Origin of the sequence: Dorea phocaeensis (assembly GCF_900240315.1) — a bacterium.
Classification (GTDB): domain Bacteria; phylum Bacillota; class Clostridia; order Lachnospirales; family Lachnospiraceae; genus Dorea_B; species Dorea_B phocaeensis.
Genome location: NZ_OEPZ01000003.1, coordinates 288,358 through 403,700, shown reverse-complemented (window position 1 = coordinate 403,700; position 115,343 = coordinate 288,358). Strand labels below are relative to the sequence as shown.

108 protein-coding genes and 1 tRNA gene (2 of these 109 only partly in view) are annotated in these 115,343 nt (G+C 44.9%); 94 read left to right on the top strand and 15 right to left on the bottom strand.

The features are described from left to right. The 14 genes from C0979_RS08915 to hemW all read left to right on the top strand — a co-directional run. On the top strand, positions 1–82 hold the final stretch of the coding sequence (locus C0979_RS08915) for a GNAT family N-acetyltransferase (protein WP_101695630.1). It extends 362 nt beyond the left edge of the window; 82 of the gene's 444 nt are visible here — the last part of the coding sequence; the start codon falls outside the window, past its left edge; its stop codon occupies positions 80–82. Positions 83–112: 30 nt separating this feature from the next. Then, complete coding sequence (argJ, locus tag C0979_RS08910; protein WP_101695629.1) at positions 113–1,336, top strand: bifunctional glutamate N-acetyltransferase/amino-acid acetyltransferase ArgJ; 1,224 nt, start codon at positions 113–115, stop codon at positions 1,334–1,336. A gap of 36 nt (positions 1,337–1,372) precedes the next feature. After that, a complete protein-coding gene (gene argB / locus C0979_RS08905; RefSeq protein ID WP_101695628.1) occupies positions 1,373–2,272 on the top strand; it encodes an acetylglutamate kinase in 900 nt (299 codons plus the stop codon). Positions 2,273–2,276: 4 nt separating this feature from the next. Continuing rightward, complete coding sequence (locus tag C0979_RS08900) at positions 2,277–3,452, top strand: aspartate aminotransferase family protein (RefSeq protein WP_101695627.1); 1,176 nt, start codon at positions 2,277–2,279, stop codon at positions 3,450–3,452. Positions 3,453–3,509: 57 nt separating this feature from the next. Then, entirely contained in the window at positions 3,510–3,941 is a 432-nt protein-coding gene (locus tag C0979_RS08895) for a DMT family transporter (protein ID WP_101695626.1), read from the top strand. 66 nt (positions 3,942–4,007) lie between these two features. Further along, the gene (locus C0979_RS08890; protein WP_101695625.1) at positions 4,008–4,676 is read left to right on the top strand and encodes a ComEA family DNA-binding protein; all 669 of its coding nucleotides are present in this window, start codon (positions 4,008–4,010) and stop codon (positions 4,674–4,676) included. A gap of 19 nt (positions 4,677–4,695) precedes the next feature. Further along, positions 4,696–5,385, top strand: a complete 690-nt coding sequence (locus C0979_RS08885) for a response regulator transcription factor (protein WP_101695624.1) — start codon at positions 4,696–4,698, stop codon at positions 5,383–5,385. After that, positions 5,342–6,808: an ATP-binding protein gene (locus C0979_RS08880; RefSeq protein WP_101695623.1), complete on the top strand. Its 1,467-nt coding sequence runs from the start codon at positions 5,342–5,344 to the stop codon at positions 6,806–6,808. Before C0979_RS08885 ends, C0979_RS08880 begins: the two co-directional genes overlap by 44 nt. Before the next feature lie 14 nt (positions 6,809–6,822). Further along, positions 6,823–7,749, top strand: a complete 927-nt coding sequence (locus C0979_RS08875) for a GerMN domain-containing protein (protein WP_242962677.1) — start codon at positions 6,823–6,825, stop codon at positions 7,747–7,749. After that, positions 7,746–10,097 (top strand): DNA internalization-related competence protein ComEC/Rec2, encoded by a 2,352-nt coding sequence (locus C0979_RS08870; protein ID WP_101695622.1) that lies wholly within the window; start codon positions 7,746–7,748, stop codon positions 10,095–10,097. The genes C0979_RS08875 and C0979_RS08870 overlap by 4 nt, the downstream gene beginning before the upstream one ends. A 69-nt stretch (positions 10,098–10,166) precedes the next feature. Beyond that, positions 10,167–11,183 carry an alpha-hydroxy-acid oxidizing protein gene (locus C0979_RS08865; protein WP_101695686.1) on the top strand — a complete coding sequence of 339 codons (1,017 nt, stop codon included), beginning with the start codon at positions 10,167–10,169 and terminating at the stop codon, positions 11,181–11,183. Between the two features lie 35 nt (positions 11,184–11,218). After that, positions 11,219–12,199, top strand: a complete 981-nt coding sequence (gene holA, locus C0979_RS08860; protein ID WP_101695621.1) for a DNA polymerase III subunit delta — start codon at positions 11,219–11,221, stop codon at positions 12,197–12,199. Positions 12,200–12,249: 50 nt separating this feature from the next. Further along, entirely contained in the window at positions 12,250–14,064 is a 1,815-nt protein-coding gene (lepA, locus tag C0979_RS08855) for a translation elongation factor 4 (RefSeq protein ID WP_101695620.1), read from the top strand. Then, a complete protein-coding gene (gene hemW / locus C0979_RS08850) occupies positions 14,064–15,155 on the top strand; it encodes a radical SAM family heme chaperone HemW (RefSeq protein WP_101695619.1) in 1,092 nt (363 codons plus the stop codon). The genes lepA and hemW overlap by 1 nt, the downstream gene beginning before the upstream one ends. 39 nt (positions 15,156–15,194) lie before the next feature. Here the strand turns inward: hemW and C0979_RS08845 are convergent, their stop codons facing one another. The 6 genes from C0979_RS08845 to C0979_RS11885 form a co-directional block, all read right to left on the bottom strand. Further along, positions 15,195–15,752, bottom strand: coding sequence for a chromate transporter (locus C0979_RS08845; protein ID WP_101695618.1), 558 nt, complete (start codon positions 15,750–15,752; stop codon positions 15,195–15,197). Beyond that, complete coding sequence (locus tag C0979_RS08840; protein WP_101695617.1) at positions 15,749–16,300, bottom strand: chromate transporter; 552 nt, start codon at positions 16,298–16,300, stop codon at positions 15,749–15,751. Before C0979_RS08840 ends, C0979_RS08845 begins: the two co-directional genes overlap by 4 nt. A gap of 14 nt (positions 16,301–16,314) precedes the next feature. After that, entirely contained in the window at positions 16,315–16,827 is a 513-nt protein-coding gene (locus C0979_RS08835) for a DUF4364 family protein (protein WP_101695616.1), read from the bottom strand. A 2-nt stretch (positions 16,828–16,829) separates the two neighbouring features. Beyond that, a complete protein-coding gene (locus C0979_RS08830) occupies positions 16,830–17,753 on the bottom strand; it encodes a tRNA modification radical SAM protein MnmL/YtqA (RefSeq protein ID WP_101695615.1) in 924 nt (307 codons plus the stop codon). A 1-nt stretch (position 17,754) separates the two neighbouring features. Beyond that, positions 17,755–18,903: an NAD(P)-dependent malic enzyme gene (locus C0979_RS08825; protein ID WP_101695614.1), complete on the bottom strand. Its 1,149-nt coding sequence runs from the start codon at positions 18,901–18,903 to the stop codon at positions 17,755–17,757. A 195-nt stretch (positions 18,904–19,098) separates the two neighbouring features. Further along, positions 19,099–19,266 carry a hypothetical protein gene (locus C0979_RS11885; RefSeq protein ID WP_159459870.1) on the bottom strand — a complete coding sequence of 56 codons (168 nt, stop codon included), beginning with the start codon at positions 19,264–19,266 and terminating at the stop codon, positions 19,099–19,101. A 190-nt stretch (positions 19,267–19,456) separates the two neighbouring features. Between C0979_RS11885 and C0979_RS08820 the strand changes: the two genes are divergently transcribed. The 3 genes from C0979_RS08820 to C0979_RS08810 are packed head-to-tail and all read left to right on the top strand — an operon-like array spanning position 19,457 to position 22,498. Next, positions 19,457–20,419 carry a carbohydrate kinase family protein gene (locus C0979_RS08820; protein ID WP_101695613.1) on the top strand — a complete coding sequence of 321 codons (963 nt, stop codon included), beginning with the start codon at positions 19,457–19,459 and terminating at the stop codon, positions 20,417–20,419. A 4-nt stretch (positions 20,420–20,423) separates the two neighbouring features. After that, positions 20,424–21,764: a MurT ligase domain-containing protein gene (locus C0979_RS08815; protein ID WP_101695612.1), complete on the top strand. Its 1,341-nt coding sequence runs from the start codon at positions 20,424–20,426 to the stop codon at positions 21,762–21,764. After that, entirely contained in the window at positions 21,764–22,498 is a 735-nt protein-coding gene (locus C0979_RS08810; RefSeq protein ID WP_101695611.1) for a type 1 glutamine amidotransferase, read from the top strand. The genes C0979_RS08815 and C0979_RS08810 overlap by 1 nt, the downstream gene beginning before the upstream one ends. Before the next feature lie 4 nt (positions 22,499–22,502). On the opposite strand, the gene C0979_RS08805 is transcribed toward C0979_RS08810, so the two are convergent. Next, positions 22,503–22,850: a helix-turn-helix domain-containing protein gene (locus tag C0979_RS08805; RefSeq protein WP_101695610.1), complete on the bottom strand. Its 348-nt coding sequence runs from the start codon at positions 22,848–22,850 to the stop codon at positions 22,503–22,505. A 173-nt stretch (positions 22,851–23,023) separates the two neighbouring features. Here C0979_RS08805 and C0979_RS08800 point away from each other — a divergent pair, with 173 nt between their 5' ends. The 7 genes from C0979_RS08800 (at position 23,024) to mgtE (ending at position 33,051) form a co-directional block, all read left to right on the top strand. After that, entirely contained in the window at positions 23,024–23,257 is a 234-nt protein-coding gene (locus C0979_RS08800; RefSeq protein ID WP_101695609.1) for a hypothetical protein, read from the top strand. A 103-nt stretch (positions 23,258–23,360) separates the two neighbouring features. After that, positions 23,361–23,822, top strand: coding sequence for a hypothetical protein (locus tag C0979_RS08795; RefSeq protein ID WP_101695608.1), 462 nt, complete (start codon positions 23,361–23,363; stop codon positions 23,820–23,822). Between the two features lie 90 nt (positions 23,823–23,912). After that, the gene (ispG, locus tag C0979_RS08790; protein WP_101695685.1) at positions 23,913–24,968 is read left to right on the top strand and encodes a flavodoxin-dependent (E)-4-hydroxy-3-methylbut-2-enyl-diphosphate synthase; all 1,056 of its coding nucleotides are present in this window, start codon (positions 23,913–23,915) and stop codon (positions 24,966–24,968) included. Next, positions 24,961–29,484, top strand: a complete 4,524-nt coding sequence (locus tag C0979_RS08785) for a PolC-type DNA polymerase III (RefSeq protein WP_101695607.1) — start codon at positions 24,961–24,963, stop codon at positions 29,482–29,484. Before ispG ends, C0979_RS08785 begins: the two co-directional genes overlap by 8 nt. A gap of 340 nt (positions 29,485–29,824) precedes the next feature. Continuing rightward, positions 29,825–30,805, top strand: coding sequence for an Rpn family recombination-promoting nuclease/putative transposase (locus tag C0979_RS08780; RefSeq protein ID WP_101695606.1), 981 nt, complete (start codon positions 29,825–29,827; stop codon positions 30,803–30,805). Positions 30,806–30,807: 2 nt separating this feature from the next. Next, complete coding sequence (locus tag C0979_RS08775) at positions 30,808–31,386, top strand: tRNA 5-(aminomethyl)-2-thiouridylate-methyltransferase MnmM (RefSeq protein ID WP_101695605.1); 579 nt, start codon at positions 30,808–30,810, stop codon at positions 31,384–31,386. A gap of 333 nt (positions 31,387–31,719) precedes the next feature. Then, complete coding sequence (gene mgtE / locus C0979_RS08770) at positions 31,720–33,051, top strand: magnesium transporter (RefSeq protein WP_101695604.1); 1,332 nt, start codon at positions 31,720–31,722, stop codon at positions 33,049–33,051. Positions 33,052–33,102: 51 nt separating this feature from the next. On the opposite strand, the gene C0979_RS08765 is transcribed toward mgtE, so the two are convergent. Further along, entirely contained in the window at positions 33,103–34,290 is a 1,188-nt protein-coding gene (locus C0979_RS08765; RefSeq protein WP_101695603.1) for an iron-containing alcohol dehydrogenase, read from the bottom strand. Positions 34,291–34,455: 165 nt separating this feature from the next. On the opposite strand from C0979_RS08765, the gene C0979_RS08760 reads away from it, so the two are divergent. The 14 genes from C0979_RS08760 (at position 34,456) to thiI (ending at position 49,147) form a co-directional block, all read left to right on the top strand. Then, on the top strand, positions 34,456–35,766 hold the full coding sequence (locus C0979_RS08760; RefSeq protein WP_101695602.1) for a phenylacetate--CoA ligase family protein: 1,311 nt from the start codon (positions 34,456–34,458) through the stop codon (positions 35,764–35,766). Between the two features lies 1 nt (position 35,767). After that, positions 35,768–37,522: an indolepyruvate ferredoxin oxidoreductase subunit alpha gene (iorA, locus tag C0979_RS08755; RefSeq protein WP_101695684.1), complete on the top strand. Its 1,755-nt coding sequence runs from the start codon at positions 35,768–35,770 to the stop codon at positions 37,520–37,522. Further along, positions 37,522–38,106 carry an indolepyruvate oxidoreductase subunit beta gene (locus tag C0979_RS08750; RefSeq protein WP_101695601.1) on the top strand — a complete coding sequence of 195 codons (585 nt, stop codon included), beginning with the start codon at positions 37,522–37,524 and terminating at the stop codon, positions 38,104–38,106. Before iorA ends, C0979_RS08750 begins: the two co-directional genes overlap by 1 nt. Next, entirely contained in the window at positions 38,103–38,522 is a 420-nt protein-coding gene (locus tag C0979_RS08745; protein ID WP_101695600.1) for an ACT domain-containing protein, read from the top strand. The genes C0979_RS08750 and C0979_RS08745 overlap by 4 nt, the downstream gene beginning before the upstream one ends. A 15-nt stretch (positions 38,523–38,537) precedes the next feature. Beyond that, positions 38,538–39,869: a phenylacetate--CoA ligase family protein gene (locus C0979_RS08740; protein WP_101695599.1), complete on the top strand. Its 1,332-nt coding sequence runs from the start codon at positions 38,538–38,540 to the stop codon at positions 39,867–39,869. Positions 39,870–39,886: 17 nt separating this feature from the next. Further along, complete coding sequence (locus tag C0979_RS08735) at positions 39,887–40,330, top strand: ACT domain-containing protein (RefSeq protein WP_101695598.1); 444 nt, start codon at positions 39,887–39,889, stop codon at positions 40,328–40,330. Positions 40,331–40,488: 158 nt separating this feature from the next. Further along, entirely contained in the window at positions 40,489–41,481 is a 993-nt protein-coding gene (locus C0979_RS08730) for a leucine-rich repeat domain-containing protein (protein ID WP_101695597.1), read from the top strand. A 50-nt stretch (positions 41,482–41,531) separates the two neighbouring features. Further along, positions 41,532–42,863, top strand: coding sequence for a vWA domain-containing protein (locus tag C0979_RS08725; protein ID WP_101695596.1), 1,332 nt, complete (start codon positions 41,532–41,534; stop codon positions 42,861–42,863). Then, positions 42,854–44,359 carry an ATP-binding protein gene (locus C0979_RS08720; protein ID WP_101695595.1) on the top strand — a complete coding sequence of 502 codons (1,506 nt, stop codon included), beginning with the start codon at positions 42,854–42,856 and terminating at the stop codon, positions 44,357–44,359. Before C0979_RS08725 ends, C0979_RS08720 begins: the two co-directional genes overlap by 10 nt. A 34-nt stretch (positions 44,360–44,393) precedes the next feature. Then, positions 44,394–44,960 (top strand): manganese efflux pump MntP, encoded by a 567-nt coding sequence (locus C0979_RS08715; RefSeq protein ID WP_101695594.1) that lies wholly within the window; start codon positions 44,394–44,396, stop codon positions 44,958–44,960. A 67-nt stretch (positions 44,961–45,027) separates the two neighbouring features. Continuing rightward, entirely contained in the window at positions 45,028–45,981 is a 954-nt protein-coding gene (prmA, locus tag C0979_RS08710; protein ID WP_101695593.1) for a 50S ribosomal protein L11 methyltransferase, read from the top strand. A 25-nt stretch (positions 45,982–46,006) separates the two neighbouring features. After that, a complete protein-coding gene (locus tag C0979_RS08705; RefSeq protein ID WP_101695592.1) occupies positions 46,007–46,747 on the top strand; it encodes a 16S rRNA (uracil(1498)-N(3))-methyltransferase in 741 nt (246 codons plus the stop codon). A gap of 44 nt (positions 46,748–46,791) precedes the next feature. Beyond that, a complete protein-coding gene (locus tag C0979_RS08700) occupies positions 46,792–47,952 on the top strand; it encodes a cysteine desulfurase family protein (RefSeq protein ID WP_101695591.1) in 1,161 nt (386 codons plus the stop codon). A 13-nt stretch (positions 47,953–47,965) separates the two neighbouring features. Then, positions 47,966–49,147, top strand: a complete 1,182-nt coding sequence (gene thiI, locus C0979_RS08695) for a tRNA uracil 4-sulfurtransferase ThiI (protein WP_101695590.1) — start codon at positions 47,966–47,968, stop codon at positions 49,145–49,147. Between the two features lie 77 nt (positions 49,148–49,224). Here thiI and C0979_RS08690 read toward each other — a convergent pair whose 3' ends face one another. Next, entirely contained in the window at positions 49,225–49,461 is a 237-nt protein-coding gene (locus tag C0979_RS08690; protein ID WP_101695589.1) for an HPr family phosphocarrier protein, read from the bottom strand. A 142-nt stretch (positions 49,462–49,603) separates the two neighbouring features. Between C0979_RS08690 and mtaB the strand changes: the two genes are divergently transcribed. From mtaB to C0979_RS08590, 20 genes are all read left to right on the top strand, one after another. Continuing rightward, positions 49,604–50,893, top strand: a complete 1,290-nt coding sequence (mtaB, locus tag C0979_RS08685; protein WP_101695588.1) for a tRNA (N(6)-L-threonylcarbamoyladenosine(37)-C(2))-methylthiotransferase MtaB — start codon at positions 49,604–49,606, stop codon at positions 50,891–50,893. Between the two features lie 57 nt (positions 50,894–50,950). Continuing rightward, positions 50,951–51,214, top strand: a complete 264-nt coding sequence (locus C0979_RS08680; RefSeq protein ID WP_101695587.1) for an IreB family regulatory phosphoprotein — start codon at positions 50,951–50,953, stop codon at positions 51,212–51,214. 5 nt (positions 51,215–51,219) lie between these two features. Next, the gene (gene ruvX / locus C0979_RS08675; RefSeq protein WP_101695683.1) at positions 51,220–51,642 is read left to right on the top strand and encodes a Holliday junction resolvase RuvX; all 423 of its coding nucleotides are present in this window, start codon (positions 51,220–51,222) and stop codon (positions 51,640–51,642) included. Between the two features lie 5 nt (positions 51,643–51,647). Further along, a complete protein-coding gene (locus C0979_RS08670) occupies positions 51,648–51,908 on the top strand; it encodes a DUF1292 domain-containing protein (RefSeq protein WP_101695586.1) in 261 nt (86 codons plus the stop codon). A 6-nt stretch (positions 51,909–51,914) separates the two neighbouring features. After that, the gene (locus C0979_RS08665) at positions 51,915–52,370 is read left to right on the top strand and encodes a Fur family transcriptional regulator (protein ID WP_101695585.1); all 456 of its coding nucleotides are present in this window, start codon (positions 51,915–51,917) and stop codon (positions 52,368–52,370) included. Between the two features lie 30 nt (positions 52,371–52,400). Next, positions 52,401–54,068: a ribonuclease J gene (locus C0979_RS08660; protein WP_101695584.1), complete on the top strand. Its 1,668-nt coding sequence runs from the start codon at positions 52,401–52,403 to the stop codon at positions 54,066–54,068. Positions 54,069–54,148: 80 nt separating this feature from the next. Continuing rightward, positions 54,149–54,790, top strand: coding sequence for an O-methyltransferase (locus tag C0979_RS08655; protein WP_101695583.1), 642 nt, complete (start codon positions 54,149–54,151; stop codon positions 54,788–54,790). Between the two features lie 40 nt (positions 54,791–54,830). Next, entirely contained in the window at positions 54,831–56,072 is a 1,242-nt protein-coding gene (locus C0979_RS08650) for a peptidase U32 family protein (protein ID WP_101695682.1), read from the top strand. Positions 56,073–56,186: 114 nt separating this feature from the next. Then, on the top strand, positions 56,187–56,804 hold the full coding sequence (gene sigK, locus C0979_RS08645) for an RNA polymerase sporulation sigma factor SigK (RefSeq protein WP_101695582.1): 618 nt from the start codon (positions 56,187–56,189) through the stop codon (positions 56,802–56,804). A 251-nt stretch (positions 56,805–57,055) separates the two neighbouring features. After that, complete coding sequence (locus C0979_RS08640) at positions 57,056–58,621, top strand: YifB family Mg chelatase-like AAA ATPase (protein ID WP_101695581.1); 1,566 nt, start codon at positions 57,056–57,058, stop codon at positions 58,619–58,621. Positions 58,622–58,654: 33 nt separating this feature from the next. Continuing rightward, positions 58,655–59,761, top strand: coding sequence for a DNA-processing protein DprA (gene dprA, locus C0979_RS08635; protein WP_101695580.1), 1,107 nt, complete (start codon positions 58,655–58,657; stop codon positions 59,759–59,761). Between the two features lie 46 nt (positions 59,762–59,807). After that, positions 59,808–61,874, top strand: coding sequence for a type I DNA topoisomerase (gene topA / locus C0979_RS08630; RefSeq protein ID WP_101695579.1), 2,067 nt, complete (start codon positions 59,808–59,810; stop codon positions 61,872–61,874). An 80-nt stretch (positions 61,875–61,954) separates the two neighbouring features. Beyond that, positions 61,955–62,737 carry a GTP-sensing pleiotropic transcriptional regulator CodY gene (gene codY / locus C0979_RS08625; RefSeq protein ID WP_101695578.1) on the top strand — a complete coding sequence of 261 codons (783 nt, stop codon included), beginning with the start codon at positions 61,955–61,957 and terminating at the stop codon, positions 62,735–62,737. A gap of 19 nt (positions 62,738–62,756) precedes the next feature. Continuing rightward, complete coding sequence (locus C0979_RS08620; protein WP_242962676.1) at positions 62,757–63,068, top strand: hypothetical protein; 312 nt, start codon at positions 62,757–62,759, stop codon at positions 63,066–63,068. 116 nt (positions 63,069–63,184) lie between these two features. Further along, the gene (locus C0979_RS08615) at positions 63,185–63,469 is read left to right on the top strand and encodes a co-chaperone GroES (protein WP_101695576.1); all 285 of its coding nucleotides are present in this window, start codon (positions 63,185–63,187) and stop codon (positions 63,467–63,469) included. Between the two features lie 61 nt (positions 63,470–63,530). After that, on the top strand, positions 63,531–65,153 hold the full coding sequence (groL, locus tag C0979_RS08610; RefSeq protein WP_101695575.1) for a chaperonin GroEL: 1,623 nt from the start codon (positions 63,531–63,533) through the stop codon (positions 65,151–65,153). A 134-nt stretch (positions 65,154–65,287) separates the two neighbouring features. Next, complete coding sequence (locus tag C0979_RS08605) at positions 65,288–65,779, top strand: DUF6106 family protein (RefSeq protein WP_101695574.1); 492 nt, start codon at positions 65,288–65,290, stop codon at positions 65,777–65,779. Between the two features lie 122 nt (positions 65,780–65,901). Further along, positions 65,902–67,356 (top strand): IMP dehydrogenase, encoded by a 1,455-nt coding sequence (guaB, locus tag C0979_RS08600; RefSeq protein WP_101695573.1) that lies wholly within the window; start codon positions 65,902–65,904, stop codon positions 67,354–67,356. A gap of 148 nt (positions 67,357–67,504) precedes the next feature. Next, positions 67,505–68,533: an aldose epimerase family protein gene (locus C0979_RS08595; protein ID WP_101695572.1), complete on the top strand. Its 1,029-nt coding sequence runs from the start codon at positions 67,505–67,507 to the stop codon at positions 68,531–68,533. A gap of 136 nt (positions 68,534–68,669) precedes the next feature. Further along, positions 68,670–69,365: a peptidoglycan recognition protein family protein gene (locus C0979_RS08590; RefSeq protein ID WP_101695571.1), complete on the top strand. Its 696-nt coding sequence runs from the start codon at positions 68,670–68,672 to the stop codon at positions 69,363–69,365. Between the two features lie 74 nt (positions 69,366–69,439). Here the strand turns inward: C0979_RS08590 and C0979_RS08585 are convergent, their stop codons facing one another. Continuing rightward, entirely contained in the window at positions 69,440–71,440 is a 2,001-nt protein-coding gene (locus C0979_RS08585) for an oxidoreductase (protein ID WP_101695570.1), read from the bottom strand. Positions 71,441–71,598: 158 nt separating this feature from the next. On the opposite strand from C0979_RS08585, the gene C0979_RS08580 reads away from it, so the two are divergent. From C0979_RS08580 to C0979_RS08540, 9 genes are all read left to right on the top strand, one after another. Beyond that, positions 71,599–72,504 carry a LysR family transcriptional regulator gene (locus tag C0979_RS08580; RefSeq protein ID WP_101695569.1) on the top strand — a complete coding sequence of 302 codons (906 nt, stop codon included), beginning with the start codon at positions 71,599–71,601 and terminating at the stop codon, positions 72,502–72,504. A 54-nt stretch (positions 72,505–72,558) separates the two neighbouring features. Next, positions 72,559–73,341: a shikimate kinase gene (locus C0979_RS08575; RefSeq protein WP_101695568.1), complete on the top strand. Its 783-nt coding sequence runs from the start codon at positions 72,559–72,561 to the stop codon at positions 73,339–73,341. Between the two features lie 4 nt (positions 73,342–73,345). Further along, positions 73,346–73,846, top strand: a complete 501-nt coding sequence (locus tag C0979_RS08570; protein WP_101695567.1) for a YqeG family HAD IIIA-type phosphatase — start codon at positions 73,346–73,348, stop codon at positions 73,844–73,846. Positions 73,847–73,942: 96 nt separating this feature from the next. Then, a complete protein-coding gene (gene efp, locus C0979_RS08565; RefSeq protein WP_101695566.1) occupies positions 73,943–74,506 on the top strand; it encodes an elongation factor P in 564 nt (187 codons plus the stop codon). 169 nt (positions 74,507–74,675) lie between these two features. After that, positions 74,676–75,548: a DUF5688 family protein gene (locus C0979_RS08560; protein ID WP_101695565.1), complete on the top strand. Its 873-nt coding sequence runs from the start codon at positions 74,676–74,678 to the stop codon at positions 75,546–75,548. A 158-nt stretch (positions 75,549–75,706) separates the two neighbouring features. Beyond that, positions 75,707–75,778 (top strand) — tRNA-Arg (locus C0979_RS08555). Between the two features lie 39 nt (positions 75,779–75,817). Further along, positions 75,818–76,447: a hypothetical protein gene (locus C0979_RS08550; RefSeq protein WP_101695564.1), complete on the top strand. Its 630-nt coding sequence runs from the start codon at positions 75,818–75,820 to the stop codon at positions 76,445–76,447. A gap of 102 nt (positions 76,448–76,549) precedes the next feature. Further along, positions 76,550–77,260: an AzlC family ABC transporter permease gene (locus C0979_RS08545; RefSeq protein ID WP_101695563.1), complete on the top strand. Its 711-nt coding sequence runs from the start codon at positions 76,550–76,552 to the stop codon at positions 77,258–77,260. Beyond that, positions 77,251–77,583 carry a branched-chain amino acid transport AzlD family protein gene (locus tag C0979_RS08540; protein WP_101695562.1) on the top strand — a complete coding sequence of 111 codons (333 nt, stop codon included), beginning with the start codon at positions 77,251–77,253 and terminating at the stop codon, positions 77,581–77,583. The genes C0979_RS08545 and C0979_RS08540 overlap by 10 nt, the downstream gene beginning before the upstream one ends. A 101-nt stretch (positions 77,584–77,684) precedes the next feature. Here C0979_RS08540 and C0979_RS08535 read toward each other — a convergent pair whose 3' ends face one another. From C0979_RS08535 to C0979_RS08520, 4 genes are all read right to left on the bottom strand, one after another. Beyond that, on the bottom strand, positions 77,685–78,515 hold the full coding sequence (locus C0979_RS08535) for a hypothetical protein (protein ID WP_101695561.1): 831 nt from the start codon (positions 78,513–78,515) through the stop codon (positions 77,685–77,687). Beyond that, on the bottom strand, positions 78,509–79,210 hold the full coding sequence (locus C0979_RS08530; RefSeq protein WP_101695560.1) for an ABC transporter ATP-binding protein: 702 nt from the start codon (positions 79,208–79,210) through the stop codon (positions 78,509–78,511). The genes C0979_RS08535 and C0979_RS08530 overlap by 7 nt, the downstream gene beginning before the upstream one ends. A 1-nt stretch (position 79,211) precedes the next feature. Next, positions 79,212–79,580, bottom strand: coding sequence for a GntR family transcriptional regulator (locus C0979_RS08525; protein WP_101695559.1), 369 nt, complete (start codon positions 79,578–79,580; stop codon positions 79,212–79,214). 136 nt (positions 79,581–79,716) lie between these two features. Beyond that, on the bottom strand, positions 79,717–80,367 hold the full coding sequence (locus C0979_RS08520; protein WP_101695558.1) for a flavin reductase: 651 nt from the start codon (positions 80,365–80,367) through the stop codon (positions 79,717–79,719). Between the two features lie 187 nt (positions 80,368–80,554). Here C0979_RS08520 and argS point away from each other — a divergent pair, with 187 nt between their 5' ends. The 13 genes from argS (at position 80,555) to C0979_RS08455 (ending at position 97,231) form a co-directional block, all read left to right on the top strand. Further along, positions 80,555–82,321: an arginine--tRNA ligase gene (gene argS / locus C0979_RS08515; RefSeq protein ID WP_101695557.1), complete on the top strand. Its 1,767-nt coding sequence runs from the start codon at positions 80,555–80,557 to the stop codon at positions 82,319–82,321. 2 nt (positions 82,322–82,323) lie between these two features. Beyond that, positions 82,324–83,478: an alanyl-tRNA editing protein gene (locus tag C0979_RS08510; RefSeq protein WP_101695556.1), complete on the top strand. Its 1,155-nt coding sequence runs from the start codon at positions 82,324–82,326 to the stop codon at positions 83,476–83,478. Between the two features lie 152 nt (positions 83,479–83,630). Further along, a complete protein-coding gene (locus C0979_RS08505; protein WP_101695555.1) occupies positions 83,631–84,905 on the top strand; it encodes a S1C family serine protease in 1,275 nt (424 codons plus the stop codon). Between the two features lie 119 nt (positions 84,906–85,024). Next, complete coding sequence (gene glyA / locus C0979_RS08500) at positions 85,025–86,260, top strand: serine hydroxymethyltransferase (RefSeq protein ID WP_101695554.1); 1,236 nt, start codon at positions 85,025–85,027, stop codon at positions 86,258–86,260. A 130-nt stretch (positions 86,261–86,390) separates the two neighbouring features. Continuing rightward, entirely contained in the window at positions 86,391–88,631 is a 2,241-nt protein-coding gene (locus C0979_RS08495) for a heavy metal translocating P-type ATPase (RefSeq protein WP_101695553.1), read from the top strand. Between the two features lie 56 nt (positions 88,632–88,687). After that, a complete protein-coding gene (locus C0979_RS08490; RefSeq protein WP_101695552.1) occupies positions 88,688–89,020 on the top strand; it encodes a metal-sensing transcriptional repressor in 333 nt (110 codons plus the stop codon). Between the two features lie 12 nt (positions 89,021–89,032). Beyond that, positions 89,033–89,227 (top strand): heavy-metal-associated domain-containing protein, encoded by a 195-nt coding sequence (locus tag C0979_RS08485; RefSeq protein ID WP_101695551.1) that lies wholly within the window; start codon positions 89,033–89,035, stop codon positions 89,225–89,227. Further along, positions 89,196–89,798 (top strand): TetR/AcrR family transcriptional regulator, encoded by a 603-nt coding sequence (locus tag C0979_RS08480; RefSeq protein WP_159459869.1) that lies wholly within the window; start codon positions 89,196–89,198, stop codon positions 89,796–89,798. The genes C0979_RS08485 and C0979_RS08480 overlap by 32 nt, the downstream gene beginning before the upstream one ends. Before the next feature lie 156 nt (positions 89,799–89,954). Further along, positions 89,955–90,797 (top strand): DegV family protein, encoded by an 843-nt coding sequence (locus tag C0979_RS08475; RefSeq protein WP_242962675.1) that lies wholly within the window; start codon positions 89,955–89,957, stop codon positions 90,795–90,797. A gap of 139 nt (positions 90,798–90,936) precedes the next feature. Further along, the gene (locus tag C0979_RS08470) at positions 90,937–92,118 is read left to right on the top strand and encodes an exonuclease SbcCD subunit D (protein WP_101695549.1); all 1,182 of its coding nucleotides are present in this window, start codon (positions 90,937–90,939) and stop codon (positions 92,116–92,118) included. Beyond that, on the top strand, positions 92,115–95,306 hold the full coding sequence (locus C0979_RS08465; RefSeq protein WP_101695548.1) for an AAA family ATPase: 3,192 nt from the start codon (positions 92,115–92,117) through the stop codon (positions 95,304–95,306). The genes C0979_RS08470 and C0979_RS08465 overlap by 4 nt, the downstream gene beginning before the upstream one ends. A 30-nt stretch (positions 95,307–95,336) precedes the next feature. Continuing rightward, entirely contained in the window at positions 95,337–96,437 is a 1,101-nt protein-coding gene (gene glf, locus C0979_RS08460; RefSeq protein WP_101695547.1) for a UDP-galactopyranose mutase, read from the top strand. A gap of 59 nt (positions 96,438–96,496) precedes the next feature. Further along, complete coding sequence (locus C0979_RS08455; RefSeq protein WP_101695546.1) at positions 96,497–97,231, top strand: YoaK family protein; 735 nt, start codon at positions 96,497–96,499, stop codon at positions 97,229–97,231. Positions 97,232–97,238: 7 nt separating this feature from the next. Here the strand turns inward: C0979_RS08455 and C0979_RS08450 are convergent, their stop codons facing one another. Then, on the bottom strand, positions 97,239–98,714 hold the full coding sequence (locus C0979_RS08450; RefSeq protein WP_101695545.1) for a DUF1846 domain-containing protein: 1,476 nt from the start codon (positions 98,712–98,714) through the stop codon (positions 97,239–97,241). A gap of 196 nt (positions 98,715–98,910) precedes the next feature. On the opposite strand from C0979_RS08450, the gene ftsH reads away from it, so the two are divergent. The 14 genes from ftsH to C0979_RS08380 all read left to right on the top strand — a co-directional run. Continuing rightward, complete coding sequence (ftsH, locus tag C0979_RS08445) at positions 98,911–100,845, top strand: ATP-dependent zinc metalloprotease FtsH (RefSeq protein ID WP_101695544.1); 1,935 nt, start codon at positions 98,911–98,913, stop codon at positions 100,843–100,845. 177 nt (positions 100,846–101,022) lie between these two features. Beyond that, positions 101,023–102,861, top strand: coding sequence for an excinuclease ABC subunit UvrC (uvrC, locus tag C0979_RS08440; protein WP_101695543.1), 1,839 nt, complete (start codon positions 101,023–101,025; stop codon positions 102,859–102,861). Positions 102,862–103,003: 142 nt separating this feature from the next. Continuing rightward, the gene (hprK, locus tag C0979_RS08435) at positions 103,004–103,930 is read left to right on the top strand and encodes an HPr(Ser) kinase/phosphatase (protein WP_101695542.1); all 927 of its coding nucleotides are present in this window, start codon (positions 103,004–103,006) and stop codon (positions 103,928–103,930) included. A gap of 15 nt (positions 103,931–103,945) precedes the next feature. Next, positions 103,946–104,875: an ROK family glucokinase gene (locus C0979_RS08430; protein WP_101695541.1), complete on the top strand. Its 930-nt coding sequence runs from the start codon at positions 103,946–103,948 to the stop codon at positions 104,873–104,875. A gap of 147 nt (positions 104,876–105,022) precedes the next feature. Beyond that, a complete protein-coding gene (gene rho / locus C0979_RS08425; RefSeq protein ID WP_173814509.1) occupies positions 105,023–106,360 on the top strand; it encodes a transcription termination factor Rho in 1,338 nt (445 codons plus the stop codon). A gap of 99 nt (positions 106,361–106,459) precedes the next feature. Then, positions 106,460–106,663, top strand: a complete 204-nt coding sequence (gene rpmE, locus C0979_RS08420; protein ID WP_101695540.1) for a 50S ribosomal protein L31 — start codon at positions 106,460–106,462, stop codon at positions 106,661–106,663. Between the two features lie 67 nt (positions 106,664–106,730). Then, entirely contained in the window at positions 106,731–107,669 is a 939-nt protein-coding gene (locus C0979_RS08415) for a DUF1385 domain-containing protein (protein WP_101695539.1), read from the top strand. Continuing rightward, the gene (gene prmC / locus C0979_RS08410) at positions 107,632–108,486 is read left to right on the top strand and encodes a peptide chain release factor N(5)-glutamine methyltransferase (protein WP_101695538.1); all 855 of its coding nucleotides are present in this window, start codon (positions 107,632–107,634) and stop codon (positions 108,484–108,486) included. The genes C0979_RS08415 and prmC overlap by 38 nt, the downstream gene beginning before the upstream one ends. Positions 108,487–108,521: 35 nt before the next feature. Next, a complete protein-coding gene (gene prfA, locus C0979_RS08405) occupies positions 108,522–109,592 on the top strand; it encodes a peptide chain release factor 1 (protein ID WP_101695537.1) in 1,071 nt (356 codons plus the stop codon). 236 nt (positions 109,593–109,828) lie between these two features. Then, complete coding sequence (locus C0979_RS08400; protein WP_101695536.1) at positions 109,829–111,823, top strand: bifunctional metallophosphatase/5'-nucleotidase; 1,995 nt, start codon at positions 109,829–109,831, stop codon at positions 111,821–111,823. 1 nt (position 111,824) lies between these two features. After that, complete coding sequence (locus tag C0979_RS08395) at positions 111,825–112,730, top strand: DUF2156 domain-containing protein (RefSeq protein WP_101695535.1); 906 nt, start codon at positions 111,825–111,827, stop codon at positions 112,728–112,730. A 57-nt stretch (positions 112,731–112,787) separates the two neighbouring features. Then, positions 112,788–113,975, top strand: coding sequence for a pyridoxal phosphate-dependent aminotransferase (locus C0979_RS08390; RefSeq protein WP_101695534.1), 1,188 nt, complete (start codon positions 112,788–112,790; stop codon positions 113,973–113,975). Positions 113,976–113,997: 22 nt separating this feature from the next. Further along, a complete protein-coding gene (gene hisC, locus C0979_RS08385; protein WP_101695533.1) occupies positions 113,998–115,053 on the top strand; it encodes a histidinol-phosphate transaminase in 1,056 nt (351 codons plus the stop codon). 11 nt (positions 115,054–115,064) lie between these two features. Next, positions 115,065–115,343 carry the 5' portion of a DUF368 domain-containing protein gene (locus C0979_RS08380; protein WP_101695532.1) on the top strand. Its footprint extends 570 nt past the window's final position, so only the first 279 of its 849 coding nucleotides appear in the window; its start codon is at positions 115,065–115,067; its stop codon lies beyond the right edge, outside the window.

The following is a 115,343-nucleotide window of genomic DNA, read 5'->3' as shown; positions in this document are numbered from 1 at the left end:
AATCGGCTGGACGAAGCGCGAGGATTTGAATTATTATGATTTTACTTTAAATGAAGAAAATATTACGGCATTTATTCAATAATCAAAGATTAGAAAAAAGGATGGGATGAATATGAAACAGATCGCAGGTGGCGTAACAGCAGCAAAAGGATATGAAGCGGCAAGTACCGCAGCAGGAATCAAATACCAGAACCGTACCGACATGGCAATGATTTACAGTCAGGTTCCATGTGTGGCAGCGGGAACCTTTACGACCAATGTAGTAAAGGCTGCTCCGGTTAAGTGGGATCAGCAGGTAGTAAAGAGCGGGGCAAAAGTTCAAGCTGTCATTGTAAACTCAGGAATTGCCAATGCATGTACTGGATCAGAAGGCTTTGGGTATTGTAAGGATACAGCGGATGCGGCAGCTGCGGCGCTTGGTATCTCGGCGGCTGGAGTACTGGTTGGATCTACGGGAGTCATCGGAAAGCAGATTCCGATTGAAAAGCTGACAGCAGGTGTTGCAGAACTGGCAAAGAAAAAGCAGGCTACGTTAGAAAGTGGACAGGAAGCAGCAAAGGCCATTATGACAACGGATACGAAAGAAAAGGAATTGGCCGTAGAAATTGAGGTTGCAGGAAAGACAGTGACCATCGGAGGGATGGCAAAAGGATCTGGTATGATCCATCCGAATATGTGCACCATGCTTGCTTTTATTACAACGGATGCGGTGATTTCTAAAGAGACACTTCAGAAGGCATTGAGCGAAGATGTGGATGATACATATAACATGATTTCTGTGGATGGAGATACTTCTACGAATGATACCGTGCTTCTTTTGGCAAATGGGATGGCAGAAAATGAGGAAATCATTTATGGAAGTGAAGCGTACGAAACGTTCAAAGAGGCGCTTCATGTGATCAACGAGTATCTGGCGAAAAAAATTGCAGGAGACGGAGAAGGTGCAACTGCGTTGTTTGAAGTAAAAGCAGTGGGATGTGAGAGTAAGGAACAGGCAAAAATTCTGGCTAAATCTATCGTATGTTCCAATTTGACCAAGACGGCGATTGCCGGACATGATGCCAACTGGGGACGGATCTTGTGCGCGATGGGATATTCTGGAGCGCAGTTTGATCCGGAGCAGGTAGATCTTTTCTTTGAAAGTGCAGCCGGTAAGATCCAAATTATTGAAAACGGAACAGCAGTCAACTATAGTGAGGCGGAAGCAACGAAAATATTATCCGAGCCGGAAGTGACGGCCATTGCCGATGTGAAGATGGGAGAGGAGACGGCAACAGCATGGGGATGTGATCTGACCCATGGATATATCGAGATTAATGCAGATTACAGAAGCTAGGTGAGAAAAGTTCAGGAAAGAAGGAGTGACAGGAAGATGGATCAGAATATGCAGAAATATCTGGATAAGGCAGAAGTGCTGATTGAAGCACTTCCTTATATCCAAAGGTTTAACCGGAAGATTATTGTAGTAAAGTACGGCGGAAGCGCTATGGTAGATGAGAATCTAAAAGAGCAGGTAATCAAGGATGTAACCCTTCTAAAGCTAGTAGGATTTAAACCGATTATTGTCCATGGCGGAGGGAAAGAAATCAGTCGCTGGGTTAGCAAGGTGGGTATGGAGCCGAACTTTGTCAATGGACTTCGTGTTACCGATGCAGAGACTATGGAACTGGCAGAAATGGTGCTTGGAAAGGTCAATAAGGAATTGGTTCAGCTGGTGGAAAGTCTAGGCGTTCGAGCGATTGGAATCAGCGGAAAAGACGGAAAGCTTTTGACGGTGGATAAAAAATATGCAGACGGAGAAGATATTGGATTTGTAGGAGAGATTAAGAAAGTAAATATCCAGATTCTATATGATCTGCTGGAGAAGGACTTTCTTCCAATTATTTGTCCGGTGGGTCTTGATGACGATTACAATACGTATAATATTAATGCAGACGATGCAGCATGCGCTATCGCAAGGGCGATGAGGGCGGAAAAGCTTGCGTTTCTGACGGATATCGAAGGGGTGTATAAAGATCCAAAAGATCCGGCTACCTTGATTTCTGAACTGACGGTATCGGATGCAAGAAAACTGATGGATGAGGGCTATATTGGCGGTGGAATGCTTCCGAAGCTTCACAACTGTATCGATGCGATTGAAAACGGGGTGTCCAGAGTTCATATTTTGGACGGTCGGATTCCGCATTGTCTGCTTCTTGAGATTTTTACCAATAAAGGAATTGGAACGGCGATCTTAAATGACGGGGCACAGCAATTTTATTATGGAGAGTAAGAACATGAATCAATATATGGAAGAAACGAATGGTGGGCTGGTTCACACTTATAACCGGTTTCCGGTAGTACTGGATCATGGAGAGGGGGTATATCTCTATGACACAGATGGGAAAAAGTATCTGGATTTTGCGGCAGGAATTGCAGTGTCCGGTCTTGGGTACAGCAATGAAGAGTGGAAAGAAGCTCTGAAAGAGCAGATTGATCATCTGGTTCATACCTCGAATCTGTATTACAATACTACCTGTGGAAAAGCAGCCGGACTTTTAAAGAAGGCCAGCCGGATGGATCGGGTATTTTTTACCAACAGTGGGACAGAAGCCATAGAAGGAGCGCTGAAAGCGGCGAGAAAATATGCATGGGCAAAAGGGACGGGAAGATATGAATTTATTGCTATGACAAATTCTTTTCACGGACGAAGCATGGGAGCATTGTCGGTGACGGAACATGAAGCGTATCGGACCCCTTTTGAGCCATTGATTCCGGGTGTGAAATTTGCTGTGTTTAATGATCTTGACAGCGTAAAAAAACTGGTGACAGAGAAGACTTGTGCGATCATTCTGGAGCCAATACAGGGCGAGGGAGGAATCAATTTAGCCACGCCTGAATTTATGGAAGGAATCCGTGCATTGTGCGATGCGGAAGGAATCTTAATGATCTGTGACGAGATTCAGTGTGGGATGGCAAGAACCGGCGCCATGTTTGCATGGCAGAAATATGGTGTAAAGCCGGATATTCTGGCGATGGCAAAAGCGATTGGAAGTGGTGTTCCGGTAGGAGCCTTTGCTATGACGGAAGAAGTGGCGGAGTATTCGCTAAAGCCGGGAGATCATGGAACGACTTATGGGGGGAACCCTTTGGTGTGTGCGTCTGTTGCCAAGACACTGGAAATCTATGAACGGGAGCAGATGACGGAGCATGTGAAAGAGGTAGGTGCGTATTTAACAGAAAAATTAGATGCGCTGGTGCAGGAATCTGACAGGGTTTTGGAACGCCGGGGAACAGGCCTGATTCAGGGAATCCGGCTGAATGGACCGGTAGGAGATGTGATTCAGGAAGCATTAAAAGAAGGATTACTGATTATTAGCGCGAGAAGCGATGTGATTCGGATGGTTCCGCCGCTTGTGATTAAGAACAGGCATATCGATGAAATGATTCGGATTTTACAAAAGGTACTGTAGACATAAAAGTCCAATCATTGGATATACTATCTACAAGAATGTAGGAGGTATGATCTGATGATTGGATTTTTGATTGCTTTGCTTTCCGGAGCTTTGATGAGTGTACAGGGAGTGTTTAATACACAGGTGACGAAGACGACGGGAATGTGGGTCAGTAATGGATGGGTACAGTTTAGCGCGTTTCTTTTGTGTCTGGCGGCGTGGCTGGTTGCCGGAAGAGATTCGATATTGACGCTTACGAAGGTGGAACCGAAATACGTGCTGCTGGGAGGCGTCATTGGCGCAGGTATTACCTGGACTGTGATTAAGAGTATGGAGCAGTTAGGACCTGCAAAAGCGGCGCTTCTTATTGTGATTTCTCAATTGATAGTGGCTTATTTGATTGAACTATTTGGGCTGTTTGGTGTGGATAAAGAGCCTTTGGAATGGCGGAAGGTGATCGGTATGGTGATTGCCCTGATTGGAGTTGCAATTTTTCAATGGAAATAGTACAATACTTTTACTAGGCATAAACAGGGTGTTTGCAGTTCCGACAGACTGTAAAGGAGTAAGATTATGCGTAGGAAAAGTAAGAAATATTATATGATAATGTCCGTGGCAGTATTGACCGTTTGTGGAATGTTTTTCTTTGGTTGTGCCGGAGAATCAGACAAGAGAGAAAGCATAACGCCGATTGAGGTTTCGGAGGAACAGAAAGATACGGAAGAAAAGAAGGCAGAAAAAGAGAAGGCAGAAGAAGAGATCGAAAATCAGGGAAAAGAAAGCGTTGTCTATGTACATGTATGTGGACAGGTCAATGTCCCTGGAGTCTATGAGCTGCCGGAAGGAAGCCGGATTTATGAAGCGGTTGCGGCAGCAGGAGGCATGACAAATCAGGCGGCAGGGGAGCGTTTAAATCAGGCGGCGGCAGTCGAAGATGGGCAGCAGATCTATGTGCTGTCAAAGGAAGAGGCTGCCAAGGATGCAGAGTCTGCAGGGGGAGAAGCTGGTGTTTTGGATGCGTCTATACCGGGAATGCCTCAGGCAGAAGACGGTAAGGTGAACTTAAATACAGCGACGGCAGAGGAACTAATGACGCTAAGTGGAATCGGAGAGGCAAAAGCGGAAGCCATTCTTCGCTATCGGGAAGAACACGGAGGATTTCAGAAAGTAGAAGAACTGATGGAAGTAGAAGGCATCAAAGAGGGCGTATTTCATAAGATTAAAGAACAGGTAAAGATATGATTGGTAAGGGAGATAGAAAATGAGCAGACGAGTATTGGTGGTCGATGATGAAAAGCTGATTGTGAAAGGAATCCGGTACAGCTTAGAGCAGGACGGCATGGATGTGGACTGTGCTTATGACGGCGAGGAAGCGCTGAAGCTTGCGAAAGAAAATGCATACGATATCATTCTTCTTGACATTATGCTTCCGAAGCACGATGGATTTGAAGTGTGCCAGATGATCCGGGAGTTCTCGGATGTGCCGATCATTATGCTGACGGCAAAGGGCGATGATATGGACAAGATTCTTGGTCTGGAGTACGGAGCAGATGACTACATAACCAAACCGTTTAACATTCTGGAAGTGAAGGCGCGGATCAAAGCGATTATGCGTCGAGTGACCAAACAGGCGCAGGGACAGACGGAGGATAAGATTCTAAATAAGGGAGAGATGAAGATCGATTGTGAGAGCCGCAGAGTCTTTATTGCAGATCGGGAAATCAATCTGACGGCGAAGGAATTTGATCTTTTGGAACTTTTGGCCATGAATCCCAACAAGGTTTACAGTCGTGAGAATCTGCTGAATATCGTCTGGGGATATGAGTATCCGGGGGACGCCAGAACGGTAGACGTTCATATCCGGCGTCTGCGCGAAAAAGTAGAGACAAATCCGAGCGATCCAAAGTATGTATACACAAAGTGGGGAGTTGGTTATTATTTCAGGGGTTAGAAAGTATTTTAAGCGGAGCGAATTTAAGAGCCTCCGCTTTCGGATTATATTTCTGGTAATTCTTGCGGGGATTATTCCGGGAGTGATTCTAAAAGCGGTGGTATTGAAAAGTTATGAGAACAGGGCAGTGGATGTACGAACTGCCGATATACAGAATCAATGTACAATTCTTTGCAACCAGCTGAGTCATTCCGGTTACTTGGCGGGAACTGCATCCGAGATGATACGGGCAGAGCTTGTCCAGTTATCCAATATCTATAATGGCAGAGTGATGCTGATCGATCAGAATTATCAGGTGATAGAAGATACCTATGATATGGACCTTGGGAAAACCATCGTGTCTGGCGATGTCATCCGTTGTTTTCAGGGGAAAGGAACCAGTCGGTATGACCGGGAGAATCGCTATATTGAAGTGACGGCGCCGATTTTAAATCCAGTACAAGAAGAGCCGGCAGGTGTGATGCTGGTTAGTATTTCTACAGATATTATAGAAGACAGTCTTGCAGTATTGGAGGACAAGGCGGATACAGTGTTGATCCTGATGGGGATTATGGTGTTGATTCTGGCTTGTGTGTCAGGGTTGGTGATGGTGAAGCCGTTTAAGCGTATCACTAGTTCCATTGCAGCGGTGACGGAAGGGTATGACGATAATTATCTGCATGAAAACGCATATACGGAAACCGTACTCTTATCAGATGCATTCAATAAAATGTTGGAAAGAATGAAAGCATTGGATGACTCAAGAAACGAATTTGTGTCGAATGTATCACATGAGTTAAAAACGCCACTAACATCTATGAAGGTTTTATCAGATTCTCTTTTGACACAGCCAGATGCTCCGGCAGAGCTTTATAAAGAATTCATGGGAGATCTTTCAGAAGAAATCGAAAGAGAAAATAAGATAATCAACGATCTTTTGTCATTGGTGAAGATGGACAAAACTGCCAATACGCCTAATGTTGCGATGGAAAACATGAACGAACTGGTAGAAAAGATTTTAAAGCGTCTTCGTCCGATTGCGTCTATGCAAAATATTGAGGTGGTATTTGAGAGCTTTCGCCCTGTGAATGCAGAGGTGGATGAAGTGAAAATATCGCTGGCAATTACGAATCTGGTGGAAAATGCAATCAAATATAATAAAGAAGGCGGCTGGGTACATGTATCGCTTAATGCGGATCACAAATACTGTTATATTGAAGTGGCTGATTCCGGAATGGGAATTCCGGAGGAGTCGGTGGAACATATCTTTGAGAGATTTTACCGGGTGGACAAGTCTCATTCCAGGGAAATTGGCGGAACGGGGCTTGGACTTGCCATTGCAAGAGGCGCGGTGGTGATGCACAGGGGAGCGATTAAGGTTTATAGTCAGTTGGGAGAAGGAACCACATTTACGATCCGGATTCCACTAACCTATGTAAGATGACGGGAGGCGATAGCGTGAGCAGAAAGACAGGCAGGATGGTGTTTTGTACGGTATTTATTATGCTGATGCTGGCAGCCTGTGGAAGAGGCAAGGAGCCAGGCGGAAGCGGAACCTATCTTTATTATGTCAGTGCAGATGGGACAACGCTGGTAGAAAAGCCATATGAACTTCGAGGTGATACACCCGAAGAAGAGATGGAAAATTATTTGAAGAAGATGAAAAAAGAGCCGGAGTCTATCGATTATAAGAGTGCAGTTCCAGCCGATTTGAAGATTCAGAAAGCAGAGTTTCAAAATGGACGGATTACTATAGATTTTGATGCAGATTACACCAAACTTGATTCTTCTCAGGAGCTGCTTCTTCGTGCAGCGCTTGTGCGGGGACTTGGGCAGATTGCAGGAGTGACAGGAGTGGAAATTCTGGTGGCGGGAGAGCCGCTTAAAGATCGTGGAGGAGAGCCAGTTGGCGCCATGCGTCCGGAAGACTTTATTCAGAATATCGGAAGCTCCCTTCACTCCTATCAGATGGGTGATCTAACGCTTTATTTTGCAAATGAAAAGGGAGATAAGCTGGTGAGAGAAGAGGTCAGTGTCCGCTATAACAGTAATATGTCGATTGAGAAGGTGATTGTGGAGCAGTTGATCAAAGGACCGGCATCCGAAGGGGCTTATCCACTTCTTTCGGAGGAGACGAATGTACTGGGAGTCTCTGTTAAAGATCACATTTGCTATGTCAATCTGGATGAAGATTTTCTGAACAATACTTGTCCGGTAGATCCCAGACTTACCATTTATGCAATTGTAAATTCGATTGTAGGTGCAGGAAATGTAAGTGAAGTGCAGATCTCTGTGAAAGGGGAGACGGATCTGAAGTATATGAGCAGCATTGATTTAAGCAAGCCTCTTTCTGGTGATCTGACACTGGTGGAGGGCAATGAATGAAAAACAGACCTCTTTGCAGCGTGTGTCTGATTCTTCTTCTTGCAGCAGTGATCCGGGTAGTCGTCGGAGGGGAGCGCCTAGTTTTAGAGCTTCGCCCCTCCGCTTTAGAATGTCTGGTGAGGGACAAAGAAGCGATTACCGTGAGGGGGCGGCTTATCCGGATCGAAGAAAAAAGCAATGGTCAGATGCTGACGCTGATAGATAATTCTATAAAATCTAAAAAAGCCTCTTTTCAGGAGAAGGCGATTCTTATTTATCTTGATTCTAAAAATTCAGAAGAGATTTCAATCAAACATAATTCATCAGAGGAAATTCCATCGAAAGAATTACATCTTGGCAATCAGCTAGAGGTGAAAGGAGAAGTATCTTTCTATCAAAATGCAAGAAATCCGGGTAATTTTGATCAAAAGCGATATTATCAAACGCAGAATATTCATGGTATGGTCTGGGGGAAATCCTGTTCTATTGTCTCCGATGACAGATGGAGACTTAGAGATTCCCTTTTTCATTTCAGGACTCTGTGGAAAAAGAAGATGGAAGTTATGATGGGGGAAAAGGATGGAGCGACGCTTGCGGCGATGATATTGGGGGAGAAGAGTGGAATGGATCCGGAGCAAAAAGAACTGTACCAGATAAATGGAATCGGTCATATTCTCGCTGTTTCTGGTCTCCATCTGTCCTTGATCGGGATTGGGATGTACCGGATTCTTCGCAGTCTGACAGGTTCTTATCAGATAGGAGGGGTAGCGGGAATTCTATTTTTGTTCGGTTACATTTTGATGATAGGTCCGACGGTGTCGGCGGTTCGGGCGCTTGTGATGTTTTTGTTTCGGGTAGGAGCGGATATCACCGGAAGGCATTATGACTCGGTCACTGCATTGGTGGTGTCGGCGGTGTGTGTTCTCTACTGGCGTCCGCTGTATCTGTATGATGGAGGATTCTGGCTGTCCTTTGGAGCCGTCTTTGCTGTGGTATTTGTGCTCCCGGTTTTGGAGAAATTTTTTCTCACTGACAGGAGAGTGTTTGTGAAAGGTTTTTTAGCAAGTGCTGGAATTCAGATCGTCCTTCTTCCGATTCAGCTTTCCTGTTTCTTTGAGCTTCCTGTCTATGCGGTTTTGCTGAACCTGTATGTGATCCCTCTGATGTCGGTTCTTTTGGTAGTTGGGATTTTTGGAAGTGTGTTTGCATTTTTGGGAACGGTGGTATTTCCGGCTGCAAAGCTGTGCTTTGGAATCAGCAGTGGCATTTTGGAGCTTTATGAAGAAAGCTGCAGACTGGCGCTTGGGTTTCCTGGAGCACGGGTGATAGCCGGGCAGCCACCCGGATGGAAAATTATAGCATACTATGTAGTTTTGTTTGCTGCTTTAGGGTGGATGAAAAGAAAGAATCTGCAAAGCGATAAGAGAAAACCACGAAAAAAAGAACGGAAACAAGAAGACTTTAAAGCGAAGAGCATAGGGTGTGTACGGAGGATGATTGGCGGGCTGTCTTTGTTTCTATTAGCTGCATTTTTATTGTTCCCAGAAAAAACTCAGGGTTTCTGTGTTACTTTTTTGGATGTGGGTCAGGGAGACGGTATTTTCCTTCGAGGACCGGATGGGACTACCTATCTGGCAGACGGCGGAAGCAGTGACGTGAAGCAGGTAGGAAAATACCGGATTGAGCCATTTTTAAAGGCGCAGGGATGCGGCAAGCTTGATTATGTGTTTGTATCCCATGGAGATCAGGATCATTTGAATGGCATTTCAGAATTAATTGAGAGGAGGCGGATTGGCGTGAAGATTGGCACGCTGGTTCTTCCCGTGCGGGAAGTGTGGGACGAAGCGCTTCTGAATCTGGCATGGCAGGCGCAAAAGGCGGGAATTACAGTTGCAGAGATGAAACCGGGACAAAAAGTTACAGAAGGCGAGCTGGAAATTGTCTGCATTCAGCCGGAGAAAGAGAGACGTCTGGAGCAGGGGAATGCTGCGTCGATGGTTCTTGCAGTTACATACGGAGAATTTGACCTTCTGCTTACAGGAGATGTGGAGAAAGAAGGAGAGGAACTTCTGACGGAGCAGATGAAAAGATTCTATGGGAATAAGACGCTGGATGTGTTGAAGGCAGCGCACCATGGATCCGGAAATTCTTCGGCGAAAGAATTCCTGGAAACAGTATCGCCCAAATATGCAGTGATCTCTGCCGGAGTAAAAAACCGTTATGGACATCCGCATAAGGAGGCGCTTCGAAGATTAAAGGAAAGCGGCAGTATTATTTACAGTACACAGACGGGCGGCGCTATCAGCGTTTGGTCAGACGGGAAAAGAATGTGTTTTTATTATCCGGGCAAAGGTGTTGAATTTACGTGAATTTTTCCGTATACTTTTAAGAAGAATTAGGATGTGGTGAAAAGTTTGGAAGAAGGAAGGTTGAAAGGAATGACTTATGAAGAAATGTTGAAGAATGCAAAAACTTGTATGGGGCCGTACTGCAAAGCCTGTCCGGTATGCAATGGAAAAGCCTGTACAAATCAGATGCCGGGACCGGGAGCTAAGGGAACTGGTACAGTGGCGGTTCGCAATTACGATAAATGGCAGGAAATACGCGTGAATATGGATACAATCTGCGAGAATCGTCCGGTGGATACGACACTGGAATTGTTCGGAAGAAGCTTTCGGTATCCGATTTTTGCGGCTCCGATCGGGGCGTTAAAGCTTCATTATGGAGATAAATATGACGATCAGGCCTACAATGATATTCTGGTGTCCGCCTGTGCGGATGCAGGGATTGCAGCCTTTACGGGAGATGGAACGAATCCGGATGTAATGATGGCAGCTACCAATGCGATCAAAGTAAAGGATGGGCAGGGAATTCCAACGGTGAAACCGTGGGATATAAACACGCTGAAAGAAAAACTGGCGCTGATACAAGCTTCCGGCTCCTTTGCGGTAGCTATGGATATTGATGCAGCAGGCCTTCCGTTTTTGCAGAATTTAACGCCGCCGGCTGGAAGCAAATCGGTAGAAGAGCTAACAGAGATTGTAAAGGCAGCAGGAGTGCCGTTCATTGTGAAGGGGATTATGACGCCAGCGGGAGCAAGAAAAGCAAAGAGTGCGGGAGCTTCTGCGATTGTAGTGTCTAATCACGGCGGCCGCGTATTGGATCAATGTCCGGCGACGGCAGAAGTATTGGAGGAGATTGTAAAGGCAGCAGGCCATGAAATGAAGATTCTGGTGGATGGTGGAATCCGTTCCGGTGTGGATATCTTTAAGGCACTGGCGCTTGGTGCAGACGGTGTATTGATTGGAAGACCTTATGTGACGGCTGTATATGGCGGTGGAGCAGAAGGCGTGGAAGTTTATACCAGGAAGCTGGCAGCAGAGCTTCGGGATACGATGGCGATGTGCGGAGCGCATTCGCTGGCAGAGATTTCTCACGATATGGTCAGAGTTTAAGGAAAAGAAGAAAAAACGGTAGGGATGACACAGATATGAAAAGTTTAAATGAAGATATTAAGACCGGACAGTGGAAGCCGGTCTATCTTCTCTGCGGAGAGGAAGCTTATCTGAAAAAACAGTATAAAGATCGGATTACCAAGGCGATTCTTCCAGAAGGAGATACGGTGAATTATGCGTATTATGAAGGAAAAGGGATCAATCCGGGTGAACTGATTGACCTGGCAGAAACCATGCCGTTTTTTGCAGAGCGGCGTCTGATTGTGGTGGAAAATTCCGGATTTTTTAAAAATGCTTCTCCGGAGCTTGCGGAGTATATCAAAACCATGCCGGAAACTGCTTGCTTTCTCTTTGTTGAGCAGGAAGTAGACAAGCGGGGAAAGATGTATAAAGCGGTAAAAAGTAAAGGCCGGATTACGGAGATGGGGCGTCAGGATGAGAAGACGCTTCTTTACTGGCTTGCCTCCCAGGTAAAACGGGAAGGAAGGCAGATCAAGGAGTCTACAGCCAAGTATCTGCTGGCTAAGACAGGAACAGATATGGAGAATCTTGAGAAAGAATTGGAGAAGCTGTTTTCCTATACTATGGGACAGACGGAGATTACCGTAGAGGATGTAGAGGAGATCTGTACCAGCCAGGTGACAAATCAGATTTTTGTCATGGTGGAAGCGGTTGCAGAGAAGAAGCAGAAGAAGGCATTGGAACTTTACTATGATCTGTTGTCGTTAAAGGAGCCGCCTATGCGGATCCTCTATTTGTTGACAAGGCAGTTTCGGCTGCTTCTTCAGGTGAAAGATTTGTTGGAAAAAGGTCAGACGAAGGCTCAGATTGCAAGTACGGCAGGAATTCATCCTTTCGTGGCGGGAAAATATATGCAGCAATGCAAGAGCTTTTCTAAAAAGGAGCTAAGAAGCATTATGGAAGAGGCGGCAGAGACAGAGCATATGGTGAAAACAGGCCGCCTAAGCGACCGGATGAGTGTGGAACTTTTCATTGTAAAATATAGTTCTGTGTGATATATTGTACGAGTAAAAGATTAAAATTATTAGCTAAGGGGAAGAAGTAAGTGGCAGGAATAGATCAGAGTAAAATTCGTAATTTTTGTATTATTGCACATATTGACCACGGCAAATCCACACTGGCGGACCGGATTATTGAGATGACGGGATTGTTAACCAGTCGGGAAATGCAGTCGCAGGTATTGGATAATATGGAACTGGAACGGGAGCGGGGAATTACCATTAAAGCGCAAACCGTTCGTATTGTATATCGGGCAAAAGATGGAGAAGAGTATATCTTCAATCTGATTGATACGCCTGGACATGTGGATTTTAATTATGAAGTGTCTCGAAGTCTTGCGGCCTGTGACGGAGCCATCCTGGTGGTGGATGCGGCGCAGGGAGTGGAAGCACAGACGCTGGCAAATGTTTATTTGGCTCTGGATCACGATTTGGATGTGATGCCGGTGATTAATAAAGTAGATCTTCCAAGTGCAGATCCGGACCGTGTAATTGAAGAAATTGAAGATGTGATTGGAATTGAGGCGGTGGATGCACCGCAGATTTCCGCAAAGACAGGGTTAAATGTCGATCAGGTGCTGGAGCAGATCGTGGAGAAGATCCCAGCTCCGACAGGAGACAAAGAGGCTCCGTTGAAAGCGTTGATTTTTGATTCACTTTATGATTCTTATAAAGGTGTCATTGTGTTTTGCCGAATTAAGGAAGGAACGGTGAAAAAGGGTACGCCAATCCTGATGATGGCAACAGGAGCAAAGGCGGAAGTTGTAGAAGTTGGTTATTTTGGAGCCGGTCAGTTTATTCCTTGTGAGGAGTTATCTGCAGGTATGGTTGGTTATATTACAGCGAGCCTTAAGAATGTTAAGGATACGCGGGTGGGTGATACCATTACCAATGCACAGCAGCCTTGTAAAGAACCGCTTCCGGGATACAAGAAAGTTAATCCGATGGTGTACTGCGGAATGTATCCGGCAGACGGGGCAAAGTATCCGGACTTAAGAGATGCATTGGAAAAACTGCAGTTAAACGATGCGTCACTTCAGTTTGAGCCGGAGACCTCCATTGCACTGGGATTCGGATTTAGATGTGGGTTCCTGGGGCTTCTTCATCTGGAAATTATTCAGGAACGTCTGGAGAGAGAATACAATCTGGATTTGGTGACAACAGCGCCGGGAGTTATTTATAAGGTGCATAAGACCAATGGAGAGGTCATAGAGCTGACCAATCCATCTAATCTTCCAGATCCGTCTGAGATTGAATACATGGAAGAACCGATGGTAAAGGCGGAGATTATGGTAACATCAGAATTTATCGGCGCCATTATGGATCTTTGTCAGGAGCGAAGAGGTGTCTATGAAGGAATGGAATATATTGAGGAGACCCGTGCGGTGCTTCGCTATCATCTTCCACTGAATGAAATTATCTATGATTTCTTTGATGCACTGAAATCTCGGTCCAGAGGATACGCTTCCTTTGATTATGAGATGGACGGTTATGTACAGTCAGAATTGGTGAAGCTTGATATCCTGATCAATAAAGAAGAGGTGGATGCGCTGTCCTTTATTGTGCATGAGGGAACAGCATACGAGCGCGGACGTAAGATGTGTGAGAAACTGAAAGAAGAGATTCCAAGACAGCTCTTTGAGATTCCGATTCAGGCAGCAATCGGAAGTAAGATTATCGCCAGAGAGACGGTAAAGGCAATGAGAAAGGATGTCCTTGCCAAGTGTTACGGCGGTGATATCAGCCGTAAGAGAAAGCTTTTAGAGAAGCAGAAAGAAGGAAAGAAGCGGATGAGACAGGTCGGCAATGTCGAGATTCCGCAGAAGGCATTTATGAGCGTTTTGAAGCTGGATGATAAATAATGAAACCATTAGAATTGTATTTGCATATACCATTTTGTATACAAAAGTGTAATTATTGCGATTTCCTTTCGGCTCCCTCCTGTGCGGGGGAGCGAAAGGTCTATGTAGAAAGCCTTTGTCAGAAGATCCGTTCCTATAAAGATCTGGCAAAGGCTTATCATGTTGTCAGTATTTTTGTAGGAGGCGGGACGCCGTCACTGCTTCTTTCCAAACAGATAGAGCAGATTTTTGAAGCGGTAAGAGAGACTTTTGTTATTGATTCAGATGCGGAAATCAGCCTGGAGGCAAATCCGGGGACGGTAACAGAAGAGAAATTACAGGCCTATCGAAACTGCGGTATTAACCGTTTAAGTATTGGATTACAGTCGGCAAAAGATCGAGAATTAAAGCGACTGGGGAGAATTCATACATATGAAGAGTTCCTTTGGACTTACGAATTAGCCAGGAAGGCAGGCTTTTTGAATATCAATGTGGATTTGATGTCTGGAATCCCGCTGCAGACGCTGGCAGATTGGGAGGAGACGCTTCATGAAGTGGCGCGTCTTAAACCGGAGCATATCTCGGCCTACAGTCTGATTGTGGAAGAGGGAACGCCATTCTATGAACGGTATGGAAATGGAAAGCATCTGGAGGAACTCCCAGATGAGGAGACGGAACGAAAGATGTATTATCGGACGCGGGAAATCCTGGAATCTTATGGTTATCACCGCTATGAGATCTCTAATTATGCCCGTCTGGGGTATGAGTGCCGGCATAACCTAGGTTATTGGAATCGGACAGAGTATCTGGGAATAGGAACTGGAGCAGCCTCTCTGATACGAGAGGAGCGCTGGAATGAGGGAGAGATTCCGGAAAAATTAGATAGAAAAGCGCAGATGGAAGAGACCATGTTTTTGGGGCTTCGGACGATGAAGGGGGTTTCCAAGGCAGAGTTTGCAAAGACATATCAGCGGACTATGGAGTCTGTGTACGGGAAGGTGTTGGAAGAAATGCAGAAAAAAGGTCTCCTTTTGGTAGGGGAAGACCAGGTTTGCCTGACCGATGCGGGCATCGATGTCAGCAACTATGTGATGAGCGAATTTCTCCTGTAAGCGAATGATTTCTAGCGCTTTTTAGTATAGAAAAGATTCTTATAATTTGAGGAGGATTCCTGCGACAGCTCCGGCAAGGATCCACACGATAGGATGAAGTTTTTGCAGCCGTTTCCACTGCAGAAGCAGAACGAACAGAATACAGAGCATAATACTGGTCAGATCTGGAAGGGTCTGGCCATTTTCTGTGGTGGTGACCATGGTGATTTGAAGCAGCTCCCAGACGGCGTATCCTATCAGGGCGGCGACTGTTGGGCGGATTCCGTAAAAAACAGCCTGTACCGTTTGGTTTTCACTGAAATTTTCCAGGAATTTTGCGATTAGTATAATAATGATCAGCGCCGGAGCGGTAAGTGCAAGAGTAGCAATCAGTGCACCGGGAATTCCGGCGGCATGGTATCCGGCGAAGGTGGCCATATTGACACCTAGAGGACCGGGGGTACTTTCGCTGATGGCTGCCATATCAGCTACCTGAGCAATAGTAAACCAGTCGTGTTTTCCAGCTAAATCCATCAGAAAGGGCAGAGTTGCCATTCCGCCGCCGATAGAAAAGAGTCCGATTTTAAAGAATTCGTATGCCAATGTGAAATAAATCATGGGGTATGCCTCCTTTTGAAGTGTTGTCCGATGATACCGCATCCTCCGGCAAGAAGGATAATAATGGCTGTGGGAAGGGGCGTAAAGCAGGCAAGAAGGAAAGAGCTTAGAAAGAGCACGCCGCCTAACTTATCAACGATTCCTTTTTTGGCCAGACGAAAGACGGTATTTAACATCAACGCACAGACGACAATCCGAATCCCGGAAAGAGCGTGAATGACAAGGGGGAGTTGTAAAAAATTCTGAAGAACAGATGCGATTAAGCAGATAATCAGAATGGAAGGAGAGATAACTCCAAGGGTTCCGGCAATGCTGCCGCCAATTCCTGCCTGCCGATAACCGACATAGGTGGCAGTGTTGACGGCGATTACGCCTGGGGTACATTGTCCGATGGCATACATGTCCATAATTTCTTCTTCTGTACACCATTTTCTCTGTTCGACCACTTCCTTCTGTAAAAGAGGAAGCATGGCGAGGCCTCCGCCAAAGAGCAGACTTCCGATTTTAAAAAAGCTGACATAGAGTTCAGAAAATTTTCTAAATTTCATAAGAGTTCTCCTGTTTACAAGAGTGTAGACATGACCAGTGCGTAAATTTCCTGGTTTTTCATTGTCCAATTGTTTACAATGGTTTCTGCCTCTGCTTCTGTAGGTACGGTGACGGTCAGATCAATCAGCGAGCTGTCCTGTTCAATGACCTGGCAGCGTACGGCATATTCGGTGTTTGGCGTACGGTAGTAATCGGCTTTCACAGCAACCTCATTTTTTAATTCGTAGCGTTTTTCCTTCAGAAAGGTATCGATATCCTGCTGAATTGCCGGAGAGATATCATTTTTGAAGAAATGGATGGTCTCTGCGCCTTCCTCCGTCAGATGATAGAAGGTTCGGCTGTGAGTTGCTTCTTCCCGGATAAATCCAGATTCCAGAAGCTCAGAGATTGCTTGCTGAAGTTTAAAATAAGTAGTGTATCCTTCATCCAGTATAAACTCTGAAATCTGGGAATTTGTCAGAGGGAAGTCCACTTTACTCAGCATATAGAGTATGATTAATTTATAAAGTTTAAATGAATTGGCCATTCTTACAAATCCTTTCCTTGCCAGATGTCATGGCGTTTGAAATAAGCCTGCATCTGGTTGAGTACCTGACGTTTGTTCCCGGTCCAAAGGGGAGCAATCAGGAGTTGTTTGGGGCCGTCACCGGTTAATCGGTGGACGACGATGTCAGGACGCAGATGCGTCAGTTGCTCCGCCAGTATAGAAAAATAAGTTTCCATATCTGGAAGAGGAAACGGGTGTCTCTCATAATAGTCTGCAAGATCAGTATCTTTCAGTATATGGAGAAGCTGAAACTTGATGCCCTGGATATCCTGGGTATTTAAATAATTGACTGTTTGAAGCATTTGCTTTCGGCTTTCTCCCGGCAGTCCGAGAATGGTATGAACGATGACTGTAATTCCGGCATTTCTAAGATCGTGGATAGCGCGTTCAAAAACAGGCAGATCGTAGCCTCTTCGGATAAAACGAGCGGTATCTTCGTGGATGGTCTGCAGTCCTAATTCAACCCAGATGGGTTTGAGTGCCGCAAGCTCCTTTAAAAGACTGATAACGTCAGGACTTAGACAGTCCGGGCGGGTAGCAATGGACAGAATCCGAATATTCGGATTCTGGATTGCTTCGGTGAAAATTTGTCTCAGGTACGCAGCAGGGGCGTAAGTATTCGTATACGCCTGAAAATAGGCAATATAGGAGTTGCCGGTATATTTGCGGGCTGCCTGCTGCTTTCCGGTTTCAATCTGCTCTGTGATGGAAAGCGTTTTGGAGGCGGCGAAGTCGCCGGAACCGCCCTTACTGCAAAAGATGCAGCCACGGGTACCAAGCGTACCATCGCGGTTGGGGCAGGTCATGCCGCCATCCAAAGAGATCTTATACAGTTTCTCGCCATAGGTTTTTCTTAGATGGTAGTTAAGAGAATGATATCTTTTTTCGTCCCAATAGACTGCCATATTAGATACGTTCCTTTACTGCCTGACTGACTACGTCAGCAACACGAGGGTCAAAGGCTTCCGGAAGAATATGTTCTTCATTTAAGTCGTCTTCCGGTACAAGGTCTGCGATGGCCTGCGCTGTTGCAAGCTTCATCTCTTCTGTGATCTGGGAAGCTCGTCCTTCCAGTGCACCTTTGAAGATGCCAGGGAAGGCAACGACATTATTGACCTGATTTGGAAAGTCGGAGCGTCCGGTTCCGACAATTCTGGCGCCTGCGGCCTTGGCAAGATCCGGCATGATTTCCGGAACCGGGTTTGCCATAGCAAAGAGGATGGCATCCTGATTCATGGAAGCAACCATCTCTGAAGTGACGATGCCGGGGGCAGATACACCGACGAAGATGTCGGCGCCTACGAGTGCATCGGCGAGCGTTCCTGTTCGTCCTTCCAGATTGGTGACCTCAGCCATTTTCTGCTGCATCCAATTCAGGTTCGGAGAAGCCTTGCTGATGATGCCATTGATATCACACATGGTGATTTCTTTAAAGCCGTAGGTTAAGAGCAGTTTTGTAATGGCAATTCCGGCGCTTCCAGCTCCGTTGACTACAACTTTGGAAGTCTCTTTTGATTTGCCGGTGACCTTCAATGCATTGATAATACCGGCAAGAACGACGATGGCTGTTCCGTGTTGGTCATCATGGAAGACAGGGATATTAAGGAGTTCTTTTAAGCGTTCTTCAATCTCAAAGCAGCGGGGCGCGCTGATATCTTCCAAATTAATACCGCCAAATGCCGGGGCGATATTAACCACTGTTTGGATAATTTCTTCGGTATCCTGTGTGTCAAGACAGATAGGAACCGCGTTGACCCCGCCGAATTCTTTGAATAGAACGGCCTTTCCTTCCATGACAGGCATTGCGGCAAGGGCGCCGATATTGCCAAGACCAAGAACTGCGCTTCCATCGGATATGACGGCCACGGTATTGGCTTTCATAGTGTAAGTGTAGGCTGCTTCTTTGTCCTTTGCAATGACTTTACATGGCTCGGCAACGCCTGGTGTATAGGCGATTGCAAGATCCTCGCGGGAGTGGACGTGTGATTTGGCTGTTGTTTCAATCTTTCCATTCCACTCTTCATGCATCTTGAGTGCTTTTTCATTTGTTGTCATAGGAATACCACCTTCTTTTATCAAATTTTGAATTGTTACCTTATTAAATGTGAAACGAATCACTGTTTATAATCATACCATTCATAGAGATGCAAATCAATAAAGTTTCGATTAAAAAAAGGACTGTTGCAAAAGAACAGCCCTTTTTATGGAAAATTAAATAGCATGCAATGTTTAATTTTTGGTTCAATGCCGTTAGGCGTGCATTGTGCGAACAACTGCAAAATGCTCTTTTTCATGGCGGCTCTTTTCTGTGCTTTCATTGCAGATCAGAGCTGTTCTGATTTCATGAATTCTTTCTCCAATGATATATGCAAGAAACCCTGCGAATGCAATAGATACAATAACTAATACGCTTGACATTTGTATTCCCTCCAAAACATGTTAAACTTTTAACTTTTATTTTTACGTTAAATATTGTATCATTAGAAGAAATTTGTGTAAATTGACAATTTGACAAAAAAATAACAAGAATTTCATTGGTCTTTCAAAAGATTGCATAATGTGATAGAATGGTGAAAGATGGATCTTGATATAATAAGGAGTGCGGAAAATGGGAAAGTTATATGATGTTACCGCTATGGGCGAAATGCTGATTGATTTTACACAAAATGGACAAAGCGGGCAGGGGAATCAGCTGTTTGAAGCATGTCCGGGAGGAGCGCCATGTAATGTGCTTGCAATGCTGAATAAATTAGGAAGAAAGACCGCTTTTATCGGCAAGGTTGGAGATGACCAGTTTGGGCGCCTTTTGAAAAGAACCATTGAGGATTTAGGCGTGGAGAGCAGAGGACTTATACTGGATCAGGATATTCATACTACGCTGGCATTCGTACATACACTTTCGGATGGAGACCGGGAATTTTCTTTTTATAGGAAGCCGGGAGCAGATATGATGCTGATGAAAGAAGAGGTGGATTATGATTTGATCCGCCAGTCCAAAATCTTTCATTTTGGAACGCTTTCCATGACGGACGAGCCGGCAAGAACAGCGACAGAGAAGGCGCTTGAGACGGCAAGGGAGGAAGGGTGCCTGATTACCTTTGATCCCAATCTTCGGCCTCCGCTTTGGTCTTCCATGGAGGATGCGAAAAAGCAGATGGAATTTGGATTTGGATATTGTGATATATTAAAAATTTCGGATAATGAGATCCAGTTTGTGTCGGGGATGGAAGACTATGACGATGGAATCCGCTATCTGCAGAAGAAGTATCAGATTCCTTTGATCTTCCTGACGATGGGAAAGGAAGGAAGCCGTGCCTATTATCGGAATCTGCGGGTTGAAAGACCGGGATTTTCCGTAAAGACTGTTGAGACGACGGGAGCCGGCGATACGTTCTTTGGGTGTGCTATCCATGGAGTTTTAGAATATGGTCTTGATAAGCTTGATGAGCAGAAATTGGGACAGATTCTGACTTACGCAAATGGTGGAGCAGCATTGATTACCACGAAAAAAGGAGCTATTCGCTCCATGCCGGAACCGGAAGATATTATGAAATTATTAGGGGAACAGTAGGATTATGAGATTACGCAGAATGCTGGCCGTATGGGCGGCAAAACTTACAGAAAAAATAAGCGTCCACATTTTTCACCGACAGGGAGTAACGTGGGCAGGAAAGATTGCACTTCAGATCTGTCCGTCTATTTTGAAAGAGTTGGCGGGACAGGTAAAAAAAGATATTTATATTGTGTGTGGAACGAATGGAAAGACGACGACAAACAATATGCTTTGCGCGGCGCTTCAAAAAGAAGGGTATCGGGTTGTCTGCAATCACACGGGCTCTAATATGTTAAATGGAGTCGTGGCAGCGTTTGTTCTTAGCGCAGGAATTGGAGGAAATTTAAAGGCGGATTATGCTTGTATTGAGGTTGATGAGGCGTCTACAAGAAGGGTGTTTCCGCACTTTAAGCCGGATTATATGGTGCTGACCAATCTCTTCCGTGACCAGCTTGACCGGTATGGAGAGATTGATATTACCATGAATATTTTAAAAGAAGTGATGCAGTCAGCGCCGAAGATGAAAGTGATTGTCAATGGCGATGATGCTCTGTCGGCATATCTTGCTATGGAGAGCGGCAATGAATTTATCACTTATGGAATCAGTGAGAAGGTGATTGATGATAAGGATTCACGCGAGATTCGGGAAGGAAGATTCTGCAAACAATGTGGAGAGCCGCTTATGTATCACTTTTATCATTACAGCCAGCTGGGAGACTATGAATGTACAGGATGTGACTTTAAAAGACCAAAGATTCAGTACGATGCCTCCGAAATTGAGGTGGGGGATCATCTTTCTTTTACAGTGGAAGGCCGGAGAATCCGTGCAAATTACAGAGGATTCTATAATGTATATAATATTCTTGCGGCTTATGCGGCTGCCAGAACAGGAGGGCTTGAGCTGACAGGATTTAATGAGATGCTTGCAGCTTTTAATCCGGAGAACGGACGGATGGAACAGTTCCAGATTCAGGATACGAAAATCATGCTGAATCTTGCCAAGAATCCGGCGGGATTTAATCAGAATATTTCTGCGGTGATGCAGGACGAAAAAGAGAAGGATATTATAATTGTGATCAATGATAATGCGCAGGACGGAATTGATGTGTCCTGGCTGTGGGATGTGGATTTTGATCGTTTTAAGGATGCGAATATCCATTCTGTTACCGTCAGCGGAATCCGCTGCTATGATATGGGACTTCGCTTGAAATATGTGGAAATTCCATCTAAAGTGGAAACGGATGTGGAAACGGCGATTCGTGAATGTGTGAAGAATGGATGCGGCAATTTGTATTTGCTGGTTAACTATACGGCATTGTTTTCAACCAGAAATGTATTGAAGAAGATGGAGGCAGAGAAGTAATGGGACGGACAGATAGGAAAATTACGATTGGGCATCTCTATCCGGATCTTTTGAACCTGTATGGAGACAGGGGGAATATTGCCTGCATGGAACAGCGCTGCAGATGGCGTGGAATTGATGCAGAGACGATCGAATTTAATACCGGAGATGTCATTGATTTCTCCAAGCTTGATATTGTGCTGCTTGGAGGAGGTTCTGACCGGGAGCAGGCTATCGTATGTAAGAATCTTCTGGAGATTAGAGAGGATTTTCAGCAGTATGTGGAAGACGGAGGCGTCGTGATTGCTGTGTGCGGCGGATATCAGCTGCTGGGGAAATATTATAAGACAGAAGAGGGTATGATTGAAGGGCTGAACCTTGTTGATATTTATACAGAACAGGGGAACGGACGCTTGATTGACAACATTATTTTAAAGAGTGATTTGGCCAAGATGCCGGTAGTGGGATTTGAGAATCACGGAGGACGAACCTTCTTAAATGGAAATCAGCCGTTTGGCAAGGTCCTTTATGGACATGGAAACGATGGAAAGAGCGGATACGAGGGAGTGGTTTACAAGAATGTAATCGGGACTTATCTGCATGGACCGCTGCTTCCGAAAAATCCGCAGATTTGTGATTATCTGATTCAGAAAGCGCTAGAGAGAAAGTATGGTCCGGTAACGCTAGAAGAACTTGACGACAGTCAGGAACAGGCGGCAAATGAAAGTATCTGCCGAAGATATTTGAAAGAATAAACAGTTAGTGTTTTTCGTTGTCGCGAAGCTGTAAAAGGTAGAGATATTCCTTGAGATCTTTTCTGGAGCGGGCGGACAGTTTGTGATAACTGTCGAGAAGGTTCTGATCTTCAAAAGGAAGAATGCAGGAGGGATGGAGCGTAACGTTGATTTCTTCACCTTCGTCCAAAAGGTAATCTACGGAAACCTGAAACAAAGAGGCAAGCGTTGTCAGTTTTTCGTGAGAGGGCTGACGGTTCTTTGTTTCATAACCTGCAATGGTGGAGCGCGCCACATTCATATACTTAGCCACAGATTCCTGTGTCATATCGTGTTCAAGTCGTAATGATTTCAATTTCTGTGCAAAAGACATGAATGTTACCTCCCTGAATTAGTATTTTGGTATATTTTACCAACTTAGATGATAAAGAACATAAAAAGTGTCGAATATCAACAAAATGTTGCGACTAGGTTCCTTGCCGAAACAAAATGGAACATTGTCGTGAAAACAAAAGGACTAGAAAAAGAAATGAGGGGGGGAAAACAATGAGACAGGAACGGTTTAAGATGGAGAGGGAAGGGCTGGTCACAGAAGGGCAAGAAGTGGAAATCAGTGAGAGAAGTGCAGTGACCGGACAGTATACTTACCTGGTAGAACCATCTATTGCGATGTCTGGAATTTATCGGACCAGCGAGCGAATCAAGGCAAGAACGGGGATTATTCGTCGGATTGAAAAGACGGAGAAAGGGTTTTATCTGGTGGTTGAGGTGACGGAGTAAGAGACAGATAGTTTTTCGTTGACACTGTGTCAAAAAGCACCTATAATTTGGAATGAAACAAAACGAGCAGTTCAAGTATGAAGCGTTGAGAGGAATGACATAAATGATAGTAGCAAAAAATGATGAAGCAAAGAGAAGTAAGTTGTGGAGAATTACCTTTTTGGTATCTACAGCGTTGATTATTCTGATTGCTGTCTATATCCTGACTAAGATGTTTACCACGAACCCATTGGAGGGGAACTGGATCGGAGAAGACGGAAGATATAATCTGAAGGTAAAGAGTAAGGGGACTGTGGTGGTGACAATACCGGAGATCGCAGAGGAAACCAGTGTGGAGGTTGTACTTCCTTATTCTATCGATAAGGAAAACAAGACGGTGACGATCAAGATGGATGAGGAAGAACTTAATCGTCTGGCGGAAAAATCAGACGGTCAGTATACAACGGAAACACTTCAGAATGCACTTGCCCCGATTGTAACTTCTTTTGACTACAGTGTGGAGCAGGAACGGCTGACTCTGGTAGAACGAGAGTACGGGGAACAGTTGACATTTATACAAGAGTAATATAGGCAGACCCTCTATTGTCACACCAGGCTGTCCGGGCAGGGTGACGGATAGAGGGGCTTTTTTTAAGAGAAAGGATGTAAGGAAATGATGCGAAGAGACGAGACGAAACAGATACAGATTGGCAGTGTAACGATTGGTGGAGGAAATCCGGTGGCAATCCAGTCTATGACGAATACGAAGACGGAGGATGTGCAGGCGACAGTGGCGCAGATTTTGGCACTTGAAAAGGCTGGATGCGAGATCATCCGCTGTGCTGTCCCTACGATGGAGGCAGCGGAGGCGCTTCGTGAGATTAAGAAAGAAATTCATATTCCGCTGGTGGCCGATATTCATTTTGATTATCGGCTGGCAATTGCGGCGATTGAGAACGGGGCGGACAAGATTCGGATAAACCCCGGAAACATTGGAAGCAGAGACAGAATCCAGGCCGTAGTCGATAAGGCTAAGGAATATCAGGTTCCGATTCGTGTCGGTGTAAACAGTGGGTCTCTAGAGAAGGAATTAGTGGAAAAATATGGCAAAGTGACGGCGGAAGGGCTGGTAGAAAGTGCCCTTGATAAGGTACGCCTGATTGAAGAGATGGGCTATGATAAGCTGGTAGTCAGTATCAAGTCTTCCGATGTACTGATGTGTGTCAGGGCGCATGAGCTGATTGCAGATGTGTGTCCATATCCTCTGCATGTGGGAATCACCGAGTCCGGGACAGTGACGGCAGGAAATATTAAGTCTTCCATAGGTTTGGGGCTGATTTTGCATCAGGGAATCGGAGATACCATCCGGGTATCTTTAACGGGGGATCCGGTGGAGGAAATTCGTTCTGCGAAATTGATCTTAAAGACGCTGGGACTTCGGAAAGGTGGAATTGAAGTGGTATCCTGCCCGACTTGCGGACGAACGAAGATAGATCTTATCGGTTTGGCAAATCAGGTGGAACAGATGGTAGAGGATATTCCGCTGGATATTAAGGTGGCAGTAATGGGCTGTGTGGTGAACGGCCCGGGAGAGGCAAAGGAAGCCGATATTGGAATCGCCGGAGGAATCGGAGAAGGCCTTCTGATTAAGAAGGGTGAGATTGTGAAGAAGGTAAAAGAAGAAGAATTATTAGAAACACTTAGGCAGGAGTTGTTGCACTGGAATGAGTAAACCGTTTTTTGAAGTATTTCCAACATTAAAAATGAATGAAGAACTTAGGATGCTGTTGGAGAGCGTGGAGGTCTTAAAGGTTGCGACCAATTCATCCCGGGAGTTTATCCGGGTGCATTTGCGAAGCAGACACTTGATTCAGAAAAAAGAGATTTATGATCTAGAAAAAAGAATCAAGGATCAGATGTTTGCGAGAAGTCTGATTCGGATTGAAGTACAGGATCAGTATGAACTGTCGGAGCAGTATACGCCAGAGAACCTGATGGAACTTTATTGGGATAGTTTCCTTTTAGAGCTGGATGACCGCAGTGTCGTAGAGCGAAATATGCTGCAGAGCGGAACCTATGAGTTCGAGGAGGAAAATATTCTCTGCCTGACACTGACCGATACCATTGTGGCCAGAGGGAAGAAGGAGTCTTTGGTAGGGTATTTGACGGACGTGTTTCAAAACCGGTTCGGACGTCCTGTTGAAATTCGCGTCAAGTATCAGGAAGCGAAGGAGAGCAGTCTGAAGCATAATGAGGTAAGGCTTCAGCAAGAAATAGACGCTATTTGTGAACATGCAGCTTCTGTGCAGGAAGAAAAGGCTAGAAAGCAGGAAGAAAAAGAAGCAAAGCAGGAGAAAAAAGAGGCGGCAAAGGGAGGAGCGAAAGCGGCGGTATCCGGGGAAACAAACGGCAAAAAGGCATTTTATGGAAGAGGAAAACGAGACGGATATGGCTTTGGAAAACGAAGTTCTGATGATCCAAATCTGGTGTATGGACGAGACTTTGAAGAGGAAGCGATTGAACTTCGTCAGGTAGTGACAGAGATGGGCGAGATTACCATCCGTGGAAAGGTAATCAGTTTCGATACCCGTGAGATTCGAAATGAGAAGACAATCGTTATGTATGCAGTGACAGACTTTACGGATACCATCATGGTGAAAATGTTCGTGCGTAACGACCAGCTTGCGGATATCCTTGCGGATGTGAAGAAGGGGGCATTCCTTAAAATCAAAGGAGTGACTACCCTTGATAAATTTGACGGGGAGCTGACGATTGGTTCTGTCACGGGAATTAAAAAGATTAGTGATTTTACGGAATCCAGAAATGATACGTCGCCGGAGAAGAGAGTGGAGCTTCACTGTCATACAAAGATGAGTGATATGGACGGCGTTTCCGAGGTGCAGAATCTGGTGAGAAGAGCCCATGACTGGGGACATAAGGCGATTGCCATCACGGATCATGGAGTGGTTCAGTCCTTCCCGGATGCCAATCATTATATTGAAGGCCTTGATAAGGACGATCCGTTCAAGGTGATTTACGGAGTAGAAGGGTATCTGGTAGACGATCTGACTGACGTGGCAGTGAATGAGAAGGGGCAGATGCTGGATGATACCTATGTGGTTTTCGATTTAGAGACGACAGGTTTTAGTCCGATTAAAGATAAAATTATTGAAATCGGAGCGGTGAAAGTGGAGCGGGGCAAGATTACAGAGCGCTTTAGTACTTTTGTCAATCCGAAGGTTCCGATACCGTTCCAGATCACACAGCTGACCAGTATTACTGATCAGATGGTGATGGATGCGCCGGATATTGAGACGGTACTTCCTAAGTTTCTTGCCTTTGTAGGCGATGCGGTTTTGGTGGCTCATAATGCATCCTTCGATGTGGGATTTATTGAACAAAATTGTCGGTATCAGGATAGGATACCTGATTTCACATCGGTGGATACGGTTGCGATGGCACGGATTTTATTGCCGACACTTTCAAAGTTCAAACTGAACGTGGTGGCAAATGCGCTGCATATTTCTCTGGAGAATCATCATCGGGCGGTGGACGATGCAGGAGCAACAGCAGAGATTTTTGTGAAGTTTGTAGAGATGCTTCGTGATCGGAATGTGGACAGCCTGCGCAAGTTAAATCAGTTTGGAGCTCACAATGCAAATGCAGTGCGTAAGCTTCCGACTTATCATGTCATTATTCTTGCCTGCAATGAGGTAGGAAGGGTGAATCTCTATACGTTGATTTCCAAGTCCCATTTGGAATATTACGCGCATCGTCCCAGGATTCCAAAGAGTGAATTGTCCAAATACCGGGAAGGGCTTTTAGTGGGAAGTGCCTGTGAGGCAGGAGAACTCTATCAGGCGCTGTTAAATGAAAAGTCGGATGAGCGGGTTGCCAAAATTGTAAACTTCTATGATTATCTGGAGATTCAGCCCGTGGGAAACAACCGGTTTATGATTGCCAGCGATCGTGTGGGAAATGTGAACAGTGAGGAAGATATTCGAAATCTGAATCGGAAGATTGTACAGCTGGGAGAAAAATTCGGAAAGCCGGTAGTGGGTACCTGTGACGTACATTTTATGGATCCGGAGGACGAAGTGTACCGTCGGATTATTATGGCAGGAAAAGGATTTGGAGACGCGGATGATCAGGCGCCTCTTTACTTCCGGACGACGGAGGAGATGCTGGAGGAATTTGAGTATTTGGGATCTGCAAAGGCGAGAGAGATTGTAATTGATAACCCCAATCGAATTGCAGATATGGTGGAAAAGATTACGCCGATTCGGCCGGATAAATGCCCGCCGGTGATTCCGGATTCGGACAAACAGTTAAGAGAGATCTGTTATAATAAGGCGCATTCCATGTATGGAGAGAATTTACCGGAGGTGGTAACAGAGCGGTTGGAGCGAGAGCTGAATTCGATTATTTCCAATGGGTTCGCCGTAATGTATATCATTGCCCAAAAGCTGGTGTGGAAGTCCAATGAGGATGGGTATCTGGTTGGTTCCCGAGGTTCTGTCGGATCTTCCTTTGTCGCGACTATGGCGGGAATTACAGAGGTAAATCCGCTGAGCCCGCATTATTATTGTAAAAAATGTCATTACAGTGATTTTGAATCGGATGAGGTAAGAGCTTATGCAGGCGGCTGCGGATGGGATATGCCGGATAAGGCATGTCCGGTCTGTGGGGAACCTTTGGTGAAAGACGGATTTGACATTCCGTTTGAGACATTCCTGGGATTTAAAGGAAATAAGGAGCCGGATATCGACTTGAATTTCTCTGGAGATTATCAGAGTAATGCACATAAATATACGGAGGTTATTTTTGGAGCCGGTCAGACTTACCGTGCCGGAACCATTGGAACACTGGCGGATAAGACGGCATTTGGATATGTAAAGAACTATTATGAGGAGCGCGGACAGGGAAAACGAAACTGTGAAATTGACCGGATTGTACAAGGATGTACTGGAATTAGAAGAAGTACCGGTCAGCATCCTGGAGGAATTATCGTACTTCCGCTGGGAGAAGAAATTAATTCGTTTACACCTGTGCAGCATCCGGCTAATGATACGCAGACGGACATTATTACAACTCACTTTGATTACCATTCCATTGATCATAACCTGCTGAAGCTGGATATTCTGGGGCATGATGATCCGACCATGATTAAGACGCTGGAAGAATACATTAGTTCTCCTGCTATGGATAATGAGTATAATGAGACGGATCATAAGTTCGTGGCAACGGATATTCCGCTGGATGATCAGGATGTAATGGCGTTGTTTCATGGGACGGAAGTCCTGGGAATCAAGCCGGACGATATTGGAGGATGTCCGGTAGGATGTCTGGGAATCCCGGAATTTGGTACGGATTTTGTTATTCAGATGGTTGTGGATACAAAACCGCAAACCTTGTCAGATCTAATACGTATTTCGGGTCTTTCTCATGGAACAGACGTATGGCTTAATAATGCCCAGGAACTGATCCGAAGCGGGAAGGCCACCATTTCTACAGCGATTTGTACGCGAGATGATATTATGACATATTTGATTAATAAAGGACTGGACAGTGAGGAATCCTTTACCATTATGGAGCGTGTCCGAAAGGGAACGGTGGCGAAGGGAAAATGTAAAGAGTGGCCGGAATTTAAGAAGGATATGGCAGAACATGATGTGCCGGACTGGTACATTTGGTCTTGCGAAAAGATCAAGTACATGTTCCCCAAAGCCCACGCAGCAGCTTATGTTATGATGGCGTATCGGATTGCTTACTGTAAAATTAATTATCCGCTTGCTTATTACGGAGCTTATTTTGGGATTCGTGCGGATGCATTTTCTTATGAAATTATGTGTCAGGGCAAGGAGAAGTTACAGTACTATATCGATGATTATAATCGAAGATCAGCGACCTTAAGTAAGAAGGAACAGGACACAATGAAGGATATGCATATTGTTCAGGAGATGTATGCCAGAGGATATGAATTCCTGCCGATTGATATCTACCGTGCAAAGGCAACCAAGTTCCAGATTATTGACGGAAAGTTGATGCCTCCTTTTTCCAGTATTGATGGTATGGGAGAAAAGGCGGCGGAAGCAGTGGAAGAGGCAGCCAAAGATGGTCCATATTTATCCCGAGATGATTTTAGGCAGCGAACGAAAGCAAGTAAGACGGTGATTGACTATATGGGGGATCTGGGACTTTTGGGAGATCTTCCGGAGTCCAATCAGTTATCGTTGTTTGATTTTTGATTATTACATATACGTTTGGCAGTTTGTGATACTGGATTATCCGCGTGATGCCGCTTTTCCTATCTTTTCAAAAAAGCATTTCAAAAAACTCAAGCATCTTTTTCAAAGCGGCTTGAGTTTTTTGAAATTTTATCTTATACTTAGCCTATCAAAGAATTCTATTTTGATGATTCTGATATCATTTATGACGATTCGGTCAGAGAATACCAAAGGATTAAAAGTTGTAAACAGAATATCGTGGGAAAGCAGTTGTATATTTGCAGGAGTATCCTTATAATAGGGGTATAAGTTTATCTTTGTGCAAGTAATTTATCTTTCCTACAAAGGAAGGAGTGCAAAGATGAAAAACAATGACAACACATTTATTATGTCACCTAAAGTGGATTTTTGTTTCAAGGAACTTCTAGCAGATGAAGATGTGAGACGAGGATTTGTAGCGGCGGTTTTGGATATAAAGCCGGATCGCATCAAGAGAACAGAGTTGTTGCCGACCTATTTACGAAAACAGCATAAGAAGGATAAGCTGGGGATCCTGGATGTAAGAGTCGTGCTAGAAGATGGTTCTCAGATAGATATCGAGATGCAGGTAATTGCCTATGATTATTGGGTAGAACGCTCTTTATTTTATCTCTGCAAGATGTTTGCTGATCAAATCCATGAGGGAGAAGATTATCATGAGTTGAAGAAGTGTATTCATATAGGGATATTAAATTTCACACTGTTTGATGACAGGGAATATTATTCTAGATTCCATATCTGGGAAGATAAGAGAAAAATATTGTATACCGATAAGATGGAAATTCATGTATTAGAGCTTCCAAAACTTAAAAAGTATCAATATTCGGAGACGGAACTTCTTAGATGGGCACGTTTCTTTAACGCAGAGAGCAGGGAGGAAATGAAAATGGCTGTTCAGGGAGATGAATATAGGGAAAAGGCATATAATCGATTGGTGAATTTAAGTGCAGATGAAGAAAAACGTCTGGAGTATGAGGAAAGACAGAAAGCGATTCGCGATTATAATCATATGATTAATAGCGGTTGGCGCATGGGACATGCAAAAGGGTTTGCGGAAGGACGAGAAGAAGGGCGAGAAAAAGGACGAGAGGAAGGACGAGAAGAAGGACGAGAAGAAGGACGAGAAGAAGGACGAGAAGAGGGAATTGCAGAGGGATGGAGAGAAGGTGGAATACAGGCATATATAGAAGCGTTGCAGGAAATAGAGATGATGAAAGAAGAGGTTCAAGATAAGGTTACACAGAAATTCAGGTTGTCTACAGAAGAGGTTCTGAGATATATGGATAAGTATTGGAAGGAATAGCTATGGGAAAAAAATCGCAGATTACATACTGGTGCCATGAGATTATCCGAGCGCAGGCGGCAAGAGGCGGTATTTATATTGATGCCACTATGGGCAAAGGAAATGATACGCTGCTGCTCTGTGAGCTTGCAGGAGATGCAGGGAAAGTCATAGCTTTTGATATACAAAAAATGGCACTGGAAGAAACAGAAAAATTACTAAAGAAAGAAAATAAAGTAGAACAGATGGGGGAGCGTGTTCGACTTATTCAAGCTAGCCATCAGTATATGGATCAGTATGTTAATCCGGAAAGTGTGGATGTGATTTGCTTTAATTTTGGTTATCTTCCGGGCGGCGATCATAGAATTTCCACAAAGGCAGATACCAGTATAGAGGCAATTGGAAAAGGTTTGGAACTTCTGAAGCCGGGAGGGATGATGAGCCTTTGTATTTACAGTGGAGGAGATACGGGGTTTGAGGAGAAGGAACGAATCCTTGCCTATTTGAAAACGCTTCATCCAAGGAAGTATACGGTGATTTGCAATTACTATTTCAACAGGGAGAATCATCCACCGATTCCGGTTTTTATTTTTAAGTCGTAGTTGACTTTTCTTAAAACTTTCGTTATACTCAATAAATCGTAACTTGTAGTCATTGATAATGGATGCAAAGGAGGTAAGACCATGGAAGGTAATTCGGCGCGAAGTTGGAATTACAAAGTGAGAAACGGATATGGTAACGACATGAGTCTGCCTTCGTTGGATCGATATGCAGGGAGTTTCTGCCCTGCTTAAGAAGTGACGCAAGAAGTGCAGAATATCAGCTGCCTGTCCGTGAGAGAAACAAGAGGATAGGCAGTATTTTTATGCCCTTTTTTAGATCTGAAAAGAGAATGGGAAGAGAAATGCTGCCGCCAAAAACAGGAGGGTATGCATATGAAAAGAAATTGTTTACTGAAATTATTGACGGAGAAAAGATATCTGGAACTGAAAGAATTGATGGCGGAATACAATTCTGTGGATTTGGCAGATTTATTAATGGAATTGGAAGATCAGGAACTCGCCATGGTATTTCGTATGATTGATAAGGATAAAGCGGCGGAAGTGTTTGCCTACATGGACGATGATCAGCAACAGGCTCTTCTTGGTTCCTTTACCAATCAGGAAGTAGGGCATATTCTAGATGCTATGTATACCGATGATGCCGTTGATCTTTTGGAAGATATGCCGGCCAATGTGGTGAATCGTCTCCTCGATCAGGTGAGTAAAGATACGCGCTCAGATATCAATCGGCTCTTAAAGTATCCAGAAGACAGTGCGGGAAGCATTATGACGGTGGAGTATATTGATGTTACACCACAAATGACGGTACAGCAAGTACTGGATAAGATTCGGCGGGTAGGGATTCACAGTGAGACCGTTTACACCTGCTATGTGGTGGAAAAAAGAAAATTAAAAGGAATCATTACTGCAGAAGCATTGATGACACATGATGGAGATTTGCTGGTAGAAGAGCTAATGGAAGAAAAATATGTCTTTATCCGGACAACAGACGATCGGGAAGAGGCAGCAAATCTGTTCCGCAAATATGGACTGATTGCAATTCCGGTTGTAGATCAGGAAGGATATATTGTTGGGATTGTAACCTTTGATGATGCGATGGATGTTTTGACGGAAGAGACGACGGAGGATATCCATAAGATGGCGGCGATTTCTTCCAGTGAAGACTCTTATTTGAAGACATCCGTTTTCGGCCATGCCAGACAGCGGATTATGTGGCTGTTGATTTTGATGTTCTCAGCAACGGTAACGGGAGCGATTATTACAAAGTATGAAAATGCATTTACGGCGATTCCGCTTTTGGTATCATTTATTCCAATGTTGATGGATACAGGAGGAAACTGTGGTTCCCAAAGTTCCACTCTGATTATCCGTGGTCTTGCGGTAGATGAACTTCATTTTTCGGATTTCTTTACTATTATATGGAAGGAATTCCGTGTGGCGCTTGTGGTAGGAGCAGCCCTTGCCATGGCAAATGGACTTAGAATTTATCTGGTTTATCGAAATTTCGCCATGGCAATGGTAATTGCTACGTCATTAGTTGTAACTATTGTGATTGCAAAACTGGTGGGCTGCATTCTGCCGATCCTAGCAAAGCAGTTGCACATGGATCCTGCAATTATGGCATCTCCGCTCATTACTACAATTGTAGATACTTGTTCCATTGTCATCTATTTTCAGATTGCAACGTTGGTATTTCATTTGTAGCAGGCACTGTTAAATAATTTTTAATGCCGGGAGACATACTTTGTCCGTTATCTATTTCGCCATTCGGTAGATGTTGGCAATATCTTCTGTGTCCAGTTTGCGGACGATACCGATGGTTCGAGTGCACCCGAAACTACATTTGTCGGCCAGTGTCATGATCTGCTCTTCGGAAAGATCAATTCCCAGATCATGGATGCTGGTCGGCATGCCGACACTGTGAAAATACGCTTCCATCGCTTCGATTCCGGCGAGGGCATTCTGCGTTGGATCATCAGTTGGAGTAAGCATCAGCACATTTGCGGCAAGTTTGGCGAAGCGGTCGATACGGTCGTGGAAGACGTATCTTGCCCAGCTTCCCCACACGGCCGCCAGTCCGGCTCCATGAGCGACGTCGAACATTCCGCCTAGTTCGTGCTCCAGCTGATGGGAAGCCCAGTCCCCTCCGTCAGTTCCGCAGCCGGTCAGTCCGTTGTGGGATAAACTTCCGGCCCACATTACTTCTGCGCGGGCTTCATAATTATTCGGATCTGTTTTCAAAATTTTTGCATTTTTCATAACGGTGCGAAGCAGCGTCTCGCTGATTCCATCCGTCATTTCCATATTTCCGCTTTGATTCAAATATCGTTCCAGTGTATGCATCATAATGTCGACACATCCACTTTGTGTCTGGTAGTCCGGCAGTGTATAAGTCAGTTCCGGATTCATAATGGCAAACTTGCAACGGGAAAGGTTGTTACTGTATCCGCGTTTCAGCCAGCCATTTTCATTTGTGATTACAGAGGAATTACTCATCTCACTTCCGGCAGCAGCAATTGTAAGGATGGCGCCGATCGGAAGACAGGCAGAAGCTGTTCTTTTTTTCTCATAAAAATCCCAGACGTCTCCATCGTTAGCAACTCCATAACCGATAGCCTTAGCGGAATCGATTACGCTGCCTCCGCCGACGGCCAGAATAAAGTCTGCCTGTTCCCGGCGGCAAAGGTTTATTCCTTCATGGACTTTGGAAAGACGGGGATTTGGAACGACGCCGCCAAGGGTGATGTAAGCAATTCCGGCTTCCGTAAGGGAAGCACATACCCGGTCAAGAAGTCCGCTTTTTGTGACACTTCCGCCGCCGTAGTGGATCAAAACCTTCTTTGCACCAAATGTTTTTATCAGTGTGCCGATCTCCTGCTCCGCATTTTTTCCAAAGATGACTTTGGTAGGAGTGAAATATTCAAAATTTTCAAAACTCTTCATATAAGAATCCTTCCTTTCTATCTGCAGTGTGTCAGTTCCTTCTGCTTGATAAGTGTATTTTAACCGATTTTGATTATTTTTTCAAATTAATGCTTTAAATCGCGAAAGTAATGTGCTATACTAGACGATAACAGAAAACGTCTCTGGAGTGAAGGAGGAAACGATATGATTTGGGCGAAGGAAGAAACCCTGTCAAGGGCTGAGATAGAAAGAATTCAGCTGGAACGATTGAAAGAAACGGTGCATTACATCTATGAGAGGGTGGAGCCTTATCGCCGAAAGATGGATGCGGTCGGGGTGACACCAGATGAAATTCAGAGTCTTGATGATTTGAAAAAACTTCCGTTTACATATAAAGCAGATTTTAGAGAGCATTATCCAATGGGATTATTTGCAGTAGATAAAAAAGAAATGGTTCGGTTTCATGCAAGTTCCGGAACGACAGGAAAGCCGACGGTGGTGGGATACACCAGGAAGGATTTGGATGTCTGGCTGAATAATGTGGCGAGAATTGCCTGCATGGGAGGAGCGACACCGGATGATGTGGCGCAGATTGCATTTGGATACGGAACATTTACCGGAGCGCTGGGACTCCACGGTGGACTGGAGAAACTGGGGGCAGCAGTCATCCCTATGTCATCAGGAAATACCAAAAAGCAGATTATGTTTATGCAAGATATGGAGACGACCCTTTTGGTGGCAACGCCGTCTTATGCGCTACATCTAGGAGAGGAGATTCGGGCCAGAGGACTTGACCCGGCGAAGGATCTACATGTACGTATCGGACTGTTTGGCGGAGAAGGGATGACAGAACCGATGCGAGAAGAGATGCATAAGGTATGGGGCGATGACTTTTTGTGTACGCAGAACTACGGAATGAGCGAGCTTTGCGGACCGGGAGTTGCCGGAGAGTGTGAAGAGTTATGTGGAATGCATATTAATGAAGACTGGTTTATACCAGAAGTTATTGATCCGAAGACGGGAGAAGTACTTCCGCCGGGAGAAAAAGGAGAGTTGGTTGTAACTTGTCTTGGGAAGGAAGCGCTTCCTTTGATCCGTTATCGGACGGGAGATTTGACGAGACTCTTTTATGAACCATGTAAGTGTGGAAGAACAACTGTACGGATGGAGAATCTTTCTGGCCGTGCAGACGATATGCTGGTCATCCGCGGGGTGAATGTATTCCCAACCCAGATTGAGGAAGTGCTGCTTCAGATTCCGGAGATTGGTCCGCATTATGAGATTTTAGTAGAACGCAAGAATCGGCTGGATGTGATGACAATCACTGTAGAGCTGGTAGACGACAGACTGCTGGACAGCTATGCGAAATTAAGTGAATTGGAACAGCGGATTAAGAAAGGATTGAAAGCACAGCTTGGACTTGCGACACAGCTGAAGCTGGTAGCGCCATATTCGCTGCAGCGTTTTGAAGGAAAAGCCAAAAGAGTGACAGATTTACGAAAGGATGGATTATAAAATGTCGGATGCAAAGAAAGTGATTATGCTGGGGAACGAAGCTATTGCCAGAGGAGCTTACGAAGCGGGGGTGAAAGTCTCTGCTGCTTATCCGGGAACCCCAAGTACAGAAATCAGTGAAAGTTTGGTGCAGTACAAAGAGGATGTGTACTGCGAGTGGTCGCCAAATGAAAAAGTCGCGACAGAAGTAGCCATTGGAGCATCTGTGGCAGGCGTACGTGCCATGTCTTGCATGAAGCACGTGGGATTTAATGTGGCGGCCGATCCGGCGTACACGGTATCTTACATGGGAGTAAATGGAGGGCTTGTCATTGTAGTGGCAGATGATCCGGGACTTTACAGCTCTCAGAATGAGCAGGATACCAGAATGGTGGCAAGGGCAGCGCAGCTGCCGGTGATCGAACCGTCAGACAGCGCAGAAGCAAAGGAATTTGTAAAAGCAGCATTTGAATTAAGCGAACAGTTTGACCGTCCTTTTGTATTTCGTACAACCACTCGTCTTTCCCATTCACAGGGATTGGTGGAATTGGGAGAACGGGTAAAAATAGAAGATAAACCTTATGAGAAAAATATACGCAAGACCGTGATGATGCCAGGCAATGCAAAGTTCCGCCATGTGGAAATTGAACAGAGAAACCTGGAACTTGCAGAGGCGGCAAATACCCTTCCAATCAATCGAGTGGAAATGAACGATACAAAAATTGGAGTTATTACGAGTGGAATTCCATACCAGTATGTGAAAGAAGCTCTTCCGAATGCATCTGTATTGAAGCTTGGATTGGTAAATCCGCTTCCGAGAAAACTGATCGAGGAATTTGCAGCAAAAGTAGAGAGCCTTTACATTGTAGAAGAACTGGATCCGGTGATTGAAGAACAGGTGAAATCCTGGGGAATTAAAGCGATTGGAAAAGAGATCTTTACCGTGCAGGGAGAGTACAGTGCGAACCTTCTTCGAGAAAGAATTCTAGGAGAAGAACTGGAAATTGACACGCCGGCACAGGTGTCTGTAAGACCGCCGATCTTATGTCCGGGATGTCCGCACAGAAGTGTATACCACGTAGTGAAAAAGTTGGGACTTCATGTGGCAGGAGATATCGGATGTTATACACTTGGTGCAGTAGCTCCGTTAAGTGTTGTGGATACGACTATTTGTATGGGGGCAAGTATTTCAAGCCTTCATGGAATGGAAAAGGCGAAGGGAAGAGATTATATCAAAAACTGGGTGGCAGCGATTGGTGATTCTACATTCCTGCATACTGGTGTGAATTCTCTGATGAATATGGTATACAATCATGCGACGGGAACGGTACTGATTTTGGATAACTCGACAACCGGAATGACCGGTCACCAGGATCATGCGGCAACCGGAAAGACCTTACAGGGCGATCCGACAAATGCAGTTGATATCCCGACGCTTTGTCGGGCAGTAGGCGTGAAGCATGTAGTAGAAGTCAATGCTTTTGATCTTGAAACATTGGAAAGAACGCTTCGGGAAGAGGTGGCAAGAGATGAGGTGTCCGTAATTATTACCAAGACACCATGTGTGCTTCTGACCAAAGGAAAGAAACCGCTCTACGTTGCGCATGAAGATAAATGTAAAAAATGCGGCATGTGTATGAAACCAGGATGTCCGGCTATGGCAAAAAATCCAGACGGAACCATTCGGATTGATGATACCATGTGTACAGGATGCGGCCTTTGTAAGGATTTGTGCAAATTTGATGCGATAGAATTGGTAAAGGAAGGTGACAGATAATGGCAGGGAAAAATATTATGATTGTAGGCGTAGGCGGCCAGGGAACTCTTCTGACCAGCAGAATCCTGGGCGGGCTTGCCATTGAAAATGGATACGATGTCAAACTTTCTGAAGTTCATGGAATGGCTCAGAGAGGTGGAAGTGTTGTCACTTTTGTCCGTTACGGTGAACATGTGGCGGAGCCGATTGTGGAAGAAGGTCAGGCGGATGTACTGATTGCATTTGAAAGACTAGAGGCTCTTCGGTATGCGCATTTCCTGAAAAAAGATGGCGCGCTTGTGATTAACGACTGGCGAATCGATCCGATGCCGGTAACCATTGGGGTTGCCGAGTATCCGGAGCAGATCATTGAGGAGCTGAGTAAAAATCACCAGGTTTATGCAATTAATGCAACGGAAGAGTCCAAGAAGCTTGGAAACCCGAAGGTATTTAACTTGATTGTGCTTGGAGTTGCAGCGCAGCATATGGACTTTACGAAGGAACAGTGGTATGAGGTGATTGAAAAAACGGTTCCGCCGAAGACGGTTGAGATCAATAAACGGGCATTTGACGCGGGATATCAGATGTTAGGAGGAGGAATATGATCAGGCAGTTATCTGTATTTGTGGAAAATAAGCCGGGAAGCTTGATGGACGTAACATCCAGACTGACGGAAGCGCATGTAAATATTCGTGCAGTTGCATCATTTGATACACCGGAATTTGGCATTCTTCGTCTGGTGGTGGATCAGCCGGAGGTGGGGAAGGAGTATCTGACCCACCAGGGATTTGTGGTTCGGGTCCATGAAGTCATGGGCGTAGAGCTAGTGGATGAAAAAGGGAATCTGAATCATATGCTTCAGATTCTTGCAGAAGGCCAGGTAAACATTAATTATATTTATTCATTCGTAATCCGGGACGGAAGAGCACCGGTTATGGTGTTCAGTGCGGATGATTATGATAAAGCAGCAGATATACTGAATGCTGCCAGTGTAAAGATTGTAGAAGAAAAGGATTTGTAGAGGAGTTGAGTAGAGATGGCGAAAGTGGCGCGGGAAGACTGGAAGGAAAGAATTCGTGACCCGAAGATTGAATGTATGAGCAGAGATGAGATGAGTACGCTTCAGAGTGAGCGCCTTGTCAGACAGGTGAAAAATGTCTATGAGAATGTGGAGTTTTACCGAAAAAAAATGGACGTATTGGGGTTGGAACCAGGAGATATCAAAGGAATTGAGGATATCGGGAAACTTCCATTTACAACCAAAGAAGATTTAAGGGATCATTATCCGTTTGGACTGCTTGCAGTGCCGCAGGAAAAGATTGTGCGTGTTCAGGGAACGTCCGGAACGACAGGAAAACTGACCCTTGCATCCTATACACAAAAGGATGTAGATGTTTGGGGAGAATGTGTGGCAAGAGCATTGACCATGGCGGGGCTGACATCAGAAGATCGGATTCATGTGTGCTATGGTTACGGATTGTTTACCGGAGGAATGGGACTGGATCTTGGTGCCCGGGCATTGGGGGCTATGGCGATTCCAATGTCTGCCGGCAACACGAAGCGGCAGTTGATGTGTATGGAAGATTTTGGAGCAACCGCGTTTGCATGTACGCCGTCTTATGCGATGTATCTGGCAGAAGCTATCCAGGAGGAAGGAATTCTAGATCGCCTTCAAATTAAGGCAAGTATTAATGGGGCGGAACCGTGGACAGAAGAGATGCGTTTGAAACTGGAACGGATGTTGGATATTAATAGTTTTGATATCTATGGTCTCTGTGAGGTTACAGGTCCCGGCGTGGCAATGGATTGTATTCATCACAAGGGCTTGCACGTATATGAAGATTATTTCTATCCGGAGGTATTAAATCCGGCGGATCAATCTGCTTGCGCGGATGGTGAGACTGGAGAATTGGTATTTACGACGCTGGCGAAGGAAGGAATGCCGCTTCTTCGTTATAGAACCAAGGATTTGACCAGCATTGATCACAGCGTTTGTGAATGTGGAAGAACACTTCCAAGAATCCAGAAGTTTACGGGCCGCACGGATGATATGAAGGTGATTCGTGGTGTGAATGTATTCCCGACACAAGTAGAGTCTGCGCTTCTGTCTATGGGAGGAGGCGTGGCACCTCATTATCTGATGATCGTTGATCGTGAAAATAACCTGGACGTTCTGACTGTCATGGTGGAAGTAGATGAACGATATTTCTCTGATGAAATGCGTAAGCTGGATGAACTGAAGAACAGAGTCGGTGCCGTTCTTAAACAGGCGCTTGGTGTTGCTGTAAGAGTGAAACTGGTAGAGCCAAAGACGATTCAGAGAAGTGAAGGCAAAGCAAAACGTGTAATTGACAATCGGCAACTGTAGAAAAGGAGGAAGAAAGAATGGGTATGAGCAATACAATTTCACAGCTGTCTGTATTTCTGGAAAATCGAGAAGGGCGTTTAGATGAGGTGTTGAATGTTCTGGCAGAGAACGAGGTAAATATTGTAGCGCTGAGTCTTGCGGATACTTCGGATTACGGAATGCTCCGCATGATCGTATCAGAGCCGCATAAGGGGCGTGCAGCGCTGAAAGAGGCGGGAATTACTGCGATGTTGACCGATGTAGTTGCTCTTCGTGTTCCGCATGCGACGGGTTCGTTAAGCAAAGCGATGCACCTGATCGTGGAAGGAGAAGTGAATGTAGAATATATGTATGCATTTGCAAATGGAGCGGATGCTGCGGCGGTATTAAAGAGCGACGATCCGGCACGGGTGATCGATATTTTAAAGGGTAGCGGTTTTGACGTGTACAGTGCAGATGAAGCATATCGGGCAAACTGCTAAGTGAAAGCTACATAAGGAATATTTGGATATAAATACGAAAGCAGTATGGATGAAATGGATGTATGGCAGAGAAGCTGTGCATCCATTTTTCATAATGATTGAAATCTCTTTAGATTCCATGTAAAATAGAAACAGTTGTTTTTTAGGGGAAGAGCACGATGTGGAAAAAAGAATGCGGGCAGTTTTGCCGGGAAATACATTATAAACGAAAAGAAGAAGGAATCGAGATTACCGGATGTTTTGGTGAAGACGGTCAGATTGTGCTGCCAGATGAGATAGAGGGGCTTCCGGTAATTTCTATAGCACCCTATGCTTTTGCTGAGGCGAAGACAGATCAGGATGATTTGATTTGGAGAAATAAAGAGGTGCCGGACATTAAGGTGGACAGACATGCGCAAGAGAAGGCGGAAAGGATCTGTGCGGAACAGGTAGAATCTGTATGGCTTCCGAAAGGCGTGACGGAAATTGGCAGATATGCATTCTATCGATGCAGGAATTTAAAGACATTGATTCTTTCGGATAGCCTTTTGGAGATTGGCGGAGGAGCGTTTACCGGATGTCGTTTAGAAGCGGTGGAAATACACTTCTTTCAAGGGGAGAAAAGCTGTCTTCGATCGATTGTGGATGAGATTCGCTTTGCCGTCAGGGCGAGATTGTTCTATGAAGGTGAGGAAGCGCGTGTGTTGTTTCCGGAGCATTATGAAGAGGCAGTGGAAAATACGCCGGCAAGACTTCTGGTAACCCATCATCACGGTGCAGGTGGTTATTACCGCCAGTGTTTCTATGACCGGGAATTGGATTATAAAAAATACGATGAATTGCTGTATCGAACCAGAGCGGAAGAAGAACTTGAGACGGCGGTGGAACTGGTTATGAATCGGTTGTGCTATCCATATCGTTTGGAACCAGCCGCGAAAGACAGGTATAAGACCTTTTTGCAGGAGTGCCTAAAAGAGGCGGCCGGTATTTTGGCAGAGCAGGAAAATCAGGATGGGCTTATGTTTTTGGAGAGGGAGGGCCTGTGGACTTTAGAGGCGTTGGAGGCGGCGATGGAAAGAGCTGCGCAGTCAAAGAAGACGGAAGTCCTAAGTCTTCTGATGGATATGCGGTATCGCTGTTTCCCGAAAAAACAGAAAACATTTGAACTATAAATCTTGCGGAAACTTGGATGGAACCAGGAAAGAGACAGGAGTAAAGCCAGATGAATGAGGAACGAACGACTACAGAAAAATTGGATATGGTGAGCAGAAAGATTCTGTTATCTGCGAGAGGCGAGCTTTATATGAAGATGCGTTTCCTTGATGTAGCGTTATCCTCCCTTTGTCCTGTGCTGGATGAGGGAGCAGACGGGATGGGGACGGATGGAAGGTTTCTTTACTATCATCCGCAGTATTTGGGAGGACTGTATCGAGAAGACAGATATCTAGTGAATCGAATTTATCTGCATTTGGTACTGCATGGCATTTTTCGGCATATGGCGCGGCGAAATGGCAGAGATAAGAGGTTTTATGATCTTGCCTGTGATATGGCAGCAGAATCTATAGTAGACAGTATTCATCACCGCTGTGTGATGCGGGGATCTTCCCTTTTGCGGAGAGAGACCTATCGCAGACTTCGCAGAGAGATGAAGGTTTTAACTGCGGAAAAGATTTACGCGGTACTAAGCAGATGGGAGCTGTCCGAATCTCAGATTACTGCATTAGAGGCAGAATTTCGAGTGGATGACCACAATTATTGGCCGGAAGATGATGATCAGGAGAAGAAGCAGGAGATCGAAAATCAATGGCAGCATATCAGTGAGCAAATGGAAAGTGATATGGAAACATTTTCCAGCGAGATGTCTTCGGCATCGGGCGATCTGAAGGAACAGGTAAAGGTAGAAAACAGGGAGCGGTATGATTATCGGGAGTTTTTGAAGAAGTTTGCAGTGCTAAGAGAAGAGATGGAAGTGGATCCAGATTCGTTTGATTATACTTTTTATAGTTATGGGCTTTCTATTTACGGAAATATGCCGCTGATTGAGCCGCAGGAATGGAAGGAAGTCAAGAAGGTGGAAGAGTTTGTGATTGTGATTGACACCTCCATGTCCTGTTCGGGAATACTTGTAAAAAAGTTCCTGGAAGAAACTTATGGAATATTAAGTGAAACAAATAGTTTCTTCCGAAAGATTAATATTCATATTATTCAATGTGATGATCAAGTTCAGACGGATCAGAAGATTACCAGTGAAGAGGAATTGAGAACCTATATGGAACATTTGGAACTTAGGGGGGAGGGCGGAACCGATTTTCGGCCGGCGTTTGCATACGTGGAAGAATTGCGGATGCAGCACGCATTTGATAGCTTGCGGGGATTGATTTATTTTACGGATGGACGTGGAATTTATCCGGAGAAGATGCCGCCTTATGCGACAGCATTCGTATTTTTGGAAGAAGATTATGAAGATGTAGATGTTCCGGGATGGGCGATGAAGCTGATCCTGGAGAAGGAAACATTGGAAGAAGAGATTAAAGGAGAACATGCATGGATATAAAAAGAGCGAAACAGGAGATTCAAAATTCAATCGAAGCGTATCTTCAGAAGGATGAGACCGGAGAGTATCTGATTCCGGCAATCCGACAGAGGCCAATTCTATTAATGGGACCTCCGGGGATTGGAAAAACACAGATTATGGAACAGATTGCCAGAGAGTGCAAGATTGCACTGGTATCCTATACGATTACGCATCATACCAGACAGAGTGCGGTGGGACTTCCGTTCATCAAAGAGAAGGAATATGGAAATAAGACGTATTCGGTCACCGAATATACTATGAGTGAGATTATCTCATCGGTCTATGAGAAGATGGAACAGACAGGGCTGAAAGAAGGGGTTCTGTTTATTGATGAGATCAATTGTGTATCCGAAACATTGGCGCCAACCATGCTGCAGTTTTTGCAGTGTAAGACCTTTGGTAATCAGAAAGTGCCGGAAGGCTGGGTGATTGTGGCGGCTGGAAATCCGCCGGAGTACAATCGGTCGGTTCGGGAATTCGATGTGGTTACGCTGGATCGGATTAAAAAGATTGATGTGGAAGAGAATTATGAAGTTTGGAAAGAATATGCTAGGCAGGCCGAGATTTATCCGGCAATTCTTTCTTATCTGGAGATCAGAAGAGAACATTTCTATCGGATTGAGACAACCGTGGATGGGAAAGCATTCGTAACTGCCAGAGGCTGGGAGGATCTTTCAGAGCTTCTCTATGCCTATGAGCGCCTTGGCAAAAAGGCAGACCGGGAAGTGGTGCATCAGTATTTGCAGCACTGGAAGGTTGCAAAAGAATTTGCGAACTATCTGGAACTATATGCCAAGTATCAGAAAGATTATGGATTGGAAAAAATTGTTGCAGGTATCTATAGTAAGGAGACGTTGGAGCAGCTTCGTTATGCAGCATTTGATGAACGGTTGAGCGTAGTGAATATGCTGTTGGGAAGATTGATGAGCAGTTTTCGGGACTATGCATTGGAAGATCGGTATGTGACAATGGTATATGAACACCTCAAAGTTTATAAAGAAACAAAAGAGTTCGAATCAACGCTGCGTTCTGCTAGAGAGAATTATGAGAAGCTTCGACAGGCAGAGCAGCTGACACGGTTGGAGGATCGTCTTTACCGCCGGATGCTGGAGACGCTGGAAGGATATGGATTGAAAGTGGAGAAAGAGCATCTGGAAGGCGAGGAAGCATTTGACAGAGTGAAAGAATTGTTTGCAGAAGCAGTGGCTTGTCGGGAGCTTATTTACAACAGAACGAAAGAAGCGCTGGAACATGCCTTTGATTTTATGGAAGATGCATTTGGAGACAGCCAGGAGATGGTAGCTTTTGTGACAGAACTGAATACCAGTGTATACAGCGTTCGGTTCCTGAAAGATTACGATTGTGATAAATATTATAAATATAATAAAAGGCTTCTGTTTGATGAGCGTCAGCAGGAGATTTTAACGGAGCTTGATGAAGTGGAAGAAGACTTGAATACAGCTTTGAAATGTTAAGCTGACAGAGTGGAGAGACGAAGGAGGAAGGGACATGGGACTGATCGAATTGGTTTTGATTGCGGTGGGGCTTTCTATGGATGCTTTTGCAGTAGCTGTCTGTAAAGGTCTCTCCATGAAGCGCTGTACTTGGGGAAAGGCAGGGCTGGTGGGAGCTTATTTTGGAGGGTTTCAGGCGCTGATGCCGCTGATTGGCTATGTGTTGGGTGTTCAGTTTAAAGAAGTGATCACCTCTGTGGATCATTGGATTGCATTCATTTTGTTGGCCCTTATTGGAGGAAATATGATTCGGGAATCCGAAGGCGCCTGTGAAGATTACGAGGATGCGGATGAGTCGCTGGATGTGCGTACGATGTTGGGGTTGGCAGTGGCAACCAGTATCGATGCTCTTGCGGTAGGTGTTACCTTTGCGTTTCTTACCGTTGATATTGTACCGGCAGTGGTATTTATTGGGGGAATTACATTTACTTTATCTGTTGCAGGTGTTAAAATAGGCAATATATTCGGAGGGAAATATGAGAAAAAAGCGGAATTTGCCGGCGGTTTGATTTTAATTTTGATGGGCGGAAAAATTCTGCTGGAGCATTTGGGAATTCTCTGAAATGACAGAGGCAAAAAGGATACCGTGTTGAAAATAGTAAATAAAATAGAAACAGGAGGAAAGTCATATGAAATGGAATCAATATCGTCTGAAGACGACTACAGAGGCGGAGGATATCGTAAGCAGTATGTTGATGGATCTGGGCATTGAAGGGGTTCAGATTGAAGATAAGGTTCCGCTTACCAAGGAAGACAAGGAGCAGATGTTTGTGGATATTCTGCCGGAAATTGCAGAAGATGACGGAACTGCTTATCTGACTTTTTATCTGGAAGAGGAAGAAGATGCCGCGTCCATTTTGATGAATATAAGAAAAGAGCTGGAAGAAATGAGAAGCTATTTGGAGGTAGGTGAGTGTACCATCGAGGAATCCCAGACAGAAGATGTGGACTGGGTGAACAATTGGAAACAGTATTTCCACCAGTTCTATATCGATGACATTCTGGTAATTCCATCCTGGGAACAGGTAGAAGAAAAAGACAGCGATAAGCTGGTGATTCATATTGATCCGGGGACTGCGTTTGGAACGGGAATGCATGAGACGACGCAGCTCTGCATCCGACAGCTGAAGAAATATGTGAAACCGGATACGCAGATTTTGGATGTGGGATGCGGAAGTGGAATTTTGGGGATGCTGGCGCTTAAATTTGGTGCGGCTCATTCTGTAGGAACAGATCTTGATCCATGTGCGATCGATGCGACCCATGAGAATATGGAAGTCAATGGAATTGGCAGGGATCAGTATGAGGTGATGATTGGAAATATTATTGATGATCCGGCGGTGCAAGATGCGGTTGGATATGAGAAGTATGATATTGTAGCGGCGAATATTTTGGCGGATGTGCTGGTGCCTCTGACACCGGTGATTATCGGACAGCTGAAACACGGCGGAATCTATATCACCAGCGGAATTATTGATGATAAGGAACAGACGGTGGTTGATGCAGTAAAGGCGGCAGGGCTTGAAGTGTTAGAAGTCAACCATCAGGGAGAGTGGGTGTCGGTAACGGCAAGAAAAAATTAATGGAAAGATAAAGGAGCAGGCGAAGATGCAGCATTTTTTTGTGACACCGTCGCAGGTGGAAGGTGACTCTATTCGAATAGAGGGCGCTGATGTGAATCATATGAAGAATGTGCTTCGGATGAAGGTTGGAGAAGCTGTGATGATCAGTGATGGAAATAACCTGAAGTACCGTTGCAGGATTGCGGGTTATGAGGAAGAGTGTGCCGTTTTAAGGGTGGAAGAAGAGATGCTTGTTGATACGGAACTCCCTTCTAAAATTTACCTGTTTCAGGGACTTCCCAAGCAGGATAAGATGGAACTGATTGTGCAAAAAGCGGTGGAACTTGGTGTGTGTCAGGTGATTCCGGTTGCTATGAAGCGGTCAGTGGTAAAGCTGGACGAGAAAAAAGCTAAGAAAAAGGCGGAACGTTGGCAGCAGATTGCAGAAAGTGCGGCGAAGCAGGCTGGAAGAGGCTGTATTCCGGAAGTTCAGCCTGTAATCAGCTATCGGGAAGCTCTTTCTAAAGCGGCAGAACTTAATGTATTGCTTCTGCCTTATGAACTGGCGGAAGGAATGAAGACTACCAAAGAGGTGATTAGGAAGATCCTGCCAGGGCAGTCGATTGGGATTTTTATCGGTCCGGAGGGCGGATTTGAACGGGAAGAAGTGGAGCAGGCAATGGAGGCAGGCGCACAAGTAATTACCCTGGGCAAGAGGATTCTTCGGACGGAGACGGCAGGGCTTACTGTACTGTCGATCCTGATGTTCCATCTGGAAGCAGAGTAACATATTCTGATAATAAGAAGAAAATAAAACAGGAAGTGAAACGTATGAAAGAAGTATATCTGGATAACTCCGCTACTACACAGGCCTACGCCTGCGTAGGGGATATTGTACGAAAGGTTATGTGTGAAGACTACGGTAATCCGTCCTCTATGCACGCGAAGGGAGTAGCGGCAGAAAACTATGTAAAAGAAGCGAAGGAGACGTTGGCGAAGATTTGGAAGGTACAGGAAAAGGAGATCTTTTTCACCTCAGGAGGAACAGAAAGCGATAATTTGGCGTTGATTGGAGCGGCGAGAGCAAATCATCGTGCGGGAAAGCATCTGATTACTTCCTCTATTGAACATCCGGCTATTTTGAATACGATGCGATATCTGGAAGAAGAGGAAGGATTTCGGGTTACCTATTTGCCGGTAGATCCCTATGGACGGATTGAGCTGGAGGCTCTGAAAGAGGCGTTGTGTGAGGAAACGATCCTGGTTTCCATTATGTATGTAAACAACGAGGTGGGATCCGTGCAGCCAATCCAGGAAGCAGCCAGCATTGTAAAGGCTTATAATAAAAATATTCTGTTCCATGTGGATGCTGTGCAGGGATTTGGAAAATACCATATTTATCCAAAGCGGTTGAAGGTGGATATGTGTTCGATCAGTGGTCACAAGATTCATGGGCCGAAAGGAATTGGAGCGTTGTATATTGATGAACACGTGAAGATTAAGCCGATAGTCTTTGGTGGAGAGCAACAGAAGAATATTCGCTCCGGTACGGAGAATGTTCCCGGGATTGCCGGACTTGGGGTGGCGGCGAAGACGGTCTATGAAAATCTGGACGAAAAAGTAGCGCAGATGCGTCGGTTGAAAGAACGATTTATTGAAGGTATTACAAAGATTCCGGACACAGTGATCCATGGCCTTTTTGATGAGACGTCGGCACCGCACATCATCAGCGTGGGATTTGCAGACATAAGGAGTGAAGTGCTTCTGCATGCGCTGGAGGAAAAGGGAATCTATGTATCTTCCGGATCCGCATGTTCGTCCAATCATCCGCAGATCAGCGGGGTGCTGAAGGGGATCGGAGCGAAGCGGGAATTTTTGGATGCAACACTTCGATTCAGCATGTCGGAATTTACCACGCCGGAAGAGATTGACTATACCCTGGATACACTATATAATATAGTACCGATGCTACGGAAATATACCAGACATTAGGAGAAGATAGAGAATGAGATTTCATACATTTTTATTGAAGTACGGAGAGATAGGAATTAAGGGTAAAAATCGGTATCTGTTTGAAGATGCCCTCGTCAGACAGATCCGGTTTGCCCTTCGTGATGTGGATGGAGACTTCCATGTACACAAATCCCAGGCGAGAATCTATGTGGATTGTGAGGGAGAGTATGATTATGAGGATACCGTGGAACATTTGAAGCGAGTATTCGGAATTGTTGGTATCTGCCCGGTTGTCCGTATGGAAGATCGCGGGTTTGAAGAACTGAAAAAGGACGTAGTTGCTTATATGGATGAGATGTATCCAGATAAAAAATTGACCTTTAAAGTAGAAGCGAGACGAGCGAGAAAATCTTATCCAAAGACATCTATGGAGATTAATTGTGATTTGGGAGAGGTGATTTTAGAAGCGTTCCCTGAGACGAAGGTGGATGTACATCACCCGGAAGTTATGCTGAATGTGGAGATTCGTCACGAGATTTATGTATATTCGCAGATTATTCCAGGAGCGGGTGGAATGCCTGTAGGAACCAATGGATCTGCCATGCTTCTTTTGTCCGGCGGAATTGACAGCCCGGTGGCAGGATATATGATTTCTAAGCGTGGAGTTGGCCTGGAAGCTACCTATTTCCATGCTCCGCCGTATACCAGTGAACGAGCAAAGCAGAAAGTGGTAGATCTGGCGAAGCTGGTATCAAAGTATTCAGGTCCGATCAAACTGCATGTGGTGAACTTTACGGATATTCAGTTGTATATCTATGATCAGTGTCCGCATGATGAATTGACTATTATTATGCGGCGGTATATGATGCGGATTGCGGAGCATTTTGCTAAGAAAGACGGATGTCTGGGGCTGATTACAGGAGAGAGTATTGGACAGGTGGCAAGCCAGACCATGCAAAGCCTTGCGGCAACGAACGATGTGTGTACTATGCCGGTATATCGTCCGGTGATTGGATTTGACAAGCAGGACATTGTAGATATAGCGCAGAAGATCAATACCTTTGAGACGTCTATCCAGCCGTTTGAAGATTGTTGTACGATCTTTGTAGCCAAGCATCCGGTGACCAAACCAAATGTGGATGTGATCAGACGTTCAGAAGAAAAGTTGGAAGAAAAAATTGAGGAACTGATGAGAGAGGCAATTGATTCCGTTGAAATTATTGAAGTAAAATAAAAAGAGGGCTGTTGCAAAACATGACACGTTCCAGTGTTTTGTAACAGCCCTGATCGTTTTTATATGAGACAATCGATTTATTCACAGATATATGGTTTTAAAATCTCCAGAATGGAATCGATATCTGAATTGTCAACATGGATGTTCAGTTCAATCGGCTTAGAAAGATCCAGGCTGAAAATTCCCATAATGGATTTTGCGTCGATGACGTATCTTCCGGATACCAGATCAAAGTCATAGTCGAATTTGGTGATATCGTTTACAAAGGATTTTACCTTGTCGATAGAATTTAAAGAAATCTGTATTGTTTTCATTGGGTCGTACCTCCTTGATAATTCATGTGCTAACATTATCTTAAAAGTATGGCGGATAAAAGTCAAGGAATAAATTGTCAAAGAGGCATTAAGAAATACAAAAAAAGATGGAAAACTGTAGAGAAAGAAGAGGAATCAAGCGATGAAGAGAGCAGCGTTACATAATCTTGGATGTAAAGTAAATGCATATGAGACAGAGGCAATGCAGGAATTGCTGGAACAGGAGGGATATGAAATCGTTCCGTTTCACGAGGATGCAGATGTCTATATTATTAATACCTGTACAGTGACGAATATGGCGGATCGCAAATCCAGACAGATGCTGCACCGGGCAAAGAAGAAGAACCCAGATGCGGTAGTGGTTGCATGCGGTTGTTATGTCCAGGCAAAACAAGACGAGATAGATGAGAGCATTGATATTGTAGTTGGAAACAATCGGAAGAAGAATATCGTAGAGATCCTGGCAGAATATGAAGCTTCAAAAGAAAAACAGACGGTGCAGAAAGAAGTGATCGATATCAATCATACAGATGAGTATGAGGAACTCCATCTGACGAAGACCGCGGAACATACCAGGGCTTATATTAAAGTGCAGGATGGTTGTAATCAGTTTTGCTCTTATTGTATTATTCCGTTCGCAAGAGGACGCGTCAGAAGCAGAAGCTATGACAGTGTGATTGCGGAAGTGAAAAAACTTGCGGAAGGCGGATATAAGGAAGTGGTTTTGACTGGGATTCATTTAAGTTCCTACGGAGTGGACACCGGTGAAAACTTACTGTCTCTGATTCAGGGGGTTCACGAAGTGTCTGGTATTGAGAGAATCCGGCTGGGAAGTCTGGAGCCTCGAATTATCACGGAGGAATTTGTACAGGCGATTGCGAAGCTTCCGAAAATGTGCCCTCATTTTCATTTATCTTTGCAAAGTGGCTGCGATGAGACGCTAAGGAGGATGAACCGCCGCTATACAGCAGAGGAATACATGGATGGCTGCAAACTGCTTCGGAAATACTTTGACCATCCGGCATTGACGACGGATGTTATTGTGGGATTTCCTGGGGAAACGCAAGAAGAGTTTGCAGCGTCAAAGGCATTTGTAGATCAAGTGGATTTCTATGAGACGCATGTGTTTAAGTATTCCAGGCGGCAGGGGACGAAGGCGGCTGCGATGGAAAATCAGATACCGGAGACGGAGAAAACCAGAAGAAGCAACGAACTTCTTGAGCTTAACAAGAAGAAGCAGAAGGAATACGAGGAACGTCTGATTGGAACAACCCAGGAGGTGCTGATGGAAGAGGCTGTGCAGATTGACGGAGAAACCTGGCAGGTGGGACATACAAAGGAGTATGTCAAAATTGGACGAAAAACCGAAGAAAATCTCACGAATCAGTTGGTAAATGTAGAAATTGAGAGCCATTTGCAAATAATACATTGAATTTTGAATGCTAATCAGTTAAAATAGAAGAGAAATATGATTGGAGGACGTGAGTAAATGAAAGATTTAAGCAGCACTCAGTTTTTTCAGGTAGAAAGCGGTCCGCAGATTCAGGCAAAAGATATTCTGGAGATCGTGTACAAAGCGTTGAGTGAAAAGGGATACAATCCTGTAAATCAGATTGTCGGCTATATTATGTCGGGAGATCCGACGTATATTACAAGCCATAACGGAGCAAGAAGTCTGATTATGAAGATGGAGCGGGATGAATTGGTAGAAGAGATGCTCAAGACGTATATCGAGCATCATAACTGGGTATAATAATGATGAGGATTATGGGACTGGACTACGGTTCAAAGACGGTAGGCGTAGCAGTCAGTGATCCCCTCGGGATCACGGCTCAGGCAGTAGAGACCATCTGCAGGAAGGAAGAGAACAAGCTGCGCAAAACCTGTGCTCGGATCGAAGCGTTAATTGAAGAGTACCAGGTGGAGCGAATTGTCCTCGGCCTTCCCAAACATATGAATAATGATATTGGAAATCGGGCGGAACAATCTATAGAATTCGGGAAGATGCTTACCAGACGGACCGGCCTTGAGGTCGTGATGTGGGATGAGCGTCTGACTACGGTGGAAGCGGAACGGACGTTAATCGAGAATAAAGTAAGACGTGAGGATCGCAAAAAATATATAGATAAAATTGCGGCTGTTTTTATATTACAGGGATATCTGGATTCGATTTCGAGGTGATAAGTATGGAAAAAATTAAGTTTATGTCTGAGGAACTTCAGGAGGAAGTGGAGTTCTTTGTGCTGGAGCAGACGAGAGTAAGTGGAGTGTCTTACATTCTGGTAACAGATTCGGAAGACGATGACGCAGAATGTCTGATTCTGAAAGATACGTCCGGAGAAGGAGAGGCGGACAGCCTTTATGAGATTGTGGGAGATGATGTGGAGCTTGCAGCAGTCTCAAAAGTGTTTGAAGAACTTCTGGAAGATGTTGAGATTGAAAGGTAGAGTGGGATGTCTATCAGTAAAGAAGAATTTAAAGAGATGCTGAAAGAAAAAGGCTTAAAAGTGACCAACCAGCGGTTACTGGTATTAGAAGTACTCGCAGATCAGCGCGATAGGCACATGACTGCAGAGGATATCTATGAATTAGTGAAGGAAGACTACCCGGAAATCGGGCTGGCTACCATATATCGGACATTGCAGTTGTTGTTAGAAATGCAATTGGTGGATCGGATTAATCTGGATGATGGATGTATTCGTTATGAGATTGGGGAATTCTGTGACGGAGAGAATAAGCATCATCATCACCACTTAATATGCAGAACCTGTGGAAAGGTGCTTCCTTTCAAGGATGACCTTTTGGACGAGTTGGAGGCGCATATCGAGGAGGCAATGGGATTTCATGTGTTAGACCACGAATTAAAATTTTATGGACAATGCAAAGAATGCCGTGAAAAGAAAAAGTAGTACGGAAAAGAGACACATGGAGGTGTTAATTTGAAAAGAGAAAACAATGGAAAATTGCGTATCATTCCACTTGGAGGTTTGGAAAAGATTGGAATGAACATTACTGCCTTTGAATACGAAGACAGTATTATTGTGGTGGACTGTGGTCTGGCGTTCCCGGAAGATGATATGCTGGGAATTGACCTTGTGATTCCGGATGTTACCTATTTGAAGGATAATATTCAGAAAGTAAAGGGATTTGTCATTACCCACGGGCATGAGGATCACATCGGAGCGTTGTCTTATGTGTTGCGGGAGATGAATCTTCCGATTTATGCGACAAAGCTTACTATGGGAATTATTGAGCGAAAGCTGTCTGAGCATAATTTGCTTCGCAGCACCAGAAGAAAAGTAGTAAAGCACGGACAGTCTATCAATTTGGGACAGTTTAGAATCGAGTTTATTAAGACGAACCATAGTATCCAGGATGCGGCAGCGCTGGCAATCTATTCCCCGGCCGGTATTGTTGTTCATACGGGAGACTTTAAGGTCGATTATACGCCGGTGTTCGGTGATGCTATCGATCTGCAGAGATTTGCGGAGATCGGAAAGAAAGGGGTACTGGCGCTGATGTCTGACAGTACCAATGCAGAGCGCAAAGGATTTACACAATCGGAGCGTACGGTAGGAATTACCTTTGATCATATTTTTGCAGAGCATCAGAATACAAGAATTATTATTGCTACATTTGCGTCGAACGTAGACCGTGTGCAGCAGATTATCAACTCTGCATGCAAGTATGGCCGAAAGGTTGTGGTAGAAGGCCGCAGCATGGTAAATATTATTCAGGTTGCGCAGGAGTTGGGTTATCTGAATGTGCCGGATAAGACCTTGATTGAACTGGATCAGATGAAGAATTATCCGCCGGAGAAGATGGTTCTGATTACGACAGGAAGCCAGGGAGAATCCATGGCGGCATTGTCGAGAATGGCGGCGGACGTGCATAAGAAGATTACGATTATGCCGGGAGATACTGTTATTTTCAGTTCTAACCCGATTCCGGGAAATGAAAAATCGGTTTCCCGTGTGATTAATGAACTCTCATCTAAGGGAGCAAATGTGATCTTCCAGGATGCTCATGTCTCAGGACATGCCTGTCAGGAAGAGTTAAAACTGATCTATTCTCTTGTGAAACCGAAATATGCTGTTCCGGTGCACGGAGAATACCGTCACTTAAAGGCGAATGCAGGAATTGCAACCAGTCTTGGAATACCGAAGGATAATGTGTTCATCCTTCAGTCGGGAGACGTACTTGAGTTAAGTAATGAAGAGGCAAAGGTGGTAGACAAAGTACACACCGGAGCGATTTTGGTAGATGGACTTGGTGTTGGAGATGTTGGAAACATTGTGTTAAGAGATCGTCAGCATCTGGCAGAGGATGGAATTTTGATCGTGGTGCTTACCCTAGAAAAGGGAAGCAACCAGCTTTTGGCAGGACCAGACATTGTATCTCGTGGATTCGTGTATGTGCGGGAGTCTGAAGGTCTGATGGAAGAGGCGAGAAAGATCGTGACTGATGCAGTAGAGGATTGCCTGATGCACCAGAGAAATGCGGACTGGAGCAAGATTAAAATGGTCATCCGTGACACGATGAATGAATTTATTTGGAAACGGACGAAAAGACGTCCGATGATTTTACCGATTATTATGGATGTATAAGATGGGGACGTAACCCTTTCCTTAGGGGTTACGTCCTAACTTATTCATTGGTGGATGAAAAGAAAAAGGAAGTTGCTCAAATGATAGTTGATGAGAGAATGATCACCTATATCCATTCGTTGGAGACGGCGGAACGTTCGGTGATTGAGGAGATTGAACAGGAGGCACTTGAGACCTTTGTGCCGATTATCCGGAAAGAGACTCAGAGTTTTCTAAAGGTGCTTCTTGCAATGAAGCAGCCTATGCAGGTATTGGAAGTCGGAACAGCAATTGGCTTTTCGGCGATTCTGATGAGTGAATACCTGCCGCAGGGAAGTCATATTACGACAATTGAAAAATATGAAAAACGGATTCCTATTGCCCGGGAGAACTTTAAACGGGCAGGAAGGGAAGATCAGATCACCCTGGTGGAAGGAGATGCGTTGGAGGTAATGCGCTCCCTTACTGGTCCGTATGACTTTATTTTTATGGATGCAGCAAAAGGCCAGTATATCCATTATATGCCGGAAGCTATTCGGCTTCTTGCTCCGGGCGGAGTGCTGATGTCGGATAATGTGCTGCAGGATGGAGATATTATTGAGTCTCGATTTGCCGTAGAGCGGAGAAATCGGACGATTCACAGCCGTATGCGGGAGTATTTATACGAATTAAAGCATGATGAACGTCTGCAGACATCAATTCTTCCACTGGGAGACGGTGTGGCGCTAAGTGTCAGAAAATAGAAGAGAAAGAATACAGGAATCAAAAGAAGGAGAAAAAGAGATGGAACAGAAACGTCCGGAATTGCTGATCCCGGCAAGCAGCCTGGAAGTGTTGAAGACAGCAGTTGTTTTCGGTGCAGATGCCGTATATATTGGAGGCGAATCATTTGGGCTGCGCGCGAAGGCAAAGAATTTTTCGATGGAAGATATGAAGGAGGGAATCCGGTTCGCCCATGAGCATGGGGCGAAGGTTCATGTGACGGTCAATATTCTGGCTCATAACGAGGATCTTGATGGTGTGGAAACCTACTTAAAAGAATTAAAGGAAATTGGTCCGGATGCATTGATTATCGCAGATCCAGCCATCTTCCAGATGGCGAAGGAGATTTGTCCGGAGATTGAGAGACATGTGAGTACACAGGCCAATAACACAAACTACGGAACCTTCAATTTCTGGTGGAATCAAGGGGCAAAAAGAGTGGTGACAGCCAGAGAGCTGTCTTTAAAAGAGATTAAAGAAATTCGGGAGCGTATTCCGGCAGAGATGGAGATCGAAAGCTTTATTCATGGCGCTATGTGTATTTCCTACTCCGGAAGATGCCTGTTAAGTAACTTTTTCACGGGAAGAGATGCGAATCAGGGAGCCTGTACGCATCCTTGTCGCTGGAAATATGCGGTTGTTGAGGAGACGAGACCTGGCGAGTATATGCCGGTTTATGAAAATGAGCGCGGAACCTATATTTTCAATTCCAAGGATCTGTGTATGATTGAGCATATTCCAGAAATGATCGAGGCCGGAATTGATAGCTTTAAGATCGAAGGGCGAATGAAGACAGCGCTTTATGTAGCGACAGTAGCAAGAACCTATCGGAAAGCCATTGACGATTATCTGGAGGATCCGAAGAAGTATGAGGCAAATATGCCTTGGTATTTGGATCAGATTTCCAACTGTACTTATCGGCAGTTTACAACCGGATTCTACTTTGGAAAGCCGGGAGATGAAAGTCAGATCTATGACAGTAATACTTATGTCAAAGAGTACACATATTTGGGAATTGTCGGAGAGAAGAAGGACGGAATGTGCCGAATCGAGCAGAGAAATAAATTTTCTGTCGGAGAAGAAATTGAGATTATGAAGCCAGATGGAGGAAACGAAAAGACGATAGTCAGACGGATCGTAGACGAAGATGGCTGTGAGCAGGAAAGCGCTCCGCACCCCAAACAAGTTCTGTATGTAGAGCTTGATAAGGAGGCTGATGTTTACGATATTCTGCGTCGGGAAGAGAAGATGCCAGAATCTTAAGCTTTTGAGAAACTGGTTCCGAATCAGCTTTGATTTGCAAGAAAATTGTTTGGAAAAGCACACATATCGCAGCGGGAACATAGACTATACCAAATGCGATATGAGGTGCTTTTTTTGAAATCATTTCCCCAACCCCTCACTGCATCGGAAGAAAGAGCATATCTGCAAAAATATACGGAGGGTGATCTGGAAGCAAAACACATTCTGATTGAACGCAATCTGCGCCTTGTGGCTCATATCGTAAAGAAATACCAGTCTTGCGAGGAAGACAGTGAAGATCTGCTGTCTATAGGAACCATCGGGCTTATGAAGGCGGTGGTAACCTTTAATCCGGAGAAATGTGTTCGTCTTGGAACTTATGCTGCAAGGTGCATAGAGAATGAACTTTTGATGTATTTTCGGGCCAAAAAGAAGACATCGAAGGAAGTATCCCTATATGAACCTATCGGAACGGATCGGGAAGGGAACGAAATTCAGCTTTTCGATATTATTGAGGCGAAGGAGGACGATGTCTGTCGAAAGGTGGAGTTCAAAGATCAGGTAAAAATGCTGTATGAGAAGGTGGAGACAGAGCTGTCAGGAAGAGAACGACTGGTATTGAAAATGCGGTATGGACTGTATCATGGGGAAGAGTACACACAGCGGGAGATCGCCCGGCAGTTAGGGATCTCCCGCTCTTATGTGTCGAGAATTGAGAAGAGCGCAGTGGAGAAGCTGCGTAGATATTTCTAAGCCCTGTGCGGGTTTGCGCAATTTGGGACGGAGGTTTTTTCAAAAAACCTCCGTCCCAAATTGATTCTGGAAGTTTCGTTTGGTCTAAAAACTGTTGACAGGAAGATAAGATTGAGCTACGATAAAATTATCATTTTAAGAAATAGCCCGATCGGGTTCTTTTTAAATCAATTCTTATTTATTTTGGCTGATTCAGCCGATTATCACATTGGAAATGTAAGCGAAAAATGAACAGAGAAAGAGGTGTGTGTATGGCATTTGGTATGGTAATGTCTGCAGCTGTTCAGGGACTTCATGTTGAGATGATTCATGTGGAGGCGGATGTAAGCAATGGACTGCCGATGTTTCATATGGTGGGGTATCTGTCTTCGGAAGTGAAGGAAGCATCTGAACGAGTTCGGACGGCGATCCGTAATACAGGGATACAGATTCCAGCCAGAAAGGTGGTAGTGAATCTGGCTCCGGCTACGATGCGAAAGAAAGGATCTTCTTTTGATCTGCCCATTGCATTGGCGGTATTGGCAGCGCTTGATTTGATTCCTGGACAGGCATTGGAAGGAACAGCGGTTGTAGGAGAATTGGGTTTGGACGGACGTGTTCAGAAAGTTTCCGGAGTGCTGCCTGTTGCGGCTGCTGTAAAAGAGGCGGGGATCAGACGGTTGATTCTTCCGGTGGAAAATATGGCGGAGGGTGCGTTGACAGAAGGAATTGAGGTGTTGGGGGCAGAGACTCTAGAGCAGATTTGCGGCTATCTAAATGGGAAAGAACAGTTGTTTTTTTCGAGAAAAGAGGGAAAGCCAGAAGAAAAAGAACGGTTTCCTATTGATTTTCAGGAGATTCGAGGTCAAGAGATGGTTCGAAGGGCGGCGGAAGTAGCAGTGGCAGGAGGTCACAATCTTTTGATGGTGGGGCCGCCCGGGAGTGGAAAGTCTATGATTGCCAGACGAATTCCTACTATTTTGCCTCCGCTTAGCAGGGGAGAAAGTATGGAGATTACCAAGATTTACAGCGTTCTTGGGCTTGTGGATCAAGAGCATCCGCTGAAAACAGAGAGACCGTTTCGGGAAGTGCATCATACGGTGTCAAGAGCGGCATTAATTGGAGGCGGTATGATACCGGTACCAGGAGAAATCAGTTTGGCACACGGTGGGGTATTGTTCCTGGACGAATTGGCAGAATTCCCAAAACCAGTATTAGAGTCGCTTAGACAGCCGTTGGAAGAGAAAAGAATCCGCCTGTCACGAAGACATGGAAATTATGAGTTTCCAGCAGATTTTATGCTGGTTGCAGCCATGAATCCATGTGCCTGCGGGAACTACCCGGATCCGGAGAGATGCCGCTGTCTTCCGCATCAGATTCAGCAGTATCTAGGGAAGGTCAGTCAGCCATTTTTAGACCGGATGGATCTCTGCGTAGAGGTTTCCAGAGTTTCCTATGATTCACTGTGTATGAAGTCGGAATCATTTCAAATTCCAGAAAACTCAGAGACTATTCGAGAGCGGATCTGCAGAGCCAGGGAGATTCAAAGTTCCAGATATCAGGGCGAAACAGGAATTGGATCGGGAAATGGATTCCATCTTACGAATGCATCGATGGGGATTCGGCAGTTGGAGCATTTTTGCAGGCTTGGAAAGGAGGAAGAATGCCTGATGCAGCAGGCATATGCAACATTACACTTGACGGCCCGTACTTATCACAAGGTTTTGAAGGTTGCCAGGACCATTGCGGATCTAGAGGAAAGTGAGGTGGTGCGGGAACCACATCTAATGGAAGCGATTGGCTATCGCGGATTGGATAAGAAGTATTGGAGTCGATGATAGAAAGAGATAGAAAAGTTGTGAGGATGGAAAATGGATGAGAAAACAAGAATATATGAATATTGGCTGGCAGGGATTTCTTCGTTGTCGGATCGGAAAAAGATATGGCTTCAGACAGAATACAAGAGTGCAGAAGCGGTATATTATATAGAAGAAACAGAGCTGTGTCGTTTGGACATACTGACGGAAAAAGATAGGAAGGTACTTCGGGACAGGAGAAGAGAAACCAGGAAGAATATGAAAGAAACTGGGGAAAAGCTTGTACAAGAAGGAATTTGGTTTCTTACTTGTTTTGACGAAAGATACCCTAAAAGGCTGAAGAAGATAGAAGACCCTCCGTATGCGTTATATGGAAAGGGAAGGCTTCCTGATGAAGAAAGCTTATCGGCAGCGATTGTAGGTGCGAGAGGATGTACAGTGTACGGGGAGCGGTTGGCGCTGGAGTATGGGAAAATCCTGGCGCAAAATGGCGTGGCAGTGATCAGCGGGCTGGCACGGGGAATTGACGGAGCTGGTCAGAGAGGGGCCTTAAATGGCGGCGGATATACCTGTGGAGTATTAGGATGTGGCGTAGATATCTGTTATCCAAGGGAGCATATTGGACTGTATATGGATATTCAGAAAGCAGGAGGGCTTGTATCAGAATTTCCACCTGGGAGGAAGCCTTTTTCGTCAAATTTTCCAAGAAGAAATCGAATTATCAGTGGACTGGCAGATGTGGTGCTGGTGATGGAGGCTCGAAAAAAGAGCGGATCGCTGATTACTGCAGATCTTGCTTTGGAACAGGGAAAGGATGTGTATGCACTTCCGGGTCCAGTGAACAGTCCGTTAAGTGAGGGGTGTAATCTGTTGATTCGGCAGGGAGCAGGGATTCTTTTGAGTCCGGAAGACCTGCTGAAAGAACTGGGGATTCAAAATAAACGATTGGGAAAAAAATCTGACAAAAATGAAATAATGCTTGAAAGTCCCGAAAATATAGTGTATAGTTGTCTCGGCTTGTATCCAGAAGGAATGGATCAGCTGGCAGCAGAAACGGGTCTTGCGATCCCGGAGCTGTTAAGGACACTGGTATCACTTCAGATGAAGGGTCTTGTGACGGAAGTGTCCCGGAATTATTATGTGAAAACTTGCTGTGACTGATGGCGGTATTCACAAAAGAGTTACAGGTATTGGAGGAAATAATTATATGGCACGCTATCTCGTCATAGTGGAGTCACCTGCAAAGGTGAAGACAATTAAGAAATTCCTCGGAAGCAGCTATGTGGTGACTGCATCCAACGGTCACGTCAGGGATCTTCCGAAGAGTCAGCTTGGAATTGATGTAGAACATGATTTTGAACCGAAATATATTACCATTCGAGGAAAGGGAGAACTGCTTGCGGGACTTCGGAAAGAAGTAAAGAAGGCAGACAAGATCTATCTTGCAACTGACCCGGACCGAGAAGGAGAGGCGATTTCCTGGCATTTGTGTAAAGCGTTGAAACTGGAGGATAAAAAAGTTTATCGGATCAGTTTTAATGAGATTACTAAGAATGCAGTGAAGGCGTCTTTGAAGAATCCGCGTGAAATTGATATGGATCTGGTAGATGCGCAGCAGGCAAGACGTGTGCTGGATAGGATTGTGGGTTACAAGATTAGTCCTCTTCTGTGGGCAAAAGTAAAGAGAGGATTAAGTGCCGGTCGTGTGCAGTCGGTGGCACTTCGGATTATTGCAGACAGAGAAGAAGAAATCAATGCATTTATACCAGAAGAATATTGGTCTTTGGATGTGAATCTGAAAGTAGAAGGGGAGCGTAAGCTTTTAAATGCCAAATTTTATGGAACTGAAAAAGAAAAGGTGGTTATTAGTTCTAAAGAGCAGCTGGATCAGATTTTGAAGGAAGTAGAAAATGCAGAGTATTCAGTGGCAGACATCAAAAAAGGAGAGCGCGTGAAAAAGGCGCCACTTCCATTTACCACCAGTACTTTGCAGCAGGAGGCGTCTAAGGCGCTGAACTTTGCGACGGCAAAGACGATGCGGATTGCGCAACAGTTATATGAGGGTGTGGATATCAAAGGAAGCGGAACCGTCGGTTTGATCACGTATCTGCGTACCGATTCTACCCGTGTTTCTGATGAGGCAGAGATAAGTGTACGTGATTATATTGGAAAAGCATATGGAGAAGAATTTGTAGCGGCGGGCGAGAGTAGAAGTGGAAGCGGCAAGAAGATTATTCAAGATGCTCACGAGGCGATCCGTCCGACAGATGTGACGCGAACACCGGCATCGGTAAAGGATTCCCTTTCCAGAGATCAGTTCCGCCTGTATCAGCTGGTATGGAAGCGTTTTTTGGCAAGCCGGATGCAGCCGGCCAGATATGAGACGACATCCGTAAAGATTGCGGCTGGTTCCTACCGGTTTACAGTAGCAGCTTCCAAGATTATATTTGAAGGCTTCCGAACGGTTTATGTGGAGGCGGGAGAAGAGAAGGAATCTGGAAATGTTCTGTTAAAGGGATTGGATATGGATTCCAAACTCACCAAAGAAAGTTTTGATTCCAAGCAGCATTTTACACAACCGCCGGCGCATTATACGGAGGCGGCACTTGTCAAGACTTTGGAGGAACTGGGGATTGGACGTCCAAGTACGTATGCTCCGACGATTTCCACCATTATCGCAAGACGATATGTGGCAAAAGAAAATAAAAACCTTTATTTGACGGAAATCGGCGAAGTGGTAAACAATATTATGAAACAGTCCTTCCCGAGTATTGTAGATGTGAATTTTACCGCAAATATGGAAAGCCTTTTGGATGGTGTGGCCGAGGGTCAGGTAAAGTGGAAGACGATTATTGAGAACTTTTATCCAGATTTGATGCAGGCAGTAGAGATGGCGGAAAAAGAGCTGGAAGAAGTTAAGATTGAAGACGAGGTGACTGATGTCATCTGTGATCAATGTGGACGCAATATGGTGATCAAGTACGGACCCCATGGAAAGTTCCTGGCCTGTCCGGGATTTCCGGAGTGCAGAAATACCAAGCCATATCTGGAGAAGATCGGAGTGGCTTGTCCGGTATGTGGCAAAGACGTGGTGGTTCGCAAGACGAAGAAGGGTAGAAAGTACTATGGATGCGAAGATAATCCGGAATGTGAATTTATGTCCTGGCAGAAGCCATCTGTTAAGAAGTGTCCAAAATGTGGAAGTTACATGGTAGAAAAAGGAAATAAGCTGCTGTGTTCAGATGAACAGTGCGGTTATGTAGAAAATAAATAAAAGAGAAAGAATATTTTGAAAATTCATTGAATGTTGATGAATTATATGTTAATATAACATTCAAGAATGGAGGAATTTCAATGAGCGTGCAATTATTAGACAAAACAAGAAAAATCAACAAATTACTGCACAATAACAATTCCAGCAAGGTTGTGTTCAATGATATCTGCGAGGTGCTGACAGAGATTTTGAACTCTAATGTGCTGGTGGTTAGTAAGAAAGGAAAAGTGCTTGGCGGCAGCAAGTGCAGCGATGTGCCGTACATTACAGAGTTAATTGAGCGGGAAGTGGGAAAACATATTGATGAGATGCTGAATGAGCGTCTTCTTAGTATTCTCTCCACAAAAGAAAATGTCAATCTTGAAACACTCGGATTTTCAGCGGATGCAGTGCGGGGATATCAGGCCATTATTACGCCGATTGATATTGCGGGAGAACGTCTTGGAACCCTGTTCCTTTATAAATCCGGAGAGATGTATGAGATTGATGATATTATCTTAAGCGAGTACGGAACGACGGTTGTCGGTTTGGAAATGCTTCGCTCCGTTAATGAAGAAAGTGCAGAGGAGACAAGAAAAGAGCATATTGTTCAGTCTGCAATTAGTACTTTGTCCTATTCGGAATTGGAAGCAATCATCCATATTTTTGATGAGTTGGATGGAACAGAGGGAATTCTGGTGGCAAGTAAGATCGCAGACAGGGTAGGAATTACAAGGTCTGTGATTGTAAATGCACTGCGTAAATTTGAAAGTGCTGGCGTAATTGAGTCCCGTTCTTCTGGTATGAAGGGAACTTATATTAAGGTCGTAAACGATTACGTGTTTACCGAACTGGAGCATATTAAGGCAGAACGCATAAAGTAAAGAGCGCAGAGAAGGAAAGATGGCTATGTATGAAGAGTGCCAGGCAGAAGTCCGGATGCAGCGGATGATTCTGAAAGATGGCTATTATGATGAAACGACCTATTATTGTAGTGTAATCACGTATAATCCAGAGGAAGAAGACATATATTTATTGTCAGGGGAGGCAAAGCTTCCGGTATTTTCTCTGGACGGGATCTATGAATGCAGGATTCATACACAGGAAGGAGAGGTTTCCTGTGTGGGAGTTATTGAAGAACGGTATTGGAACAAATTGGGCAATGTCATAAGAGTTCATGTCAAAAATGGATTTTATAAAAATCTTGTAAACTAAATAGAAAGTCTGTTGACAAAATACAGAGAGAGTGCTATTTTATATCTAGAATCTTTTAGCACTCTCTTTTTGTGAGTGCTAATAATCCAGAGGTTATTATTTAAGGAGGAATAAATATGAAATTAGTACCATTGGGAGACAGAGTCGTATTGAAACAGTTAGTAGCAGAAGAGACTACAAAATCCGGAATTGTAATTCCTGGACAGTCCAAAGAAAAACCGCAGCAGGCAGAAGTAGTAGCTGTTGGCCCAGGTGGAACAGTTGATGGCAAAGAAGTAAAGATGAACGTGACAGAAGGCCAGACCGTTATTTATTCTAAATATGCAGGAACGACCGTTGAAATTGAAGACGAAGAATACATTATCGTAAAACAGGATGATATCTTGGCAGTATGCGAATAGAAGAAAGATTTCGGGAAAAGAGTAGCAGATTGGATAGAATATAGTTAGGAGGCAGATTATCATGGCAAAAGAAATTAAATATGGGGCAGAGGCAAGAAGTGCGTTGGAAGCTGGAGTCAATCAGCTTGCAGATACAGTAAGAGTAACGCTTGGACCAAAGGGACGTAATGTGGTTCTTGATAAATCTTTCGGAGCTCCTTTGATCACCAATGATGGTGTGACAATTGCAAAAGAAATTGAGTTGGAAGATGCATTTGAAAATATGGGTGCTCAGCTGATCAAAGAAGTGGCATCTAAGACCAACGATGTGGCAGGTGACGGAACAACAACCGCAACAGTTTTGGCACAGTCTATGGTACATGAAGGAATGAAGAACCTAGCAGCAGGAGCGAATCCGATCATTCTTCGCAAGGGTATGAGAAAGGCAACAGAAAAAGCAGTAGAGGCAATTGCGGGAATGTCCAGTAAAGTAAATGGAAAAGATCAGATCGCAAAGGTTGCTGCAATTTCAGCAGGAGACGTAGAAGTTGGAGAAATGGTTGCAGATGCAATGGAAAAAGTATCTAACGACGGTGTTATTACAATTGAAGAGTCCAAGACGATGAAGACGGAACTGGATCTGGTAGAAGGTATGCAGTTTGACCGCGGATATGTATCTGCATATATGGCTACTGACATGGATAAGATGGAAGCGGTTTTGGATGATCCATACATTTTGATTACAGATAAGAAAATTTCCAATATTCAGGAAATTCTGCCTCTGTTAGAGCAGGTAGTACAGTCAGGTGCAAAACTTCTGATCATTGCAGAGGATGTCGAGGGAGAGGCGCTGACTACTCTGATCGTGAATAAACTGCGCGGAACATTTAATGTAGTGGCTGTAAAAGCTCCTGGATACGGTGACAGAAGAAAAGAAATGCTGAAAGATATCGCAATTTTAACAGGTGGTCAGGTAGTATCTGATGAATTGGGAATGGATTTAAAAGAGACAACACTGGATCAGCTTGGACGTGCAAAATCTGTGAAGGTTCAGAAAGAAAATACGGTCATTGTAGACGGTATGGGAGACAAGAAAGAGATTTCTGACCGTGTAGCTCAGATTAAAGCACAGATTGAGGAGACAACATCTGATTTTGACAGAGAAAAATTACAGGAAAGACTTGCAAAATTAGCAGGTGGTGTTGCTGTGATTCGTGTAGGAGCAGCTACAGAGACTGAGATGAAAGAAGCAAAACTTCGTATGGAAGATGCGCTGAATGCGACAAGAGCAGCAGTAGAGGAAGGAATCATCGCCGGAGGCGGATCTGCTTATATTCATGTTGCAAAAGAGGTTGCAAAACTGGCAGAGACACTGGATGGAGATGAGAAGACAGGTGCGAAGGTTGTATTAAAAGCACTGGAAGCTCCGCTGTTCCACATTGCTGCAAATGCAGGACTGGAAGGCTCCGTTATTATTAACAAAGTAAAAGAATCTCCAGTGGGAACCGGATTTGATGCCTTGACGGAGAACTATGTAGACATGGTAGAATATGGTATCCTGGATCCTGCAAAGGTAACAAGAAGTGCATTGCAGAACGCAACAAGTGTAGCATCTACACTGTTGACAACAGAGTCTGTTGTTGCAAACATTAAAGAAGATGCACCGGCTATGCCGGCAGGTGGAGCAGGAATGGGAATGATGTAATAGAGCATTTGAGTTGATCCTGCAGATACAATTCTAAAGAATTTGAAAACTCCTCGAAAGAGGAGTTTTCTTTTAGTTGAAATGTGGTATAATGAGAATCACATTGGTATGAAAGAATTGCGGAGGAAAAGGAAATGAGCGACTATTATACAGAACAATTGGTGAAAAAGAAAGCAGATGCAAAGGATCGGATGATAAAGATCGGACTGATTCTTCTGACGCTTCTTTCAATTGTGATCGTATTCTTCTTCCCATTGGGGATTATTCTGCCGGTTCTGGTGATTATTTTGGATGTTTTTTTGTTCCGAAGAATGAATGTAGAATATGAATATCTCTATGTAAATGGAGAGTTGGATATCGATATTATTCTGAATAAAGCGAAAAGAAAGCGCAAGTTTTCGGCGGCCATCAATGATGTGGAATTGCTGGCGCCTGCAGGGGCATCGGAGCTTGGACAGTACCAGAATGTAAAGGTCAAAGACTTTAGCTCTGGAAATAAGCAGGCGAGACGCTATGTATTGGTGGTGACGAATAAAGGAGAAATGACGAAAGTAATTTTTGAACCGAATGATACCATTATAGAAGGATATTCTATGATGGCGCCGAGAAAGGTGATTCGTCGGTAAGAATGCAGATTTTGGAAAAGAGATTTTAGAAAAATCAATAAATTGGTTGACAAAACGTAGAGAGATTGGTTATTATAGCTCTTAAATCATTAACTAAAGAAACGAAAGAGAGGATTAGAATCATGGGAAAGATCATTGGAGAAGGAATTACATTTGATGATGTGCTGCTGATACCGGCATATTCAGAAGTGATCCCAAACCAAGTGGATTTATCAACACATTTGACGAAGAAGATTAGACTGAACATACCGATGATGAGTGCTGGTATGGATACGGTAACCGAGCATCGCATGGCGATTGCAATGGCACGCCAGGGAGGAATCGGTATCATTCATAAGAATATGTCGATTGAGCAGCAGGCAGAAGAGGTAGATAAGGTAAAGCGTTCGGAAAATGGTGTAATTACCGATCCATTTTATCTGTCACCGGAACATACACTGGCAGATGCCAATGACTTGATGGCAAAATACCGTATTTCAGGAGTCCCGATCACAGAGGGAAGAAAGTTAGTCGGTATTATTACCAACCGTGATTTGAAGTTTGAAGAAGATTTCTCTAAGAAGATAAAAGAATCCATGACGTCTGAAGGGCTGATTACGGCTCCGGAGGGAATTACACTGGAGGAAGCAAAGAAAATTCTTGCAAAGGCTAGAAAGGAAAAGCTTCCGATCGTAGATAAGGACTTTAATTTAACGGGTCTGATTACCATTAAAGATATTGAGAAACAGATCAAGTATCCACTGTCTGCCAAGGATAGTCAGGGTCGTCTTCTTTGTGGAGCTGCAATTGGAATTACAGCAAATTGCCTGGAAAGAGCACAGGAACTTGTGAATGCAAAGGTTGACGTTGTGGTTATGGATTCTGCACATGGACATTCTGCCAACGTTTTGAGAACCGTAGAGATGGTGAAGAATAAATTCCCGGATCTTCAGGTCATTGCAGGAAATGTGGCAACTGGAGAGGCGGCAGAGGCATTGATTAAAGCCGGTGTTGACGCTGTGAAAGTAGGTATCGGCCCAGGATCTATCTGTACGACCCGTGTAGTTGCAGGAATCGGTGTTCCACAGGTTACGGCTGTTATGAACTGTTATGAAGTAGCTGACAAGTATGGAATTCCGATTATTGCAGATGGAGGAATCAAATACTCAGGAGATATGACGAAGGCAATTGCAGCCGGTGCTAACGTATGTATGATGGGAAGCATTTTTGCTGGCTGTGATGAGAGCCCGGGAACTTTTGAACTGTACCAGGGAAGAAAGTATAAAGTTTACCGTGGTATGGGATCTATTGCAGCAATGGAGAACGGAAGCAAAGACCGTTACTTCCAGTCCGATGCGAAGAAACTGGTTCCGGAAGGTGTAGAAGGACGTGTTGCATATAAAGGAACGGTAGAGGATACGGTATTCCAGCTGATGGGAGGACTTCGTTCCGGTATGGGTTACTGTGGTACTCCAACCATCGAGGATCTGAAGAAGAGTGGACAGTTTGTGAAGATCTCGGCAGCATCTTTGAAGGAGAGTCATCCGCATGATATTCATATTACCAAAGAGGCTCCGAACTATAGTGTAGACGAATAAGAGATTTGTGATATGTCATCTGTTTGGCGGCAGTTTGTGCCGCTGAGCCGATGGCATATTTTTCCCCTTCTTTTTCTATGGACATTCAGAGAAAAGAACGGTATCATAAGGGAAGATATGAGGAAACTGGTGAGAGGAGAAAAGGGAAATGCAGAAATTTGGAATTTTAAAAAATGGGGAAGAGGCACATCTTTATTCCTTAAAAAATCAGAATGGGATGGAAATCAAAGTGTCGGATTTCGGAGCGACTTTGGTGCAAGTGTTGATTCCTGCGAGTGGCGGTCGGATGATAGACGTAGTGGCAGGGTATGATGATGTAACCGGATATGAGAAGGGGGAAGCATCGATCGGAGCGACTGTAGGCCGCGTGGCCAATCGGATTGGCGGCGCCTCCTTTGATATTGAGGGAAAGACATATTTACTGACAGCAAATGACGGAAAGAATACTCTGCATGGGGGCAGAGATTTCTATCCGAAGCGGTTGTGGAAAACGGTGGAGGCAGATGAAAGTCATGTGACATTTGAGCTGTTCAGTCCCGACGGAGATCAGGGATTCCCTGGCAACTTTACCGTGTCAGTGACCTATACCTTGACAGAGGAAAATGGTGTGAAGATTCATTACCATGGAGTCTCAGATCAGGATACTTTGGTGAATATGATTAATCATAGTTACTTTAACCTGGCAGGACATGAATCAGGAAGCGTTCTGTCTCAGGAAGCTTGGGTGGATGCAAAGACTTATACTAGAGCGGATGAAGAGTCAATTCCTACGGGTGAGTTTGTATCCGTAGAAGGGACTCCGATGGATTTCAGAACCCGCAAAGTTATTGGACGGGATATTGAAGCGGATTATGAAGCTTTGATTCTGGGAAAAGGATATGATCATAACTATGTATTGAATGGAAGCGGTTTTCGTAAAGTGGCAGGAATGTACGCGAAAGAGACAGGGATCGGAATGGAGGTTTATACAGATCTTCCGGGCGTTCATCTGTATACAGCAAATTATTTGGAAAATGAGCCGGGAAAAGGAGGAGTAGTGTATCAGATCCGGGATTTCCTATGCTTTGAGACGCAGTATTTCCCGGATGCTGTTCATAAAGAGCAGTTTGAAGGGCCGATTGTGAAAGCAAATGAGGCATACGATACAACGACCGAATATCGTTTCTATACAGAGTAGATTACTTAGGAAAAATTTGTAAGATAACATACAGAATTTAGAAAATCATAAGGAACTATTCATAAAAACCTTCGTCCGGCATGCTAAGATAGAAAGGAAGAAATGCCGAAGGGCTGTGGATAGGAGATAAGTACGAATGAAAAAGAAATACAGGCGGAAGCTAAGCACAGCGCAGAAGAAGAGAAAGATGCAGCGGAATATCCGAATGGGAATGCTTCTTCTCCTGTTGATATTGGTTGTTTTGGGAGTGGGAAAACTGGCGAAGAAGATCTGGTTTTCAGATCAGTATCAAGAGCGAAGCGGAGATGCGGTGGATGCGGTACGTCCGGATATTGATGTAGAGCTTTTGACGGTGAATCCCTATTCCAGACCTGGGACGAAGGTAAATAAGATTACAGGAATTGTTGTGCATTATACTGCGAATCCAGGAGCTACAGCTATGGATAACCGTAATTATTTTGAAGGGCTCAAAGACAGTCATACGACGAGTGTAAGCAGCAATTTTATTGTTGGATTGGAAGGGGAAATTATTCAATGCGTACCTACCTGGGAGATGGCATATGCGTCCAACAGCCGGAACATGGATACGGTATCCATTGAGTGCTGTCATCCGGATGAGGCTGGGAAATTTAATGAAGAGACCTATGAATCTGTGGTAGATCTATGTGCATGGCTCTGCCTGAAGTTTGACTTAGATCAGGAGGATGTAATTCGTCATTATGATGTAACAGGAAAGAATTGTCCGAAGTATTTTGTAGAGGACGAAGAGGCATGGAAGACGTTTAAAGAAAAGATAGGGGCGCGGCTGGAAGAGTACCGAAGGAAGATGTAGGCTTCTGGAATAAAGAGTAAAATAAGAGCCACAGTTCTTGTGTTTACAAGTACTGTGGCTCTTTAAGATATATTTTACAGATATCCCAAACGCTCCAAAGTATTCAATACCAAATGGCGTCCGGCATCTGTGCCGTCGATGATGCGTCTTGCACGAACAGAGTCGCCGATGTTGATCACTTCGGTGTTCTCGCCTTCAAATCCTTGTTCGATGGCTTCCCAAATAGGTGTGTGTGCTTTCATGCCCAGGCATACAAAACCATAATCAAATGGAAGTTCCTCTTCCTTTCCATCGTATTTAACCAGGAAGGAATGTGGATTTACTTTCATAAGAGCTGTATTTACCATCTGGGTTACGTGATGCTTGCTCATACATTCTTTCATGCTGGCGGTAGATGAAGCATCCAGTCCGTTTCCGATGATTGGCATCATTTCAATGATGGTAGTTTCAGCTCCGCGTGGTGCAAAGAATTCGACTACGTCAAGACCTACGGCACCTCCGCCGACAACAACAACCTTTTTACCGGTGAGATCTTCCGGATAGTTATCAAGATTGTCAATCATATCCATAATGGAGTATACAGATGCATCTGCGCTAGCAAGATTCTCGTGAAGTCCTTCAATTGGAGGAAGGAGAGGAACGGAACCTGTGGCATTGACAACGAGATCCGGCTGGTAAGCCTTAATGTCTTCTACTGTTGCGTCTACACCTGTTTTAATCGTCAAGTTAGAAAGCTTAGATGCACGATGTTTTAAGTAGGTAGGAAAGTCTGCCAGTCTCTTCTTTGCAGGAATCTTGGAAATCTCAACGGAAAGTCCGCCGATTTCGTCTTTTTTCTCCAAAAGGGTTACCTGACATCCAACTTCAGCAGCAGTACATGCAGCTTCAAGACCGGCAGTTCCGGCTCCGACGACAACCACGCTGCAAGGGTTTGCAACCTGCTTCTTCTTGTAAGATTCGCCTTCTGTCAGATCCGGGTTGATGGTACAGCGAAGCGGTTTGTTTCCGCCGATTCGGTTGCCGACACATCCTATGTTGCAGGAGATACATTTGCGGATATCGCAGACGTCTCCGTATTTTGCTTTGTTGCACCAGTCAGGATCTGCGATAAGACCACGTCCAAGACCGATAAGATCGGCATCTCCCCGTGCAATAATATCGTCGGCAATCTTTGGATCACGGATGTTTCCGATTGCAATGGTTGGTTTATTGAATTTGTCACGAACTGCTTTTGCCATATAGGATCTCCAGCCGTCTTCCAGGTAGTTGGCGTCAATCTGATACTGAATGGTTGGATTTAATCCGGCAGAGGTATCGAATAAATCAACTTCATCATTTAAATATTCCAAATATTCCAGACAGTCCTCTACGGTATTTCCGCCTTCTACCAGTTCGTCAACGCTAAGACGCAGAGAAATAGGAACTCTTGGACCAATTGCTTTTCTTACTTCATCAATGATCATGCGGCAGAATCGTGCACGGTTTTTAGCACATCCGCCAAATTCGTCGGTGCGGTCGTTCATGGTTGGGGACAGGAACTGGCTGATCAGATAAGAGTGTCCGGCATGAATTTCGATTAAATCAAATCCGGCATTTACAGCACGTCTGGCAGCGGCAGCATAGTCCTTTGCAATGCTTTCCAGTTCTTCTTTAGAAAGCGGGCGAGGAGTCTCTCCGCCTGGCTTGGATGGAAGGGTAGAAGCAGATACCGGCTGCATTCCGATTCTGGAACTCATGGCAGAGGCTCCGGCGTGGTTGATCTGTACACCGATGCATGCGCCCTGTCTGTGACAGGCTTCTGTCAGGTTGAACATGCGCGGAATGTAGCAGTCTTTGTCCAGACGAAGCTGCGTTGTTCCATTGGAACCCTCTGGATATTTTACACAGATATTTTCAACAATGATTAATCCTGTGCCGCCGCGTGCACGCAGTTCATAATACTTAATATGTTCGTCACTTAATTCTCCGTTATGTCCTGCAAAATCGCTTCCCATAGGCATCATTGCCACACGGTTTCTCATGGTCATTCCTCTCAGCGTCAGTGGCTGAAAGATATGTGGATAATTGTTTTTCATTTTGATTTCCTCCATACGATTTCCTAATGGTTACTTGAAGTATACGTTTATTATAAAATATTGTTAAATATAAAACAAATGCATGTTTTTGGTCGAGACAATAGAATTTGTCTATGGATTGTGGTATACTTGGTAAAAATATACAAGGAGGATGAAACATGAACCTGAATCAGCTGCAATACTTTGTAACACTTGCACATATTGAACATTACACCAGGGCGGCGGAAAAACTGACGATTACACAGCCAAGCTTAAGTCATGCAATTTCATCACTGGAGCAGGAGTTGGGAACCCGGCTTTTTGAACGGCAGGGACGCAATGTTGTACTGACTAAGTATGGCAGAATGTTTATGCAGTATGCAGAAGAAGCTCTTGCTATTCTGGATACCGGCGTGCGGAAGACGAAGGCCATGACGAGTCTGAGCGGGGGAAGGATTGATATCGGTTATATTTATACTCAAGGAGCAGAATTTGTGCCGGGGTTGGTTGCGAATTTTTTGAAGGATTATCCACAGATGGAGGTGGAATTCGGTTTTCACAATGGCGTGACCCAGGAGGTAATAAAGGGACTTCGGGAAGAAAAATACGATTTGGTATTCTGTTCTATGGTGGAAGGGCAGAAAGATCTTGATTTTCTTCCGGTATCGAAGGAAACTTTGGTAGCGATTACTCCGTTAGATCATCCTCTGACCCAAAAGGATTCCGTAACGATTGCGGAACTGGCAGAGTATCCGCAGATCTTTTTCAACAAGGGAAGCGGGTTAAGACCTATGGTGGATCGACTTTTTAAGGTGGCTAGAAAGAAACCGCGGATCAGCTATATGGTAGATGAAGACAGTGCGCTTGCCGGAATGGTGGCGCAGGGTCTGGGAGTCGGGATTGTGCCGGATGTGCCGGCAATACGTAGTATGCCGGTGGTGCGTCTTACGCTTAAGGATCTTCAGTTTAGCAGGCTGGTTTACATGGTAACGCAGAAGGATAAGTATCTTTCGCCGGTTGCCAGAACCTTCATTAATTATGTGAAAGAGCGATATGAAATTCTTGCGGAGGACCTGGAATCTTGATATAATAATCAGTAATTGTAAATTGACATAACAAGGCAGACAGGAGAGACAAGGATGAATGATCTAGAGATGTACAGGGAGCAGCTTGCATTGTGTGATGATAAGATTATCGATGCGCTGGTGGAAAGAAACGCGATTGTAGAGAAGATTATGGCGTATAAGGAAGAATATGGTATGCCGATTCTCCAGCCGCAGCAGGAAGCCAAGCAGAAGATGAGACTGGAAGAGAAGCTTGAAGACAACAAGTATAAAGAAGAGATTTACGATGTGTTCCGCAGAATCCTTCGTAACAGTAAAAAAATCCAGGCGAGAAAGCTGTTTGATTATAATATTGTGCTGATTGGTTTTATGGGAGCCGGAAAAACGACAATTTCCGATTACTTAAGCACCATGTTTGCCATGAAGGTGGTTGAGATGGATCAGTTGATTGCAGAACGGGAAGAAATGAGTATCCCGGATATTTTTGCAACCTACGGAGAAGAATATTTTCGTGATCTGGAGACCGGACTTCTGGTGGAAATGCAGTCTAACAAGAATACGGTGATCTCCTGTGGCGGAGGAGCGGCCCTTCGCGAGCGAAACGTAGAAGAAATGAAGAAAAACGGACGAGTTGTTCTGCTGACGGCGAGTCCTCAGACAATCTACGAGCGAGTGAAAGACAGTGATGACAGACCGGTTTTGAATGGGCGCAAGAATGTAAAAGGCATTTCTGAACTGATGGAGCAGCGCAGGGAGAAATACGAAGCTGCCGCAGATATTGTCATCAATACAGATAACAAGACGGTGCTGCAGATATGTGAGGAACTGGTGCAGCGGATTATAGAGATGGAAGAGTAGAGAGATGTTTGATAAGTTTTTTCCTGATAAATATGTAGCATCTACATATGTGATTGATTTTGAAGAGTTATATAAGAAAGGATACCGAGGGGTGATTTTTGATATCGACAACACTTTGGTGCCCCATGGCGCTCCGGCGGACGAGCGTGCAAAGAAGCTGTTTGCAAAGCTTAAGAGTTTGGGATTTCACTGTTGCTTGATTTCCAACAATCAAGAACCGAGAGTGAAAATGTTCAATCAGGACATTCAGGTGGATTATGTGTACAATGCCCATAAGCCGTCTACAAAGAATTATAAGAAAGCAATGGAAATGATGGGAACAAACCAGAAGAATACATTGTTTATCGGAGATCAGCTGTTCACGGATGTATGGGGAGCAAAACGAACCGGAATTGCCAATATTCTGGTAAAGCCGATTCATCCTAAGGAAGAGATCCAGATTGTACTGAAACGGTATCTGGAAAAAATTGTGCTATACTTTTATAAGAGAAGCCTGAAACAGTAAAAAAGGGTTGAAAAAAGGCATAATTTATTATAAAATGATAAAAGCGAACGTAAACGTAGAAGTGTCCTGTGGGGCATGATTAAGGAGGATAATAGAATGGCAACAAAATCAGCAGGTGAATTTAGAAATGGCATGACGCTTGAGATTGATGGCAAAGTATGCCAGGTTATGGAATTCATGCATGTAAAACCGGGAAAAGGAGCAGCTTTTGTCCGCGTGAAATTAAAAGATATCATCAACGGTGGTGTGGTAGAGACAACCTTCCGTCCGACAGAGTCTTTCCAGGAAGCGTTTATTGAGAGAAAGAAGATGCAGTATCTTTACAACGATGGAGATCTGTTCTACTTCATGGACAACGAGACTTTTGATCAGATCGCTGTCAGCAAGGAAGATGTGGGCGATTCCCTGAAGTTTGTAAAAGAGAATCAGGAAGTCAGCGTAAGCTTGTATCAGGAGAAACCATTTGCGATTGAGCCACCGCTTACTGTAGAGCTTCTCGTTACAGAAACAGAGCCTGGATTTAAGGGCAATACCGCTCAGGGAGCAACAAAGCCGGCAATCGTAGAGACTGGCGCTCAGGTAGCAGTTCCTCTGTTCGTTGAGCAGGATGAGATGATCAAGATCGATACTCGTACAGGAGAGTATTTATCCAGAGTATAGGATGCTAATTTTAAGAAAAAGGCCTTGCAATTTTTGCAGGGCTTTTTTATAATTGAAATACCATAATTCATTGTTCATATCAATTGATTCAATGGCAGTTTCTGCCGCTATTTTCAGAAGTGTAACAAGGACATATTTTCCACGATGCTGCTTTGGGGAAAGGAGTATTATGACATATTACCAGTTTATCCGTGCAGTAGAGGGAAAAGTAAAGGAAGGAGTGAAGGAGAACATTACCGTACAGTTGTATACGGCGGTGAAAAATAATGGGATTAAGAAGTATGGTCTTACCATTATGGAGAAGGGGATCAATATTTCCCCGACCATCTATCTAGAGGAGTATTATCAGCAGTTTTGTGATGGGGACAGTGTAGAGGAGATCACAGAGGAAATTCTGAGTCTGTATCAAAGGATTCGTTTTCGTCATTCCTGGGATGGGAGTTTAGTTGAAGAGTATGCAAAAGTAAAAGAAAAGATAGTTTATCGTTTGATTAACCGACAGGCGAACCGGGAGCTTTTGGAGGGAGTGCCGCATCAGAATTTTTTAGATTTGGCAGTGATTTATCAGGTTCTGTTAGAAGTCAGTTTTTATGGAACGGCATCTATGCTGATCAGCGATGAGCATTTGAAGATGTGGAACGTGAAGGAAGCTGAGATTTTTGCACGGGCTACTTGGAACACCAGGAGAATTCTGCCGGAAGATTGTCAGCCATTAAGTGAGATGGCAGGCGGATGGGGGATGGAGATTCCAAGAGGGGAGGATATCTTCTATGTACTGACGAATCGGTATCGGAATTTCGGAGCAGCTTGCCTTTTATACGAGGGCTGCCTGGAAAGAATCGGGGAAAAGCTGGGAGAGAATTATTATGTACTCCCAAGCAGTGTGCATGAAGTGATTATTCTGCCGGAGAGTAAGTCGGTTTCAAAAAGGGATTTAACAGCGCTTGTTCGGGAAGTGAATGATACGCAGCTGGAGGAAGAGGAAATTCTATCGGATCGTGTTTATTATTATGATCGGGAGTATAAGCTGCTGCGGATTTAGAGAGTCCTTATAGAATCCGTTTTGAGTATTTTTCAGGTATGATGGTATAAAAAGTAAGGGAAATGATGAAATGTGAAAAAATGTCGAAATCATTTCCTTTACTTTATGAGAAAAATGTGTTAGTATAACAAAGGTAATTTCATATTGTTATTGATTATGCACCCGTAGCTCAGGGGATAGAGCACCGCCCTCCGGAGGCGGGAGCGGCGGTTCGAATCCGCCCGGGTGTGTACTTTTTTAACTTTTTTTCGTTGCAGAAGGGAGTCTTTATGGAAGGAGAACGTAAGGACTGCATATCTCCCGTAAAGAAGTATCTGTTTATAAAAGTGGTCGTGATAGCGCTGCTTTTGGTACTGACGGCGGAGATGGGCAGACAAGCTCTGACCAAAGAAGAGACGAAAAAGGTACAGAAGACGAATTCTCAACAGATGAAGGTGGAGAATCTGGGATATCAGACGATGGAGGAGAATCCCCTTTCCATGGGAAAATATCCGGAGGTTTCCGGCGCAGTAGAAGAATATTTTGAAAAAGCAGCCGGAGAAAGCAAGTTTGTGGAGGCTTATGAAGGAATAGAAAGCCATATCAAGCTTGGAAGATACAAGGATACGTATGTCGTGTTTGTGAGATACGATATGAAGATTAAAGATATATATACAAAGGTTCCGGGACTTGGTACACTGTATGTGGACAAGAAAAAAGACGGCAGTTACCGGGTCGGCACAGAGGTAAAGGAAGCAGAGATTAGAACCTGTATTGAGGAACTTGCACAGCACACGGATGTGCAGCAGCTCTTTGCCGATACACAAAGTGCTTATCATGCGGCGGTGCAGTCGGATGCGCTGCTACAGGAAGCTCTTGTGGATTTGAAAAATGCTTATGAAGATTCAACTGGAAGCTAGGTAGCGGTTTCCCGGAAAAAACAGACCTTGTATATGAGGTCTGTTCTTTTTTAGCCTGGCAACTTAGCTGGGTAACGTAATAAAGTAAAGGAGGAGAGAAGGATGGCAGGGTATAAACAGGCCTTTCGAAAGGCGTTCCCTTATACCATTCCGGTATTGACCGGATATTTATTTATTGGAATTGCATTTGGAGTTATGTTTGCGGAAAAAGGATATTCATTTTTGTGGGCAATGCTGATGAGCCTGATGGTTTATGCAGGGTCAGGGCAGTATTTGGCAGTGAATTTTTTTGTGCCGGGAGTTTCTTTTCTAAATGTGATTGCTATGACACTGATGGTGAATATCCGACATATTTTTTATGGGATTTCTCTGTTGGAGCGGTTCCATCAGATGGGAAAAAAGCGTTGGTATATGATCTTTGGGCTGACAGATGAGACGTATTCCTTGCTATGTACAACGAAGGTTCCAAAAGGAGTAGAGGAAGAAAAGTTTTTGTTCGCGATCTCACTTATGAATCAGTCCTACTGGATTATAGGTTCTGCCATCGGTGGGATTGCAGGGGCACTTATTCCGTTTAATTCGGAAGGAATTGAATTTGCGATGACTGCGCTGTTCGTCGTTATTTTTGTGGAACAGTGGATGGAGGAAAAGAATCGGATTCCAGAACTTCTTGGAGTGGCTGCAGCGTTTGTATGCCTGCAAATTTTCGGAGTAGATGGATTTGTGCTGCCGTCTATGATTTTAATTACCTTGGTATTGCTTCTTGGAAGAAAGAAATTAGAGACAGGAATGGAGGGAGAGTTATGCCGTTAAGTGCAGGAATATCGTTTTTCATTATTCTGCTGGTTGCCCTTGCAACTTTTGGAACTCGCGTGATTCCATTTCTGGTTTTCCCACGAGGGAAAGAAATTCCGCCGGTAGTTCAGTATCTGGGAAAAGTACTGACACCTGCGGTGATCGGAATGCTGGTGGTCTATTGCCTAAAGGAGACACCCGTGCTTTCTGGCTCCCATGGGCTTCCGGAGCTGATTGCTGTGGTGGTTACGGCAGGGCTTCATGTATGGAAGCGGAATAATCTCCTTAGTATCGGAGTGGGAACGGTGCTGTATATGGTGTTGGTGCAGACCATTTTTTGAAAAAGAAGAAAAAGAAAAATACCGTCGGCCGGTATGGTTTACCAGTTTGGTTTACCTCGGCAGACGGTATTTTTAGATGTTGAGAATATGCGGATATCGTTTTAAGCAAGGTCAATTTTTTGGTTCATCAGAACATAGGTCAGAATATATAGAATGATTCCGACGATCAGTGCAAGCAGTGTAGAAAGACCTAGTACGCCAGCCATGTAAGCTACAAAGTTGAAAGGTTCCCCTGCGGCCGATCTCATGTAAATGAGATCTTTAGAAGTGGACAGGCCGAGCACTGCCAGACTGATAAAGCTTAAAATAGATACGATGGTCGAGATCGCAAAATAGGATACAACAGCTCCCAGTATCCGATGCCCGCTAAATAACTGTCCCAGTACAACAGAAGCATAGATGGTAATACAGCTGCTGAAGGCGCATATGATGCTAAATATAAGAAGAAACAACAGAATCTTCGGAAATGTTAAATCGGCATAGCGTCCGATAAATCCAAATTCTGTGAGAATCTCGGCTCTATGTGCATGATAGACATCCATGACAAATGGCGTAGCCACTACGATATAGATGGACAGCCCCATCAGAATCATATCGAGTGTGCCCCAGATGGTTCCAGAAATCGTCTTGGACAACAGGTGTGCACCTTTTGTTGCCGGAAGGGTATGGGTTAAATATCCTTCGTCCGAATACAGGTTTTTGTAGAAACGAACAGCAATGACGATAAAGGTTCCAAAGTTTGCAGCTGTAATAACCAGAATGTAAAGCAGAAAAGAGAGTCCCAAAATAGTTCCTTCTGCTGTATTGTCTGCAAAGATTCTTCCGGTCAGGAAGATGCGGATTCCAAGTGCTGATAACAGCAGAAATGTGTGCAGCACAATCAGGAATCGGTTCAATGATTTCATGTCGTATTTCAATAATTTGCCTAACATCTGAACACCTCCCGGAATAAACTATCTACAGATTTACCATGCTGGGTACGGATTTCATCCACAGTCTGGTTGAGAACGACCTGCCCCTGACGGATGAATACGACTCGGTCCAGAATATTCTCAATATCCTGAATCAGGTGGGTGGACAGCAGGATAGTTGCTTCTTCATTATAATTATTCAAAATGGTATGAAGGATGTAGTCGCGTGCTGCCGGATCAACTCCGCCGATTGGTTCGTCTAAGATATAAAGTTTTGCATCTCGGCTCATAATCAGGATGAGCTGAACCTTTTCTTTGGTTCCTTTGGATAAGGATTTCAGCCTCGCATTGGGATTGATTTCCAAATCCTGAAGCATCTGGTATGCCCGTTCTGTTACAAAGTTTTCATAGAAATCTGCATAGTATGCAATGACATCCTTTACCTTCATAGAGAGATCCAGACAAGTGCGCTCGGGCAGATAGGAAATCAGTTTTTTGGTTGCTACGCCTGGCTCCATGCCATCGATCAGGATGGTTCCCTGGGTTGGGTGGAGGCAGTCGTTAATCAGTTTAATCAGAGTTGTCTTTCCGCTTCCGTTTGGTCCAAGAAGACCGACAATCTGTCCTTTTTCCAATGCAAGGTTCAGATTATTCAGGGCATAAAAACTGGAAGAATAGCGTTTGGAAAGCCCCTGACACTCTAAAATCGGCTTCATGTTAGTGTTCCCCCTTTATTGCATTTTGGATCAGTTCTAAGGTCTCTTCTTCAGGGAAGCCCAGCTGTTTCATCTTTTCAATAAATTCCCGTATGTGACTGGCTGCGAGATCACTTTTTAGCTGTTTCAGCATTTCTTTGTCCTCCGTAATATAACGCCCGCTGGTTCGCTGTGAATGAAGAAGGCCGTTTCGCTCCAGCTCAGAGAGCGCTTTTTGCATCGTGTTGGGATTTACAGCAGCTTCCATTGCAAGGTCTCTGACGGATGGAAGTTTATCACCGGCCTGGTAGACGCCAGCTACGATATCCTGCTGGATCCGCTCCATCAGTTGAAGATAGATTGGGCGGTCATTATCAAGATCCCATGGCATACGATCACCTCGTTTCCTGACTAAATTTGTATTATTTATATAGTACAATAAAACATGAGGGGGGGATTGTCAAGAGGAATTAGAAAAAAAGAACATCCACTGTAAAAAATATACAGTGGATGCAAAAGTCAGGCACTTATTGCTTCACAAATTTGGATTTTGGCTGTTTGCAGATTGGGCAGGTATAACTGTCAGGAAGCTCTTCGAAAGGCGCCTCTTCATCGTATACGTAGCCGCAGATGCTGCACACCCAGGAGGTTTTAGAAGGGATAGTATTTTCTGATTCTTCTTCCGGCAGATAGGTCGGTGCATTTTTCGGACTCTTTCCTTTGATGACCCTGTGGTAGTAAGCGTAGGTCATGGAAGGAGAGGCACTTTGGATATCTCCGTCTATGACTTCTCCTAAGAATACCGTGTGTGTAGAGGTTTCCATTTTGTCGATGACTTTACAGATGATATAGCCGCAGGAGTCTGTAAGGACAGGAAGTCCTTCTTTCGTCTCAAAAAGAATGTTCTCAAATTTATTTACGTCTCTTCCGGACTGGAAACCGAATTGTCCAATCAGAGAAGGATCTGACGTCTCAGACAGAATGGAAATGGCAAATTTCCCGGTTTTTTCAATGCAGGAATTGGTAAAGTTGTCGTGGTTCATGCTAAGCGCAAGAGTTGCCGGAGAGGAAGTGATCTGCATCACACTGTTGGCTGTGCAGCCGGTAGGGCGTTCCCCGTTGAGGGAAGAGATAATGTAGACGCCGTAGGATAAATTGTGAAAAACTTTTGTGTTCATAGGAGCCCTCCTTACTTTATTTTCGTAAATTTTTCAAAAGCCTTTATCGTCACGGTACCATGAACCGGAAAAAATTGCAAGGAGAGTTTGAATATTAGGTTGTTGCGTACAAGGCATTATGGTAAAATACTTAATTAAGGATTCTGAACTTAAAGTAAGGAACTGGAGTGTAAGGAGGATATAAAAGATGAAAAAAATAATAGATTTCATTACAGAGGAGTTAAGAAATGCCTTTGAAGAAGCGGGATATGATCCGGCTTATGCAAAGGTGACCTTATCGAATCGTCCTGATTTGTGTGAGTATCAGTGTAATGGAGCAATGGCAGGGGCAAAGGTTTATAAGAAGGCTCCGATTATGATCGCGAATGATGTGGTGGAGAAGCTTCAGAACTCAGAGCGTTTGGACGAGGTGACGGCTGTCAATCCTGGATTTATCAACATTCGGGTGAAGAAAACATTTGCAGCCGACTATTTGAATCAGATGGGGGCAGATGGAGAACTTGGAGTAACCAAAACAGAAGATCCGAAGATGATCGTTGTTGATTATGGCGGACCAAATGTGGCAAAGCCGCTTCATGTTGGTCATTTGCGTTCTGCAATTATTGGAGAGAGTATTAAGAGAATTGCCAGAAAAATGGGACATACTGTTCTGGGAGATATTCATTTGGGAGACTGGGGATATCAGATGGGACTGATCATTACCGAACTTGGAAAGCGCAAACCAGAACTGCCTTATTATGACGAAACGTTTGAAGGAGAATATCCAAAGGAGGCTCCATTTACCATTGGAGAATTAGAGGAAATTTATCCAACTGCCAGCGGTAAGGCCAAGGAGGATGAAGCTTACCGTGAGGAAGCACTTCATGCTACCTATCTGCTGCAGAATGGTCATCGCGGATATACGGCAATTTGGAATCACATTATGAATGTTTCTGTAGCCGACTTAAAGAAGAATTATCAGAATTTGAATGTGGAATTCGATCTGTGGAAGGGAGAAGCAGATGCGCAGGCCTACATTCCGGATATGATTGAGCGTCTGAAAAAAGAGGGGTATGCGCATGTGGATGACGGTGCGCTTGTGATTGATGTGCAGGAGGAGACGGACACGAAAGAGATTCCGCCGTGCATGATTCAGAAGTCTGACGGAGCTTCCCTCTATGGAACTACCGATTTGGCGACTCTGGTACAGCGAGTAGGAGATTATCATCCGGATCAGGTGATCTATGTGGTAGACAAAAGACAGGAACTTCATTTTGTTCAGGTATTCCGTGCGGCGAAGAAGACGAAGATTGTGCCGGAGGATACAGAGCTTAAGTTTTTGGGCTTTGGAACGATGAACGGAAAGGATGGAAAGCCGTTTAAGACCAGAGAGGGCGGCGTGATGCGTCTGGAGAATCTGATCGCAGAGATTGTGGAAGAGATGAAGAAGAAAATTTCTGAAAACCGTACAGTAGAGGAATCAGAAGCGCAGCAGACGGCGAAGATTGTGGGAATGTCTGCGATCAAGTACGGAGATCTTTCCAACCAGGCGTCTAAGGATTATATCTTTGACGTGGATCGTTTCACCTCCTTTGAGGGAAATACAGGTCCGTATATTCTGTATACGATCGTGCGGATCAAGTCTATCTTAAATAAATATATGGCAGAAGGTCAGAAGACGGACGGTCTTGTGATCAGAGAGGCCGCAGGAGACAGCGAGAAGGCGTTAATGCTGGAGGCGGCAAAATATAACGAAGTGATTGAAAATGCATATGCAGAGCTGGCGCCGCATAAAATTTGTGCATACATCTATGATTTGGCAAATGCATTCAATCGTTTTTATCATGAGACGAAGATTTTGTCAGAAGAGGATGAAAACAGAAAGAAGAGTTATATTGCGCTGCTGGTGCTGACACGTAAGATTCTGGAATCCTGTATTGATATGTTGGGATTTGAAGCTCCGGAGAGGATGTAGGAATGACGGAAAAAGTATTTTATCAGGATAGTCATAAGGTTTCCTGTGAGGCGGAGGTTTTAGCCTGTGAACCCAAAGGAACACAGTATTTGATTGCTCTTGACCGGACGGTGTTCTTCCCGGAAGGCGGCGGCCAGTATGCAGATACCGGCTGGATCGGAGAGGTGAGAGTCACGGATGCCCATGAGAAGGAGGGCGTGATTTGGCATACGGCAGAGGCGGCTGTTCCGGTAGGAACAAAGGTGACAGCAAGAATTGACTGGGAAGAGCGGTTCGAGAAAATGCAGCAGCATACAGGAGAACATATTGTATCCGGTCTGGTACATGAAAGATTTGGATATCATAATGTGGGATTCCATCTAGGAAGCGATTACTGTACCATGGATTTTGACGGTCCGATCTCAAGGGAAGCATTAAAAGAGATTGAGTGGGAGGCTAACTGTGCAGTGTGGCAGAACATTCCGGTGGAGACGTCCTACCCGTCGAAAGAAGAACTGGAGACACTTCATTATCGCAGCAAGATTGAGATTGAAGGTCAGGTACGAATTATTACGGTGCCGGGATATGATGTATGTGCGTGCTGTGCGCCTCACGTAAATACTACCGGAGAGATCGGAATGGTGAAGCTGGTTCAGATGATTCATTATAAGGGCGGAGAGCGGATTACGATGCTCTGCGGCGCCAGAGCACTTCGGGACTACGACCGTAAAGATGAGAATATTAAGAAGATTTCCTCTCTTTTGTGCGTCAAGGAGTACGAGGTGGCAGAAGGAACGAAGAAGCTGAAAGAAGAGCAGACACAGTGGAAAGGGAAAGTGTCACAGCTGAGCCAGAAATTAGTGGCATATCAGGCGCAGGAGATTCCGGTAGAAGAGGGAATTACTGCCGTATTTGATTCAGAGCTTACGGGAAACTCACCGCGGGAACTGATGAACGTTCTGCTTCAGAAAGGCGCGGAGGCGGCGGCTGTATTTGCAGGAAACGATGTGGACGGTTACCGATATGTGATCGGAAGTAAGACGAAGGATGTACGCGCGCTGTGCAGACGTCTGAATGAAGTGTTTTCCGGAAGAGGCGGAGGAAAGCCAGAGATGGTGCAGGGCTCCCTTTTGGGAACACAAGAGAAGATACGGATAGAACTGGAAAAAGGAATTTAAGAGAAATTTAGGAAAAGATTTAAGGAGAGACTTTGTGTCTGTGATTTCTTGAAATAGACAATATTTCATCACACTTTTAACACATTTTCAGGGTAGACTACCATACATAGAGTGAAGAAAAAGAAGGAGACGCAGAGAAAGGAGTCTTTCATATGGAAAATCAATATACCTACTATGAATATCAACAGAATCAAAATGGGGAGCAGCCAGGCGGAGAGAATTTACATACACCTCCGAAGAAGCCTAAGAAAACTACGCCGAAATGGATGAAGACGGTGGGGCTTGCAGTAGTATTTGGTGTGGTTGCAAGCTTTGTGTTCCAGGCGGGAAATATACTTGGAGATCATTTCCTTGGGGATCTGACAGGAAGGAATCAGACGGCAAAAGCAACGGCAACGGTGAACGAAGCACAGCTGACTAAATCTTCCGACAGCACGGTGACATCAGATGTGGCGGAGATTACGAAAAATGTAATGCCGTCCGTTGTGTCCATTACCAATATGAGTGTGCAGCAGGTGCAGAACTTCTTTGGAGGCGTGCAGGAGCAGCAAAGTGAAAGTGCTGGATCTGGAATTATTATCGGACAGAATGATAAGGAGCTTTTGATTGCGACGAACAATCATGTGGTGGAAGGAAATGATACGCTGACGGTTTCTTTTATTGATGAAAAAAGTGTGGAGGCCAATATTAAAGGAACGGATGCAAACCGGGATCTGGCAGTGGTTGCTGTATCACTTGATCATATCAGCAAGGCAACTATGGATGAGATCGCGGTAGCGACGCTGGGGGACTCCAGTCAGCTTCAGGTAGGAGAACCGGCCATTGCAATCGGCAATGCACTGGGATATGGACAGTCTGTGACAACGGGAATCATTTCTGCAACTAACCGGACACTGGATGGGATTGACGGAAAGTTGATTCAGACGGATGCAGCCATTAATCCGGGAAACAGCGGCGGAGCGCTTTTAAATGCCAAAGGAGAAGTGATCGGAATCAATACCGCTAAAGTGGCAACAGATGCGGTAGAGGGAATGGGATATGCGATCCCGATTTCTGACGCAGGAGATATTATCAACAATCTGATGAACCAGGAGACAAAGACGAAAGTAGCCGAAAAAGATCGAGGATACATCGGAATTTCCGGTGTAGATGTGACGCCAGACAGTGCGAAAATGTACAATATGCCGACAGGTGTTTATATTTCAGAGGTTCAGAAGAATGGAGGGGCTGATGAAGCAGGATTGACCAAGGGAATGGTGATTACTGGAATTAACGGTTCTTCTGTGGATGGAATGACTGCACTTCAGGAACAGCTACAGTACTATGAAAAGGGAGAAACGGTGACACTGACAGTTCAGACTCCGACCAAAGAGGGTGAATATGAGGAAAGTCAGGTAGAAGTCACACTTGGAAGCAGAGCTAAGTAGTGCTATAATACAAGTTAAGAGGGAACCATGAAAAACAGACCATCCGGGGATGCCGTCAGATATGCAGTACCCAGAAGGTCTGTTTTTGGATTTATGGAAGATTAACGGAGGTGGTAAGAATGTTTTCATTTGAAGAATTGATGAAAGAAGATCCTCAGATTGCAGAAGCGATTGAGGCGGAGGTGAAGCGGCAGAATTCCCATATTGAGCTGATTGCGTCTGAGAACTGGGTAAGTCATGCGGTTATGGCTGCTATGGGAAGCCCACTGACGAACAAGTATGCGGAAGGATACCCGGGAAAACGATATTACGGTGGATGTCAGTGTGTAGATGTGGTGGAAGATCTGGCAAGAGAGCGGGCAAAAAAGCTGTTTGGCTGTGATTACGTCAATGTTCAGCCGCATTCTGGAGCACAGGCAAATATGGCTGCATTTTTCGCAATGCTTCAGCCGGGGGATAAGATATTGGGAATGAATCTGGATCATGGCGGTCATTTGACCCATGGATCTCCGGTCAATTTGTCCGGAACGTATTTCCGTACTTCGTTCTATGGAGTGAATGAGGCCGGTGTGATTGATTATGATCATGTCAGGGAGATTGCGATTCAGGAGAAACCTAAGCTGATTATTGCGGGAGCAAGCGCATATGCTAGAACCATTGACTTTTCAAAATTCAGGGAGATTGCCGATGAGGTGGGCGCTTACCTGATGGTTGATATGGCGCATATTGCAGGTCTGGTGGCGGCTGGACTTCATCCAAGTCCGATTCCGTATGCAGATGTTACAACGACCACGACGCACAAGACATTGCGTGGTCCAAGAGGAGGCATGATTTTGTGGAATCAGGCGGCTGCGGAGAAATTTAATTTTGATAAAGCGATTTTCCCGGGAACGCAAGGTGGACCTCTAGAGCACGTGATTGCGGCGAAAGCGGTCTGCTTTGGAGAGGCGTTAAAACCAGAGTTCAAGGAATATCAGCAGAAGATTCTAGATAATGCACAGGCTCTGTGTAAGGGACTTTTAAATCGTGGAGTAAAGATTGTCTCCGGAGGAACGGATAACCATCTGATGCTGGTAGATTTAAGCGGAGAAGCCGTGACGGGAAAAGAGCTGGAGAAGCGGCTGGACGAAGCGCATATTACCTGCAATAAGAATACGATTCCAAATGATCCGAGATCTCCATTTGTCACCAGCGGCGTGCGTCTGGGAACCCCGGCAGTAACGACCAGGGGGATGAATGAAGCGGACATGGATCAGATTGCAGAGGCAATTGCGCTTGCAATTCAAGGGGAAGAGAATGTACCAAAGGTAAGGCAGATGGTAGAAGCTTTGACATCGAGGTATCCGCTTTCATAGCATTTATTTTATTTGAAGAAGAAAAAGATGACATCAAAATGTGGTGTCATCTTTTTTGTGGTATTGACAGGCGATAAAACTATTGATACCATATACCCATAAGGGGTATATTGGTGGAAGGAGGACAAGAATGGTTACAAGACAATATCAGATATCGGGTATGAGTTGTGCAGCCTGCTCCAGTGCGGTGGAACGAGTGACGCGGAAGCTGGAAAGTGTGACGCAGAGCAGTGTCAATCTGACAACCGGGCTTTTAACGATTACCTTTGACGAAAAGATTCTAACAGACGAAGCGATTATCAAAAAGGTGGAACGAGCCGGATTCGGGGCGGAACTCCATGTGGATAAGACGAAGCAGGAACAAAAAGAGGAGCAGGAACTGTTAGATCAGGAGGTGCAAAAAACCAAGCACCATATGATTGCCAACGTTATTCTGGCGATTCCACTTCTCTATATTTCCATGGGGCATATGGTCCCGTGGCCGATGCCTCTGCCGAGGTTTTTGGATATGCACTACAATCCGCTTCATTTTGCATTGGCCCAGATGGTGTTGACGCTGGTGATTCTGATCAATGGAAGAAAGTTCTATCTGGTAGGGTTTAAGAGTCTGCTGAAGGGACATCCCAATATGGATTCTCTGGTGGCAGTGGGAACGGGAAGTGCACTGATCTACAGTTTGGTTATGACCGTTGGAATTCCGAATCATCCAGATCATGTACATCAGCTCTATTATGAGTCGGCTGCCATTGTGGTAACTCTGGTTATGGTGGGAAAATATCTAGAGGGACGCAGTAAAAACAAGACTTCTGAGGCGATTAGAAAGCTGATGGAACTGGCGCCGGACACGGCAGTTCTTTTGGTTGACGGAGAACAAAGAGAGGTGCCGGTTGGAAGCGTCAAAATCGGAGATTGGCTGCTGGTGAAACCGGGTAGCAAGGTACCTTTAGACGGTGTCGTTGTGGAAGGGCACACCAGTGTAGATGAGTCTATGCTGACAGGTGAGAGTATTCCGGTGGAAAAAGAGCCTGGAGCACAGGTGATTGGAGGAAGTGTCAATTATCAGGGAGCGGTTACAGTTCAGGTGAGTCATGTAGGTTCTGATACAACTCTTGCAAAGATCGTAAAGATGATGGAGGACGCGCAAGGGAAGAAAGCGCCAATCTCCAAATTGGCAGATACGGTGGCGGGGTACTTTGTGCCGGCGGTGATGTGCATTGCCGTAGCGGCAGCAATTATATGGGCGCTTTTGGGACATGATTTGGCCTTTGTATTGACGATTTTTGTATCGGTATTGGTGATTGCGTGTCCTTGTGCCCTAGGGCTTGCTACACCGACAGCGATTATGGTAGGAACCGGACTGGGTGCAGGCAACGGAATTCTGATTAAGAGTGGGGAAGCGCTGGAAATTGCCCATAAAGTGGATGCGGTTGTGCTGGATAAGACGGGGACGATTACGACAGGAAAACCAGCGGTGATGGAGCGGATTTCCCATATAATGGATGTGGATGAAATGCTTCAAATTGCAGCATCCTGTGAACAAGTGTCGGAGCATCCGCTGGGACAGGCCATTGTGGAAGCAGCAAAAGAAAAGGGAATGGAACTTTATAAAGTTGAAGATTTCCAGAGCCTGACCGGAAAAGGAATTCGGGCGAAGATTGCCGGGAAGCAGTATGATATCGGCAATCGACGTCTGCTTGAGGAAATGGGGATTGTGCTTGGCGAATACGAAGAAGAAGCCAAAGCGATTGCCGGGAAAGGACAGACGCCGATGTATCTGGCGGAAGAGCAGAAGATACTGGGAATCATTAGTGTGGCAGATCCGATTAAAGATACAAGCAAAGAAGCAGTTCAGAAGATCCGAGATCTTGGGATTCAGGTATATATGCTCACAGGAGATAACCGTCTGACAGCAGAATATATTGGAGGCCAGGTGGGAGTAGATAAAGTGATTTCGGAAGTCCTTCCAAAGGATAAGGCATCTGTTGTGGAATGCTTGCAAAAGGAAGGTCGAAGGGTTATGATGGTAGGCGATGGCATCAATGATGCCCCGGCATTGGTTCAGGCAGATGTGGGAGCTGCCATTGGAAGCGGCAGTGATATTGCAATTGATTCCGGAGATCTGGTACTGATGAAATCCGATCTGAATGATGTTTATAAAGCGATTGCATTAAGCCATGCGACCATACGGAATATCAAACAAAATTTATTCTGGGCATTTTTCTATAACAGCCTTGGGATTCCATTGGCAGCAGGCGCATTGTATGCGATAAACGGAACACTTCTAAATCCAATCTTTGCGGGGCTTGCTATGTCTCTTAGCTCTGTGACGGTAGTTGGCAATGCACTTCGGCTTCGGAAGCTTAAGCTATAGAGAAATGATTTTGGTTTTCAGGATAGGAAAATGCCGGGAAAGAAGGAGGTCTCTTGATGGAAGAGCAGAAATGTCATGCCGATGAAGCAGGCACAAAGGGGTGTTGTACTGACAGGATCAAACATCGGGACGGCAAAGAGTATAAGGATCTGATCAATCGTCTGAACCGGATTGAGGGTCAGGTTCGCGGGGTGAAGAAGATGGTGGAAGAAGAACGTTACTGTGTGGATATCTTAACGCAGGTGACGGCAGTACAGGCGGCGCTTAATGCATTTAATAAAAAACTTCTTGCCAATCATATTCATACCTGTGTTGTGGATGATATCAAAGAAGGAAATCTTCAGGCAGTAGAGGAACTGTGTGACACGATTCAAAAATTAATGAAATAGGAGGAAATGAAAATGACAGTAATTAAAGTACCTGATATGCATTGTGAGAAATGTGTGGAAAGAATTCAGAATCTTTTACAGGAAGAAGGATTGAATTTTCAGGTGAGCCTGGAACAGAAAACGGTTACAATTGACGGCTGTGAAACCTGCGTTAAAACGGCGTTGGAAGCACTGGATGATCTTGGGTTTACACCAGAAATCGGCTAGGCGGAAGATGGAGAGAAATGACGGGTGCCCGAAGGTCTATCAGAAGGCACGAAAGACGAGAAAGAAGATCGGGGCAGCGCTGGTAGAGATGCTGGAATACAAACCGCTGGATAAGATTACCGTACAGGAACTTTGTGATCAGGCAGAAATTCACAGGAGTACGTTTTATAAACATTTCAGCAGTATTTTCGATGTGGTGGCATACATTACAAAGGAAATTACAGAAGCATTGATGTACCAGGCGGAGTCGGCTGCAGATGGAGATATCTACTTTGACTTTATTACGGACTTCTATCTGCGGTACCGGAAAGCGCTTCGCAATCTTTACCGAACACGTTACAGAGAAATGATGGTCAGCCAGATGAGTGAGATTATGGAGAGGTATTATCAGAAGCTTCTAAAAGAGTTAAGACGAGAGATAGAAGAAGATGTTCCGCTGGAATGGCTGGCAAAATATCATGCCGGAGGGATGATTACTGTGGGAAGCATTCTGTTGGATGAGAAGTACGATGATGAGGAATGCCGAAAGAAGTTAGCTGCTTTTTACCGCTATATTCTGATAAGAAAATAAAAATAGACAATTATACAATAAATGCATAAAAATACCCATATATTATATGTTTGTTGATTTCAATCTGATTACAACCTGATTTAAAATAGATGAAATAGAGATGAGGGAGAGGCAGATCTTAAGAAGAAATAACAAAGAACAAAAAGAGGTAGCGGTATGGGGAAAATCAGAATTATTACAGACACAGCGTCAGATATGACGACGGTACAGGCAGAGGAACTTGGAGTTATCAGAGTTCCGTTGTCAATCCGGTTTGGAGACGATGAGATGCCGATGGATACAGAGGAAGATTTCTCGGAATTTTTCCAGAGGATGGAAGAAGAGAAGGAACTGCCAACAACTGGACAGCCGTCGCCAGAGCTGTATATAGAAGAGTATGAAAAAGCGAAGGAAGCACAGGAAGATGTTTTGGTGCTTGCGTTGTCCGGCGGTTTAAGCGGTACGGTAAATGCAGCACGTCTTGCAAAAGATATTTGTGGTTATGAGAACGTATGGGTGGTGGATACCAGACAGGCGATTATTACACAGAGGATGCTGGTGGAGCATGCAGTTTCCTTACGAAAGAAAGGAATGTCTGCAGCAGAGATTGCGGCAGATATCGAATCGGTGAAAGATCGGCTGGTAGTCTGTGGAGTATTGGATACACTGACCAATTTAAGAAAAGGAGGACGGATTCCGCCAACCTTTGATGTGATTGGAAATGCCCTGAAGATTAAGCCGGTGATTGAGCTAAAAGACGGTGAGCTGGTGAAGATTGGAATCGCACGGGGAGCGCGTAAGGCGAAGGAGTTCCTGTGGAAAGAGTATGATGCCTGCGAGATCGATACGGATTGGCCGGTTTATACCGGATATACGTATGATAAAGAGAATGGAGAGATGTTCCGAAAAGAGACGCAGGAGAGGTATCATCTAAAAGAGTGTAAGATGGTAGCCGTAGGCGGGGTTATCGGGACCCATGTGGGAAAGAACTGTCTGGCGCTTGCATTTGTAAGAAAATAAGAAATAGCAAAGACCATGGAGAAAGGATTTTCCGAAACTCCATGGTCTTTTTCTGCTTGATAGACAGGAACGAAATAGTGTAAGATGGTGTCAGACATCATGTAACATGGACTGACGAAGGAAGGATCTGTATAGTATTATGAAATTTTTTCATTTGTCTGATTTGCATATCGGCAAGCAGCTTCATCATTACAATTTAAAAGAGGATCAAGAAGCAATTCTGCGTGAGGTGGTCTCATACGCGGAAAAAGAGCGTCCGGACGCCATTCTGATTGCCGGGGACATTTATGATAAGCCTGTGCCTTCTGCAGAGGCGGTAGCAGTCTTTGATGCATTTTTAACTCAGCTGTCAGAACTTCGTCCGGTGATCCCGGTACTTTTGATCAGCGGAAACCACGATTCTGCGCAGCGTCTTGACTATGCGTCTGGAATTTTAAGCCGTTATCAGATTCATGTGGCGGGGACGCTTCCGAAAAGAGAAGAAGAAATGTTGAAAAAGGTTACATTTTCGGACTCATATGGAGAGGTGGATGTCTATCTGCTTCCATTTTTGAAACCGTCTTATGTGCGGCAGCTGTTTTTGGAGAATCCCCCGGAATCTTACAAAGAGGCAGTAGAAAGAATGCTAAAGAGAGAGAAGATTTATGATCAGAATCGAAGAAATGTATTGGTTTCCCATCAATTTTACACGGGTGCAGGAGCATCCCCGGAAGGCTGTGACTCCGAAACGGTTACGGTAGGGGGCCTTGACAATGTGGATACTCGTGTGGTGGAGCAGTTTGACTATGTGGCTCTTGGACATCTTCACAGTCCGCAAAATGTAGGTAACGAAAGGATTCGTTACTGTGGAACCTTGTTGAAGTATTCGGTCAGTGAGGCGGAACACCAAAAGAGTATCACCGTTGTGACTTTGGGAGAGAAGGGAACGCTTCCGCAGGTGGAGTATCTTCCCCTTCATCCCCTCCGGGATGTGAAGAAGAAGCGCGGGACGCTGGAGGAAATTTTAAGAGAAGCAAAAGAGGAAGAACGAGGGGACTATATCAGTATCACATTAACCGATGAACAGGAACCTTATCAGCCAAAGGAACAGCTGCGGCAGGCATATGAGCGGATTTTGGAAGTGAAGATCGATAATACCCGGACTAGAAACCAGTTGTCCGAGGAGGAAGAGCTTCCCCTTCAGACAGATCCGTTGTCGGTGTTTGCTGATTTTTATCAGGAGATGCAGGGACGTCCAATGAACGAAGAGGAATGGGAGATTATGAAGGGGATCTATGACCTGGCATCAGGAGAAGATGAGACGAAGGAGAGTGGAAGATGAGACCGGTAAGGCTTGAAATGTCGGCATTTGGATCTTATGCCGGGAAAGTGGAAATTGATTTTACACAGGTGAAGCAAGGTCTCTTTTTAGTGACAGGAGATACTGGCGCCGGAAAGACGACGATCTTTGATGCCATTACCTATGCGCTTTATGATCAGACCAGTGGCGGACGGCGGGATGGTAATATGATGCGAAGCCAATATGCACAAAAGGAGACGGACACATACGTGAAATATACCTTTTCCAGCAGCGGAAAATGCTATACCATACGCAGGAATCCGGAATATTTACGCCTGGGAAAACGGCGCGGTAAAGACGGATCCTTGCGTTATGTAAAGGAGGCGCCAGGGGTAGAGCTGATGCTTCCGGACGGCAGTGTTTATCAGGGAAAGAAGCGGGAGACAGATGCCAAAATTGCAGAGATTATGGGAATGGATGTGGATCAGTTTACACAGATTGCCATGATTGCCCAGGGAGATTTCCTGAAGCTTCTGCATGCGGAATCAAAAGAACGAAAAGCTATTTTTTCCAGAATTTTTCAGACCCGCCTGTATGCGGATGTGCAGGAGAATCTGAAGCGTTCGGCATCGGAGCTTTACAGCAGACTGGAGAACAACTTAAAAAGTGCGGGCGCACAGCTAAACCGTGTGGAGTATCTTGAATTATTGGAAGAAGAGGAAGAAAAGCGAAAGCGGTGGGAGGAATTACGAGAGTTGGAGGTGCTTCCCTATGAAGAGGTGCTGGAGAACTTAGAGTGGATGATTCAGCGCGGCAGACAGTGGGAGCTGAAGAAAGAGGAAGAGCAAAAAAGCCTGCAGGAGCAGTTGTATACATTGAATGGAACCAAAAAGGAGGCAGAGTCGATTCAGAAGCTTTGGGATTCTCTGAACAAGGTAAGAGAAAAACAGCAGGCGTTGGAAGAAGAAAGAGAAGCGGTTCAAAAAATAGAGAAGCGGTTATTGCTTGGAAAACAGGCGGAGCCGGTTCAAAGGCAAGAACTTTTGTATCGGCAGACAGAGAAAAGAGTGAAGGAACAAGAACAGCTGATTCGGAAGACAAAAGAGCAGTTAGAAGAAGAACGGCGGCTTCTTAAGGAGCGGATGCTTCAAAAAGAACAGGCTCGCATTTTCCGGGAAGAGGCGGAAGAAAGATGGATAGCTAACGGACCGAAACTTATGGATGCGATGGAGCGATATAGCCATATCGAAGAACTGGAAGCGGAGCTTAAGAAGAGGAAAAGCCAGAAAGAAACGCTTTGGAATCGACAGCGAGGATGGAAAGAAGAGGTACAAAGGGACAGAAAAGTGCAGCAGGAATGCCGGGAGAAGATGGATCTTTGTGCAGGCAGTAAGGAACGGCTTTTCAGTCTAAAGACACAGAAGAAAACGCTGGAAGAAGAGGAACGAAAGCTGGCAGAGCTGACAGAAAGAAAGAGCCAATTGGAGCGTCAGGAAGGAGAGATTCGTAAGGTTCAGGAGAAGGCGGTACATGACCGTCAGGCATACTTAAGTGCGCATGAGCGGTATGAGTTTTTTGCGCAGAATTTTTTGAAAGCGCAGGCAGGAATTCTTGCAAGGCAATTGGTGGAAGGAGAGGCTTGCCCTGTCTGTGGATCCAAAGTGCATCCGAACCCGTGTCAGATGGAAGGAGATACCCTTTCGCAGGAAGAAGTAAATCAGGCACGGAAGAGGAGGGATGAACTGGAACAGTTAAGAGACCAGTCGGAAGAGGCGTTTCGGACGAAAGCGGCGGATTACCGGGCAAGGTGGGAGGCGTTTGCGAAGGAGTGCGGGAAGCTTGGAATTGTCTGGGAGGAAGAAAAACGCACGGCAGAAAATAGCTGGGAACGGATCGGGCAGGCAGTTTTTCTAGCAGTGGATGGATGTGAACAGAGACTGAAGAAGTGTCAGCTGGAAATTGGACAGGCAGAAGAACAGCAAAGGCAGTATGAGAAAGCAAAAATGGCGGAACAGGAGCTTTCTGAGAGAATTCAAAAACTGGAACAGCATCTTTTGGAGGAAGAAGAGCCTTACCGGGAAGCAGAACGTAAGGTACAGATCTTAGAGGGAACGCTGCAGGCGGGAAGAGAAGCCCTTCCTTATGCGGCGAAGCAGGAGGCAGCCCGGCGTCTTCAGGAATTGAAGACTGAAAAAGCAGATGCCAGGCGTCGAATGCAGGAAGCGGAGGAACAGGAGCAGAAAAAAGCGTCTTTGGTACAGGAGCTGGAAGGTCGGATACAGGAGGCGGATCGGATGATAAAGAAGTGGTCTGCTGAGTGGGAGGAAGAGAAGAGAGCTTATGTCTTAAGTCTTGCCAGTCAGGGATTTGCGACGGAGGAAGCATACCAGAAAGCGCTTCTCTCAGAAGCAAAACAAGGAGAATTAGAAGAAAAGATAAAGGCCTATCGGGCAAGGGTTCATGAAGCTTCCGGGATGGAGCAGACACTCACCGCTGAGCTTGCCGGGCGGGCTCCTATGGATTTAAATGCCCTGGAGGTGCGTATATCTGAGACGGCTCAAAATCTTGAAACGGTACGAGAGCATCAGATGAAACTCCATGGAATGAATGCGAAGAATCAGGAAGTCTTGACCTATCTGATGGAGGCGTCGCAGAAGCAGGGGCAGCTTGAAAAACAGTATGCCGTAATCGGTAATCTGAGCCGGACGGCAAATGGTACTTTAAGCGGCAGTGTGAAGCTGGATCTGGAGACTTATGTACAGCGGCAGCATTTTCGGCAGATTATTCATGCAGCCAATCGGCGTCTGACAGAGATGAACGGCGGCGAATTCCTGCTGCGGTGCAGAAGTGTGGAGGATCTTAGCGGCAGAGGACAGACGGGACTTGATCTGGATATCTACCATGTGGCAAGTGACACGACCAGAGATGTCAAGACCCTGTCAGGAGGCGAGTCCTTTATGGCGTCCTTGTCTATGGCACTTGGATTGGCGGATATTGTACAGCGGACGGCGGGAGCTATTCATTTGGAAACCATGTTCGTGGACGAAGGCTTTGGATCGCTGGATGATCAGGCAAGAGAACAAGCCATTCGCGTGTTAAACAACCTTGCCGGTGGAAATCGATTGGTGGGGATTATTTCTCATGTCAATGAATTGAAGGAGCAGATTGACTGTAAGTTAGTTGTAACCAGGTCGGATCAGGGAAGTTTGGTTCACTGGGAAGAAGTGTAGAATGAATAGAGTAGTAGAAAGGAAACGATTATGAAATATGATTATCTGATCGTTGGTGCAGGGCTGTTTGGAGCGGTGTTCGCCCAACAGGCAAAACAGGCGGGAAAAACAGTTCTTGTGATCGATAAACGAAGCCACCTTGGCGGAAATGTGTATACAGAAGAGGTAGAAGGAATTCAGGTGCACCGATATGGCGCGCACATTTTCCATACCTCCGACCGGAAGATCTGGGAATATGTGCAGCAGTTTGCAGTGTTTAACCGCTACACCAACAGTCCGGTGGCGAGATACAAGGATGAGGTTTATAACCTTCCATTTAACATGAATACTTTTTATCAGATGTGGGGGGTTAAGACCCCTGAGGAAGCCAAAGAGAAGCTTAAGAGTCAGATCCGGGAAGCAGCCGTGTGCGAGCCTAAGAACCTGGAGGAGCAGGCTCTTTCACTGGTGGGAAAAGATATTTATGAAAAGTTGATTCGGGGATATACAGAGAAGCAGTGGGGGAAACGGGCGAAGGAACTTCCAAGCTTTATTATTCGGAGGCTTCCGGTTCGATATACCTATGATAATAATTATTTTAATGACAGCTATCAGGGAATCCCGGTGGGGGGATATACCCGGATGGTGGAACGGATGCTAGACGGAGTGGAGATCCGGTTGAATACGGATTATTTTCAGGCGAGAGAAGAGTTTGACAGACTGGCAGACCGGGTGGTATTTACCGGAATGATTGATGCATATTACGGAGAGTGTTATGGGAAGTTGGACTATAGAAGTCTTCGCTTTGAGACAGAAGTGATGGATACCCCTAACTATCAGGGAAATGCAGTGGTGAATTATACGGAGTATGAGGTTCCCTATACGCGGATCATTGAGCATAAGCATTTTGAATTCGGAACACAGCCAAAGACGGTGATCACCAGAGAGTATCCGGCGGACTGGATGGGGAAAGAGGAACCCTATTATCCGATCAATGACGAGAGGAATAATCGCTTATATGAGAAATATAAAGCACTTGCAGATCAGGAAGATCGGGTGATTTTTGGCGGGCGTCTGGGAATGTATCGTTATTATGATATGCACCAGGTGATTGCGGAAGCGCTGGAAAGTGCCAGAAAGGAGTTTTCCTGATTTCTAATATAGTTTCTAATATACAAGAGAAAAAAGACAGCAGGGGGATGAAGACGAAAATGAAGGAAGAAAAAAAGGAAGAACAACAGATACGAAAAGAGCAGCCAGGTAGAAGGATAAAGGGGCAGAGAATCCGGGATCGTCTGGCGATCCCGGTTCACGAAACGTTCCGTGTGGCGGCGCTTCTTGCTTTGGTGGGCGGATTCTTAGATGCCTATACATATTTGATGCGAGGAGGGGTATTTGCAAATGCCCAGACGGGAAATATGGTACTGCTTGGTCTGAAAATTGCAGAGGGGAATATAGAGAAGGCGGTCTATTATCTGATCCCGATTGCAGCATTTGCGCTGGGCGTATTTGTGACAGAGGTGATAAAAAAGTATGGAGCTATGCGGGAAATGGGGAGGCTGGAGCACTGGATTATCGCGATTGAGATGATTTTGATTCTGATTGTTGGATTCGTTCCACAAAGTGTACCTGACGCAGCGGTAAACATTACCATTTCATTTGTGTGCTCACTGCAGGTGAACAGTTTCCGAACGATGAAAAGTCTGCCCTATGCAACAACCATGTGCACAGGAAACTTGCGTTCCGGAACGGAAAAATTATTCCGTTTTTTGATTAATAAAGAAGAAAAAGCAGGGATCCAAGCGGCTCACTACTTTGGAATCATAGGGATTTTTATCGTAGGAGCTATTCTTGGAGCCCTGCTTTGTGGAATCTTTGGAGTATATAGTGTCTGGATTTGCTGCCTGTTACTGCTGATCGTCTTTCTGACAATACGAAAGGCATAAAGCAGTATTAAAGGGCAGCATCCTTCTCATATTTGGCTTCAAAGGTTGCCTGTATGGATAACTTTTTGAATTGTTTCATATCTACGGATCCGACCATCACGGAGGTGTGTGCCTGACAGCCCTTCAGCTTTGGCAGCTGATTCAGCGCAAGCTGAGCGGTTTCATTAGTAGCGGCGCTGACAGAGAGGGCAATCAAGACCTCATCGGTGTGAAGGCGCGGGTTCTTGCTTCCCAGATACTGGGTCTTTAATTTCTGAATTGGCTCGATTGCTTCCGGGGAGATGACATGGCATTCGTGCGGGATTTCTGCCAGTTCCTTCAATGCGTTCAGAAGGAGAGCGGCAGATGCGCCCAGCAGATTGCTGGTCTTTCCGGTGACAATCCGACCATCGTGAAGCTGAAGTGCAGCGGCTGGCGCTCCAGTTTCTTTTTCTCTGTTTAATGCGGCGTCTACAACCGGGCGGTCGTGAACGGTAACGCCAACTTGATTCATCAGCATCTCAATCTTATCCACTTCAGCATCCGAACATGCGCCGATTAAGAGTCTGCGAAGAGAATCGTAATAGCGGCGGATAATCTCTTGACAGGATGCTTCTATACATGCATCATTGTCGCAGATGCAGTTGCCGGCCATATTTACCCCCATATCTGTTGGTGACTTGTAGGGACTCTCACCGTAAATGCGCTGGAACATTGCGTTTAATACAGGGAAGATTTCTACGTCGCGGTTATAGTTGACGGTTGTCTTTCCGTAAGCTTCCAAGTGGAACGGATCGATCATGTTGACGTCGTTTAAGTCGGCAGTTGCCGCTTCATAAGCTAAGTTGACCGGGTGCTTCAATGGGATATTCCAGATTGGGAAAGTCTCGAATTTGGCATATCCAGCGCTGATTCCGCGCTTGTGCTCATGGTAGAGCTGGGAAAGGCATACGGCCATTTTTCCGCTTCCCGGACCAGGTGCGGTTATTACAACCAGAGGGCGGGAGGTTTCGATATAGTCATTTTTTCCATAACCGTCTTCGCTGACAATCAGCGGAACATTGGATGGATATCCAGGGATCACATAGTGGCGGTATACCCGGATTCCGAGTTTTTCCAGACGGTTTTTAAACAGTGTTGCGGACTCCTGTCCGCTGTATTTGGTAATTACGACACTGCCTACATACAGGCCGTGTTCGCGGTAAACATCCATCAGGCGGAGGACATCAGAATCATACGTGATGCCAAGGTCGCCGCGGATCTTATTCTTTTCAATATCTTCGGCGCTGATTACAATGATAATCTCAGCTTGGTCTGCCAGTTGCTTAAGCATCCGAAGCTTGCTGTCCGGCTGGAATCCAGGAAGGACACGGGATGCATGATAGTCGTCAAATAGCTTTCCGCCAAATTCCAGGTACAGTTTGTTATCAAACTGATTGATACGCTCCCGGATGTGGGAAGATTGCATTTGAAGATATTTTTCGTTGTCAAATCCTTTTTTCATATGTACTCCTCTTGTTTGAATTAGGTTAATCGTCTTTATGGTAGTATAAACACTATCCTCTCAAGTATACTACAGGATATAGGTTGTTTACAATCTTTTCATAATGTTTTTATTGATTTCCAGAAAAGGGGTTCGTATAATGATAAGGTATCCTCTATATATAAGAAGATATAAGAGGAGGTACAGGAGGAGTAAGATGGACAATCAAAATAATAAGAACAAGCCGAATCCAAATAATAAAAATAATAAGCAGGGCTTTTCATTTGTGATTCTGGTTGCTGTAATTACCAGTATTCTGGTGTTAGCACTGTATCAATTCCAGGGCAGCGGAGCAGAAAAGGAAATCAGTTATGATAAATTCCTGCGTTTGGTAAAGACAGGACATGTAGAAGAAGTTGAAATTGAAAATGATAAAATCCTGATTAAGACAAAAGAAATGAAGGATAAAGATGGAAAGGAACAGCCATCCAGGAAATATTATACCGGTGTAGTGAATGATGAGAAGCTGCCGGAGACTCTGAACAGAGCTGGAGTAAAATACAGCCAGGAGATTCCTGATACAACATCGGCAGTGATCTGGCAGTTAGTTGCCACCTTTCTTCCGATTGCGCTTTTGGTGGGAATGATCGTATGGATGACGAGAAAGATGTCCAAAGGCGGAGGCATGATGGGCGTTGGAAAGAGTAATGCCAAGATGTATGTGGAAAAATCGACAGGCGTAACATTTAAGGACGTAGCAGGTCAGGACGAGGCAAAAGAATCGCTGCAGGAAGTAGTGGATTTCCTGCATAATCCGGGCAAATATACGAGCGTTGGAGCGAAACTTCCAAAAGGTGCGCTTTTGGTGGGGCCTCCGGGAACTGGTAAGACGCTTCTTGCCAAGGCGGTTGCAGGAGAGGCGAAGGTGCCGTTCTTCTCTTTAAGTGGTTCGGCATTCGTAGAGATGTATGTTGGAGTCGGAGCATCCAGAGTGCGTGATCTGTTCAAGCAGGCACAGCAGATGGCTCCATGTATTATCTTTATTGACGAGATCGATGCCATTGGAAAAAGCAGGGACAATCAGATGGGAAGCAATGATGAGAGGGAACAGACCTTGAATCAGCTTCTGGCAGAGATGGATGGATTTGAAAGCAATAAGGGACTGGTTCTTCTGGCAGCGACCAACCGTCCGGAAATTCTGGATCCTGCGCTTTTGCGTCCGGGACGATTTGACCGAAGAATTGTAGTGGAAAAGCCGGATCTGAAGGGAAGAGTTGATGTCTTAAAGGTGCACTCAAAAGACGTGCGTATGGATGAGACGGTTGATCTGGAGGCGATCGCACTGGCAACTTCCGGAGCGGTAGGATCTGATCTTGCCAATATGATCAATGAAGCTGCTATTAATGCGGTAAAACACGGAAGAAAGGCAGTTTCACAGGCCGATCTTTTTGAAGCCGTGGAAGTGGTTCTGGTTGGAAAAGAGAAGAAGGACCGTATTATGAGTCAGGAGGAGAGAAGAATCGTCTCCTACCATGAAGTGGGACATGCGCTGGTAAGCGCTCTTCAGAAGGATGCAGAGCCGGTACAGAAGATTACGATTGTTCCAAGAACCATGGGGGCTCTTGGTTATGTAATGCAGACACCGGAGGAAGAAAAGTTCCTGAATACCAAGAAGGAGCTGCAGGCAATGCTGGTTGGTATGCTGGCAGGACGTGCGGCAGAAGAAGTTGTATTTGATACGGTGACGACCGGGGCGGCCAATGACATTGAGAAGGCGACCAGTGTTGCCCGTGCAATGATTACACAGTACGGTATGAGTGAGAAGTTTGGCTTGATTGGCCTGGAATCAATTCAGAACCGATACCTGGACGGAAGACCGGTCAGCAACTGTGGACAGGAGACTGCTTCAGAGATCGATCAGGAAGTTATGGTAATGCTAAAAGCCGCATATGAAGAAGCAAAACGGATGTTGAGGGAACACCGGACATCATTGGATAAAATTGCGGCATTTCTGATTGAGAAAGAAACCATTACCGGAAAGGAATTTATGGAAATCTTCCATGAGGTGGAAGGAATTACACCAGATACGGAAGCAAAGCAGGAAGAGCGGATTGCGATGAATCCAGTAGAGCCAGAAGAGCTGGAGGGATAATAAGAAAGAGAGACACAAGGAGAGAAGATCGGAATGATTGGAAATCCAGTTGTCTCTCTTTTTATTGTTTTGTATCTGGACTTTCTTCTTTTCATTTTTTCTAAGTATGTGGTAAAATAATCGAACAAGATGCGACAGGGGAAAACCAGTCTGCTGTGAACATAAGAAGGAGAGCGTATGTTTGATATACAGGAGGAATTAAAAAAACTTCCGGGAAAACCGGGAGTCTATCTGATGCATGGTGAGAAGGATGAAATTATTTACGTTGGGAAAGCCATCAGTCTGAAGAACCGGGTAAGGCAGTACTTTCAGAGCAGCCGAAATAAAGGGGTTAAGATTGAACAGATGGTGACACATATCACGCGGTTTGAGTATATTGTGACGGACTCAGAACTGGAAGCTCTGGTATTGGAATGTAATCTGATTAAAGAACACCGGCCCAAATACAATACGATGTTGATGGATGACAAATCCTATCCATTTATCAAGGTGACGGTGGATGAACCTTATCCACGGGTATTGATGGCAAGGAAAATGGTGAAGGATAAAGCAAAGTACTTCGGGCCTTATACCAGTGCAGGAGCAGTGAAGGATACCATCGATCTGATTCACAAGTTGTATCATATTAGAACCTGCAGCCGCAGGCTTCCACGGGATATTGGGAAAGAGAGGCCTTGCCTGAATTATCATATTCACCAGTGTGAGGCTCCGTGTCAGGGATATGTTTCAGAGGAAGCATATCGAGAATCTGTCCGGGAAGTGCTTAGTTTCCTGGGGGGGAATTATGATGGAATCCTGAAAAGTTTAGAGGAGAAGATGCAGGCGGCATCCGAGGCGTTAGAATTTGAGAAAGCAATTGAATATCGGGAGTTGTTGTCCAGTGTTCAAAAGATTGCACAGAAGCAGAAGATTACCGATACGGCAGGAGAAGACAGGGATATACTGGCGGTTGCAACAGAAGAGGAAGATGCTGTGGTACAGGTATTCTTTATCCGCGGGGGAAGACTGATCGGACGAGATCATTTTTATTTAAAAATAGCAAAGGGAGATCTTCCGGGAGAGATTCTTTCCAGCTTTATTAAACAGTTCTATGCGGGTACCCCGTACATTCCTTCCGAACTGATGCTGCCGGAGAAGGTAGAAGATCAGGAAGTGCTGGAAGCCTGGCTCTCAGAACGCAGAGGTCATAAGGTTCACTTTCGGATTCCCCAAAAAGGAAGCAAGGAAAAATTGGTAGAATTGGCGGCGAAGAATGCGGCACTTGTGCTTAGTACAGACAAAGAGCGCCTGAAACGAGAAGAAGGTAGAACCGTTGGTGCAGTAAAAGAACTGGAGAAGCTTTTGGGGCTTTCGGGACTGGTACGGATGGAAGCGTTTGATATTTCCAACACCAGCGGATTTGCATCAGTCGGTTCTATGGTGGTCTACGAGAAAGGAAAGCCGAAACGCAACGATTACCGGAAATTTAAGATTAAAAGTGTGCAGGGACCGGATGACTATGCAAGTATGAATGAAGTCCTGACCAGGAGGTTTGAACATGGCCTTAGGGAAAGGGAGGAAGGAAAAGAGAAGGATGGATTTACCGCCTTCCCGGATTTGATCCTGATGGACGGAGGAAAAGGACAGGTTAACATTGCACTGTCAGTGCTGGAAAGGCTTCGTCTTCCGATTCCGGTCTGCGGAATGGTAAAGGATGATAATCATCGTACAAGGGGGCTATATTTCCAAAATCAGGAAATTCCCATCCGAAGGGATTCCGAAGCGTTTAAGCTGATTACCAGGATTCAGGATGAGGCGCACAGATTTGCGATTACTTTCCATAGGAGTTTAAGAAGTCAGGGACAGGTTCATTCGATATTGGACGATATTCCGGGTGTCGGTCCGGCCAGGCGAAAAGACCTGATGCGCCACTTTGAAAACCTGGATCAGATTCGCAGTGCGACGGTAGAAGAGCTGAAAAAGCTGTCATCCATGAATGAAAAATCAGCGAGGGATGTCTATAACTTTTTTCACTGATGTGGTATAATAATTGCATTATATGCAATCCACGGCTTGAAAAGTAAATACCTTTGCGGGTGCTTCCTTTTCTGCGCTCGTGGTATAATGAAAAACAGTGATCAGAAACAGGGAAAAAGCGGCTTAGAGGAGAGGACATGATATGGCAAATGATGTAAAATTAAAAGAAATGGTAGAGAGAATGAACTTGAAGAACCTTACGCCGGACGTGGATATGGCAAAGAAACGAATTGAGGTACCGGATGTCAATCGTCCGGCTTTGCAGCTGTCGGGTTATTTTGAGCATTTTGACTGCGAACGGGTTCAGATTATTGGATATGTAGAGTATACCTTTTTAGAGAAGATGGCAGACGATAAGAAAGAGGAGATTTACAGTACGCTTTTGTCTTATCAGATCCCATGTATTATTTTCTGCCGGAATCTTCCGCCGGAGGAGTTGTTCTTAAAGATGGCGGAAAAAGCAGGAGTTCCGGTGTTTATTACAGAGAAAAAGACGTCAGAATTTACATCTGAATTAATCCGCTGGTTGAATGTCCAGCTTGCACCGTGCATTTCCATTCACGGTGTGTTGGTAGATGTATATGGTGTCGGCGTGCTGATCATGGGAGAGAGTGGCATCGGAAAGAGCGAGGCTGCGTTGGAGCTGATCAAAAGAGGTCACCGTCTTGTCAGCGACGATGTGGTGGAAATCCGCAAAGTCAGCGATGAGACACTGGTGGGAACAGCGCCGGATATTACTCGTCACTTCATTGAACTTCGAGGCATTGGAATTGTGGATGTAAAGACTCTGTTCGGTGTGCAGAGTGTGCGGGAAACGCAGAATATTGATCTGGTAATCACACTGGAAGACTGGAACAAAGAGAAAGAATATGACCGGTTGGGACTGGAAGAAGAGTATACGGAATTTTTGGGAAATAAGGTGGTATGCCATCAGCTCCCGATTCGTCCGGGACGAAATCTTGCAATTATTGTAGAGACGGCTGCGATCAATCACAGACAGAAGAAGATGGGATATAATGCGGCACAGGAATTATACAAACGTGTACAGCAGAATCTGGCAAGAAAATAAAAGGAGAAGAAAAAGATGAAATATTGTTTTGGTGTTGATATTGGAGGAACAACGGTAAAGATGGGGCTGTTTACAACAGAAGGGGATCTGTTGGATAAATGGGAAATAAAAACCCGTACCGAAAATGGCGGCGAGGCAATTCTGCCTGACATTGCCAGATCTTTGCAGGAGAAGATGGAAGAAAAGAAGATCAAGGAGCTGCAGATGTCCGGAATCGGAGTGGGGGTGCCGGCACCGGTAGGAAGTGACGGAATTGTAAAAAACACAGCAAATCTTGGCTGGGGATATAAAGAAGTGAAAAAAGAACTGGAAGAACTGACCGGCCAAAGGGTGAAGGTTGGCAATGATGCCAATGTAGCTGCGCTTGGTGAGATGTGGCTGGGAGCTGGAAAGGGTCAGAAGAATATGGTGATGGTAACGCTGGGAACCGGTGTTGGCGGCGGTGTTATCATTAATGGCAAACCAGTCGTAGGAGCACATGGTGCAGGAGGCGAGATCGGTCATATCTGTGTAAATGAGAAGGAGACGATTTCCTGCGGCTGTGGGAAAAAGGGCTGTCTGGAGCAGTATGCATCAGCTACGGGTATCGTAAGATTTGCCAAGGAACGTCTTGCAAAAGATGAATCGCCGTCTTTTTTAAGAGAAGGTGAAGTAAGCGCCAAAGCGGTTTTTGATGCGTTGAAAGAAGGAGACGTTGTTGCAGAAGAGATCGTGAAAGAATTCGGACAGTACTTAGGTCACGCGATGGCTAATGTGGCCGTGATTGTAGATCCGTCTGTGATTGTAATTGGCGGCGGCGTATCAAAAGCGGGAGAGATTCTTCTGAAATATGTAGAAAAAGCTTTTAAAGAAAGAGAATTTTTCGCCAATGAAGGAACGAAATTCGTATTAGCTACGCTGGGAAATGATGCGGGAATCTGTGGGGCTGCAAAGCTGATTTTATAAAAAGCAGAAAGGTTCTCATCATAAAAAATACTTTCAAAATTGGAAGGACTATAGTATAATATAGAATAATATAGTTCAATTCAGGCTGAATCAGGCTGAAATTCCCGTTAATGATGATAATATAATATGAAAGGTCACAAAAATATGATGAGAGAAAAGTATGAATCCCTTCCTTTGGCAACCTTAAAAGAGTTGGGGAAGGCAAGAGGTTTGAAAGGAATATCCACCATGAAAAAGGCGGAGTTGGTTGAACTTATGCTTGCAGAAGACGAGAAGGAAAAGCAGTCGGCAAGGGACAAGGTAAAAGAATTATCGGCCAATACCGGTGACAAAGAACTTCACGATATTGATAAATTGGACAGCGGAATTGTAGTAGAAGGAATTCTGGAGGTTCTGCCGGATGGATATGGATTTATCCGAAGCGCGAACTATCTTCCGGGAGATAATGATGTCTATGTATCACCGTCGCAGATTCGCAAATTCAATCTGAAGACTGGAGATATTCTGAAAGGAAATACCAGAATCAAGACACAGCAGGAGAAGTTCAGCGCATTGTTATACCTGACAAAGATCAACGATGAAGATCCGATGAAAGTGATGCATCGGAAGAACTTTGAAGATATGACACCAATTTTCCCGGATGAGAGACTTCGGATGGAATGCGGCAGGACAAGTACCGCTATGCGGATTGTAGATCTGCTGTCTCCGATAGGAAAGGGACAGAGAGGTATGATCGTATCTCCGCCGAAGGCAGGTAAGACGACGCTGTTAAAACAGATTGCACTGTCGGTAAGAAAGAACAATCCGGAGATTCACCTGTTGATTCTGCTGATTGATGAGCGACCGGAAGAGGTGACAGATATAAAAGAGACCATTGAAGGAGAGAATGTAGAAGTAATCTATTCTACCTTTGATGAATTGCCGGAACATCATAAAAGAGTATCGGAGATGGTGATTGAGCGTGCAAAACGCCTAGTGGAACATAAGAAAGATGTAATGATTCTGCTCGATAGCATTACCAGACTGGCAAGAGCTTATAACCTGACCGTTCCGCCGTCAGGAAGAACGCTCTCCGGTGGTCTTGATCCGGCAGCGCTTCATATGCCGAAGCGATTCTTTGGTGCAGCGAGAAATATGCGCGGAGGCGGAAGCCTGACCATCCTTGCATCTGCGTTGGTAGATACCGGAAGCAAGATGGATGATGTGATTTATGAGGAGTTTAAGGGAACCGGTAATATGGAGCTTGTACTGGATCGGAAGCTGTCAGAGAAACGGGTATTTCCGGCTATTGATATTCCGAAGTCAGGAACAAGAAGAGAAGATCTTCTGCTTACAAAAGATGAGCAGGAGGCCGTGGATCATATGCGGCGTGCACTCAATGGAATGCGTTCGGAAGAAGCGGTGGACAACATTCTGAATATGTTCAGCAGAACCAAGAACAATACAGAACTGATTCAGTTAGTAAAAAAGACAAAATGCATCTAGACAAGGTACGTTTTTTGTGTTACAATAACAAAGCTGTTTAGAAAACGAAAAATTTATTGCGCTCCATGCGTGCGACTAAATAAAGAAGAGGTGAAAATCATGAAAGAAGGAATACATCCAAATTACTATCAGGCAACTGTAACATGCAACTGTGGGAACACATTCGTAACAGGTTCTACAAACGAGGATATCCACGTGGAAATCTGTTCTAAGTGTCATCCATTCTACACAGGACAGCAGAAAGCAGCTCAGGCTCGTGGTCGTGTTGATAAGTTCAATAAGAAATACGGAATGGGTAAATAAGTTTTGCAAGTACCGGGGGTTGAGGTTGTATAATCTCAACCCTCTTTGTATTCACAAGGAGTAGGATATGAAATCATCAAATATAGGCGGTCAGGCGGTACTGGAAGGAATTATGATGAAGCATGGAAATGAATATTCCGTGGCAGTCAGAAAACCGGACGGAGAGATCTGTGTAACGAAGAATACTTATCGAAGTATTACCGGGAAACTGGAGGGGCTTACCAAAATTCCTTTTGTCCGGGGAATGTTTAATTTTGTGGATTCGATGGTGCTCGGAATTAAGACGCTGACGTACTCTGCCAGTTTCTATGATGAGGAAGAAGAGGAAAAGGAACTGACAGAAGAAGAGACGGCAAAAAAGGAAAAGAAGGAAAAATGGATGATGGGAGGTGCTGTGGCATTTTCCATTGTGGCTGCTGTGGCGATTTTTATGGTTTTGCCTTACATTTTGTCATCCCTGCTGAAGCCACTGATCCCATCTTATCAGACAAGAACAGTGATAGAAGGGTTTGTTCGGATTACAATTTTTATTTTGTATGTATTGTTGATTTCCAGAATGGAAGATATTCAGCGGACATTTATGTATCACGGAGCCGAGCATAAATGTATCAATTGTATTGAGCATGGCCTCCCGCTTACGGTAGAAAATGTCCGGATCAGTTCCAGACAGCACAAGCGCTGCGGAACGAGCTTCCTGTTTTTCGTATTGGCGATCAGTATCCTTTTGTTGATGATCGTTCAGGTGGAATCCCCTCTTATGAGGGTTGTTGTAAGGATTGCGCTTCTCCCGGTGATTGCGGGAATTTCTTATGAAGTTCTGAAGCTGGCAGGCAGAAGTGATAATGCAGTGATTAATTTTTTTAGCAAACCAGGTCTTGCGATCCAGAAGATAACGACCAAAGAACCGGATGATAGTATGATTGAGGTTGCGATTCAGGCAGTAGAAGCAGTATTTGATTGGAGAACTTATGAGGCAGAAAATTTTCACGTTGGAGAAGAGCTATAGAGAAGGTACCAGGAAGCTTCAGGAAGCAGGAGTTCCAGACGCGAAGCTGGATGCATGGTACCTGTTGGAACATGTGACTGGTGTAAGCAGAGCTTATTATCTGGGACATCCGGATCAGGAAATGGATGAAGATCAGGAAGAAAAGTATCAGGAGTTGATTGCCCGCAGGCAGCAGAGAATTCCGCTTCAACATTTGACTGGGGAACAGTACTTTATGGGATATCCCTTTTTCGTCAACGAGCATGTGCTGATCCCAAGGCAGGATACGGAAATTCTAGTAGAAGAAGCATCCAAATATCTGAAGCCGGGGATGAGACTTCTCGATGTATGTACCGGATCTGGCTGCATCCTTTTAAGCCTTCTAAAGTTGTTCCCGGAAGTGGCGGGGACAGGGTGTGATATTTCGGATCAGGCGTTAAAAGTGGCAAAGGAGAATGCAAAGCGCTTGGATGTACCGGGGGTATGCCTTGTACACAGTGATTTGTTTTCCGAGATTACGGGGAATTATGATATGATTGTTTCCAATCCCCCGTATATTCCAACGGAGGAAATTGAGAAGCTGCAGGCGGAAGTGCGTCTTTTCGATCCTATGATTGCGCTGGATGGAAAGGCGGACGGTCTTTACTTTTATCGAAAAATAATCAAGGAAAGTACCAGATATTTAAGGCTGGGAGGAAGACTGCTGTTCGAGATCGGACATGATCAGGGCAAAGCAGTGGCAGGACTTATGGAAGAGGCCGGATATAGCCAGATAATGGTAAAAAAGGATCTGGCAGGACTTGACCGAGTGGTCATGGGCATGTACAATAAAGAATAGTGCTTGAAAGAGTATATGATTGAGGAGGAAATAAGATGTTTGACAAATTAGAGGATCTGCTCGTTCGACTGGAAGAAATCTTAAGTGAGCTGCAGGAACCGGACGTTGCAAATGACCAGAACCGGTTTCGCAAACTGATGAAAGAGCAGAATGAACTGACCCCTATTGTAGAAGCATATAAAGAATACAAAGAATGTAAGCAGGCAATCGAGGACAGCCTTCAGATGCTGGACGAAGAGTCAGATGAAGAGATGCGGGAGCTTGCAAAGGAAGAATTGAATACATCCAAAGCAAGAGTAGAAGAATTAGAACATGAACTGAAGATTCTGCTTCTTCCAAAGGATCCGAACGATGATAAGAACGTCGTGGTTGAGATCCGTGCCGGAGCCGGCGGGGATGAGGCGGCTTTGTTTGCAGCAGAAATATACAGAATGTATCTGCACTACGCAGAAAGCAGACGCTGGAAGGTAGAGTTGGTAGAGTGTGAAGAGATCGGAATCGGCGGAATGAAAAACGTGACGTTTATGATCAATGGTCAGGGGGCATACTCTGTAATGAAATATGAGTCTGGTGTTCATCGTGTGCAGCGTGTGCCTGAGACAGAATCTGGAGGACGAATTCATACGTCTACGATTACGGTTGCAGTAATGCCGGAAGCAGAGGATGTGGATGTTCAGATTGATGAAAAAGACATTCGTATCGATGTCATGCGTGCGTCCGGTAACGGAGGACAGTGCGTCAATACAACAGATTCTGCAGTGCGTCTGACACACTATCCGACGGGCATTGTCATTTACAGCCAGACAGAGAAGTCACAGCTTCAGAATAAAGAAAAAGCATTTGCGCTTTTGCGGGCAAAACTGTATGACCTAGAGTGTCAGAAGCGCCATGATGCAGAAGCAGAGGCCAGAAAGAGTCAGATCGGTACAGGAGACCGTTCTGAAAAAATCCGTACCTACAATTTCCCGCAGGGACGTGTAACGGATCACCGGATTGGACTGACCTTATACAAATTAGATAAGATTATGAATGGCGATATTCAGGAGATCATTGACGCTTGTATCGCTGCCGACCAGGCAGCCAAGCTGGCAAATATGAACGAATAGCACGAACGCGCCAGTGTAAACAGTGTCAGGACGAGGCAAATTCATTTGCAATCGTCCTGACACTGTTTACACTGGCATGTGAGTCAAACGAACATCACATCAGATGGCTCTTTTGAGCCATCTGATGTGATGGCGTTCGTGCTATAGCTTTCGAGCCATCTGATGTGATGGCGTTCGTGCTATAGTTTCAGAGTCATCTGATGTGATGGCGTTCGTGAAAAATGGGGAGAACAACGATGAATTTTAGAAAAAGAATGATGGCCGCCATGCTGGTTGTTATGATGCAGTGTTCCTTGTGCGTAGCATCTGCAGTGGCGGACGAAGGAAGTAAGGGAAAACAGGAAGAAGGAAAAGAAGTGCAGATTCTGTTTACACATGATATGCATTCCCATTTGGATGCATATAAGGCAAAAAAAGAGGAACAGACTGTTCGAATCGGTGGATTTGCAAAATTAAAAACCATGCTTGATAAGAAGCGTGCAGAGCATCCGGCTACTTTTCTGGTGGATGGAGGGGATTTCGCTATGGGAACACTCTACCAGACCATCTATGAGACGGAAGCCCCGGAATTAACCATGATGGGGAGACTGGGGTACGATGCCGTAACCTTGGGAAATCATGAATTTGATTACCGCAGTGAAGGTGTGGCAAATATGCTGCATTCAGCAGTAGAAAATGCATCGGAAGATGAGAAGCTTCATCTTCCAGCGCTGGTCAGTGCAAATATTGATTGGGAAAAAAACAATTCAGAAGATAACAAGAAAGTTAAAGCTGCATTGGATGAGTACGGAAGCACACCTTATACTGTAATTGAGCGGGATGGAATTCGAGTGGGTGTCTATGGAATTCTGGGTCAGGATGCAGAAGAATGTGCGCCGGAAAGCGGTTTAGAATTTGAAGATATTGTAGAGATATCAAAGGAGATGACAGAGAAGCTAAGGAAAGAAAAGGCAGATCTGATCGTTTGTTTATCTCACAGTGGAACCAGTGAAAAGAAAGAAAAATCAGAAGATGAGATTCTTGCCAAAGAGGTTCCTGAGATTGACGTGATTATCAGCGGACATACCCATACAAAGCTTGATGAGGTGATACGTCATGGAGATACTTATATTGTATCAGCAGGGTCTTACTGCGAGAACTTAGGAGAGCTTCAACTGACGCAGAAAGAAGATGGCAGATGGGAGCTTGAGAAGTACCACTTGAATCCATTAGATGAAAAAGTGGAAGAAGATACGGAAGTAACTGCTCAGCTTGAGAAGTATAAGCAGGAGGTGAATGAAGAGTATCTGAAACAGTTTGGGTATACCTTTGATCAGGTGCTGGCAGAAAATCCGGTGTCCTTTACGCAGATGGATGAATTTGCACTGGAACATGAAGAAGATCCGCTGGGAAGTCTGATTGCAGATTCGTATGTTTATGCAGTGCAGCAGGCAGAGGGAGAGGATTACGAGAAGGTGGATGTTACCGTATCGCCTTCCGGTGTGATCAGAGATACCTTCCAGAAAGGGGAGGTGACGGTGGCAGATGCATTCAACGTCAGTTCTCTGGGAATCGGAGCAGACCGGATCCCAGGATATCCTCTGGTAAGCGTATATCTGACAGGAGAAGAACTGAAGACGGCCGCTGAGATTGACGTGTCCATCTCGCCGATTATGACGACGGCTCAGCTGTATCCAAGTGGACTGCGCTGGACTTATAATCCGAATCGGATGCTGTTAAACCGCGTAACGGATGTAGAATTGGTGACGAATGTACCATATACGGAAGAAAAGAAAACGGAAGAGGTCAAAGATGATCAGCTATACCGTGTAGTGGCAGGCCTTTACTCTGCACAGATGCTGGGGGCAGTAGAGGATAGTTCCATGGGACTTCTTAAGATTACGCCAAAGGATAAAAATGGAGAAGTGATTACTGATTTTGAGGATCACATTATCCATGATCAGAATGGGGCAGAAGTCAAGGAATGGTATGCACTGGCGTCTTACCTGGAATCCTTCCAGCCAAATGAAGAAGGAATTTCAGAAGTTCCTTCTTATTATGAGAAAGCAGAAGGAAGAAAAGAAATGGATGACAGCCGCAATATTATAGATCTTTTGAAGCATCCAAATAAATTTGCATGGATCCTTTATGGAGTGATCCTGGCGCTGATTCTCCTGGTTGTGGGAATTGTGCGCCTGGTGATGAGAAGAAGAAAACGAAAACACGGAAATCAAAAATCAAAGAAGGGATAATATGGAAAAAATACAGTTTAAACGCGCAGAATTAGAAGATAAAGAAATGATATCAGAATATCTGAATCATCATACCAGTCGAAGCTGTGAGCGGACGTTCGTTAATGTTTATCTCTGGTCCAGACAGTACCCGGTGAAATGGGCAGTGATCGAAGACGTTCTGGTTTTTAAAAGCGAGAATGAAGAGCATCTTTCATTTGCTTATCCGGCAGGAGAACCGGATAAGGTTAAAAAAGTTCTGGAAATACTGATGGAATACAGCAAAGAGCATGGGTGTCCATTTTCTATGTACAATGTAACGCCGGATCAGTTTGCGCAGTTGGAAGAATGGTATCCGGGGCGCTTCCAGATTGAATATAACAGAGATCTGGCAGATTACGTCTATGAAGCCGAGAAGCTTGCTACGTTGTCTGGGAAAAAGCTTCATGGAAAGCGAAATCATATCAACAAGTTCAAGGCTAATTATGAGGGGCGTTGGGTTTATGAAAGCATGACAAAGGATAATCTGGAAGACTGTTTCCAAATGGCGCTTCGCTGGAGAAATGAGAATGGATGTGAAGAGGATCCGGAAAAACGTGGTGAAATCTGTGTAACCTTAAATGCTCTGCGCTTATTTGAAGAGCTGGAGCTAAAAGGCGGAGTTCTTAGAGTAGACGGAGAAGTCGTGGCCTTTACGCTGGGAGAACCGGTCTGCTCTGATACCTTTGTAGTTCATATTGAGAAGGCATATGCAGATATTCAGGGGGCCTACCCAATGATCAATCAGCAGTTCGTGGAACATGAGTGCCAGAATTACCAGTACGTGAACCGGGAGGAGGATACCGGGGCAGAAGGACTTCGGAAGGCAAAGCTTTCCTATCGTCCGGTATTCTTAGTGGAAAAAGGCGCTGTTACAGAGCGTAAGTAGAACATAAAGAAGCATTTTGATAATCGATACAGAGAAAAAGAAGGAGGAAATACGCATATGATAGCAAAGAAAATGAAACATATGGTAGCAAATAGTTCTGCAATCCGAGCGATGTTTGAAGAAGGAAACCGTCTTGCGGGAATTTACGGGGCAGAAAATGTTTTTGATTTCAGCCTGGGGAATCCGAATGTACCGGCGCCGGAGGCAGTAAAAAAAGCAATCTTTGAATTACTGGAGGGAAGCGATCCGGTTGTGCTTCATGGATATACCAATAGTAACAGTGGATATGCAGATGTCAGAGAAGCCGTTGTAACGTCCTTAAATGATCGTTTTGGGACATCATTTGAAGGGAAGAATATTGTAATGACGGTAGGTGCGGCAGGCGGCTTAAATGTGATTTTAAAGAGTCTGATCAATCCGGGTGATGAAGTCATTGTATTTGCTCCTTATTTCGGCGAATACCGCTCTTACACCAGCAACTACGATGGTGTGCTGGTGGAGATTTCACCGGATACAGATACTTTCCAGCCGAAGCTTAATGAATTTGAGCAGAAGATTACGCCAAAGACCAAGGCGGTGATCGTAAATACACCAAATAATCCAACAGGCGTAGTGTATTCAGAAGAGACCATTCAGAAGATGGCGGCAATTATGGAAGCAAAGCAGAAGGAATATGGAACAGAAATCTATCTGATTTCTGATGAGCCGTATCGGGAGCTGGTATATGATGGTGTGGAAGTTCCGTATCTGACTAAGTATTATGCGAACACAGTCGTAGGATATTCTTACAGTAAATCATTGTCCCTTCCGGGAGAACGAATCGGCTATCTGGTAATTCCAGATGAGGTGGCAGACAGTGAAGACCTTCGGTCGGCGGCAAATGTGGCAACTAGGATCTTAGGCTTTGTCAATGCGCCAACGCTGCAGCAGAAGGTGGTTGCAAAATGTCTGAATGAAAAGACAGATATTTCTTATTATGACCGTAACAGAGAGACTCTTTACGCTGGACTTCGGGACTGCGGATTTGAATGTATCAAACCAGAAGGTGCATTCTACCTGTTTGTAAAATCCCCGGTAGAAGATGAAAAGGCATTCTGTGAGGCAGGCAAAAAGTACAATATTTTGATGGTACCAGGAAGCTCTTTTGCGTGTCCGGGATATGTAAGACTTGCATACTGTGTATCCTATGAGACGATTGTCAATGCCCTTCCAAAGTTTAAGGAATTGGCGAAAGAGTATTTCTAACATACATAGAAGAGGATGGATTATGAAAGCATTTGAAAAAAATATTCGGAAAGTAGAACCTTATGTGCCAGGGGAGCAGCCGCAGCGCAAAGTAATGAAGCTGAATACGAATGAGAATCCCTATCCTCCGGCGCCTAATGTTGCCAAAGTACTGCGTGGGATGGATACTGACGCATTCCGCAGATATCCGGATCCTGCTTGTTCAGGACTGGTCAAAGAATTGGCAGAGTTTTATGGTGTGGCGGAGGATCAGGTATTTGTAGGGGTTGGTTCGGATGATGTTCTGGCTATGTGCTTTCTGACATTTTTTAATTCAGAAAAGCCGATTTTGTTCCCGGACATTACCTATTCCTTTTATAAGGTGTGGGCGGATTTGTATCGGATTCCTTATAGTTGTCCTGAACTTGATGAAAATTTCCGACTGGTGAAGGAAGACTATTTTCAGGAAAATGGCGGTATTATTTTCCCGAATCCTAATGCGCCGACGGCCATTTATGAAAGCTTGGACACGGTGGAGGAGATTATCCGCCGTAATCAGGATGTCATTGTTATTGTGGATGAGGCATATGTGGATTTCGCAGGGCGTTCTGCGCTGGAATTGATTGACAGATATGATAATTTGATTGTAGTTCAGACCTTCTCCAAAGCGCGTTCTATGGCAGGAATGCGGATTGGATATGCGATTAGTAATCCTTTGTTGATCCGGTATCTGAATGATGCTAAGTATTCTTTTAATTCCTACACGATGAATCAGACGTCTTTGATCTGCGGTGTGGAGGCGTTGAAAGACCGGGCATATTTTGAGGAATGCATTCGCAAATTAATAGAAACCCGGACATGGACGGCAGGGGAATTAAGAAAGCTGGGATTTCAGATGACCGATTCTGGCGCGAATTTCCTATTTATCACCCACCAGGAATACGATGCCCAGGAGTTGTTTGAGGCGTTGAAAGCACATGACATCTATGTGCGGCATTGGAATAGTAAGAGGATTGAACAATACCTACGAGTTACGATTGGAACGAGAGAAGAGATGGAAGCGTTCGTTGCATTTTTGAAAGATTATATGAAGAAATAAAGGAGAGATTTATGTTAAAGAAGTTTTTGCAGGGAATTGTCATTGGCGTGGCAAATATTATTCCCGGAGTCAGCGGCGGCACGATGATGGTTGCCATGGGAATCTATGATAAGCTGATTCATTCCATTACCCATTTAAGGAAAGAATTTAAGGAAAGCCTTCGTTTCCTGATTCCGATTTTTGTCGGTGTTGGGGCAGCGCTGGTGATAGTGGCAAGGATTTTGGAATTCTGTTTTGAAATGTTTCCGATTCAGACCAATCTCTTGTTCTGCGGGCTGATCGTTGGAAGT

Excerpts from the sequence above, each read along its gene's own strand:
- argJ (WP_101695629.1), top strand. The coding sequence starts at position 113 with ATGAAACAGATCGCAGGTGGCGTAACAGCAGCAAAAGGATATGAAGCG.
- argB (WP_101695628.1), top strand. The coding sequence starts at position 1,373 with ATGGATCAGAATATGCAGAAATATCTGGATAAGGCAGAAGTGCTGATT.
- C0979_RS08900 (WP_101695627.1), top strand. The coding sequence starts at position 2,277 with ATGAATCAATATATGGAAGAAACGAATGGTGGGCTGGTTCACACTTAT.
- C0979_RS08895 (WP_101695626.1), top strand. The coding sequence starts at position 3,510 with ATGATTGGATTTTTGATTGCTTTGCTTTCCGGAGCTTTGATGAGTGTA.
- C0979_RS08890 (WP_101695625.1), top strand. The coding sequence starts at position 4,008 with ATGCGTAGGAAAAGTAAGAAATATTATATGATAATGTCCGTGGCAGTA.
- C0979_RS08885 (WP_101695624.1), top strand. The coding sequence starts at position 4,696 with ATGAGCAGACGAGTATTGGTGGTCGATGATGAAAAGCTGATTGTGAAA.
- C0979_RS08880 (WP_101695623.1), top strand. The coding sequence starts at position 5,342 with ATGTATACACAAAGTGGGGAGTTGGTTATTATTTCAGGGGTTAGAAAG.
- C0979_RS08870 (WP_101695622.1), top strand. The coding sequence starts at position 7,746 with ATGAAAAACAGACCTCTTTGCAGCGTGTGTCTGATTCTTCTTCTTGCA.
- C0979_RS08865 (WP_101695686.1), top strand. The coding sequence starts at position 10,167 with ATGACTTATGAAGAAATGTTGAAGAATGCAAAAACTTGTATGGGGCCG.
- holA (WP_101695621.1), top strand. The coding sequence starts at position 11,219 with ATGAAAAGTTTAAATGAAGATATTAAGACCGGACAGTGGAAGCCGGTC.
- hemW (WP_101695619.1), top strand. The coding sequence starts at position 14,064 with ATGAAACCATTAGAATTGTATTTGCATATACCATTTTGTATACAAAAG.
- C0979_RS08845 (WP_101695618.1), bottom strand. The coding sequence starts at position 15,752 with ATGATTTATTTCACATTGGCATACGAATTCTTTAAAATCGGACTCTTT.
- C0979_RS08840 (WP_101695617.1), bottom strand. The coding sequence starts at position 16,300 with ATGAAATTTAGAAAATTTTCTGAACTCTATGTCAGCTTTTTTAAAATC.
- C0979_RS08835 (WP_101695616.1), bottom strand. The coding sequence starts at position 16,827 with ATGGCCAATTCATTTAAACTTTATAAATTAATCATACTCTATATGCTG.
- C0979_RS08830 (WP_101695615.1), bottom strand. The coding sequence starts at position 17,753 with ATGGCAGTCTATTGGGACGAAAAAAGATATCATTCTCTTAACTACCAT.
- C0979_RS08825 (WP_101695614.1), bottom strand. The coding sequence starts at position 18,903 with ATGACAACAAATGAAAAAGCACTCAAGATGCATGAAGAGTGGAATGGA.
- C0979_RS11885 (WP_159459870.1), bottom strand. The coding sequence starts at position 19,266 with ATGTCAAGCGTATTAGTTATTGTATCTATTGCATTCGCAGGGTTTCTT.
- C0979_RS08820 (WP_101695613.1), top strand. The coding sequence starts at position 19,457 with ATGGGAAAGTTATATGATGTTACCGCTATGGGCGAAATGCTGATTGAT.
- C0979_RS08815 (WP_101695612.1), top strand. The coding sequence starts at position 20,424 with ATGAGATTACGCAGAATGCTGGCCGTATGGGCGGCAAAACTTACAGAA.
- C0979_RS08810 (WP_101695611.1), top strand. The coding sequence starts at position 21,764 with ATGGGACGGACAGATAGGAAAATTACGATTGGGCATCTCTATCCGGAT.
- C0979_RS08805 (WP_101695610.1), bottom strand. The coding sequence starts at position 22,850 with ATGTCTTTTGCACAGAAATTGAAATCATTACGACTTGAACACGATATG.
- C0979_RS08800 (WP_101695609.1), top strand. The coding sequence starts at position 23,024 with ATGAGACAGGAACGGTTTAAGATGGAGAGGGAAGGGCTGGTCACAGAA.
- C0979_RS08795 (WP_101695608.1), top strand. The coding sequence starts at position 23,361 with ATGATAGTAGCAAAAAATGATGAAGCAAAGAGAAGTAAGTTGTGGAGA.
- ispG (WP_101695685.1), top strand. The coding sequence starts at position 23,913 with ATGCGAAGAGACGAGACGAAACAGATACAGATTGGCAGTGTAACGATT.
- C0979_RS08785 (WP_101695607.1), top strand. The coding sequence starts at position 24,961 with ATGAGTAAACCGTTTTTTGAAGTATTTCCAACATTAAAAATGAATGAA.
- C0979_RS08780 (WP_101695606.1), top strand. The coding sequence starts at position 29,825 with ATGAAAAACAATGACAACACATTTATTATGTCACCTAAAGTGGATTTT.
- C0979_RS08775 (WP_101695605.1), top strand. The coding sequence starts at position 30,808 with ATGGGAAAAAAATCGCAGATTACATACTGGTGCCATGAGATTATCCGA.
- mgtE (WP_101695604.1), top strand. The coding sequence starts at position 31,720 with ATGAAAAGAAATTGTTTACTGAAATTATTGACGGAGAAAAGATATCTG.
- C0979_RS08765 (WP_101695603.1), bottom strand. The coding sequence starts at position 34,290 with ATGAAGAGTTTTGAAAATTTTGAATATTTCACTCCTACCAAAGTCATC.
- C0979_RS08760 (WP_101695602.1), top strand. The coding sequence starts at position 34,456 with ATGATTTGGGCGAAGGAAGAAACCCTGTCAAGGGCTGAGATAGAAAGA.
- iorA (WP_101695684.1), top strand. The coding sequence starts at position 35,768 with ATGTCGGATGCAAAGAAAGTGATTATGCTGGGGAACGAAGCTATTGCC.
- C0979_RS08750 (WP_101695601.1), top strand. The coding sequence starts at position 37,522 with ATGGCAGGGAAAAATATTATGATTGTAGGCGTAGGCGGCCAGGGAACT.
- C0979_RS08745 (WP_101695600.1), top strand. The coding sequence starts at position 38,103 with ATGATCAGGCAGTTATCTGTATTTGTGGAAAATAAGCCGGGAAGCTTG.
- C0979_RS08740 (WP_101695599.1), top strand. The coding sequence starts at position 38,538 with ATGGCGAAAGTGGCGCGGGAAGACTGGAAGGAAAGAATTCGTGACCCG.
- C0979_RS08735 (WP_101695598.1), top strand. The coding sequence starts at position 39,887 with ATGGGTATGAGCAATACAATTTCACAGCTGTCTGTATTTCTGGAAAAT.
- C0979_RS08730 (WP_101695597.1), top strand. The coding sequence starts at position 40,489 with ATGTGGAAAAAAGAATGCGGGCAGTTTTGCCGGGAAATACATTATAAA.
- C0979_RS08725 (WP_101695596.1), top strand. The coding sequence starts at position 41,532 with ATGAATGAGGAACGAACGACTACAGAAAAATTGGATATGGTGAGCAGA.
- C0979_RS08720 (WP_101695595.1), top strand. The coding sequence starts at position 42,854 with ATGGATATAAAAAGAGCGAAACAGGAGATTCAAAATTCAATCGAAGCG.
- C0979_RS08715 (WP_101695594.1), top strand. The coding sequence starts at position 44,394 with ATGGGACTGATCGAATTGGTTTTGATTGCGGTGGGGCTTTCTATGGAT.
- prmA (WP_101695593.1), top strand. The coding sequence starts at position 45,028 with ATGAAATGGAATCAATATCGTCTGAAGACGACTACAGAGGCGGAGGAT.
- C0979_RS08705 (WP_101695592.1), top strand. The coding sequence starts at position 46,007 with ATGCAGCATTTTTTTGTGACACCGTCGCAGGTGGAAGGTGACTCTATT.
- C0979_RS08700 (WP_101695591.1), top strand. The coding sequence starts at position 46,792 with ATGAAAGAAGTATATCTGGATAACTCCGCTACTACACAGGCCTACGCC.
- thiI (WP_101695590.1), top strand. The coding sequence starts at position 47,966 with ATGAGATTTCATACATTTTTATTGAAGTACGGAGAGATAGGAATTAAG.
- C0979_RS08690 (WP_101695589.1), bottom strand. The coding sequence starts at position 49,461 with ATGAAAACAATACAGATTTCTTTAAATTCTATCGACAAGGTAAAATCC.
- mtaB (WP_101695588.1), top strand. The coding sequence starts at position 49,604 with ATGAAGAGAGCAGCGTTACATAATCTTGGATGTAAAGTAAATGCATAT.
- C0979_RS08680 (WP_101695587.1), top strand. The coding sequence starts at position 50,951 with ATGAAAGATTTAAGCAGCACTCAGTTTTTTCAGGTAGAAAGCGGTCCG.
- ruvX (WP_101695683.1), top strand. The coding sequence starts at position 51,220 with ATGAGGATTATGGGACTGGACTACGGTTCAAAGACGGTAGGCGTAGCA.
- C0979_RS08670 (WP_101695586.1), top strand. The coding sequence starts at position 51,648 with ATGGAAAAAATTAAGTTTATGTCTGAGGAACTTCAGGAGGAAGTGGAG.
- C0979_RS08665 (WP_101695585.1), top strand. The coding sequence starts at position 51,915 with ATGTCTATCAGTAAAGAAGAATTTAAAGAGATGCTGAAAGAAAAAGGC.
- C0979_RS08655 (WP_101695583.1), top strand. The coding sequence starts at position 54,149 with ATGATAGTTGATGAGAGAATGATCACCTATATCCATTCGTTGGAGACG.
- C0979_RS08650 (WP_101695682.1), top strand. The coding sequence starts at position 54,831 with ATGGAACAGAAACGTCCGGAATTGCTGATCCCGGCAAGCAGCCTGGAA.
- C0979_RS08640 (WP_101695581.1), top strand. The coding sequence starts at position 57,056 with ATGGCATTTGGTATGGTAATGTCTGCAGCTGTTCAGGGACTTCATGTT.
- dprA (WP_101695580.1), top strand. The coding sequence starts at position 58,655 with ATGGATGAGAAAACAAGAATATATGAATATTGGCTGGCAGGGATTTCT.
- topA (WP_101695579.1), top strand. The coding sequence starts at position 59,808 with ATGGCACGCTATCTCGTCATAGTGGAGTCACCTGCAAAGGTGAAGACA.
- codY (WP_101695578.1), top strand. The coding sequence starts at position 61,955 with ATGAGCGTGCAATTATTAGACAAAACAAGAAAAATCAACAAATTACTG.
- C0979_RS08620 (WP_242962676.1), top strand. The coding sequence starts at position 62,757 with ATGGCTATGTATGAAGAGTGCCAGGCAGAAGTCCGGATGCAGCGGATG.
- C0979_RS08615 (WP_101695576.1), top strand. The coding sequence starts at position 63,185 with ATGAAATTAGTACCATTGGGAGACAGAGTCGTATTGAAACAGTTAGTA.
- groL (WP_101695575.1), top strand. The coding sequence starts at position 63,531 with ATGGCAAAAGAAATTAAATATGGGGCAGAGGCAAGAAGTGCGTTGGAA.
- C0979_RS08605 (WP_101695574.1), top strand. The coding sequence starts at position 65,288 with ATGAGCGACTATTATACAGAACAATTGGTGAAAAAGAAAGCAGATGCA.
- guaB (WP_101695573.1), top strand. The coding sequence starts at position 65,902 with ATGGGAAAGATCATTGGAGAAGGAATTACATTTGATGATGTGCTGCTG.
- C0979_RS08595 (WP_101695572.1), top strand. The coding sequence starts at position 67,505 with ATGCAGAAATTTGGAATTTTAAAAAATGGGGAAGAGGCACATCTTTAT.
- C0979_RS08590 (WP_101695571.1), top strand. The coding sequence starts at position 68,670 with ATGAAAAAGAAATACAGGCGGAAGCTAAGCACAGCGCAGAAGAAGAGA.
- C0979_RS08585 (WP_101695570.1), bottom strand. The coding sequence starts at position 71,440 with ATGAAAAACAATTATCCACATATCTTTCAGCCACTGACGCTGAGAGGA.
- C0979_RS08580 (WP_101695569.1), top strand. The coding sequence starts at position 71,599 with ATGAACCTGAATCAGCTGCAATACTTTGTAACACTTGCACATATTGAA.
- C0979_RS08575 (WP_101695568.1), top strand. The coding sequence starts at position 72,559 with ATGAATGATCTAGAGATGTACAGGGAGCAGCTTGCATTGTGTGATGAT.
- C0979_RS08570 (WP_101695567.1), top strand. The coding sequence starts at position 73,346 with ATGTTTGATAAGTTTTTTCCTGATAAATATGTAGCATCTACATATGTG.
- efp (WP_101695566.1), top strand. The coding sequence starts at position 73,943 with ATGGCAACAAAATCAGCAGGTGAATTTAGAAATGGCATGACGCTTGAG.
- C0979_RS08560 (WP_101695565.1), top strand. The coding sequence starts at position 74,676 with ATGACATATTACCAGTTTATCCGTGCAGTAGAGGGAAAAGTAAAGGAA.
- C0979_RS08550 (WP_101695564.1), top strand. The coding sequence starts at position 75,818 with ATGGAAGGAGAACGTAAGGACTGCATATCTCCCGTAAAGAAGTATCTG.
- C0979_RS08545 (WP_101695563.1), top strand. The coding sequence starts at position 76,550 with ATGGCAGGGTATAAACAGGCCTTTCGAAAGGCGTTCCCTTATACCATT.
- C0979_RS08540 (WP_101695562.1), top strand. The coding sequence starts at position 77,251 with ATGCCGTTAAGTGCAGGAATATCGTTTTTCATTATTCTGCTGGTTGCC.
- C0979_RS08535 (WP_101695561.1), bottom strand. The coding sequence starts at position 78,515 with ATGTTAGGCAAATTATTGAAATACGACATGAAATCATTGAACCGATTC.
- C0979_RS08530 (WP_101695560.1), bottom strand. The coding sequence starts at position 79,210 with ATGAAGCCGATTTTAGAGTGTCAGGGGCTTTCCAAACGCTATTCTTCC.
- C0979_RS08525 (WP_101695559.1), bottom strand. The coding sequence starts at position 79,580 with ATGCCATGGGATCTTGATAATGACCGCCCAATCTATCTTCAACTGATG.
- C0979_RS08520 (WP_101695558.1), bottom strand. The coding sequence starts at position 80,367 with ATGAACACAAAAGTTTTTCACAATTTATCCTACGGCGTCTACATTATC.
- argS (WP_101695557.1), top strand. The coding sequence starts at position 80,555 with ATGAAAAAAATAATAGATTTCATTACAGAGGAGTTAAGAAATGCCTTT.
- C0979_RS08510 (WP_101695556.1), top strand. The coding sequence starts at position 82,324 with ATGACGGAAAAAGTATTTTATCAGGATAGTCATAAGGTTTCCTGTGAG.
- C0979_RS08505 (WP_101695555.1), top strand. The coding sequence starts at position 83,631 with ATGGAAAATCAATATACCTACTATGAATATCAACAGAATCAAAATGGG.
- glyA (WP_101695554.1), top strand. The coding sequence starts at position 85,025 with ATGTTTTCATTTGAAGAATTGATGAAAGAAGATCCTCAGATTGCAGAA.
- C0979_RS08495 (WP_101695553.1), top strand. The coding sequence starts at position 86,391 with ATGGTTACAAGACAATATCAGATATCGGGTATGAGTTGTGCAGCCTGC.
- C0979_RS08490 (WP_101695552.1), top strand. The coding sequence starts at position 88,688 with ATGGAAGAGCAGAAATGTCATGCCGATGAAGCAGGCACAAAGGGGTGT.
- C0979_RS08485 (WP_101695551.1), top strand. The coding sequence starts at position 89,033 with ATGACAGTAATTAAAGTACCTGATATGCATTGTGAGAAATGTGTGGAA.
- C0979_RS08480 (WP_159459869.1), top strand. The coding sequence starts at position 89,196 with ATGATCTTGGGTTTACACCAGAAATCGGCTAGGCGGAAGATGGAGAGA.
- C0979_RS08475 (WP_242962675.1), top strand. The coding sequence starts at position 89,955 with ATGGGGAAAATCAGAATTATTACAGACACAGCGTCAGATATGACGACG.
- C0979_RS08470 (WP_101695549.1), top strand. The coding sequence starts at position 90,937 with ATGAAATTTTTTCATTTGTCTGATTTGCATATCGGCAAGCAGCTTCAT.
- C0979_RS08465 (WP_101695548.1), top strand. The coding sequence starts at position 92,115 with ATGAGACCGGTAAGGCTTGAAATGTCGGCATTTGGATCTTATGCCGGG.
- glf (WP_101695547.1), top strand. The coding sequence starts at position 95,337 with ATGAAATATGATTATCTGATCGTTGGTGCAGGGCTGTTTGGAGCGGTG.
- C0979_RS08455 (WP_101695546.1), top strand. The coding sequence starts at position 96,497 with ATGAAGGAAGAAAAAAAGGAAGAACAACAGATACGAAAAGAGCAGCCA.
- C0979_RS08450 (WP_101695545.1), bottom strand. The coding sequence starts at position 98,714 with ATGAAAAAAGGATTTGACAACGAAAAATATCTTCAAATGCAATCTTCC.
- ftsH (WP_101695544.1), top strand. The coding sequence starts at position 98,911 with ATGGACAATCAAAATAATAAGAACAAGCCGAATCCAAATAATAAAAAT.
- uvrC (WP_101695543.1), top strand. The coding sequence starts at position 101,023 with ATGTTTGATATACAGGAGGAATTAAAAAAACTTCCGGGAAAACCGGGA.
- hprK (WP_101695542.1), top strand. The coding sequence starts at position 103,004 with ATGGCAAATGATGTAAAATTAAAAGAAATGGTAGAGAGAATGAACTTG.
- C0979_RS08430 (WP_101695541.1), top strand. The coding sequence starts at position 103,946 with ATGAAATATTGTTTTGGTGTTGATATTGGAGGAACAACGGTAAAGATG.
- rho (WP_173814509.1), top strand. The coding sequence starts at position 105,023 with ATGAGAGAAAAGTATGAATCCCTTCCTTTGGCAACCTTAAAAGAGTTG.
- rpmE (WP_101695540.1), top strand. The coding sequence starts at position 106,460 with ATGAAAGAAGGAATACATCCAAATTACTATCAGGCAACTGTAACATGC.
- C0979_RS08415 (WP_101695539.1), top strand. The coding sequence starts at position 106,731 with ATGAAATCATCAAATATAGGCGGTCAGGCGGTACTGGAAGGAATTATG.
- prmC (WP_101695538.1), top strand. The coding sequence starts at position 107,632 with ATGAGGCAGAAAATTTTCACGTTGGAGAAGAGCTATAGAGAAGGTACC.
- prfA (WP_101695537.1), top strand. The coding sequence starts at position 108,522 with ATGTTTGACAAATTAGAGGATCTGCTCGTTCGACTGGAAGAAATCTTA.
- C0979_RS08400 (WP_101695536.1), top strand. The coding sequence starts at position 109,829 with ATGAATTTTAGAAAAAGAATGATGGCCGCCATGCTGGTTGTTATGATG.
- C0979_RS08395 (WP_101695535.1), top strand. The coding sequence starts at position 111,825 with ATGGAAAAAATACAGTTTAAACGCGCAGAATTAGAAGATAAAGAAATG.
- C0979_RS08390 (WP_101695534.1), top strand. The coding sequence starts at position 112,788 with ATGATAGCAAAGAAAATGAAACATATGGTAGCAAATAGTTCTGCAATC.
- hisC (WP_101695533.1), top strand. The coding sequence starts at position 113,998 with ATGAAAGCATTTGAAAAAAATATTCGGAAAGTAGAACCTTATGTGCCA.